The 108,221-nt window shown below is 65.3% G+C and carries 120 protein-coding genes and 1 pseudogene (2 of these 121 cut by a window edge); 79 read left to right on the top strand and 42 right to left on the bottom strand.

What is annotated here, in order from left to right; translation table 11 throughout:
• Positions 1-284, top strand: partial view of a heat shock protein HspQ gene (hspQ, locus tag ACXAD2_RS10045; protein WP_066102928.1) — the 3' portion only. It extends 43 nt beyond the left edge of the window; the window shows 284 of its 327 coding nt (coding positions 44-327); its start codon lies beyond the left edge, outside the window; it ends in the stop codon at positions 282-284.
• Positions 285-372: 88 nt separating this feature from the next.
• Here hspQ and ACXAD2_RS10040 read toward each other — a convergent pair whose 3' ends face one another.
• The 7 genes from ACXAD2_RS10040 to ACXAD2_RS10010 form a co-directional block, all read right to left on the bottom strand.
• A complete protein-coding gene (locus tag ACXAD2_RS10040; RefSeq protein WP_475169485.1) occupies positions 373-1,416 on the bottom strand; it encodes a threonine aldolase family protein in 1,044 nt (347 codons plus the stop codon).
• Entirely contained in the window at positions 1,417-1,887 is a 471-nt protein-coding gene (locus ACXAD2_RS10035) for a YcgN family cysteine cluster protein (RefSeq protein WP_475169483.1), read from the bottom strand. It lies immediately after the preceding gene.
• On the bottom strand, positions 1,884-2,816 hold the full coding sequence (locus ACXAD2_RS10030; RefSeq protein WP_475169480.1) for a bifunctional riboflavin kinase/FAD synthetase: 933 nt from the start codon (positions 2,814-2,816) through the stop codon (positions 1,884-1,886). The genes ACXAD2_RS10035 and ACXAD2_RS10030 overlap by 4 nt, the downstream gene beginning before the upstream one ends.
• 11 nt (positions 2,817-2,827) lie before the next feature.
• Positions 2,828-4,297, bottom strand: a complete 1,470-nt coding sequence (gene pdxR, locus ACXAD2_RS10025) for a MocR-like pyridoxine biosynthesis transcription factor PdxR (RefSeq protein WP_475169478.1) — start codon at positions 4,295-4,297, stop codon at positions 2,828-2,830.
• 202 nt (positions 4,298-4,499) lie between these two features.
• On the bottom strand, positions 4,500-5,153 hold the full coding sequence (locus tag ACXAD2_RS10020) for a YggS family pyridoxal phosphate-dependent enzyme (RefSeq protein WP_224901702.1): 654 nt from the start codon (positions 5,151-5,153) through the stop codon (positions 4,500-4,502).
• On the bottom strand, positions 5,144-6,610 hold the full coding sequence (locus ACXAD2_RS10015; protein ID WP_475169471.1) for a tetratricopeptide repeat-containing sulfotransferase family protein: 1,467 nt from the start codon (positions 6,608-6,610) through the stop codon (positions 5,144-5,146). The genes ACXAD2_RS10020 and ACXAD2_RS10015 overlap by 10 nt, the downstream gene beginning before the upstream one ends.
• A 109-nt stretch (positions 6,611-6,719) precedes the next feature.
• Positions 6,720-7,700, bottom strand: a complete 981-nt coding sequence (locus ACXAD2_RS10010; protein ID WP_475169469.1) for a porin — start codon at positions 7,698-7,700, stop codon at positions 6,720-6,722.
• A 280-nt stretch (positions 7,701-7,980) separates the two neighbouring features.
• Between ACXAD2_RS10010 and ACXAD2_RS10005 the strand changes: the two genes are divergently transcribed.
• Positions 7,981-8,478, top strand: coding sequence for a DUF3576 domain-containing protein (locus tag ACXAD2_RS10005; protein WP_066102906.1), 498 nt, complete (start codon positions 7,981-7,983; stop codon positions 8,476-8,478).
• An 83-nt stretch (positions 8,479-8,561) separates the two neighbouring features.
• Here the strand turns inward: ACXAD2_RS10005 and ACXAD2_RS10000 are convergent, their stop codons facing one another.
• On the bottom strand, positions 8,562-9,821 hold the full coding sequence (locus ACXAD2_RS10000; protein ID WP_475169465.1) for a glycosyltransferase: 1,260 nt from the start codon (positions 9,819-9,821) through the stop codon (positions 8,562-8,564).
• A 224-nt stretch (positions 9,822-10,045) separates the two neighbouring features.
• On the opposite strand from ACXAD2_RS10000, the gene leuS reads away from it, so the two are divergent.
• The 3 genes from leuS to holA are packed head-to-tail and all read left to right on the top strand — an operon-like array spanning position 10,046 to position 14,125.
• The gene (gene leuS, locus ACXAD2_RS09995) at positions 10,046-12,616 is read left to right on the top strand and encodes a leucine--tRNA ligase (RefSeq protein ID WP_475169461.1); all 2,571 of its coding nucleotides are present in this window, start codon (positions 10,046-10,048) and stop codon (positions 12,614-12,616) included.
• On the top strand, positions 12,603-13,100 hold the full coding sequence (lptE, locus tag ACXAD2_RS09990) for an LPS assembly lipoprotein LptE (protein ID WP_475169459.1): 498 nt from the start codon (positions 12,603-12,605) through the stop codon (positions 13,098-13,100). Before leuS ends, lptE begins: the two co-directional genes overlap by 14 nt.
• Positions 13,097-14,125, top strand: a complete 1,029-nt coding sequence (gene holA, locus ACXAD2_RS09985; RefSeq protein WP_475169457.1) for a DNA polymerase III subunit delta — start codon at positions 13,097-13,099, stop codon at positions 14,123-14,125. The genes lptE and holA overlap by 4 nt, the downstream gene beginning before the upstream one ends.
• Here the strand turns inward: holA and ACXAD2_RS09980 are convergent.
• From ACXAD2_RS09980 to pyk, 6 genes are all read right to left on the bottom strand, one after another.
• Positions 14,122-14,406 carry a YrhK family protein gene (locus ACXAD2_RS09980; RefSeq protein WP_475169455.1) on the bottom strand — a complete coding sequence of 95 codons (285 nt, stop codon included), beginning with the start codon at positions 14,404-14,406 and terminating at the stop codon, positions 14,122-14,124. The two genes, holA and ACXAD2_RS09980, sit on opposite strands and share 4 nt — an antisense overlap.
• Before the next feature lie 84 nt (positions 14,407-14,490).
• Positions 14,491-15,561, bottom strand: a complete 1,071-nt coding sequence (gene pheS / locus ACXAD2_RS09975) for a phenylalanine--tRNA ligase subunit alpha (protein WP_475169450.1) — start codon at positions 15,559-15,561, stop codon at positions 14,491-14,493.
• A gap of 252 nt (positions 15,562-15,813) precedes the next feature.
• The gene (gene rplT / locus ACXAD2_RS09970) at positions 15,814-16,179 is read right to left on the bottom strand and encodes a 50S ribosomal protein L20 (RefSeq protein ID WP_066102884.1); all 366 of its coding nucleotides are present in this window, start codon (positions 16,177-16,179) and stop codon (positions 15,814-15,816) included.
• A 17-nt stretch (positions 16,180-16,196) separates the two neighbouring features.
• Entirely contained in the window at positions 16,197-16,397 is a 201-nt protein-coding gene (gene rpmI, locus ACXAD2_RS09965) for a 50S ribosomal protein L35 (RefSeq protein WP_009504408.1), read from the bottom strand.
• Positions 16,398-16,531: 134 nt separating this feature from the next.
• On the bottom strand, positions 16,532-16,756 hold the full coding sequence (locus tag ACXAD2_RS09960; protein WP_066106791.1) for a hypothetical protein: 225 nt from the start codon (positions 16,754-16,756) through the stop codon (positions 16,532-16,534).
• Between the two features lie 161 nt (positions 16,757-16,917).
• Positions 16,918-18,363: a pyruvate kinase gene (gene pyk, locus ACXAD2_RS09955; RefSeq protein ID WP_475169448.1), complete on the bottom strand. Its 1,446-nt coding sequence runs from the start codon at positions 18,361-18,363 to the stop codon at positions 16,918-16,920.
• Between the two features lie 214 nt (positions 18,364-18,577).
• On the opposite strand from pyk, the gene ACXAD2_RS09950 reads away from it, so the two are divergent.
• Both ACXAD2_RS09950 and ACXAD2_RS09945 read left to right on the top strand, forming a co-directional pair.
• Positions 18,578-19,315 carry an N-formylglutamate amidohydrolase gene (locus ACXAD2_RS09950; protein ID WP_475169446.1) on the top strand — a complete coding sequence of 246 codons (738 nt, stop codon included), beginning with the start codon at positions 18,578-18,580 and terminating at the stop codon, positions 19,313-19,315.
• A gap of 17 nt (positions 19,316-19,332) precedes the next feature.
• The gene (locus ACXAD2_RS09945) at positions 19,333-19,644 is read left to right on the top strand and encodes a DUF1244 domain-containing protein (RefSeq protein WP_066102879.1); all 312 of its coding nucleotides are present in this window, start codon (positions 19,333-19,335) and stop codon (positions 19,642-19,644) included.
• Positions 19,645-19,719: 75 nt separating this feature from the next.
• Here ACXAD2_RS09945 and ACXAD2_RS09940 read toward each other — a convergent pair whose 3' ends face one another.
• Positions 19,720-20,874, bottom strand: a complete 1,155-nt coding sequence (locus tag ACXAD2_RS09940) for an SRPBCC family protein (protein WP_475169443.1) — start codon at positions 20,872-20,874, stop codon at positions 19,720-19,722.
• Between the two features lie 209 nt (positions 20,875-21,083).
• Here ACXAD2_RS09940 and ACXAD2_RS09935 point away from each other — a divergent pair, with 209 nt between their 5' ends.
• Complete coding sequence (locus ACXAD2_RS09935; protein ID WP_475169441.1) at positions 21,084-21,710, top strand: glutathione S-transferase family protein; 627 nt, start codon at positions 21,084-21,086, stop codon at positions 21,708-21,710.
• Here the strand turns inward: ACXAD2_RS09935 and ACXAD2_RS09930 are convergent.
• Positions 21,707-22,498: a helix-turn-helix transcriptional regulator gene (locus tag ACXAD2_RS09930; RefSeq protein WP_475169438.1), complete on the bottom strand. Its 792-nt coding sequence runs from the start codon at positions 22,496-22,498 to the stop codon at positions 21,707-21,709. The genes ACXAD2_RS09935 and ACXAD2_RS09930 overlap by 4 nt on opposite strands.
• Before the next feature lie 86 nt (positions 22,499-22,584).
• On the opposite strand from ACXAD2_RS09930, the gene ACXAD2_RS09925 reads away from it, so the two are divergent.
• The 7 genes and pseudogenes from ACXAD2_RS09925 (at position 22,585) to ACXAD2_RS09895 (ending at position 29,834) form a co-directional block, all read left to right on the top strand.
• Complete coding sequence (locus ACXAD2_RS09925) at positions 22,585-23,670, top strand: ABC transporter ATP-binding protein (protein ID WP_475169436.1); 1,086 nt, start codon at positions 22,585-22,587, stop codon at positions 23,668-23,670.
• A complete protein-coding gene (locus ACXAD2_RS09920; RefSeq protein WP_475169435.1) occupies positions 23,670-24,587 on the top strand; it encodes an ABC transporter permease in 918 nt (305 codons plus the stop codon). The genes ACXAD2_RS09925 and ACXAD2_RS09920 overlap by 1 nt, the downstream gene beginning before the upstream one ends.
• A 385-nt stretch (positions 24,588-24,972) precedes the next feature.
• Complete coding sequence (locus tag ACXAD2_RS09915; protein ID WP_203595263.1) at positions 24,973-25,782, top strand: ABC transporter permease; 810 nt, start codon at positions 24,973-24,975, stop codon at positions 25,780-25,782.
• A gap of 43 nt (positions 25,783-25,825) precedes the next feature.
• A pseudogene (locus ACXAD2_RS09910) lies at positions 25,826-26,852 on the top strand (extracellular solute-binding protein).
• A 2-nt stretch (positions 26,853-26,854) separates the two neighbouring features.
• Entirely contained in the window at positions 26,855-27,616 is a 762-nt protein-coding gene (locus ACXAD2_RS09905) for a carbon-nitrogen hydrolase family protein (protein ID WP_475169433.1), read from the top strand.
• 3 nt (positions 27,617-27,619) lie between these two features.
• Positions 27,620-28,984, top strand: coding sequence for an aminotransferase class III-fold pyridoxal phosphate-dependent enzyme (locus ACXAD2_RS09900; protein ID WP_475169432.1), 1,365 nt, complete (start codon positions 27,620-27,622; stop codon positions 28,982-28,984).
• Positions 28,985-29,078: 94 nt separating this feature from the next.
• Positions 29,079-29,834, top strand: a complete 756-nt coding sequence (locus tag ACXAD2_RS09895) for a phasin family protein (RefSeq protein WP_475169431.1) — start codon at positions 29,079-29,081, stop codon at positions 29,832-29,834.
• A 79-nt stretch (positions 29,835-29,913) separates the two neighbouring features.
• Here the strand turns inward: ACXAD2_RS09895 and ACXAD2_RS09890 are convergent, their stop codons facing one another.
• Positions 29,914-31,710, bottom strand: a complete 1,797-nt coding sequence (locus ACXAD2_RS09890; protein ID WP_475169429.1) for a PHA/PHB synthase family protein — start codon at positions 31,708-31,710, stop codon at positions 29,914-29,916.
• A gap of 216 nt (positions 31,711-31,926) precedes the next feature.
• Positions 31,927-32,769, bottom strand: coding sequence for a DUF6473 family protein (locus tag ACXAD2_RS09885; protein ID WP_475169428.1), 843 nt, complete (start codon positions 32,767-32,769; stop codon positions 31,927-31,929).
• 163 nt (positions 32,770-32,932) lie between these two features.
• On the opposite strand from ACXAD2_RS09885, the gene ACXAD2_RS09880 reads away from it, so the two are divergent.
• Positions 32,933-33,808 carry a 3-hydroxybutyryl-CoA dehydrogenase gene (locus tag ACXAD2_RS09880; protein ID WP_066102854.1) on the top strand — a complete coding sequence of 292 codons (876 nt, stop codon included), beginning with the start codon at positions 32,933-32,935 and terminating at the stop codon, positions 33,806-33,808.
• Positions 33,809-33,941: 133 nt separating this feature from the next.
• Here the strand turns inward: ACXAD2_RS09880 and ACXAD2_RS09875 are convergent, their stop codons facing one another.
• The 7 genes from ACXAD2_RS09875 to ACXAD2_RS09845 are packed head-to-tail and all read right to left on the bottom strand — an operon-like array spanning position 33,942 to position 39,382.
• Positions 33,942-34,820 carry a lysophospholipid acyltransferase family protein gene (locus ACXAD2_RS09875; RefSeq protein ID WP_066102851.1) on the bottom strand — a complete coding sequence of 293 codons (879 nt, stop codon included), beginning with the start codon at positions 34,818-34,820 and terminating at the stop codon, positions 33,942-33,944.
• 36 nt (positions 34,821-34,856) lie between these two features.
• On the bottom strand, positions 34,857-35,138 hold the full coding sequence (locus ACXAD2_RS09870; RefSeq protein ID WP_066102848.1) for an HPr family phosphocarrier protein: 282 nt from the start codon (positions 35,136-35,138) through the stop codon (positions 34,857-34,859).
• A gap of 35 nt (positions 35,139-35,173) precedes the next feature.
• Complete coding sequence (locus ACXAD2_RS09865; protein ID WP_066102845.1) at positions 35,174-35,572, bottom strand: PTS sugar transporter subunit IIA; 399 nt, start codon at positions 35,570-35,572, stop codon at positions 35,174-35,176.
• Complete coding sequence (rapZ, locus tag ACXAD2_RS09860) at positions 35,569-36,516, bottom strand: RNase adapter RapZ (protein WP_475169425.1); 948 nt, start codon at positions 36,514-36,516, stop codon at positions 35,569-35,571. The genes ACXAD2_RS09865 and rapZ overlap by 4 nt, the downstream gene beginning before the upstream one ends.
• 9 nt (positions 36,517-36,525) lie before the next feature.
• Complete coding sequence (locus ACXAD2_RS09855; RefSeq protein WP_475169423.1) at positions 36,526-36,960, bottom strand: HPr kinase/phosphorylase; 435 nt, start codon at positions 36,958-36,960, stop codon at positions 36,526-36,528.
• Between the two features lie 4 nt (positions 36,961-36,964).
• Positions 36,965-38,677 carry an ATP-binding protein gene (locus ACXAD2_RS09850; RefSeq protein WP_475169421.1) on the bottom strand — a complete coding sequence of 571 codons (1,713 nt, stop codon included), beginning with the start codon at positions 38,675-38,677 and terminating at the stop codon, positions 36,965-36,967.
• Between the two features lie 3 nt (positions 38,678-38,680).
• A complete protein-coding gene (locus ACXAD2_RS09845; protein WP_066102839.1) occupies positions 38,681-39,382 on the bottom strand; it encodes a response regulator transcription factor in 702 nt (233 codons plus the stop codon).
• Positions 39,383-39,765: 383 nt separating this feature from the next.
• Between ACXAD2_RS09845 and ACXAD2_RS09840 the strand changes: the two genes are divergently transcribed.
• The 3 genes from ACXAD2_RS09840 (at position 39,766) to ACXAD2_RS09830 (ending at position 42,898) form a co-directional block, all read left to right on the top strand.
• A complete protein-coding gene (locus ACXAD2_RS09840; RefSeq protein ID WP_066102836.1) occupies positions 39,766-41,364 on the top strand; it encodes a phosphoenolpyruvate carboxykinase in 1,599 nt (532 codons plus the stop codon).
• Positions 41,364-41,930, top strand: coding sequence for a DUF3859 domain-containing protein (locus tag ACXAD2_RS09835; RefSeq protein ID WP_475169416.1), 567 nt, complete (start codon positions 41,364-41,366; stop codon positions 41,928-41,930). Before ACXAD2_RS09840 ends, ACXAD2_RS09835 begins: the two co-directional genes overlap by 1 nt.
• Before the next feature lie 467 nt (positions 41,931-42,397).
• The gene (locus ACXAD2_RS09830; protein ID WP_066102830.1) at positions 42,398-42,898 is read left to right on the top strand and encodes a type III secretion system chaperone family protein; all 501 of its coding nucleotides are present in this window, start codon (positions 42,398-42,400) and stop codon (positions 42,896-42,898) included.
• Between the two features lie 32 nt (positions 42,899-42,930).
• Here ACXAD2_RS09830 and ACXAD2_RS09825 read toward each other — a convergent pair whose 3' ends face one another.
• On the bottom strand, positions 42,931-43,860 hold the full coding sequence (locus ACXAD2_RS09825; protein WP_475169410.1) for an L-lactate dehydrogenase: 930 nt from the start codon (positions 43,858-43,860) through the stop codon (positions 42,931-42,933).
• 220 nt (positions 43,861-44,080) lie between these two features.
• On the opposite strand from ACXAD2_RS09825, the gene purE reads away from it, so the two are divergent.
• The gene (purE, locus tag ACXAD2_RS09820; protein WP_066102825.1) at positions 44,081-44,572 is read left to right on the top strand and encodes a 5-(carboxyamino)imidazole ribonucleotide mutase; all 492 of its coding nucleotides are present in this window, start codon (positions 44,081-44,083) and stop codon (positions 44,570-44,572) included.
• A 305-nt stretch (positions 44,573-44,877) separates the two neighbouring features.
• Complete coding sequence (locus ACXAD2_RS09815) at positions 44,878-45,951, top strand: 5-(carboxyamino)imidazole ribonucleotide synthase (RefSeq protein ID WP_475169407.1); 1,074 nt, start codon at positions 44,878-44,880, stop codon at positions 45,949-45,951.
• A 27-nt stretch (positions 45,952-45,978) separates the two neighbouring features.
• On the opposite strand, the gene ACXAD2_RS09810 is transcribed toward ACXAD2_RS09815, so the two are convergent.
• The gene (locus ACXAD2_RS09810; protein ID WP_475169405.1) at positions 45,979-47,121 is read right to left on the bottom strand and encodes an alpha-D-ribose 1-methylphosphonate 5-triphosphate diphosphatase; all 1,143 of its coding nucleotides are present in this window, start codon (positions 47,119-47,121) and stop codon (positions 45,979-45,981) included.
• Positions 47,122-47,224: 103 nt separating this feature from the next.
• On the opposite strand from ACXAD2_RS09810, the gene ACXAD2_RS09805 reads away from it, so the two are divergent.
• From ACXAD2_RS09805 to ACXAD2_RS09775, 7 genes are all read left to right on the top strand, one after another.
• Positions 47,225-47,668, top strand: a complete 444-nt coding sequence (locus tag ACXAD2_RS09805) for an NUDIX domain-containing protein (protein WP_475169402.1) — start codon at positions 47,225-47,227, stop codon at positions 47,666-47,668.
• Between the two features lie 47 nt (positions 47,669-47,715).
• The gene (locus tag ACXAD2_RS09800; protein WP_475169400.1) at positions 47,716-48,660 is read left to right on the top strand and encodes an ABC transporter permease; all 945 of its coding nucleotides are present in this window, start codon (positions 47,716-47,718) and stop codon (positions 48,658-48,660) included.
• On the top strand, positions 48,657-49,472 hold the full coding sequence (locus tag ACXAD2_RS09795; RefSeq protein ID WP_475169399.1) for an ABC transporter permease: 816 nt from the start codon (positions 48,657-48,659) through the stop codon (positions 49,470-49,472). Before ACXAD2_RS09800 ends, ACXAD2_RS09795 begins: the two co-directional genes overlap by 4 nt.
• Positions 49,472-51,160, top strand: coding sequence for a dipeptide ABC transporter ATP-binding protein (locus tag ACXAD2_RS09790; protein ID WP_475174808.1), 1,689 nt, complete (start codon positions 49,472-49,474; stop codon positions 51,158-51,160). The genes ACXAD2_RS09795 and ACXAD2_RS09790 overlap by 1 nt, the downstream gene beginning before the upstream one ends.
• Complete coding sequence (locus tag ACXAD2_RS09785) at positions 51,138-52,583, top strand: aldehyde dehydrogenase family protein (RefSeq protein ID WP_475169397.1); 1,446 nt, start codon at positions 51,138-51,140, stop codon at positions 52,581-52,583. The genes ACXAD2_RS09790 and ACXAD2_RS09785 overlap by 23 nt, the downstream gene beginning before the upstream one ends.
• 60 nt (positions 52,584-52,643) lie before the next feature.
• The gene (locus tag ACXAD2_RS09780; RefSeq protein WP_224901600.1) at positions 52,644-53,384 is read left to right on the top strand and encodes an SDR family oxidoreductase; all 741 of its coding nucleotides are present in this window, start codon (positions 52,644-52,646) and stop codon (positions 53,382-53,384) included.
• 237 nt (positions 53,385-53,621) lie between these two features.
• Positions 53,622-54,626: a P1 family peptidase gene (locus ACXAD2_RS09775; protein ID WP_475169395.1), complete on the top strand. Its 1,005-nt coding sequence runs from the start codon at positions 53,622-53,624 to the stop codon at positions 54,624-54,626.
• Positions 54,627-54,651: 25 nt separating this feature from the next.
• On the opposite strand, the gene ACXAD2_RS09770 is transcribed toward ACXAD2_RS09775, so the two are convergent.
• Genes ACXAD2_RS09770 through ACXAD2_RS09755 form a run of 4 tightly spaced genes read right to left on the bottom strand, consistent with a single transcriptional unit; the run spans position 54,652 to position 58,702 of the window.
• The gene (locus ACXAD2_RS09770; protein ID WP_066102799.1) at positions 54,652-55,440 is read right to left on the bottom strand and encodes an SseB family protein; all 789 of its coding nucleotides are present in this window, start codon (positions 55,438-55,440) and stop codon (positions 54,652-54,654) included.
• Entirely contained in the window at positions 55,437-56,033 is a 597-nt protein-coding gene (locus tag ACXAD2_RS09765; RefSeq protein ID WP_164178855.1) for a uracil-DNA glycosylase family protein, read from the bottom strand. The genes ACXAD2_RS09770 and ACXAD2_RS09765 overlap by 4 nt, the downstream gene beginning before the upstream one ends.
• A gap of 48 nt (positions 56,034-56,081) precedes the next feature.
• The gene (locus ACXAD2_RS09760; protein WP_475169390.1) at positions 56,082-56,951 is read right to left on the bottom strand and encodes a polysaccharide deacetylase family protein; all 870 of its coding nucleotides are present in this window, start codon (positions 56,949-56,951) and stop codon (positions 56,082-56,084) included.
• Positions 56,948-58,702: a carbamoyltransferase family protein gene (locus ACXAD2_RS09755; RefSeq protein ID WP_475169388.1), complete on the bottom strand. Its 1,755-nt coding sequence runs from the start codon at positions 58,700-58,702 to the stop codon at positions 56,948-56,950. Before ACXAD2_RS09755 ends, ACXAD2_RS09760 begins: the two co-directional genes overlap by 4 nt.
• 241 nt (positions 58,703-58,943) lie before the next feature.
• Here ACXAD2_RS09755 and ACXAD2_RS09750 point away from each other — a divergent pair, with 241 nt between their 5' ends.
• Entirely contained in the window at positions 58,944-59,603 is a 660-nt protein-coding gene (locus ACXAD2_RS09750; protein WP_475169387.1) for an ABC transporter ATP-binding protein, read from the top strand.
• A complete protein-coding gene (locus ACXAD2_RS09745; protein WP_475169386.1) occupies positions 59,581-61,257 on the top strand; it encodes a KpsE/RkpR family capsule polysaccharide export protein in 1,677 nt (558 codons plus the stop codon). Before ACXAD2_RS09750 ends, ACXAD2_RS09745 begins: the two co-directional genes overlap by 23 nt.
• A gap of 104 nt (positions 61,258-61,361) precedes the next feature.
• Here the strand turns inward: ACXAD2_RS09745 and ACXAD2_RS09740 are convergent, their stop codons facing one another.
• The 4 genes from ACXAD2_RS09740 to ACXAD2_RS09725 all read right to left on the bottom strand — a co-directional run bounded on the left by ACXAD2_RS09740 (position 61,362) and on the right by ACXAD2_RS09725 (position 66,561).
• Positions 61,362-61,937 (bottom strand): NADPH-dependent FMN reductase, encoded by a 576-nt coding sequence (locus ACXAD2_RS09740; RefSeq protein WP_066102781.1) that lies wholly within the window; start codon positions 61,935-61,937, stop codon positions 61,362-61,364.
• A 228-nt stretch (positions 61,938-62,165) separates the two neighbouring features.
• The gene (locus tag ACXAD2_RS09735; RefSeq protein ID WP_475169385.1) at positions 62,166-63,092 is read right to left on the bottom strand and encodes an electron transfer flavoprotein subunit alpha/FixB family protein; all 927 of its coding nucleotides are present in this window, start codon (positions 63,090-63,092) and stop codon (positions 62,166-62,168) included.
• Positions 63,092-63,850 (bottom strand): electron transfer flavoprotein subunit beta/FixA family protein, encoded by a 759-nt coding sequence (locus tag ACXAD2_RS09730; RefSeq protein ID WP_224901577.1) that lies wholly within the window; start codon positions 63,848-63,850, stop codon positions 63,092-63,094. Before ACXAD2_RS09730 ends, ACXAD2_RS09735 begins: the two co-directional genes overlap by 1 nt.
• Before the next feature lie 395 nt (positions 63,851-64,245).
• Positions 64,246-66,561: a DNA topoisomerase IV subunit A gene (locus ACXAD2_RS09725; RefSeq protein WP_475169383.1), complete on the bottom strand. Its 2,316-nt coding sequence runs from the start codon at positions 66,559-66,561 to the stop codon at positions 64,246-64,248.
• Between ACXAD2_RS09725 and ACXAD2_RS09720 the strand changes: the two genes are divergently transcribed.
• The 5 genes from ACXAD2_RS09720 to ACXAD2_RS09700 all read left to right on the top strand — a co-directional run bounded on the left by ACXAD2_RS09720 (position 66,560) and on the right by ACXAD2_RS09700 (position 69,165).
• Entirely contained in the window at positions 66,560-66,757 is a 198-nt protein-coding gene (locus ACXAD2_RS09720; protein ID WP_475169382.1) for a hypothetical protein, read from the top strand. The two genes, ACXAD2_RS09725 and ACXAD2_RS09720, sit on opposite strands and share 2 nt — an antisense overlap.
• The gene (locus ACXAD2_RS09715; protein ID WP_475169379.1) at positions 66,754-67,317 is read left to right on the top strand and encodes an SH3 domain-containing protein; all 564 of its coding nucleotides are present in this window, start codon (positions 66,754-66,756) and stop codon (positions 67,315-67,317) included. Before ACXAD2_RS09720 ends, ACXAD2_RS09715 begins: the two co-directional genes overlap by 4 nt.
• 105 nt (positions 67,318-67,422) lie before the next feature.
• The gene (locus ACXAD2_RS09710; protein ID WP_475169376.1) at positions 67,423-68,286 is read left to right on the top strand and encodes an SDR family NAD(P)-dependent oxidoreductase; all 864 of its coding nucleotides are present in this window, start codon (positions 67,423-67,425) and stop codon (positions 68,284-68,286) included.
• Positions 68,287-68,388: 102 nt separating this feature from the next.
• On the top strand, positions 68,389-68,589 hold the full coding sequence (locus ACXAD2_RS09705) for a twin transmembrane helix small protein (protein WP_066102764.1): 201 nt from the start codon (positions 68,389-68,391) through the stop codon (positions 68,587-68,589).
• The gene (locus ACXAD2_RS09700) at positions 68,590-69,165 is read left to right on the top strand and encodes a cob(I)yrinic acid a,c-diamide adenosyltransferase (protein WP_475169372.1); all 576 of its coding nucleotides are present in this window, start codon (positions 68,590-68,592) and stop codon (positions 69,163-69,165) included. It begins immediately after the preceding gene.
• A gap of 138 nt (positions 69,166-69,303) precedes the next feature.
• Here the strand turns inward: ACXAD2_RS09700 and ACXAD2_RS09695 are convergent, their stop codons facing one another.
• Positions 69,304-70,683 (bottom strand): cytochrome P450, encoded by a 1,380-nt coding sequence (locus ACXAD2_RS09695; RefSeq protein WP_475169371.1) that lies wholly within the window; start codon positions 70,681-70,683, stop codon positions 69,304-69,306.
• A 116-nt stretch (positions 70,684-70,799) separates the two neighbouring features.
• Between ACXAD2_RS09695 and ACXAD2_RS09690 the strand changes: the two genes are divergently transcribed.
• The 26 genes from ACXAD2_RS09690 (at position 70,800) to ACXAD2_RS09565 (ending at position 86,277) form a co-directional block, all read left to right on the top strand.
• Positions 70,800-71,495, top strand: coding sequence for a hypothetical protein (locus ACXAD2_RS09690; protein ID WP_475169368.1), 696 nt, complete (start codon positions 70,800-70,802; stop codon positions 71,493-71,495).
• 120 nt (positions 71,496-71,615) lie between these two features.
• Positions 71,616-72,791: an elongation factor Tu gene (gene tuf / locus ACXAD2_RS09685; RefSeq protein WP_066102746.1), complete on the top strand. Its 1,176-nt coding sequence runs from the start codon at positions 71,616-71,618 to the stop codon at positions 72,789-72,791.
• A 304-nt stretch (positions 72,792-73,095) separates the two neighbouring features.
• Complete coding sequence (gene rpsJ / locus ACXAD2_RS09680) at positions 73,096-73,401, top strand: 30S ribosomal protein S10 (RefSeq protein WP_066104052.1); 306 nt, start codon at positions 73,096-73,098, stop codon at positions 73,399-73,401.
• Between the two features lie 11 nt (positions 73,402-73,412).
• Positions 73,413-74,138 carry a 50S ribosomal protein L3 gene (gene rplC, locus ACXAD2_RS09675; RefSeq protein ID WP_475169361.1) on the top strand — a complete coding sequence of 242 codons (726 nt, stop codon included), beginning with the start codon at positions 73,413-73,415 and terminating at the stop codon, positions 74,136-74,138.
• Positions 74,135-74,752: a 50S ribosomal protein L4 gene (gene rplD, locus ACXAD2_RS09670; protein ID WP_066104056.1), complete on the top strand. Its 618-nt coding sequence runs from the start codon at positions 74,135-74,137 to the stop codon at positions 74,750-74,752. The genes rplC and rplD overlap by 4 nt, the downstream gene beginning before the upstream one ends.
• Positions 74,749-75,045, top strand: a complete 297-nt coding sequence (locus tag ACXAD2_RS09665) for a 50S ribosomal protein L23 (RefSeq protein ID WP_066104059.1) — start codon at positions 74,749-74,751, stop codon at positions 75,043-75,045. Before rplD ends, ACXAD2_RS09665 begins: the two co-directional genes overlap by 4 nt.
• Positions 75,046-75,388: 343 nt before the next feature.
• Entirely contained in the window at positions 75,389-76,231 is an 843-nt protein-coding gene (gene rplB, locus ACXAD2_RS09660) for a 50S ribosomal protein L2 (protein ID WP_066104062.1), read from the top strand.
• Between the two features lie 3 nt (positions 76,232-76,234).
• Entirely contained in the window at positions 76,235-76,513 is a 279-nt protein-coding gene (rpsS, locus tag ACXAD2_RS09655; RefSeq protein ID WP_475169357.1) for a 30S ribosomal protein S19, read from the top strand.
• A 3-nt stretch (positions 76,514-76,516) separates the two neighbouring features.
• A complete protein-coding gene (rplV, locus tag ACXAD2_RS09650) occupies positions 76,517-76,897 on the top strand; it encodes a 50S ribosomal protein L22 (RefSeq protein WP_066104068.1) in 381 nt (126 codons plus the stop codon).
• Positions 76,897-77,607, top strand: coding sequence for a 30S ribosomal protein S3 (gene rpsC / locus ACXAD2_RS09645; RefSeq protein WP_066104071.1), 711 nt, complete (start codon positions 76,897-76,899; stop codon positions 77,605-77,607). The genes rplV and rpsC overlap by 1 nt, the downstream gene beginning before the upstream one ends.
• Positions 77,608-77,620: 13 nt before the next feature.
• A complete protein-coding gene (gene rplP / locus ACXAD2_RS09640) occupies positions 77,621-78,034 on the top strand; it encodes a 50S ribosomal protein L16 (RefSeq protein ID WP_066104074.1) in 414 nt (137 codons plus the stop codon).
• A gap of 118 nt (positions 78,035-78,152) precedes the next feature.
• On the top strand, positions 78,153-78,773 hold the full coding sequence (locus ACXAD2_RS09635) for a 2OG-Fe(II) oxygenase family protein (RefSeq protein WP_066104077.1): 621 nt from the start codon (positions 78,153-78,155) through the stop codon (positions 78,771-78,773).
• Positions 78,774-78,980: 207 nt separating this feature from the next.
• Entirely contained in the window at positions 78,981-79,187 is a 207-nt protein-coding gene (gene rpmC, locus ACXAD2_RS09630) for a 50S ribosomal protein L29 (protein WP_066104080.1), read from the top strand.
• Between the two features lie 13 nt (positions 79,188-79,200).
• Positions 79,201-79,431, top strand: a complete 231-nt coding sequence (rpsQ, locus tag ACXAD2_RS09625; RefSeq protein ID WP_066104083.1) for a 30S ribosomal protein S17 — start codon at positions 79,201-79,203, stop codon at positions 79,429-79,431.
• A 115-nt stretch (positions 79,432-79,546) separates the two neighbouring features.
• The gene (gene rplN / locus ACXAD2_RS09620) at positions 79,547-79,915 is read left to right on the top strand and encodes a 50S ribosomal protein L14 (RefSeq protein WP_005854833.1); all 369 of its coding nucleotides are present in this window, start codon (positions 79,547-79,549) and stop codon (positions 79,913-79,915) included.
• Entirely contained in the window at positions 79,915-80,226 is a 312-nt protein-coding gene (gene rplX, locus ACXAD2_RS09615; RefSeq protein ID WP_066104086.1) for a 50S ribosomal protein L24, read from the top strand. Before rplN ends, rplX begins: the two co-directional genes overlap by 1 nt.
• Complete coding sequence (gene rplE, locus ACXAD2_RS09610; protein ID WP_066104089.1) at positions 80,219-80,779, top strand: 50S ribosomal protein L5; 561 nt, start codon at positions 80,219-80,221, stop codon at positions 80,777-80,779. Before rplX ends, rplE begins: the two co-directional genes overlap by 8 nt.
• Positions 80,780-80,791: 12 nt before the next feature.
• Entirely contained in the window at positions 80,792-81,097 is a 306-nt protein-coding gene (rpsN, locus tag ACXAD2_RS09605) for a 30S ribosomal protein S14 (RefSeq protein ID WP_066104093.1), read from the top strand.
• Positions 81,098-81,109: 12 nt separating this feature from the next.
• Positions 81,110-81,502 carry a 30S ribosomal protein S8 gene (gene rpsH, locus ACXAD2_RS09600; RefSeq protein ID WP_066104096.1) on the top strand — a complete coding sequence of 131 codons (393 nt, stop codon included), beginning with the start codon at positions 81,110-81,112 and terminating at the stop codon, positions 81,500-81,502.
• A gap of 10 nt (positions 81,503-81,512) precedes the next feature.
• The gene (gene rplF / locus ACXAD2_RS09595) at positions 81,513-82,046 is read left to right on the top strand and encodes a 50S ribosomal protein L6 (RefSeq protein ID WP_066104099.1); all 534 of its coding nucleotides are present in this window, start codon (positions 81,513-81,515) and stop codon (positions 82,044-82,046) included.
• Positions 82,047-82,057: 11 nt separating this feature from the next.
• Positions 82,058-82,420 carry a 50S ribosomal protein L18 gene (gene rplR / locus ACXAD2_RS09590; protein ID WP_066104102.1) on the top strand — a complete coding sequence of 121 codons (363 nt, stop codon included), beginning with the start codon at positions 82,058-82,060 and terminating at the stop codon, positions 82,418-82,420.
• Between the two features lie 205 nt (positions 82,421-82,625).
• Entirely contained in the window at positions 82,626-83,201 is a 576-nt protein-coding gene (gene rpsE, locus ACXAD2_RS09585) for a 30S ribosomal protein S5 (protein ID WP_066104105.1), read from the top strand.
• A gap of 5 nt (positions 83,202-83,206) precedes the next feature.
• Positions 83,207-83,395, top strand: coding sequence for a 50S ribosomal protein L30 (rpmD, locus tag ACXAD2_RS09580; protein ID WP_066104107.1), 189 nt, complete (start codon positions 83,207-83,209; stop codon positions 83,393-83,395).
• Between the two features lie 305 nt (positions 83,396-83,700).
• On the top strand, positions 83,701-84,165 hold the full coding sequence (rplO, locus tag ACXAD2_RS09575) for a 50S ribosomal protein L15 (RefSeq protein ID WP_066104110.1): 465 nt from the start codon (positions 83,701-83,703) through the stop codon (positions 84,163-84,165).
• A gap of 109 nt (positions 84,166-84,274) precedes the next feature.
• A complete protein-coding gene (gene secY, locus ACXAD2_RS09570; protein WP_475169342.1) occupies positions 84,275-85,639 on the top strand; it encodes a preprotein translocase subunit SecY in 1,365 nt (454 codons plus the stop codon).
• Positions 85,636-86,277 (top strand): adenylate kinase, encoded by a 642-nt coding sequence (locus ACXAD2_RS09565; RefSeq protein WP_066104118.1) that lies wholly within the window; start codon positions 85,636-85,638, stop codon positions 86,275-86,277. Before secY ends, ACXAD2_RS09565 begins: the two co-directional genes overlap by 4 nt.
• 114 nt (positions 86,278-86,391) lie before the next feature.
• Here ACXAD2_RS09565 and ACXAD2_RS09560 read toward each other — a convergent pair whose 3' ends face one another.
• The gene (locus ACXAD2_RS09560; RefSeq protein WP_475169340.1) at positions 86,392-86,784 is read right to left on the bottom strand and encodes a BLUF domain-containing protein; all 393 of its coding nucleotides are present in this window, start codon (positions 86,782-86,784) and stop codon (positions 86,392-86,394) included.
• A gap of 321 nt (positions 86,785-87,105) precedes the next feature.
• Between ACXAD2_RS09560 and rpsM the strand changes: the two genes are divergently transcribed.
• From rpsM to ACXAD2_RS09520, 8 genes are all read left to right on the top strand, one after another.
• Positions 87,106-87,474, top strand: coding sequence for a 30S ribosomal protein S13 (gene rpsM, locus ACXAD2_RS09555; protein WP_066104127.1), 369 nt, complete (start codon positions 87,106-87,108; stop codon positions 87,472-87,474).
• A gap of 13 nt (positions 87,475-87,487) precedes the next feature.
• The gene (gene rpsK, locus ACXAD2_RS09550) at positions 87,488-87,880 is read left to right on the top strand and encodes a 30S ribosomal protein S11 (RefSeq protein WP_066104130.1); all 393 of its coding nucleotides are present in this window, start codon (positions 87,488-87,490) and stop codon (positions 87,878-87,880) included.
• A gap of 115 nt (positions 87,881-87,995) precedes the next feature.
• A complete protein-coding gene (locus ACXAD2_RS09545) occupies positions 87,996-89,012 on the top strand; it encodes a DNA-directed RNA polymerase subunit alpha (RefSeq protein WP_066104134.1) in 1,017 nt (338 codons plus the stop codon).
• A 117-nt stretch (positions 89,013-89,129) separates the two neighbouring features.
• Complete coding sequence (gene rplQ / locus ACXAD2_RS09540) at positions 89,130-89,555, top strand: 50S ribosomal protein L17 (RefSeq protein WP_066104137.1); 426 nt, start codon at positions 89,130-89,132, stop codon at positions 89,553-89,555.
• Positions 89,556-89,818: 263 nt separating this feature from the next.
• A complete protein-coding gene (locus ACXAD2_RS09535; protein WP_475169337.1) occupies positions 89,819-90,946 on the top strand; it encodes an S-(hydroxymethyl)glutathione dehydrogenase/class III alcohol dehydrogenase in 1,128 nt (375 codons plus the stop codon).
• Positions 90,947-91,068: 122 nt separating this feature from the next.
• Entirely contained in the window at positions 91,069-91,836 is a 768-nt protein-coding gene (locus ACXAD2_RS09530; protein WP_475169335.1) for an ion transporter, read from the top strand.
• Positions 91,836-92,339: an N-acetyltransferase family protein gene (locus ACXAD2_RS09525; protein ID WP_475169332.1), complete on the top strand. Its 504-nt coding sequence runs from the start codon at positions 91,836-91,838 to the stop codon at positions 92,337-92,339. Before ACXAD2_RS09530 ends, ACXAD2_RS09525 begins: the two co-directional genes overlap by 1 nt.
• 19 nt (positions 92,340-92,358) lie before the next feature.
• On the top strand, positions 92,359-93,066 hold the full coding sequence (locus ACXAD2_RS09520) for an NYN domain-containing protein (RefSeq protein ID WP_066104148.1): 708 nt from the start codon (positions 92,359-92,361) through the stop codon (positions 93,064-93,066).
• A 35-nt stretch (positions 93,067-93,101) separates the two neighbouring features.
• Here the strand turns inward: ACXAD2_RS09520 and ACXAD2_RS09515 are convergent, their stop codons facing one another.
• Entirely contained in the window at positions 93,102-93,719 is a 618-nt protein-coding gene (locus tag ACXAD2_RS09515; RefSeq protein ID WP_164182031.1) for a TetR/AcrR family transcriptional regulator, read from the bottom strand.
• A 150-nt stretch (positions 93,720-93,869) separates the two neighbouring features.
• Here ACXAD2_RS09515 and mbfA point away from each other — a divergent pair, with 150 nt between their 5' ends.
• Together mbfA and polA are read left to right on the top strand one after the other, a co-directional pair.
• The gene (mbfA, locus tag ACXAD2_RS09510) at positions 93,870-94,844 is read left to right on the top strand and encodes an iron exporter MbfA (RefSeq protein ID WP_475169327.1); all 975 of its coding nucleotides are present in this window, start codon (positions 93,870-93,872) and stop codon (positions 94,842-94,844) included.
• 244 nt (positions 94,845-95,088) lie between these two features.
• Positions 95,089-97,902 (top strand): DNA polymerase I, encoded by a 2,814-nt coding sequence (polA, locus tag ACXAD2_RS09505; RefSeq protein WP_475169324.1) that lies wholly within the window; start codon positions 95,089-95,091, stop codon positions 97,900-97,902.
• A gap of 76 nt (positions 97,903-97,978) precedes the next feature.
• On the opposite strand, the gene ACXAD2_RS09500 is transcribed toward polA, so the two are convergent.
• Both ACXAD2_RS09500 and nth read right to left on the bottom strand, forming a co-directional pair.
• The gene (locus tag ACXAD2_RS09500) at positions 97,979-98,968 is read right to left on the bottom strand and encodes an adenosine kinase (protein ID WP_475169322.1); all 990 of its coding nucleotides are present in this window, start codon (positions 98,966-98,968) and stop codon (positions 97,979-97,981) included.
• The gene (nth, locus tag ACXAD2_RS09495; protein WP_164182037.1) at positions 98,965-99,609 is read right to left on the bottom strand and encodes an endonuclease III; all 645 of its coding nucleotides are present in this window, start codon (positions 99,607-99,609) and stop codon (positions 98,965-98,967) included. Before nth ends, ACXAD2_RS09500 begins: the two co-directional genes overlap by 4 nt.
• Before the next feature lie 156 nt (positions 99,610-99,765).
• On the opposite strand from nth, the gene ACXAD2_RS09490 reads away from it, so the two are divergent.
• Positions 99,766-100,659, top strand: a complete 894-nt coding sequence (locus ACXAD2_RS09490) for a methylated-DNA--[protein]-cysteine S-methyltransferase (protein WP_475169320.1) — start codon at positions 99,766-99,768, stop codon at positions 100,657-100,659.
• A 145-nt stretch (positions 100,660-100,804) separates the two neighbouring features.
• Positions 100,805-101,455 (top strand): YiaD family glycine zipper/OmpA-like lipoprotein, encoded by a 651-nt coding sequence (locus tag ACXAD2_RS09485; RefSeq protein WP_475169318.1) that lies wholly within the window; start codon positions 100,805-100,807, stop codon positions 101,453-101,455.
• 143 nt (positions 101,456-101,598) lie between these two features.
• Here ACXAD2_RS09485 and ACXAD2_RS09480 read toward each other — a convergent pair whose 3' ends face one another.
• Positions 101,599-102,285 carry a sugar transferase gene (locus ACXAD2_RS09480; RefSeq protein ID WP_475174805.1) on the bottom strand — a complete coding sequence of 229 codons (687 nt, stop codon included), beginning with the start codon at positions 102,283-102,285 and terminating at the stop codon, positions 101,599-101,601.
• A gap of 939 nt (positions 102,286-103,224) precedes the next feature.
• Here ACXAD2_RS09480 and ACXAD2_RS09475 point away from each other — a divergent pair.
• From ACXAD2_RS09475 to ACXAD2_RS09450, 6 genes are all read left to right on the top strand, one after another.
• The gene (locus tag ACXAD2_RS09475; RefSeq protein ID WP_164182044.1) at positions 103,225-103,839 is read left to right on the top strand and encodes a ribonuclease D; all 615 of its coding nucleotides are present in this window, start codon (positions 103,225-103,227) and stop codon (positions 103,837-103,839) included.
• 3 nt (positions 103,840-103,842) lie between these two features.
• A complete protein-coding gene (gene lptC / locus ACXAD2_RS09470; RefSeq protein ID WP_475169317.1) occupies positions 103,843-104,442 on the top strand; it encodes an LPS export ABC transporter periplasmic protein LptC in 600 nt (199 codons plus the stop codon).
• A 7-nt stretch (positions 104,443-104,449) separates the two neighbouring features.
• Positions 104,450-104,959, top strand: coding sequence for a lipopolysaccharide transport periplasmic protein LptA (lptA, locus tag ACXAD2_RS09465; RefSeq protein WP_224903647.1), 510 nt, complete (start codon positions 104,450-104,452; stop codon positions 104,957-104,959).
• Complete coding sequence (lptB, locus tag ACXAD2_RS09460) at positions 104,959-105,717, top strand: LPS export ABC transporter ATP-binding protein (RefSeq protein WP_066104174.1); 759 nt, start codon at positions 104,959-104,961, stop codon at positions 105,715-105,717. Before lptA ends, lptB begins: the two co-directional genes overlap by 1 nt.
• A gap of 251 nt (positions 105,718-105,968) precedes the next feature.
• Complete coding sequence (gene hpf, locus ACXAD2_RS09455; protein WP_066104177.1) at positions 105,969-106,535, top strand: ribosome hibernation-promoting factor, HPF/YfiA family; 567 nt, start codon at positions 105,969-105,971, stop codon at positions 106,533-106,535.
• Positions 106,536-106,590: 55 nt separating this feature from the next.
• A complete protein-coding gene (locus ACXAD2_RS09450) occupies positions 106,591-107,055 on the top strand; it encodes a PTS sugar transporter subunit IIA (RefSeq protein ID WP_475169312.1) in 465 nt (154 codons plus the stop codon).
• Positions 107,056-107,134: 79 nt separating this feature from the next.
• Here ACXAD2_RS09450 and ACXAD2_RS09445 read toward each other — a convergent pair whose 3' ends face one another.
• A protein-coding gene (locus ACXAD2_RS09445; RefSeq protein WP_475169310.1) for a sulfotransferase family 2 domain-containing protein crosses the window boundary here: on the bottom strand, positions 107,135-108,221 show its 3' portion. 350 nt of this gene lie beyond the right edge of the window; the window shows 1,087 of its 1,437 coding nt (coding positions 351-1,437); the start codon falls outside the window, past its right edge; its stop codon occupies positions 107,135-107,137.

Genomic DNA, 108,221 nt, shown 5'->3' with positions numbered 1-108,221 from the left:
GCCATCGCAAGCACCCATTCCGGGGTGTGGTCTTTGATGTGGACCCCGAGTTCAGCAACACCGAGGAATGGTATGAGGCCATTCCCGAAGAGGCGCGCCCGAGCCGCGAACAGCCGTTCTACCACCTGCTGGCCGAGAACGATCAGAGTTTCTACGTTGCCTATGTGTCCGAGCAGAACCTCATCGCCGATTATTCGGGCGAGCCGGTAGAGCACCCGGATATTCCCGATCTCTTCGGGGCGTTCATCGACGGCAGCTACGAGCTGCACTTCCAGCTGAACTGAGGCAAGAGCCTTCGAAGGCTCTTGCAAATTTCTTCCCAGAAATTTGGCCTTTAGGGCTGTGGTTGGGGCTGTGGCCGTGGCCGGCGGATCAGACCGCCTCGCGCACAGCGTTCAGGAAGGCGCTGACGTCCTCGGGCTCCAGCGACCAGTCGCAGACCAGACGCCCGGTCAGCAGCTCGCCGCCGTCGCCTTCCAGATCCCCCGAGACGTAATAGGTCGCCCCCGCCGCCTGCACCTTGCGATGCGCGTCGCGCGGCATCTCAACGAAGGCCATGTTGGCGTAGCTTTTGGTCAGCACAGTCACGCCAAGTTGCTCGAGCCCCTGCACCAGCTGCTCGCAGCGGGCATTGGCGCGCTCGGCCAGATCCTTCCACAGATCGCCCTCAAGATAGGCGTCCATCTGCGCCGCCAGATAGCGGTGCTTGGAGAAGAGATGCGCGCCGCGCTTGCGGCGGTACTCGAATTCCTGCGCCTTCTCGGAATCGAAGATCACCACCGCCTCGACGCCCATCAGCCCGTTCTTGGTGCCGCCGAAGACGCAGATGTCGACGCCGGACTTCCAGCTCATCTCGGCGGGCGTGGCGCCCAGTTTCACCGCCGCATTGGCGAAGCGCGCCCCGTCGAGATGCACCGGCAGCCCATATTCGCGGGCCACGGCGGTCAGCGCGCGCAGCTCTTCGAGCGTGTAGAAGTTGCCCTTCTCGGTAAGCTGGGTGATCGACACCGGCCCGCGCTTGGGGCCATGCACGCCGCGGTTCTGTTCGCCCTCGATCGCCGCGCGCAGCGCCTCGGGGGTCATGCGGTCCTCGCCCGGCACCAGCGTCAGCTTGGCGCCGCCCATGTAGAACTCGGGCGCGTTGCACTCATCTTCGTGGATATGCGCCACCGGCGAGCAGAACACCGTGGCGTAGGGCGGGCAGAGGCAGGCCAGCGCCAGCGAGTTGGCCGCCGTGCCGGTGGGCACGAGATAGACCGCCGCCGAGGGCGCCTCGAACAGCGTGCGGATGCGTTCGGCGACCTGCATCGACAGCACGTCGGCTCCGTAGCCCAGCGTATGGCCGGTGTTGGCGCGGGTCAGCGCGTCCAGCACCTGCGGAGGAACGGGGCCGGAATTGTCGGAGGCAAAGAACATTCAGGTGGGCTCCTCGATAATGTGGTCTTCCCAATCGTCCTCGCCGACCTCGAACTCGGGGACGGTCCGGCCCCGCATCGACACGCCAGCGGCATGCACCGTCTCGGGATCGCCCGAGATCAGCGGGTGCCAGTCATAGAGCGGACGCCCTTCCCAAAGCAGCCGGTAGGCGCAGGTCTGGGGCATCCAATAGGCGTGTTCGTCGATGTTGTCGGGACGCAGGACGATGCATTCGGGCACGAACTGGTGCCGGATTTCATATTGTGAACAACGGCAGCTGGAATCGTCGAGCAGACGGCAGGCGACACAGGTCAGCGCGACCTCGCCAGTCTCTTCGTCCTCGAGCTTGTTGAGGCAGCATTTGCCGCAGCCGTCGCAGAGTGCTTCCCATTCGGCCTCGCTGAGTTTGTTCAGCGGTTTGCTTTCCCAGAAGCGCGGCGCGAGGCCCTTGCGGTCGATCGGGTCGCTCATAGCGCCTCCAGAATGCGCCGCGCCTCGGCGCAGTCGAGATCCATCTGCGCCACCAGCGCGTCGAGCCCGTCGAACTTCAGCTCGGGGCGCAGGAACTCCACCAGACCGACCGAGAGGGTCGCGCCGTAAAGATCGCCGGAAAAATCGAAGAGGAAGGTTTCGAGGTTGGCGCTGTTGACGCCGAACATGGGCCGCACGCCCAGCGAGGCGGCGCCGTGGTAGCTGCCCTTATGCGGCCCGTCGAGCACATCGACCAGCACCGCATAGACACCGAAGCGCGGCGGGTGCAGCCCGTCGATCGACATATTGGCCGTGGGATAACCCAGCTTGCGGCCCAGCTGCTGGCCGCCGCCGACCTCGCCCTCGATCCGGTGCCAGTGACCAAGCTGCGCCGCGGCCGACCGCGGGTCGCCCTCGGTCAGCGCCTTGCGGATCGCGGTGGAACTGATCTGCGCGCCGTCCTGATCCAGAATCTCGGCCACGGTCACGCCAAAGCCCATCTCGGCACCGAAACGCTGCAGGTCGCTGACCTTGCCCTGGCGGTGTTTGCCAAAGCAGAAATCGGCCCCCACCACCACATGGCTCAGACCCAGACCCTCGGTCAGCACGTCGCGGGCGAACTCTTCGGGGGTGAGCGCCGCCAGCGCAGCGTTGAAATTCAGCTCAAACAGCCGCTCGACACCCAGTTTCTCCAGCCGCGAGGCCCGGGCCTTGGCCGACATCAGCCGGAACGGCGGGGCATCGGGGGCGAAGAACTCGCGCGGGTGCGGCTCAAAGGTGAGCACACCGAAGGGCGCGCCATTGCCCTTTTCGCGGGCCAGTTCGATCACCGCGCGGTGGCCAAGATGCACGCCATCGAAATTGCCGATGGCGACGCTGGCGCCCCGGTCCCGGGGCTCGGTGAACTGGTAATCACGAATGGTCCGCATGGGGCAAAGCCCTAGCCCTCCCTGCGGGGACGTGCAAGCGCCTGTGCAATGCGCTGCAGCCCCGGCGCGATGCGCTCCGACGGGATCGAGCTATAGCCTAATCTATAGAAGTTTCGCGGCGCATCCGGGCTCTGGAAGAACGGCGCGCCGGGCTCGATGAGAACGCTTTCGCGCTGCAGCTCGGCGGCGAGCGCTTTGGTATCGACGCCGCGCGGCGCGCGCATCCAGAACGACGAGCCGCCATGCGCTGCGACGCCCGCGATCTCCAGCCCGTTGCGGGCGATCTCGGCCTCCATCACCTGCCGCCTTTCGCCAAGCGCGCGTCCGATTCGCCGCACGAGGCTGTCATAGTGACCAAGGCTCAGGAAATGCGCGGCGGTGCGCTGGATGTGGCCGGGCGGGTGGCGCAGCACCGAGGCGCGCAGGGCGCGTGCCTCGCGGATGAAGGGCTCGGCGCCGACGAGATACCCCAGCCGCAGACCGGGAAAGAGCGATTTCGAAAAGCTGCCCACATAGACCACCCGGCCATCGCCATCGAGGCTCTTGAGCGCCGGTGTGGGCGGCTGCAGATAGGCCATCTCGAACTCATAATCGTCCTCGACGATCACCGCGCCCAGATCGCGCGCCCGCTCCAGCAGGGCGTGCCGCCGCGCCAGTGGCAGCGTGGCGCCGCTGGGGCATTGATGGCTGGGCGTGGTGAAGATCACATCGGTGCCCTCCGGCACAGCCTCGGGCGGCAGGCCTTCGCTGTCCACGGCAATCGCGCTGCGGGCGCAGCCGGTCTGGTCGAGCAGCACGCGCAGCGCCGGATAACAGGGGTCTTCCACCGCGGCGCGGCGCTCGGGGCTGAGCAGGATCTGGCTGGCCAGCCACAGCGCGTTCTGCGCGCCCAGGGTGATCAGGATCTCTTCGGGGCGGGCCTGAATGCCGCGCCGGGGCAGGGTCTGACGGGCGAGAAACTCCACCAGTTGCGGATCGTCGCGGTCATAGTAATCCTGCGTCAGCGCGCCGAAATCCCGCGCCCCCAGCGCCTGCACTGCGCAGAGCCGCCAGTTGGCATGATCGAAGAGCTTTGGATCGGCCTGACCGTAGATGAAGGGATAGCGGTAGCTCGCCCAGTCGGCGGGCCGCTCGGGCACCGCACCGGCGGCGAAACGCCGCCCCATGGCGCGCTGCCAGTCGACGCGCTCGGCGCGCGGTGTCTCGGGGAAATCCGGCGGCTCCGGCGCGCCCTCCGAGATGTAATAGCCCGAGCGGTCGCGCGAGGTGAGATAGTCCGAGGCCAGAAGTTCGGTATAGGCCAGCGCCACGGTGATCCGGCTGACCCCGAGATGCGCCGCCAGCTTGCGGGTCGAGGGCAGCTTTTCGCCGCGCCGGAAGCGGCCCGAAAGCACGCCCTCGGCCACCATCTGCTGAATGCGCGCCTGCAGTGTGCCCTGCCCGTCGGGGCGCAGGAAGAAGGTCTCGACCGGGATTGCCATGGGACATCTCCTGCGGCAGCGCTGGGGCGGAAAGGCGGCAGGGGGGCAGGGGGGGGCGCTGCCCCCCTCGGCGCGGGGCGCCTCACCCCCCGGGATACTTCAGTCTAGACGAAGCGTGGAAGGCGGCGGGCTTCGTCTAGACCCAAATATCCCCGCCGGAGGCAGGCCGTCCACCGCAGCGATAGCGGCGCCGGGCAAGGGCTCAGCCGTAATCGCGCTCGCCGAAGATCGCCGAGCCGACCCGCACATGGGTGGCGCCAAGCGCGATCGCCTGCTCGAAATCCGAGCTCATGCCCATCGACAGGCCGTCGAGCCCGTTGCGTTCGGCGATCTTGGCCAGAAGGGCGAAATGCAGGCTCGGGGTTTCATCGACCGGGGGGATGCACATCAGCCCCTTCAGCGGCAGGTCGAGATCGCGCACCTCTTTGATGAAGGCGTCAGCCTCGGCGGGCAGGATGCCGGCCTTTTGCTCTTCCTCGCCGGTGTTCACCTGCACGAAGAGATCGGGACAGCTGCCCAGTTCCTGCGCGAGCCGCGCCAGCGTGGTGGCGAGCTTGGGCCGGTCCAGCGAGTGGATCGCCGAGAAAAGCTGCATCGCCTGCCGCGCCTTGTTGCTCTGCAGTGGGCCGATGAGATGCACCTTGGCGTCCGGGAAACGCTCTTGGAAGGCGGGCCATTTGCCTGCGGCCTCCTGCACCTTGTTCTCGCCAAAGAGCCGGTGGCCCTCTTCCAGCACCGCCTCGACGCGCGCGTTCGGTTGCACCTTGCTGACCGCGATCAGCTGCGCCGAGCCGGGGGCTCTGCCTGCGTCGCGCTCGGCTTTGGCGATGCGGGTCTTGATGTCGTTCAGTCCCATGGTTCCTCTCCCCAGGCCTCAATGAAAGGCGCCAGTTCGGTTTCGTATTTCTTCCACGCCTGCGCCGAGCCGCGATAGATCGGCTGCCGCGCCTGGCTGACGCTGAGCGTTTTCACCTGTCCGGCCGCCTCATGCGACGACAGGCAGGCCTCATCCCAAGGCAGACCCGCAGCCGTCACCAGCGCGCGGGTGTGCGGCTCGGGATCGGCGACCAGATTTTCATAGCGAATCTCGTGGATGCGCCCGGGCAGCGCGTCTTTCCAATGCGCAACATTCGCGCGGAAGCGTTTGATCGCGGTGGCGATCAGCGGCAGGTCATTGGCGTAGCGGTGGCTGCCCGTGGCGAAATGGTTCTTGTAGATCGACAGGGCGATGTCGCGCGGATCGCGCTGCACCACCACGATGCGCGCGCCGGGCAGCGCGTGGTCGAGCAGCCCGAAGATCAGGTGGCACAGGATCGACTTGTCGGTGATCACGGCGCTCCGGCGGCCGCTGTCGCGCGCGGCGAGGCGCAGGTATTGCTCGGCAAAGGCGGCAACGCGGGCGGGGGGCTCGTCGGCGAGGCGGCGCATCTGCTCGCCGGCGCCGAAATGCCCATAGGCCAGCTTCAGCGCGTGGCCAAGCTCGCCGCCCGCCGTCACTTCGGGATGGGCACCGAGGATGCGCTCGACCAGCGTCGTGCCCGAGCGCGGCATGCCGGTGACGAAGACCGGGCGCAGGTCCGGCTCGGCGGGCGCTCCGGGCGCGAGCCCCGCTTGCGCGGCGCGCACGGCGGCGAACTCGCGGGCCTGCGCGGCGCTGTCGAAAGGCGCGGCCTTGGCCTGCAGCGCGTTGGCGCGGTGCAGGTAGCCAAAGACCTTGGCGGTCTGGCCGGTCTCTTCCATCGCCTTGGCCAGCGCAAAGCCCAGATGCATCCGCTGCGCGTCCGGCAGATCGCTGCGGGCCCAGAGCTTTTCCATGGCGCGCAGCAGCGGATCGCCCGGCTTCAGTTTCTTGCTCGCAAGGAAGATCCGGTAAAGCTCGGCGGCATTGGGGTGGCGCTTGATCAGCGCACGAAAGATCGTCTCGGCCTCGTCGAACCGCCCCAGAAGCTGCAGGTAATGGGCCTTGTCCGCGCGCGGCTTGATCGCCTTGGGGTCAGCCGCGATTTGTCGGTCATAGGCTGCGAGCGCCTGTTCGGGGCGGCCGAGGGCGCGGTAGCGCGCGACCGCAAGGGCGGTGACCTGAGGCTGATCGGGCGCAAGCTCGACGGCCCGGTCGAGATGGGTGAGGCAGGCGTCGCGGTCGCCCTGCTGATAGCAGATCTGCGCCAGTTGGAAGGCGAGATCGCCGCGGCGTGGCTCCATGGCCAGCACCTGTTCCAGCGCTGCGCGGGCCTCGCCGAGTTTGCCTTTGGCAAGGGCGGGGCGGACCGAGTTCAGCAGGCTGGCCGTACGCGCGGCCGAGAGTGGCAGCATTGGGATGTCTCGTCTTCAGATGCGCTGCGCCCGTTCTGCCCGGTGCAGGCGCAAAAGAAAAGAGCGGGCCGAAGCCCGCTCTTCCCTATCAGACTAATCTCAGGAGAGATTAGAAGGACATTGCCAGGCCGAGCGACCAGGTGTCGTCGTCCGAGCCGTCGGTGAATTCGCTGTAGCCGTAGCCGAACTGTGCAACGAGACCGCCGCCCAGGTCGTAGTTGGCTGCCAGGCCGTAGCCTTCTGCTTCGCCAGCGTCGTCCCAGTCGTACTTGCCGTAGTTCAGGCCGACCGAGAACGCGTTCATCGAGTAGCCGAAGCCGAGGCCCCAGTGCTCGCCATCGTCAACGAAGCCGTCTTCGCCGTCGATGTCGCTGTAGGTTGCGCCAACTTCAAAGCCGCCTGCGAAGCCTGCGGTGACGCCGAGGCCCCACACTTCGGCCCACTCGTCGAGCTTCAGGTAGCCGAGGCCTGCGGACATGTCGACGCCCGAGAACTCTGCCGAGTAGCCAACGCCTGCCGACCACAGGGTCTCGCCGGAGTCTGCGAAGCCTGCATCTTCCGGTGCGGAGCCGTCTGCGATCTGCTCAGCCGACACCGAGAAGGTGAACGCGTCGTAAGCGTAGTCGAAACGAGCGATCTGACCGTCGGAGCCGTTCACGCCGCCGTCGAACTCTGCGCCGTCGTTGAAGCCAGCGTGGATGGTTTCGTCGTCAGCCAGCGAGCCTGCGCCGCCGAGGTTCATCTCGGGAACGGTTTTGTCGTATGCCGAGTTGGTGTCGCCCATGGTCAGGGTTGCGCCGCCGTAGGACACGAACAGAGCTTCACCGCCCTGATCCCACGGGTCCGAGAAGGGGTTGTCGGCTTCGTCGAGGTCGATGTTCGCACCGAAGACCAGGCCGTTGTCGGCTTCGCCGGACATGGTGAAGGTCAGGTCGATGTCGGTGAAGAACTGAGCTTCGTCGTTCGCCTGGTCGGTGGTCTCACCCGGGTTGTAGATACCCATCTCGGCGTAGCCCGAGATCGTAACTTCTGCCGCGGCGACGCCTGCGGTTGCAACCAGCGCGGTGGAAGCAAACAGAATCTTTTTCATTGTTTCCCTCATGTGTTCTAAGGCACGTACCAATCCGGGTAGCCCGGCCTTGATGGGAGCTTCTATGCGCTTTGGCTGGCCGATCTGGCAACCCGCAGGTGCGGGCAGGGCCCCATCAAGCAAATCAGTGATGCGCAATTGCCACAAAAATATCACGGACCTTTCAAGGCGCTGCCGGTGCCAAGGCGGGCTTTGGCGGGCCCGGGATTGACCGCTTGTGATACGCGGTGCCGACGAGTATGCAGGGGCAACCAACCGGACGGTCAGGAGCTTTGGTTTCATGGAATATAAGCGGTTTGCGAAGGGGCTTTCGCTGGCAGCGGTGGTGCTTGGGCTGACGGCCTGCAGCCAGCAGACATCCACGCAGACGGTACAGACCCGCTCGGCAGACGAGATCATGGAGGCGGATGTCTACAACGGACGCGGCGCGCCCGAGTCGACCGTTTGGGACATTTTTAAGTCCAAGCCCGATGCTGGCCGAGTCGGCGCGGTGAACAAATACATCTGGAATGCCTCGCTCGAAGTTCTGGACTTCCTGCCGGTCGAATCCGTCGATCCCTTCACCGGGGTGATCACCACCGGCTACGGCACCCCGCCGGGCGGCGGCACCGCCTATCGCGCGACGATCCTCGTCTCGGACCCGGCGCTGGACGCGCGGTCGCTCAATGTCGCGCTGATGACCCGCTCGGGCCCGGCCAGCGCCTCTACGGTGCATGCGGTCGAAGATGCGATCCTGACCCGCGCACGGCAAATCCGCGCGGTCGACAGCCGCATCTGAGGCAGCGCTTCAGCAGATTACGAAGGCCCGGAGAACGCTCCGGGCCTTTTCTTTTGCATAGAGCTGATCGTGGGCGGCACGTCTCAGTCCCGCGGCGGGCGCGGCTGCATCTCTCCCAGCCGGGTCACCCAGTCGACGTGGCGCGGCAGGCAATGGCTGCGCAGATCGTAATGGGCGCGGACATGGGCGCGGGCCGCGGCGCCAAGGCGGGCGCGGGTTTCGGGATCGTCGAGCAGCGTGCAGACCCGCTCGACCAGCGCGTCGCGATCGAAGAAATCCACCATCCAGCCGGTTTCCCCCTCGGTCAGCGCCTCGCGCACCGGCGCGGTGTCGCTGGCGAGGATGGCGCAGCCGGCGCTCATCGCCTCAAGCAGCGACCAGCTCAGCACGAAGGGGTAGGTCAGATAGACGTGCACCCGGCTCACCTGCATCATCGCAAGGAAGCGGTCATAGGGCACCCGGCCAAGGAAATGCACCCGCGCCCAATCGGCATCGGGGATCTGGCCGCGCACCTCGTCGATGTAAATCTGCTTCCAGCTCTTCCCCCCCGGGGCCTTGGCACCATAGCTCACCTCGTCGCCGCCGATCAGCGTGACATGCGCATTCGGGCGGCGGCGCAGGATCTCGGGCAGGGCACGCATGAAGACGTGATAGCCGCGATAGGGCTCTAGGTTGCGGTTGATGAAGGTGATCACCTCATCGTCGCGGGTCAGCACGGTGCCGCCGTCAAGCTCCAGCCGCGCATCCGGATTGGGCACGACCAGATCGGTGTCGATGCCATCGTGCGCGACGGTCAGCCGGTCCTGCCAGCGTTCGGGGAAGGTGCCCGCCTGAAAGCCCGTGGGGCTGATGCCCGCGTCCATGACTTCCTCGTGCATCCGGTTGTTGAGGTTCTTCATGCGGATGCGCTGCGCTTCGCTCAGCGAGGCGGGTTTGCTGAACTCGGGGTCGAAGTCGATGAACTCCGGCGTGGTCAGATGGTAAAGCTCGCAATAGAGCCCCAGCCGCGCCTTGGGCCAGACGTCTTTCAGAAACAGGCTCTCGCCCCAGCCGTGGTGGGCCAGAATCACATCCGGCTCATAGCCGCTCTGCCGCAGCTGCTGCGCCGCGTTGCAGCAGCTGACGCCGCGCAGCACCTTGGTTTCGAAATCGGTGAGATAGGGGTGGATGCCGCGGGTGCTGCTGCCGCGGATCTCATAGGGGATCACTTTGACGCCATTCCAGAGCGTCGGCTTTTTGACCTTCGGGGTCAGCGCGGTGACCTCATGGCCGAGGCGGACCAATTCCGGCGCGAGGTGCTTGTATTGGCCGGGGAAATTCTGGTGAATGCAAAGTATTTTCATGGTCGTCGGTCATCGGTCCCTAAACGCGGGGCACTTTTCCACGCGGCGAAACGCGAACCAACGTGAAACGCCGCATATGGGTCTTTTGACGCCAAGAGGTTGCTGAAATGTCGCCGTCAGCCGCTGCCAGCCGGGAGAGGGCACTGGACGCCCGCCGGGGCCTGCCCTATCACCCGGCAAGACCCATCCGCACCGACCCCATCCGCTCTGAGGGACAACAGATTATGTCGCGCTACGACCCCGCCACGATCGAGCCGAAATGGCAGGCCGCCTGGGAAGAGGCCCTGACCTTCAAGGCCACCCGCTCGGCCGACAAGCCGAAATACTACGTGCTGGAAATGTTCCCCTACCCCTCGGGGCGCATCCACATCGGCCACGTCCGCAACTACACGATGGGTGACGTGATCGCCCGCTATAAAAAGCAGAACGGCTTCAACGTGCTGCACCCGATGGGCTTTGACGCCTTTGGCATGCCCGCCGAGAACGCCGCGATGGCTTCGGGCGGTCACCCCAAGGACTGGACCTATTCCAACATCGACACGATGGTCGCGCAGATGAAGCCGCTGGGCTTTGGCCTCGACTGGTCGCGCATGTTCGCCACCTGCGATCCGGAATATTACGGCCAGCAGCAGGCGCTGTTCCTCGACATGCTCGACAAGGGCCTCGTCTACCGCAAGAACGCCGTGGTGAACTGGGATCCGGTCGACATGACCGTGCTCGCCAACGAGCAGGTCGAGAACGGTCGCGGCTGGCGTTCGGGCGCGCTGGTCGAGCGCAAGGAACTCACCCAGTGGTTCTTTAAGATCTCCGACTTCTCGGGCGAGCTGCTCGACGCGCTCGACACGCTCGATGACTGGCCCGCCAAGGTGAAGCTGATGCAGGCGAACTGGATCGGGCGTTCGCGCGGTCTGCAGTTCTCCTTCGACACGCTGGATGCCCCCGAGGGCTTCGACAAGATCGAGTGCTACACCACCCGGCCCGACACGCTGCACGGTGCGTCCTTCGTCGGCATCTCGCCGGACCATCCGCTTGCGAAAGATCTGGAGGCCTCGAACCCCGAGCTTGCCGCTTTCGTCGCCGAGTGCCGCCGCATGGGCACCTCGGAAGAAGAGCTGGAGAAGGCCGAGAAGCGTGGCTTCGACACCGGTATCAAGGTGCGTCACCCGTTCGACGAGAGCTGGGAGCTGCCGGTCTATATCGCCAACTTCATCCTCATGGATTACGGCACCGGCGCGATCTTCGGCTGCCCGGGCCACGACCAGCGCGACCACGACTTCTGCAGCAAATACGGCCTGCCGATCGTGGAAACCTTCGTGCCGCTCGAGGGTGAGATCGACATCCAGGCAGAGCCCTTCGTTCCCGCCAAGACCGAGAAGGTGCGTTACACCCGTCTCGTCGCCGGGGAAGAGGTGCAGACCGGCGAAGAGGCCGTCAACGCCGCCGTCGATTTCTGCGCGTCGAAGGGCATTGGCGAAGGCGTGACCAAATACCGCCTGCGTGACTGGGGCCTGTCGCGCCAGCGCTACTGGGGCGCGCCGATTCCCGTGGTTCATTGCGAGGCCTGCGGCGTGGTGCCCGAGAAGAAGGAAAACCTTCCGATCGCGCTGCCCTACGACGAAGACGGCACGCCGATCGATTTCTCGGTGCCGGGCAACCCGCTCGACCGTCACCCCTCGTGGCGCGACTGTGCCTGCCCGTCCTGCGGCGCCCCGGCGCGGCGCGAAACCGACACGATGGACACCTTCGTCGATTCGAGCTGGTACTTCGCCCGCTTCACCTCGCCGCGCGCCGACACGCCCATCGACATGGCCGAGGCCGAGTATTGGATGAACGTCGATCAGTATATCGGCGGCATCGAGCACGCGATCCTGCACCTGCTCTACTCGCGCTTCTTCGCCCGCGCGATGCACATCACCGGCCACCTCCCCGAAAAGAGCAAGGAGCCGTTCAACGCGCTCTTTACCCAAGGCATGGTGACCCACGCGATCTATCAGACGCGCAACGCCGAAGGCCGTCCGGTCTACCACTACCCCGAGGCGGTGGAACTGAGGGACGGCAAGGGCTTCCTTGCAGACGGCACCGAGGTCGAGATCATCCCCTCGGCCAAGATGTCCAAGTCCAAGAACAACGTGGTCGACCCGGTCGCGATCATCGGCCAGTACGGCGCCGATACCGCGCGCTGGTTCGTGCTGTCGGACAGCCCGCCCGAGCGTGACGTGGAATGGACCGCTTCGGGGGCCGAGGCGGCGTCCAAGCACCTCGCGCGGGTCTACCGCATCGCCGCCGAGATCGCCGAGTCGGACGCGCCCGAGAGTGCCGAGGACAAGGCCCTGCTGCGCGAGATGCACAAGGCGATCCACGATGTGACCATGGGCGTCGAAAGCTTCGGCTTCAACGCGGCCATCGCCAAGCTCTATGCCTTCACCGGCGTGCTGGGCAAATCCAAGGCCGGCAGCGCGGCCAAGCGCGAGGCGGCGAAGGTTCTGGCGCAGCTGATGTCGCCGATGACCCCGCACCTGTCCGAGGAAGTCTGGCAGCTGCTCGGCGGCGAAGGGCTGATCGCCACCGCGCCCTGGCCCAAGGCCGACGAGGCGATGCTGGTCGAAGACAGCGTGACCCTGCCGATTCAGGTCAACGGCAAGCGCCGCGGAGAACTGACCGTTCCCAAGGACATGCCCAAGGAAGAGATTGAAAAACTCGTCCTCGCACATGATGCTGTGGTGCGGACCCTCGAAGGGGCCGCGCCGAAGAAACTCATCGTGGTGCCGGGCCGGATCGTCAATGTGGTCGCCTAATCGTCGAACCTTCCTCGCAGCCTGCGGCGCGCTTGCGCTCGCGGGCTGCGGATTTACCCCGGTTTACGGGCCGCAGGGGCGCGGGCAGGCGCTGCTCGGCCAGATCGCGCTGAGCGATCCGGATAGCCCCAACGCCTATCTCTTCAACCGCCGGATCGAGGAACGGCTGGGCCGCGCTCCAAGCGGCGCGCCCTATCAGCTCGAGACGACGATCCGCACCGAAAGCACCGGGCAGGGCTCGCTCGCTGACGGCAACACCACCCGCATCCGTCTGGTCGGCGACGCCAGCTTCAAACTGCGCGACACGGCCAGTGCCGAGACGCTGACCGAGGGCTCCACCTCGTCGTTCACCGGCTATTCCACCACCGGCTCGACCGCGGCCACGCAGGCCTCGGAGCGCGACGCCGAAGAGCGGCTGATGATCATGCTCGCCGACCGGGTGATCGACCGGCTGATGCTGGTCGCCGCAGACCTGCCGCAATGAAGCTGTCCGGGCGCGACGCACAGGCCTTCTTCCGCAAGCCGGATCCCACGCGGTCCGGCGTGCTGCTGTTCGGCGAGGACGCCATGCGCGTCGCCCATCGCCGGCAAGAGGTGATCGCCGCTCTGGTCGGCCCCGAGGCCGAGACGGAAATGCGGCTCACGCGGATGTCGGGCGGTGATCTGCGCAAGGATCCCGCGATGCTGCTCGACGCGGTAAAGGCGCAGGGGTTCTTCCCCGGCCCGCGCGTGGTGTTTGTGGAAGAGGCGACCGACGGGCTCGCCAAGATCATGGGCGCGGCGCTGACCGACTGGCGCCCCGGCGATGCGCAGATCATCGTCACCGCGGGTCAGCTCACCGCCAAATCCGCCCTGCGCAAGCTCTTCGAGGCCGCGCCCGAGGCGCTGGCCATCGGCATCTACTCCGATCCTCCGGGCCGCGACGAGATCGAGGCCGCGCTGACCAAGGCCGGGCTCACCCAGGTCGATCGCGCCGCCTTCGATGCGCTTGATCATCTGGCCCGTGCGCTGGAGCCTGGCGACTTCCGGCAGGTTCTGGAAAAGCTCGCGCTCTACAAGCTGGACGATCCCGCGCCGCTGATGCCCGAGGAGGTCGCCGCCTGCGCGCCCGCCTCCATCGAGGCAGAGCTGGACGACATCCTGCATGTGGTGGCCGAGGGCCGCTCGCCCGAGATCGGCCCGCTGATGCAGCGGCTGGAAGGGCAGGGCGTGGCGCCGGTGACGCTGTTGATCATGGCCATGCGCCACTTCCGCGTGCTCTACACGCTGGCCTCGGCACAGGGTGGCCCGCAAGCGGGTGTGCAACGCCTGCGCCCGCCGCTCTTCGGCCCGCGCCGCGACCGCATGCTGCGTCAGGCCTCGGGCTGGAATGCGGACCGGCTCGAAGACGCGCTGTCGATGCTGATGGAGACCGATCTGTCGATCCGCTCCGCCGGGGCCCGCGCCCCCGCCATGGCGCTGGTCGAGCGCAATTTCGTGCGCCTCGCCTGGCTCGCCTCGCGGCGCTAGCCGCCCTTTTCCCGCTCCGCCAGCGTCTCCAGCTTGCCCATCTGCCAGAGCTTGATCTCGCGCGTCAGCCGCAGCGTCGGCTTCACCATGAACAGCACAGAGCCCACGGTGAAGAACCAGATCGCGATGGTCTCATACTGCTTCCAGAAGAACAGCACAGAGCCGATGGTGAAACAGACCGCCGCGCCGAAATCGACGAGCGTGTGGGCAATCTCGAAAAGCGCGTAGACGCGCCGCGTGTCGGCGTTGCGCTGCCGATTGGCGTGGTTGAACAGCTTCATGGACCAGAAGATGGCGCGCCGCCGGCAAAGGAAAAGGCCCGGCGCTGGTGCACCGGGCCCTCTGATCCTGCCAAGCAACGCGCTTTAGCGCGACAGCCCGCCGTGCAGCGTCGGCACGTCCAGCGAGGCGAAACCGTAGTTCCGAAGCCAGCGCAGATCGGAATCGAAGAAAGCGCGCAGGTCGGGGATGCCGTATTTCAGCATGGCGATCCGGTCGATGCCCATGCCGAAGGCAAAGCCCTGCCATTCGTTGGGATCGATGCCGCCCGCCTGCAGCACCTTGGGGTGCACCATGCCCGAGCCCAGAACCTCCAGCCAATCGTCGCCCTCACCCACGGTGACAGAGCCGTCTTTCCACTGGCACTGGATGTCCACCTCGGCCGAGGGCTCGGTGAAGGGGAAGTGCGAGGCGCGGAAGCGTGTCTTCACCGAGCGGCCGAAATAGGCCGAGAAGAACTCTTCCAGCACCCACTTGAGGTTCGCCATCGAGATATCCTTGTCGATGGCAAGCCCCTCGACCTGATGGAACATCGGCGTGTGGGTCTGGTCGTAATCGGCGCGGTAGACGCGGCCCGGGCAGATGATCCGCGTCGGCGCGCCGCCCGCTTCCATCGAGCGGATCTGCACCGGCGAGGTATGGGTGCGCAGCACATGCGGCGGGCGCTCGTCGCCGTCGGCGCGATGCATGTAGAACGTGTCCATCTCGGCGCGGGCCGGGTGATGGCCGGGAATGTTCAGCGCGTCGAAATTGTACCAGTCGGTCTCGACCTGCGGGCCTTCGGCCACGGCAAAGCCCATGTCGGCAAAGATCGCGGTGCATTCTTCCCAGACCTGGCTGACCGGGTGGATACTGCCGACGCGGCGGTTGCGGCCGGGCAGGGTGACGTCCAGCCATTCGGCCTGCAGGCGCTCGTTCAGCGCCGCATCCGCCAGCGCCGCCTTCTTGGCACCGAGCGCCGCGTTGATCTCATCCTTCAGCGCGTTGAGCTTCGGTCCCATGACCTGCCGCTCTTCGGGGCTCATCTTGCCCAGCTCGCGCATCTTCAGGCTGATCTCGCCCTTCTTGCCAACGGCCTGCACCCGCAGATCCTCAAGCGCGGGTTCATCCGCCGCCTTGCCAATCAGGTCGATATACTTGTCGCGCAGGTCGTCCATTCGGGGCCTCTTCCGAGCATCTCTTCGGGGTCGTGCAGTACCGGCTGCGGGGGCGGCGCGCAAGGGCAGGGACCCGCTGCTCTTCGTCTCGATGCAAATATCCCGGGGGAGCCGCGCATCGCGCGGCGGGGGCAGAGCCCCCAGACACGTCACAGGCCGAGGTAAAGGGCCGAGGTCACAGCCCAGCGAGGGCGCAAAAGAAAACGCCGCCCCCGAAGGAGCGGCGTTTCGAAACTCAGCCGTTGGCGCCTATCAGGCGGCCAGCGCGCCTTTCGCCTGGTCGACGATGGCGTTGAAGGCTTCCGGCTCGTGCACGGCGAGATCCGCCAGCACTTTACGGTCAACTTCGATGCCAGCCAGGTTCAGGCCGTTGATGAACTTCGAGTAGGTCAGAGCCTCGTCATGCGCGCGAACGGCAGCGTTGATACGCTGGATCCACAGAGCGCGGAAGTTGCGCTTGCGGTTCTTGCGGTCGCGGGTCGCGTACTGGTTCGCCTTATCGACGGCCTGTGCTGCAACCTTGAAGGTGTTCTTACGACGGCCATAGTAACCTTTGGCTGCCTTGATGACCTTCTTGTGACGGGCGTGGGTGACTACACCACCTTTGACTCGTGCCATGGATCAGAACTCCTTGTTCAGCGGTCGTAGGGCATGTAGCCCTTGACGATTTTTGCGTCGGGAGCCGACAGCGTGGTGGTGCCGCGAGCGTCGCGGATGAACTTCGTGGTGCGCTTGATCATGCCGTGGCGCTTGCCGGCCTGACCAGCCACGACCTTGCCGGTCGCGGTGACCTTGAAGCGCTTCTTGGCGCTCGACTTTGTCTTCATCTTGGGCATTTTCGTCTCCTTAACGAAGTGCGTTCAGCGCAACTCGGCATGCCACAGGAGCCGGCCGCGCGGTTAGAGGCGCCCCTATAGGCGGGAGCGGGCTGCGGTGCAAGCCCTTATCGGTGGGAAGAGGCGGCGCGCGGTCAGCGGATCAGCGCGCCGATCACGCCATAAAGCGCGTCTTCGATCTCGGCAAGCCCATAGCCGCCGGGGCGCGAGACCTGCGCATGCAGCACAAAGCCGATGCCAAGCGCGAGCAGCAGAGCCCCGGCCCATGGTCGCCGCCGCTCGGCCCAAGCGGCCACCAGAAACGGCAGGCCGAACCCGGCAAGCAGCAGGCCAAGCACGAGGAACTGATCTGGGGTCACGCCGCTGCGGCCTTTCGCGGAACTGATCAAACGGACACATGCCTTTGCCGGCACCGATGAGAGTTTAGCGCGGCGGCGGCGCAGATCAAAACGCAGCGGCGCGCGCCGGGGAAGGGCGCGCGCCGCGAAAGCTTAACAGTGATTTGCGGTCGTGACTGCGCTTACTCGGGATCGGTCGAATAGATCAGCCGCTCGTCGCAGGGGGCGACGCGCAGGATGTTCGTGGTGCCCGACATGTTGAAGGGCACGCCGGCGGTCACGATGATATTGTCCTCGGTCCCCGCGTAGCCCTGCGCCCGCGCCGCGCGCGCGGCATTGACCACCGCCTGCTTGAATTGCTCGAGCTCGCCGGTCATCACGCAGTTGGTGCCCCATGTCAGCGACAGCCGCCGCGCCGTGCCGCGCAGCGAGGTCATCGCGATGATCGGCACCCGCGGACGCTCGCGCGCCACCAGCGCGGCGGTGGTGCCCGAGGAGGTGAAGCAGCAGATCGCCTTCACGTTGGCGGTCTCGGCGATCTCGCGCGCTGCCGCAACGATGCCGTCCGCGACGGTGTTGCGGGCGATGTTGCGCGAGTTCTCCATGACCTCGGTGAAGGTCGGGTCCTTCTCGACGCTGATCGCCACGTTGTTCATCGTGGTCACCGCCTCGACCGGGTACTGCCCGGCGGCGGATTTGGCCGAGAGCATCACCGCGTCCGAGCCTTCATAGATGGCCGTGGCCACGTCCGAGACCTCGGCGCGGGTGGGCATCGGGCTCTCGATCATCGATTCGAGCATCTGCGTCGCGACGATCACCGGCTTGCCCGCGGCGCGGCACTTGCGGATCAGCCGCTTCTGGATCGGCGGCACCGCCTGCACCGGCAGTTCCACGCCCAGGTCGCCGCGCGCCACCATGATGCCGTCGGACACCGCGAGGATCTCGTCAAAGGCCTTCACCGCCGAGGGTTTCTCGATCTTCGACAGGATCGCGGCCCGCCCGTCGCAGAGCTTGCGCGCTTCTTCCACATCCTCGGGGCGCTGCACAAAGCTCAGCGCCAGCCAGTCGACGCCAAGCGCCGCGGCGAACTCGAGATCGGCCCGGTCCTTCTCCGACAGCGCCGCCAGCGGCAGCACCACGTCGGGCACGTTGACGCCCTTGCGGTTCGAGATGGTGCCGCCCGCCTCGACCACGCAATTGGCGAAATCCTCGCCGCATTCCTCGACCCGCATGCGGATCTTGCCGTCGTTCACCAGCAGGTGCGCGCCAACGCCAAGCGCCTGAAAGATCTCGGGGTGGGGCAGACAGACGCGCTTTTCGGTGCCCGGCGTCTCGTCGAGGTCGAAGCGGAAGGTCGCGCCCCATTCCAGGTCTTCCGAGCCATTGGCGAACTCGCCCACGCGCAGTTTCGGCCCCTGAAGGTCGGCCAGAATGGCGATCGGGCTGTCCAGATCCTTCTCCACCTGCCGGATGGCGCGGTGCAGCTTGGTGATGTCCTCATGGCTGCCGTGGCTCATGTTCAGGCGGAACACATCGGCCCCGGCCTCATGCAGCGTGCGGATCATCTCGTAGGTGTTGCTCGCCGGGCCAAGCGTGGCCACGATCTTCACTTTGCGCAAACGTCTCATCTGGAACTCCTCGACCTCCTGCCGCGACCCGGCGGGCCGCTTTGCTGTGGAGTTGCGTATTCTCACTCAGCGTAGTGGTTCAAAGCTAAACTATCCACCACCCGCAACGGTTCGGTTATCGCTAACAGCTGCGCCTTTTATTGTCGAATTCCCTTCACGGCGCAACTGATCTAGACATGGCACGCCAGAGATGACGGCAAAGTGCAAAGCGATTATGACCCATACTCCCTACCATATCGAAGGCGCCGAGCGGAAAGGCAGGTTCGTGGTCACCTGCGATCACGCGACACATACCGTGCCGGACGAGCTTGGGGGAACCCTCGGCCTGCCCGAGGCCGACATGGCGCGCCACATTGCCTATGATATAGGCGCGCTGGGAGTTGCCCGCGCGCTTGCCGAGGCGCTGGAAAGCCCCTTGGTCTGGAGCGATTTTTCCCGCCTCGTGATCGACCCCAACCGCGGCGAGGATGATCCCACGCTGCTGATGCGGCTCTATGACGGCTCGGTGATCCCCGGCAATCGCCACGCCGGGCCCGAGGAACGCGCGCGCCGGATCGAAGCTTACTGGCGGCCCTATCACGACGCGGTCGAAAGCCTGCTTGCGCACCGTCCCGAGGCGGCGCTGGTCTCGGTGCATTCCTTCACGCCGCAGTTGCGCGGGCGGCTGCCGCGCCCGTGGCATGTGGGCATTCTGCACGCATGGGACGCGCGGCTGTCGGACGCGCTGCTTGAATTGCTCGCCGCGCAGCCCGATCTGGTGGTGGGACGCAACCAGCCCTATCCGGGCCATCTGCCGGGAGATTCGGTGCATCAGCACGCGCTGAACCATGGCCGCCACAACACGCTGATCGAACTGCGCAACGATCTGATCGAGCGCGAAGAAGATCAGGCCGATTGGGCCGCCCGGCTGGCACCGCTGCTGAAGACCGCGCTGTCCCGCGCGCCCGACTGACTTGAGAGGAGACCAAAATGGACGACCAGACCCGTATCGAGCTTGAAGCCGCCGCCTTCCGCCGCCTGCGCCAGCATCTGATGGAAGACCGCCCCGACGTGGCCAACATCGACCTGATGAACCTCGCCGGGTTCTGCCGCAACTGCCTGTCGCGCTGGTACGAAGAGGCGGCCAATGAACGCGGCATCGAGATGAGCAAATCCGAAGCCCGCGAGATTTTCTACGGCATGCCTTACGACGCGTGGCGCGCCCAGCAAGACGCGGCCACCCCCGAGCAGAAGGCCGCCTTCGAAAAATCCTTCGCCGAAAACGTCACCAACAAGGGCTAAGCTGCGCCCTTCGTCTAGACGAAAATATCCCACGGGGGTCCGGGGGTGTGAAACCCCTGGTCCGCCCTCTCGGTCTCAGCCCGCCGCCGGGAACTTTTCTGGACTCTGCTCGGGGATCTTCCCCGCGATCCACCGCGCGAACTCGAAGTTCGGCCGTTCGAGATGCGACAGCGCGCCGGGCTTGGCAAAGCGCGATTGCATGCCTTTCCACACCCGCTCGGTACAGCCCCGGTCCTCGTCGTTCACCGCGTCGAGCAGACCCTTCAGCGCCTCGAAATGCGCGGCGGCCTCGGGATCGGCGACGAAGTCGGGGTGCAGCCCGCCGCCAAACAGGATCTTCACGTGCCCCGGCCCGTCGGGCGTGAGGCTGAGATACCAGAAATAGCCCGGCGTCAGGGTGATCAGCAGCGCGGGGTAGACCGACAGCAGCCACGTCCGGTGGCGCGCGTCGCCCTGCAGTTCGGTGTTGCTTGGGTGGGCGATCGACAGGGCGATCGAATCGTCCTTCAGGATGTGGTGGTAGTTGAACCCCGCAAATCCTTCCGGGCAGGTCATCTTCCGCAGGTCCACCGCGCCGCCGATGGTGCCGCCGTGGCACATGGGCAGGTGGTAGCTCTCCATGAAATTCTCGGCGAGGATCTTCCAGTTGGTGTCCCAGCGGTGCTCTTCGCGGAAGGTCTCGACGTAGTCCTCCATGCGAAGATAGCCCACCAGATCGTCCATCTCGGGCAGGCTCTCGGCGGGCTCGGGCAGGTCGGGGTCGAGCGTGACCATGATCCAGCCCTTCCAGTCGACGCAGCGCACGGCGGGAAGCCGGGTCTGGTCCTTGCAAAAGCTGCTGTTGAGCTCCATCGCCGGGGCGCCGCGCAGCGTGCCGTCGAGGTTGTAGCTCCACGCATGATAGGGGCAGGTGATCACCCGCGTGGTGCCGCGTCCCTCCAGCAGCACCGACATGCGGTGGCGGCAAACGTTCGACATGGCGCGCAGGCGGCCGTCGCGGTCGCGCAGCACGAGGATCGGCTCACCGGCGATCTCCATCGTCAGATAATCGCCCGGGGTCTTCAGCGCGTCGGTCCGGCCAGCGCAGAGCCAGCTTTTGGCAAAGACATGCGCCTCTTCGAGCGCGAGGAAGCTCTCGGAGGTATAGACCGAGACCGGCATCGCCTGCGCCTCTTCGAAGGGTACGGCGGTGTTAGCGCGCAGCTCGGCGGCGGGATCGTGGATGGTCATGCAGCGCCTCCAGAGGCACGCCGCAAGGGGCGTTAAGAAACTGTTGCGGGACGGCGCGCACCACGCCCTCAAATCGCAGTCCAGTCAAGCGAAACCAGCACCGGCGAGGGGATCATCACGCTTTGTGATCGGGGGAGGCACCAAACAGCGTTTGACCGTCCCCGCGGGGACAGCAGACACTGGGTGCGGAGAAACTCAGGAAGACCGACATGACGCAGATCACCCTCTACGGCCACCCCGACAGCGGCCACGCCTGCAAGGTGGCGCTGGCGCTCTCACTGGCGGGGATCGCGCATGAGACGGTCTTTGTCGACATCTGGGCCGCGCCCGAAACCCGCCCGCCTGCGTTCCTCGCCGCCAGCCCGCTGGCGCAGGTGCCCGCGCTGGTGCTCGAGGATGCGGCGCTCACCCAATCGGGCGCGATCCTGCTGGAGATCGCGTCGCGCTGGCGCGTGCTGGGGGGCGACAGCCCCGAGGGGCTGCGCCGCGGCGCGGGGCTTCTGATGTGGGAGGCCAACCGCATCGGCATGTGCCTGCCGCAGCTGATCGAGGCGCGGCGTCCCCACGGGGACAGCTTTCCGGATGGGGCGGTGGACTGGCTCACCGGGCGCTACGAGACCGACCGCGAGAATTTTGACCGGCTGCTCGGCGAGGGGCCATTCTTCCACGGCGACGCGCCGGGCCTCGGCGATTGCGCGATCTGGGGGTATGTCCAATGGCTCGAGAAGGCCGGTGTCACCCCCTCGGCAGCCATGGCGACATGGACCCAGCGGATGCAGGCGCTGCCCGGCATGAAGAGCGCCGAAGATTTCTTTCCGCAGCCCCAGCCCGCCTAGTCCGACAGCAGCGGCAGGATCAGCGAGAACAGCTCGCCCTGAGAGGAGATGCCGCATTTGCGGTAGAGCTGCTTGCGAAAGACCTTCACCGTCTGCGGGCTGATCTCCAGCCGCAGGGCAATCGACACGGTGCTGTGTCCCCGCAGGATCAGGAGCGCCACCTCGGCCTGCCGCGGGCTGAGACTGATGCTGTGTCGGCTCTGCAGAGAGGCGATCAGCCGCCCGGTCACGGCAGCATCTGTGTAGTCGCCAGAGGACGACAGGCTCGACCATTGCTTTTCGCACAATCCGCAGGCAATCGGCGCTATTTTTTGGGCATAGTCCAGGTCACGTGCGGAAAAGCTCTGCCGAGAAGAGGCGTCGCGCCCAAGGCAGACATGCACGGATACCCCCTCGGCCGGGTAAGCCACATAGGCGATCTCGTCGATCAGTGTGGTGCGCTGGTAATAGGCCGCGAAATACTCGTTTCTCAGGAAGGCATCGGGGGCGATGTCGCGCAGCCGATAGAGCCCGGCGGGGACTTTTCGCACGTGCAGATCGTGGAACGGATCGAGCAGGTAAGCCCCTGAAAGATAATCTTCTTCCAGACGTTCATGCACCCGCTTCTCGCGCGACTGCGTGAACAGAACCTGTGGCTTTCGGGACTGGAAATAGGCGAGCATCGTGGTGTTGTCGATCTCGAAGCTGCGCGACAACCACAAGTAGAGAGCGGCCGGGAAATCCTCGTCCCCAAGGGCGGCGATGGTGCGCCCCAGATGGGCCTCGGCGGAGTTCGGCAGCTGCAGCATCATACCTCCTTGGGGGTATATACCCCCTGATCGGCCAGTTCTTAGCGTGATCCTCCAGAAACCGGGGGTATAGGCAAGGAGATTCGATGCCTGTGGACGCAACTTCACCGACGGCAAACGCGGTCGAGATCGACAACGTGGTGAAGCACTACGGCACGTTCACCGCGCTGCATGGCGTGTCGATGCAGATCGGGGAGGGCGAGTTCTTCACGCTGCTCGGCCCGTCGGGCTGCGGCAAGACCACCTTGCTGCGCTGTATCGCCGGGTTCGAGGACGTCTCGGAAGGGGCCATCCGCCTGCACGGCGAGGATATCGCGCCGCTGCCGCCGCATAAGCGCGAAGTGAACACCGTCTTCCAGCAATACGCGCTGTTTCCGCATATGACCGTGTTGCAGAACGTCATGTTCGGCCTACAGCGCCGGGGCTGGAGCGGCTCGGACGCCAGCGCCCGCGCCAAGCAGGTGATCGAACTGGTGCAACTGGGCCAATTCGCCGAGCGCCGCCCCGGCCAGCTTTCGGGCGGCCAGCAGCAGCGCGTGGCGCTGGCCCGCGCGCTGGCACCGCGGCCCAAGGTCTTGCTGCTCGACGAGCCGCTTTCAGCGCTCGATCTGAAGCTGCGGCAGGCGGTGCGGAGCGAGCTCAAGGCGATCCAGCGCGAGACCGGCATCGCTTTCGTCTTCGTCACCCACGATCAGGAAGAGGCGCTGACCATGTCCGACCGCATCGCGGTGATGTCGGCGGGCCATGTGCAGCAGATCGGCTCCCCGCGCGAAATTTACGAGGCGCCGTCGAACCGCTTCGTGGCGGATTTCATCGGCGAGACCAATCTGCTCGACGTGACCGTGCAGCATGTCTTTGAGGACCGGGCCGAGATCCTGCTTCCGGGCGGCGCCGCGCTGGCCTGCCCGGCGGCGCTGGGCGCGCGGCCGGGGCAGGGGCATCTGTCGCTGCGGCCTGAACGGCTGGGGCTCTGCGCAGCGGGGCAGGGGCAGTTGCAGGGCACGGTCGAGGATCACGTCTACCTCGGCACGGACACGCAGTTGCACACCCGGCTGTCGGATGGCGAGGCGCTGGTGCTGCGGGTGCAGAACGGCGCGGGCGCCATTCCCGAGCGCGGCGCGCAAGTGGGTATCGAGATCGAGGCAGGCGCAGCGCGTCTGCTGTCGGACTGATGGCGGGCGGCGCGCCGGCGGGCGCTTCCAATTCCGAGATCTACAAGGGCAATGGGCCGAAGCTGCTGCTTCCGGCGTGGGTGTTCATCGGCATCTTTCTGGTGATGCCGGTGGGGATCATGGCGGTGTACTCTTTCCTCACCAAAGAGTTCCGCGGCGGCGTCATCTGGGAATTCACATGGGCCGCCTACGATCAGTTCTTCCTCAATCGCGGGCTGTTCGGGGACGAGCCGCCGAGCATCGAGTGGACCTATATCGGCATCTTCTGGCGCTCGATCTGGCAGGCGGGGCTGGCCACGGTGCTGTGCCTGCTGATCGGCTTTCCCACAGCGTGGTTCATCGCCACCCGCGCGGCCAAGGAACGCTCGGTCTGGTTGTTCCTGATCACCGTGCCCTATTGGGTGAACCTGCTCATCCGCACCGTGTCGATGAAGTTCCTGATCCGCGACACCGGCCCGCTGAACGAGTTTCTGCTGGCACTGGGGGTCATCGACACGCCGCTGGCGCTGGTGAACACCAATTTCGCCGTGCAACTGGGGCTTTTCTACAGCTACCTGCCGTTCATGGTGCTGCCGATCTACGCCGCGGTGGAGCGCTATGACTTCTCGCTGTCGGAGGCGGCGGCGGATCTTTACGCCAGCAGTTGGCAGACGCTGCGGCTGGTGATTCTGCCGGTGGTGAAGCCGGGGATCGTGGCGGGCTGCATCCTCGTCTTTGTGCCGTCGCTGGGGGCGTTCCTTGCGCCGGACCTGCTGGGCGGGGCCAAGACATTCATGATCGGCTCGCTGATCGAAGAGCAGTTCAAGGGCGCGGCTGGGAACTGGCCGTTCGGGGCGGCGGCCTCGATGATCCTGCTGACCATCGTCATGGGCGTGCTGCTGATCCACGCACGGGCGCAGACGAAGGGGGAGCGGTGATGGCGGCTCTGGTGCAACGCAAGCCGGGCGAGCGTCGGCCCGTGGGATGGCGCTGCGGCCTTGGGCAAGGGCGCTTTATGGAGGCCAAATTCTGCGTCGTCGGAGCATCGCGCGCGGATGACAAAGCGCCAGCCCGTGGGGACGGGCCGTCGCTCGCCCGGCGCCTTCGGCTTGATTCCGGGCGGCTTGATTCCGGGCGTATTGGCGCGGGGCGACCAGCCCCGGGCCGCGCCCGACCCTCCCCACGGGAGGGCGCATCTTACGATGCCGTTTGCCGCTCGCAGAGCGTTCGGGGTTACGGGATAAATCGCCTGCCACAGTCGTTGCAAAGCGCCCACCCAGGGTCGGGCGCGGCCCTCCGTCCGCAACTCGGGGGGGCATCCTGATGGCCAAACCCGTCGACCTGCGCCGCTTCACCGGCTTTCGCGCGATCACATGGCTCTGCCTTTTCGTGCTCTATGCGCCGCTGGTGATCGTGGCGATCTACAGTTTCAACGACAGCACTTCGATCACCCGCTGGGGCGGCTTCTCGCTGAAGTGGTACGTGGATGTCTTCACCGGCCCCGAGGCGCCGAAGTTCCGCGACGCGGCGATCAACAGCTTTACCATCGCCATCGGGGCGGCGATCTGCGCGACGCTGATTGCCACCGCCGCCGCCGTCGCGATGAACCGGGCCGGGCGCTTCAAGGGTAAGACCGCCAGCCTCGCGCTGATCAACCTGCCGCTCATGGTGCCCGAGATCGTCACTGCCGTGGCCTCGCTGGTGTTCTTCATCACCATCGGCTTTCAGACCGGTCTGCTGACCATCTTCATCGCCCATGTCGTGTTTTGCATCCCCTTCGCCTATCTGCCGATCTCGGCGCGGATGCAGAGCGTGCCGGACATGTACGAGCAGGCGGCGATGGACCTTTACGCCACCCCTTGGGAAGCGTTCCGGCTGGTGCTGCTGCCGCTGATGGTGCCGGGGATCCTCTCGGGGTTCCTCTTGGCGTTCATCATCTCGCTCGATGACTTCCTGATCACGAATTTCGTCAAAGGCGCAGGGGTCGAGACCCTGCCCACGGCGATCTTTGGATCGGTCAAACAGGGCATCAAGCCCAACATCATGGCCATATCGACCCTGCTTCTGGGGGTCTCGGTGGTCTTCGTCACGCTTTCCTGGATCATCGGGCGGGCGGGGCACTCGAAACGATAAAAACCAAGAAACCATCCAACAGACCAACAGCGGAGATCCTGACATGAAGACCTTCCTCACCACATCCGTGCTGGCGCTGTCGCTGGCAACCGGCGCAAGCGCCGAGGGCAAGCTCTCGCTCTACCACTGGTTCGAGTACATCCCGCAGGAATTGCTCGACAAATTCGCCGAGGAGTATGACGTCGAGGTGACCATGGACACTTTCGACAGCAACGAGGCGCTGCTGGCCGCGCTGAAGGCGGGCAAGATGGGCAGCTACGATCTGGCCGTGCCGGGCGACTATATGGTCAAGATCATGGGCGACGAGGGCATGCTCGACACGTTCGAGCCGGGCGAGCTTAGCAACTTCGGCAACATCGAAGACAAGTGGCTGGACGTGGATTTCGATCCGGGCCGCCAGTCCTCGATCCCCTATCAGTGGGGCTCGACCTCCTTCTCGGTGAACAAAGAGGTCTATGATGGCCCGCTCGACAGCCTGTCGCTGATCTTCGAGCCGCCGGCGGACCTGAAGGGCAAGATCAACGTGCTCGACACCTCGGGCGAGACGCTGACGCTGGCCTCGCTCTATCTGGGCATCCCGCAGTGCAGCTCGGACCGCGAGCAGCTGAAGGCGCTCAACGCGCTGGTGCAGGCCGCCAAGCCCGATTGGGCGAGCTTCGGCTCTGACGTGGCCAAGGACGTGCTGGTCTCGGGCGATGCGGCGGCGGGCATGATCTGGTCGGGCTTTTCGGCCAAGGCCCGCGCCGAGGGCGCACCGATCGAGTATGTCTTCCCGAAAGAGGGCATGATCGTCTGGATGGACAACGTCGTGCTGCTGAAGGACGCGCCGAACCGCGACAACGCGCTGAAGTTCATGGACTTCCTGCTCGAGCCCGAAAATGCCGCGGCGGTCACCAACTACGCGCAATACACCGCGGGCGTGAAGGGCGTCGAAGAGTTCCTCGACCCCGAGGTCGCCAATTCGCCCGAGTTCGAACCCTCCTGCGGACGTGAAGGGTGTCTTCGTGGAGGCCTGCGCGCAGGACGTGCAGGAGATGTACGACGCGATCTGGACCAACCTGAAGAAGTGACGATGAAGCTCGCCCTTTATCAGGGGCCGCCCATCGGCGGCGACATCGAGGCGGGGATCTCCCGCCTCGGTGCCCAGCTGGAGGCAGCTGCGGCGGCGGGTGCGCGGATGCTCGTCGCGCCCGAGCTGTTCCTGCCCGGCTACAACCAGCCCGAGTTGCATGGCGCGTTGTCCCAGCCCCGCGGCGGTGACTGGGGCGACCGCCTGTCGGGCCTTGCGCGCGCGGCGGGCTGCGGGCTCTGCGTCGGCTGGGCCGAGCGTGACGACGAGCTGGTCTATAACGCCGCCACCTGCTGGGACGCCGATGGCACCGAGCTGGGCCACTACCGCAAGATCCAGCTGTTCGGGCCGATGGAGAAGGCCAGCTTCGCGCCCGGCTCCGACTACTGCCTGTTCGAGCTGGAAGGCCTGCGCGCCGCCATGCTGATCTGCTACGACGTCGAGTTTGCCGCGCATGTGAAGGCGCTGGCGGAGCGCGGCGCCGAGCTGATCCTTGTGCCGACCGCGAACCCGGTTGGGTTCGAACATGTGTCCCGCGTCTTCGTGCCTGCGCGCGCGGCCGAGGTGGGTGTGACGATTGCCTACGCCAATTTCTGCGGCACCGATGCCGGGCTCTCCTTTGGCGGAGAGTCCCTGATCGCCGGACCGGACGCGCGGCCCCTCGCCAGCGCCGGAACCGCCGAAACGCTGCTCATCGCCGAGGTCGGGACGCCCATCGCGCCCGGTCTTCGCTCTACCCAACTTCAGGACTTCAGGGAGGTCTAACCCATGTCGCTCGATCTCGACATTTCCACCGATGGCGTGCTCACCGCCGACACCAACCTTGTGCAGAGCTGGGCCGACCTGAACGCGCTCAAGCAGTCGGGCGCGCGCACGGTCATCGTCAGCGCCGAGGGCGCCATGGTGCGCGACAGCGAGGGCAACGAGCTGATCGACGGCATCGGCGGGCTGTGGTGCGTCAACGCCGGACACCGGCGAACCGAGATCATCGACGCGATCACCGAGCAGCTGAACACGCTCGACTTCTACTCGACCTTCTACAATTTCACCCATCCCACCGCTGCGGCGCTGGCGGTGAAGCTTGCGGAACTGGCGCCGGGCAACCTCAACAAGGTCCACTTCGGCAATTCCGGCTCGGTCGCGAATGAGACCGCGATCCGCATCCTGCACCATTACTACAACCGCCTTGGCCAGCCGCAGAAGAAGCGCATTCTGTGCCGCCACGGGGCCTACCATGGCTCGACCAACCTCACCGTTGCGATGACCACGCCCGGCTACTCCGAGGGCTGGGGCAAATCCGGGGAATGGGTGCACCACCTGCGCTGCCCGCACCAGTGGCGCGAGGCGCCCGAGATGACCGAGGCGGAATTCCTCGAAGCCCTCAAGCAGGACCTGCTGGACACGATCGCGCATTACGGCGCCGAGACCATCGCCTGCATGGTGGCAGAGCCGATCATGGGCGCGGGCGGCGTCATCGTCCCGCCCGAGGGCTATCACGCCGAGATGGCCGCGATCTGCCGTGCGCATGACATCAAATATGTGACCGACGAGGTGGTCACCGCCTTTGGCCGACTCGGGCATTTCTTCGCCTCGAAGGATGTCTTCGGCGTGCAGCCCGACATCATCAACACGGCCAAGGGGCTTACCTCGGGCTATCAGCCGCTCTCGGCGACGATCATGTCGGATGAGATCCACGAGGTGATCTCGGGTCCCGGCGGCATGTTCTTCCATGGCATGACCTATTCGGGCCATCCCGCCGCCGCCGCTGCGGGGCTCGCCAATATCGCGCTGATGGAGCGGGACCAGATCCCGCAGCGTGTGCAGGTGACCGGCAAGCGGTTCGAGGGGCTGCTGCGCCAGCTCGAAGAGTTCGACATCGTCGGCGAAGTGCGCGGCAGCCACTTCATGATGGGCATCGAGTTCGTGAAGAACAAAGAGACCAAAGAGCCCTTCGCGCCCGAAGAGATGATCGGCCTGCGGATCGCGCGCGAGGCGCAGAAGCGCGGGCTCATCGCGCGGCCTCTGGGCAATATCCTGATCCTCTCGCCGACGCTGATCATGGATGAGGCGATGATCGACCGGGTTGCGGACATCCTGAAGGAGAGCATTGCTGCATTGCAGAGCAGCCTGTGACAAATTGGCCCTGAGCGGGACGTGCAGCGTCCCGCTCGGGCCTCACCTGTGGTAAGGGTGGGCCTGTACTATCCTGCTTGGAAGGAGCCCAGACATGGATAATTCGACCCCCCGCAAGACCACCACGCGTGCCAAGTCGACCACGTCGCGGGGCAGCACGACCCGCCGCCGCAGCCCGGTGAAGGCCGCCGCCGCGTCTGACGCCAAGACGACAACTTCCGTTATAAAAGAAACACCTGAGGCGCCGAAGCCCGAGACCGCAGCAGCGCCCGAGGCCGCCAAAGAGACCCCCAAGGCCGAGACCGCGGCAGCGCCCGCTCCGGAGCCGATCCCGGCTGCGAGCCCTGCCAAACCGGCGGCCAAACCCGCGCCGAAGCCGCGCGCCGCGCCGCGCCGCACGGCCAAATCCGCCGAATCGCCCAAGCCCGCAACGCCGAAACCGGCGCCGCGCGCTGCAGCTGCGAAACCCGCGGCCAGCAGACCCTCTGTGGTGAAGGCTTCTGCCCCGAAGCCCGCCCCGAAACCTGTTGCGAAACCTGCCGCGGCAAGACCCGCCGCCGCGACGGTCGCGCCCACCGAGCGCGAGTTCCGTCTGAGCTGGAATTTCGAGCCCTATGCCGCCACTGCGATCGTCGACACGATGCTCGACATCGGCGCCGAAATGCAGAGCTTCACCGCCGAGCGTGTGCGCGAGGATGTCTCGACACAGCACGCGATGCTGCACTGCAAGACCCCGGCCGAACTGATGCACATCCAGAGCGCCTTCTACCAGAAGGCTAGCGAGGATTACCGCGCGCATTGGGGACGTCTTGCGGAACTTGGCGGCAAGCTGCCCTTCTTCCCCGGCTGATTTTCGGGGACAGAGCATCTGAGGCGGGGCGCCCCCGCCTCTCTTGGGGCGCCCGGGTGGCGCCCCTTTTCGTTCCGCGTCAGCCGAAGACGTAGCTGCCCGGCGCCGCGCCGAGCGAGGGCAGCGGACAAGGTCCCGCCGTCCGTTTCCGCGCGCTGCCGCGCTTGGCGAGCCACTGCGTCCATTTCGGCCACCACGAGCCCTGCTTCACCGGCTGCGCTGCGACCCAATCTTCGCGGTCGGCGGCATGCAGCATGACCTCTCCGATCCGGTAGTGGCGGTGCTTGTGGCCGGGTTCGGACACGATGCCCGAATTATGCCCGCCGCTGGTGAGCGCGAAGGTGATCGGCCCGTCGAAGAATCGCGTCACCTTCCAGACCGAGGGCCATGGCGCGATGTGATCCTTCTCGGTGCCGATGGCGAAGACCGGCAGATGCACGTCCTCCAGCGCCACCGGATCGCCGCCGATCTCAAACTGGCCGAGCGCGAGGCGGTTCTCGAGAAAGAGATGGCGCAGGTATTCCGAATGCATCTTCGCGGGCATCCGCGTGGTGTCGGCGTTCCACGCGATGAGGTCGATCATCGCGGCGCGCTCACCCAACAGGTAGTCGTGGATGGTCCGCGACCAGATCAGGTCCACCGAGCGCAGCATCTGGAAGGCTCCGGCCATCTGGTCGGACCGCAGATAGCCCTGCTGCGCCATCGTATCCTCAAGGAAGGCGACCTGACTGTCGTCGATGAAGAGGGTGATCTCGCCAGCCTCGGTGAAATCCACCTGCGCCGCCAGTAGCGTCAGGGAGGCGAGCCGCTCCTGCCGGCCTTCACGGGCCAAGGCCGCCGCCGCGATCGACAGCAGGGTCCCGCCAAGGCAATAGCCCGCCGCATGCACCCGCTCACCCGGCACCGCGCGGCCAATGGCGTCGAGCGCGTCGAAGATGCCAAGCCGCACATAGTCTTCCATCCCCATCTCCGCTTCCGATGCGCCGGGGTTGAGCCAAGAGATCATGTAAACCTCAAAGCCCTGCCCGGTCAGGTAGCGCACCATGGAGTTCCGCTCGGAGAGATCGAGAATATAGTATTTCATGATCCACGCGGGCACGATCAGCAGCGGCTCGGCGTGGAGCTTCTCGGTGACCGGCGTATAGCGGATAAGCTCCATCAGCGGCGAGCGATGCACCACCTCGCCGGGTGTCGCCGCCAGCGTCTCGCCGACCTTGAAACCGCCGGTGTCGGGCTTTTCGCCCTGCGCCCAGATCGATAAATCCTCTAAGTAATTATGCAGCCCGCGCATCAGGTTGGCGCCGCGCTCTTCCTGCGTGCGCCGCAGCACCACGGGGTTGGTCAGCGCGAAATTCGACGGCGCCACCGCGTCGAGCAATTGCCGGGCGGCGAAATTGGTCAGCTGCGCATGGCGCGGGTTCACGCCCTGCACGCCGGTGGTGGCGCAGTCCCACCACGCCTCGGTCAGCTGAAAGCAGCGGGCGGCGAGATCGAAGGGCCAGTGCTGCCATTCGGGATCGGCGAACCGCCGGTCGCGGCTGAGCGCGGCATGGGCAAAAGGCGCCGTCCCCAGCGCGCAGCCCACCGCGTTCTGCATCATCCGCGCCGCGCCCGAGATCGCGTCTTCCTGCAGCGCCGCCTGTTTTGCGGGGGATCCGGCCAGATGCGCCGCCCAGTCGAACCACGCCGTGGCAAGCCCCATGGGAGAGAGCCCGCCGGTGGCATTGGCCAGCGCCGCGTGAAACGCCCGGTCGATGCCGCCGTGGCGGTCGGCGGCGGATGCATCGGCTTGGCACTGGGCCGGGCTCTGGGCGGGGCGTTGTTCGGGGCGTTGTTCGGGGCGTTGCGCGGGGGAGGGAGGAGCGATGTGCTGCATGGCGTCTCCAATGGCACGCGAGATCGGCACGCGCCTTGATCCGGCGCAAATTCAGAGAGATGTCAGACCGAGCTTGCACGCCGCGCATGACGCGGAGATGTAAAAGCGGATGTCGCGGTGGTGCCGCGCCGGGGCAAATTCCTCGCCAAGGAATTTGCAACTCTCTTCGAAGAGAGTTGGCTCGCCCAGCCCAGCCCAGCCCAGCCCAGCCCAGCCTCAGCGGAGCAGCCGGTCCAGCACCGGCGTCAGTTTCTTGGCGACCTGCGCATGCCCCACGGGCCGCAGCGCCTCGGCGGCGGCGGCGGCCTCGAAATCGGCGAAGATCATCCCCTCGGTCTCGCCCGCCAGCGCCTCCTCCGGCAGCGTCAGTTCCAGCACCGCCGATGCCCTTGGTCGCAGCGCCTCGATCATGCCGCGTTCGATGAACAGCGGCGCGGGGGCAAGCCGATCCACATGCGTGTCGGGCGGCGGATGGCCCGCAGCCCAGAGCAGCACCACGCGGCCGCCGAGCAGCGTCAGCAGATGTTTCATCCGCGCCACCCAAGCGAGCCGCAACTCGGCGGTAACCTCGGCAAAACGCTCCTGCGAGATCTCGCGCAGCCGGCCGAGCATGTGCAGGGTGAAATGAAACTCGGTGAAATCCACCTCCGGATAAAGCTGCTGCAGCCGGTCGGAGGCATGCAGGAAGCGATCGTTGCGCCGCGGGTGCACCCCGTAAAAGCGGTTCGACATGTTCTGCGCCCCCATCACCTGCAGCACGCTGATCTCGGCCTGATCGGCCAGCGCCATCACCGCCGGATCACCGAGATAGAGATCGATGCCCGCGTTGACCGCACCAAGGTTGACGCAGGGGTGCGGTGCGCCACCCTCGGCCAGCGCCGCTTCCACCTGCGCCGCGAAGGGCTCGCTGACAAAGCGCCCGAAGGTTTCCGCACCGCCCAGAAACGCCACATACGGCGGATGCACCTCGCGCTTCGGCCCGCGAAACAGGGTCCGCGACCGGCCATAGCGGCAGGGGAAATACTCAAGCGCACCCTCAACGGATTCGGCATAGGACATGACGCCCCCCATTTCTGATTCCCATTCACCCGGGGCTCAGCATCCGCCCCGCGCCCCAACAATTCGCTAATGAGAAAAACCGCGCAAAAATTGCCCGGCCCCCGCTTGCAGCCGGCAGGCGCGGGCGCATAAGGTTGCCGCGCATCAAAGCGGGGTAGGTCCCATGGAAATCAAGAGCATCGGTGTCATCGGCGCAGGGCAGATGGGCAATGGCATCGCCCATGTCATGGCGCTGTCGGGCTATGAGGTGCGCCTGTCGGACGTCAGTCAGGAGGCGCTGGACAAGGCGCTGGCCCTGATCACCCGCAATCTCGACCGGCAGGTCAGCCGCGAGAAGATCAGCGCAGAGGCGCGCGACGCCGCTCTGGCCAAGATCAGCACCACGCTCGACACCGTCGAAGTGGCGCAGACCGATCTGGTGATCGAGGCCGCGACCGAGCAGGAAGCGGTGAAGAGCAAGATTTTCGAGGGGCTGCTGCCGCATCTTCTGCCGCATACGATCCTGACGTCGAACACCTCGTCGATCTCGATCACCCGGCTCGCCTCGCGCACCGACCGTCCCGAGAAATTCCTTGGCTTCCACTTCATGAACCCGGTGCCGGTGATGCAGCTTGTCGAGCTGATCCGCGGCATCGCCACCGACGAGCCGACCTATCAGGCCTGTCTGAAAGTGGTGGAAACGCTGGGCAAGACCGCGGCCTCCGCCGAGGATTTCCCGGCCTTCATCGTCAACCGCATCCTGGTGCCGATGATCAACGAGGCGGTCTACACGCTCTATGAGGGCGTCGGCAATGTGCGCTCGATCGACATGGCGATGAAGCTCGGGGCGAACCACCCGATGGGCCCTCTGGAGCTGGCCGACTTCATCGGGCTCGACACCTGCCTTGCCATCATGAACGTGCTGCATGACGGTCTGGCCGACACCAAATACCGCCCCTGTCCGCTGCTGACCAAATATGTCGAGGCCGGATGGCTGGGCCGCAAGACCAAACGCGGCTTCTACGACTACCGCGGTGACGAGCCGGTACCGACGCGCTGAACCAATACGCTGAACCAATGCGCTGAGGCCCGCCGCTTCTTCTCTTTGAAAATACGCCGGGGGTGAGCCCGGAACGGGCGAGGGGGCAGCGCCCCCTCTCTTGCGGCCTGGATCGCCGCGCCGCGCGGGGGACCTACCGCCCCTTCAGCGCCAGTGTCTTTTCGCGCAGCCAGGCGACGAATTCGCGCTGATTGCCGGTCCAGCCGCGCACCTCATCGGGGCTGATCGGCGCGCCGACGACGGGGGCCTGCGGCCTGCCGCACGCGTGCATCACCTCGTGGATCAGCAGACCCTGCCGCAGCGTGGGCGAGAGCTTGTTGGCCATCTGATAGGCGCGGCTGTTCTGTCCGGGGAAATAGATCGGCACCACGGTGGCACCCGAGCGCTGGATCATCTTGGCGGTGAACGGGTTCCAGACGGCCTCGATGGCGGGACCAAAAAGGGTCTCCGACGCCGCCACCACGCCCGAGGGGAAGAGCGCGATCACCCCGCCGCGCTTCAGGTGGTCCATGGCGGTGGCGCGCATCTCAAGGCTCTGTTCGCGCGCGGTTTCCTCATGCGGGAAGGGCACCGGGATCATGAACTGGCCGATCTCCTCGACGCCGGTCAGCAGCGAGCGGGTGAGGATCTTATAGTCGGTCCGCACACGACCGATCAGTTCGGCAAGGATCATCCCGTCGACCAGCCCATGCGGGTGGTTCGCCACCACGATCACCGGGCCGGAGGCGGGGATGCGCGCGATCTGCTCTGCCGGGGTCCGCAGTTCGATCCCCATCATCTTCAGCGCCTGCGGCCAGAAGGCCTGCCCGTCGGGCACACCGACGCGTTCAAACTTGCGCACGAGGCGGATGAGGGGGATTTTGCCGGTGAGCCACTCCAGCGCGCGGATGGTGTTGGCCTTCCACGGGTTGGTGAACGTGTTGGCGTAGCTCAGCTTGCGCTTGTCATAAGGCGCATGGGCCGGGGTGACGGATGTCCCCCGATTGGCCGTCGCCTCATGGCTGTCGAGCATGTGCCGCCCCTGTTCCTTCATGCACCCACCTGGGGGTCAGTTGTCCTCGCCGAACCGGTTCGCCACGAGCGCCTCGAGCGCGTCGGCGAGGGCTGCAGCGTCCGGACCGGAGGTCTCGACCTCAATAGAGCTTCCCTTGGAAGCTGCCAACATCAAAAGCCCCATGATGCTGTCGCCGCCGGTGCTCATGCCGTCCTTGGATACTTCGGCATGGGCGTCGAACCCCTCGACCACCTCGACCAGCTTGGCGGAGGCGCGGGCGTGCAGGCCCTTTTCGTTGACGATGTTCAGCACGCGGCGAACCGATGTATCACTCATGGTGGATCTCTTGATTGCTTGGCCGTTGCGCGGCCTCAGACGGCATCAGGTTTGACGTTCTGACTGTCAATGTATTTCCGCCCCGCTTCGAGCGCGCCGCGCACGGCGTCGGGCACCGGCAATTGGCGGGTCTTTGCGAGCTTGATCAGCATTGGCAGGTTCATCCCGTAAAGGATGCGGCGGTTCTCGGGCTGGCAGGCCAGCAGGCTCAGGTTGGACGGCGAGCCGCCGAAAAGGTCGGTCACCAGAACCACGCCGCCCCCGGTGTCGACACTGTCCGCAGCGGCGCAGATCTCGGCCTGTTTCTTGCCGCGATCGTGATCGGCCTCGATCGAGATCGCCATGATTCCGGGCTGTACCCCGACCACATGTTCCACGGCGGAGAGATATTCCTTCGCCAGTCCACCATGCGCCACGATCACGATGCCGATCACGCTTGCGACCTTTCGTCCGTTCCAGTTGCCACGCCCTTGGCGGTCTGGCCGCGGCGCTCGAGTTCCCGGTGCCTAGTTGACACCTGCCAGCCCCGGTCCGCAAGGGCGCGCGCGACGGTTTCCGTCACCATGACCGACCTATGTTGCCCGCCGGTACAGCCAAATCCGAACGACAGATGCGCCTTGCCCTCTTCAGTGCAGGCCGGAAGCATGAAGAGCGCCAGATCGACGATCTTTTCGAGGAACGGCGCAAAGCGCGGATCGGCCTGCACATGGGCGCGCACTTCGGCGTCGAGCCCGGTCTTGGCGCGCAGCTCGGGCACCCAATGCGGATTGTCGAGGAAGCGGCAGTCGAACACCGTGTCGAGCCCCTGCGGCAGGCCGCGCTTGTAGGAAAAGCTCTGCACCGAGACGGCAAGCTGCTGCGCCTCGTCCTGCGCGAACCATCCGGCAAGCTGCGCGCGCAGGTCGTGCGGGCTGAGCTCGGAGGTGTCGATCAGGATCTCGGCAGCGCTCCGCGCGGGTTCGAGCAGGGAAAGTTCGCGTGCAATGCCATCGGTGTAGGCGCTGTCGGGCGACAGCGGATGGCGGCGGCGGGTCTCGGAATAGCGCCGCGCCAGCACCTCGGGCGCGGCGTCGAGATAGAGCAGCTGCGCCTGCACCAGCGGCTGCCCGTCGAGCGCGCGTCGCAGGCCGAGCAGCCCCTCGACGGTGAAATCGCGGTTGCGGATGTCGACGCCAAGCGCCAGCGGGCGGCTCAGCGCGGGCCCTTCCAGAAGCCGTGGGATCAGCCCGAGCGGGATGTTGTCGATCGCTTCAAAGCCAAAATCCTCCAGCGCGTTGATCGCGGTGGAGCGCCCGGCGCCAGACGGGCCGGTGACCAGCACTACATGCTGGGGCGCTTTGGGCGAGTCATCCATGGCTGTGGACATGACTGCGGACATGATCGGACATCACGAGGGATCCCTTGCTGCACCCTTCAGATATTGAACGAGCGCTGCGGGAAAATAGGGATGCGCGGCATTGTGAAGCAAGGGGAGATTTCGCCCCTGCAGCATGATTTCGCGGCGTTGCGGCAGGCGCTCGGTCTCTTGCGTGTCGAGATCAAGCAGCGCTGCCACCTCGGCGCGGGGCAGATGGTCGGCGGGCAGGATGCCAAGGCCGCGCGCCTCGATCAGCCCGGCCAGCGGGGCAGGGGGGGCAGCCCAGAGGGTCCCGTCCTCAAGCGTCAGCACCACGCGGTCATCGGCGACCAGCCGTGCGCCGCGGGCCATCATCTCGAGCGCGAGCCCGGATTTGCCTGCGCCTGAGCGGCCTTGGATCAGCAGCGCCCGTCCTGCGACCGCCACCGCGGTGGCGTGCAGGATGATCGGCTCTGGGGGCGTCATGGGATCAGATCGGCAGGCCGACGACGAAACGCGCGCCAAGCGGCTCCGAGGTGATGTCGGCCTCGGTCGGGCGAATGTTCTCGGCCCAGATCACGCCGCCATGCGCCTCGACGATCTGCTTGGAGATGGCGAGCCCGAGGCCCGAATTGTTTCCAAAATCGTTCTCTGGGCGCTGCGAGTAGAAGCGTTTGAAGATCTTCTGCAGCGCCTCTTCGGGGATGCCGGGGCCGGTGTCCTCGACCACCACCAGCACGCGGTTGTCGCGGCGGCGGGCCCAGACGCGGATCGCATCGCCATCCTCGCAAAAGGAGATCGCATTGGTGATCAGGTTGACGAAGACCTGCGCCAGACGCGGCTCCAACCCGTTGATGGGGATCGGCTTCTCGGGCAGGTCGGCGATGAACTCGATGCCCTTCTTGCGCGCGTCCTCGCCAAGGAACTGGCTGAGATTGCCCAGCATCTCCAGAAGGTTGAACTCCTGCTCCTCTTCCTTGACCAGCTCGGAATCGAGCCGCGAGGCATTGGAGATGTCCGACACCAGCCGGTCGAGGCGGCGCACGTCGTGTTCGATCACGTTGAGCAGCTTGTCGCGATGCTCTTCTTTCTTGACGATGCGCAGGCTGCCGATGGCCGAGCGCAGGCTGGCGAGCGGGTTCTTGATCTCATGCGCGACGTCGGCGGCGAATTGTTCGTTGGCGTCGATCCGGTCGTAGAGCGCGGCGACCATGCCGCGCAGCGCGCCCGACAGGCGACCGATCTCATCGGGGCGGGCGGTCAGGTCGGGAATGCGGATGCGGCGCGAATTGCCCTGCGACTTGTTGCGGTCGCGGCCGATTTCGGCGGCATCGGCGAGGTCCGAGATCGGGTTGGCGATGGTCGAGGCCAGCACGAGGCTGAGGCCGATCGACACCAAGGTGGCGATGACGAACATCTGCAGCACGCGCTCGCGCTCGGCGCCAACCGCTGTGTCGATCTCGGGGGCGGGCGCTACAAGGGCGACGCTGCCGATCACATTGCCCGACTGCACGATGGGCGAGAAGGCGGTGAACAGCGTCTCGGCCATGGTGCCGGTGCTTGCCTCCACCCGCGCCACGGCGGGATCGCCCGCCTCCAGCTGCTGGCGCAGCTGATCTTCGAGACCCAGAGCGGTTTCTTCGCGGAAATAGTCGAAAAACCCCGAAACCCCGCGCCAGAGCCGGTCGAGGAAGTCGGAAATGATGGTATCACGCCCCAAGGGAGCGGCGGCAGCGGGCGGGCCGCTGACCTCACCGACAAGGAAATTGCCGCTGTCAAACACCATGACCTGCGCGCCGCGCCGCAGGTTCAGCCCGTCGAGCGTGGCCGCCACGTCGATGCCATCGGACGTGCCGAGGCTGACCGGAGCGCCCTCGGGCAGCTGCAGCTCGAACATATGCGAGATCATCTCGGCCTGCGCCAGCGTGGCGTCGGCGCGTTGCAGCGCCAGCGTGTCACGCGACGAGTTGAGCCAGAGAATCCCCGCCGCCAGCACGTTCAGGGCGATGAGGTTGAAGGTGATGATCTTGCGCGTGAGCGGCGAACGGTTGAGCGAGAACAGCGAACGGCGGGCGCGGCTGTCGCGCAATTCCTTCTCGACCGTGCTGTCCGGGGCGACCCAATCGTCGCCCAGCACAACATCGGCATCTGGTCGTTCGCCCGACTTCTCGTCGCGCATCAACATCCTCTCGGCCAAGGCCATCGGTTACTCTTCGTTGTAACGATACCCGATACCGTACAGGGTTTCGATGGCGGAGAAATCCGCATCAACGGTCCGCATCTTCTTGCGCAGCCGCTTGATGTGGCTGTCGATCGTGCGGTCGTCCACATAGACCTGATCGTCATAGGCCACGTCCATCAGTTGGTCGCGCGATTTCACAAAGCCCGGACGCTGCGCCAGCGCCTGCAGCAGCAGGAATTCGGTCACGGTCAGCGACACGTCCTGACCTTTCCAGCTCACCGAGTGGCGCAGCGGGTCCATGGTCAGCGAGCCGCGGGTCATCAGCTTGGTTTCTTCGGTGTCCCCTACCACCTCACCAGCCTGAGCCTCCTGACGGCGCAGCAACGCGCGGATCCGCTCGACCAGAAGGCGCTGGCTGAACGGCTTTTTGACGTAGTCGTCGGCGCCCATACGCAGCCCGAGCACCTCGTCGATCTCATCGTCCTTGGAGGTCAGGAAAATCACCGGCATGCGCGACTTTTGACGCACGCGCTGCAGCAGATCCATCCCGTCCATACGTGGCATCTTGATGTCGAAAACGGCCATGTCGGGCATCTTCTTGCTGAACGCATCCAGCGCAGATTGCCCGTCATTATATGTCTCGACTTCAAACCCTTCCGCCTCGAGTGTCATGGACACGGATGTCAGGATGTTCCTGTCATCGTCCACCAGGGCGATTTTAGACATAGCACTTCATCCTTGTACTGCTCTGTAAAAGCCTTCTTTTTCCGCGCACTATGCGGAGTTTCGGATTGCGCAACAATCCCCCACGGCGAATCAGTCCAGAGCTGCGACTTAATTGCAGCGGAAATTGCGTAACGAATGGCTAAAATGTCTCACCCATCGCGCGCAACTGCCATGTCGCTGACCGATGGTAACGCTAGCCGGACCGGGTGCTAACGCTAAAGCTATTTTGGTTGCGCTAACTCGATGGATGCGTCCTGTTCTTGTCCGTTCCCAGCATGTTAAAGCCACTGTTACCGGTGGCGGGCGCTGCCGGTGGACGGCCTCCCATGCGCCGCCCCGATTGACTACCGCCGCCGATTATCGCGGCTACAGGAGCTTGGCAGATGACATTTGGACGGGTGAACCCGCAATTCCGGCTTGAAGATCAAGGGATCGAAGGGCTGGGCAATGTCTATTACAATCTTATGGAGCCCGCGCTGATCGAGGCTGCCCTGAAGCGCGGCGAAGGCACGCTGGGCAAGGGCGGGGCCTTCTACGTCACCACCGGCAAGTTCACCGGCCGCTCGCCGCAGGACAAGCATGTGGTCAAGACACCCTCGGTGGAAGACAACATCTGGTGGGAAAACAACCGCGCCATGTCGCCCGAGGGCTTCGACGTGCTGCACGCCGATATGCTCGAGCATATGAAGGGCAAGGACTACTACGTTCAGGACCTCACCGGCGGCGCCGACCCGGCGCATTCGATCAAGGTCCGCATGGTGACCGAGCTGGCCTGGCACGGCCTGTTCATCCGCCACATGCTGCGCCGCCCCGAGCGCGAGCAGCTGGATGAGTTCATCGCCGACTTCACCGTCATCAACTGCCCCAGCTTCAAGGCCGACCCCAAGAAGCATGACTGCCGGTCCGACACCGTCATCGCGCTGAACTTCGACAAGAAGACCATCCTCATCGGCGGCACCGAATACGCCGGCGAGAACAAGAAGTCGGTCTTCACGCTGCTGAACTACATGCTGCCGCTCAAGGGCATCATGGCGATGCACTGCTCGGCCAACCACGCGCCGAACAACCCGGTCGACACCGCCGTCTTCTTCGGCCTGTCGGGCACCGGCAAGACCACCCTCTCGGCAGACCCCGAGCGCGTGCTGATCGGCGACGACGAGCATGGCTGGTCCGACCGCGGCACCTTCAACTTCGAAGGCGGCTGCTACGCCAAGACGATCAACCTGTCGGCTGAGGCCGAGCCCGAGATCTACGCGACCACCTCGAAGTTCGGCACGGTGATCGAGAATATGGTGTTCGACGAAGAGACCTTCGAGCTCGACTTCGAGGACGACAGCCTGACCGCCAACATGCGCTGCGCCTACCCGCTCGAGTATATCTCGAACGCCTCGTCCACCGCGCTTGGTGGCCACCCGAAGAACATCATCATGCTGACCTGCGACGCCTTTGGTGTTCTGCCGCCGATCGCGCGGCTGACCCCGGCGCAGGCGATGTATCACTTCCTGTCGGGCTTCACCTCGAAGGTGGCGGGCACCGAGCGTGGCGTGACCGAGCCGCAGCCGACCTTCTCGACCTGCTTCGGCGCGCCCTTCATGCCGCTGCGCCCGGAAGCCTACGGCAACCTGCTGCGTGACAAGATCGCCAAGCACGGCGCGACCTGCTGGCTGGTCAACACCGGCTGGACCGGCGGCGCCTATGGCACCGGCCACCGTATGCCGATCAAGGCGACCCGCTCGCTGCTGCACTCGGCGCTGAATGGCTCGCTGGCGAAGGCCGAGTTCCGCAAGGACCCGAACTTCGGCTTCGAAGTGCCGGTCTCGGTCGAGGGCGTGCCCGAATTGCTGCTCGATCCGCGCCGCACCTGGTCGGACAAAGAGGCCTTCGATGCGCAGGCCGAGAAGCTGGTCAGCATGTTCGCCGAGAACTTCGCGCAATATGTGCCCTATATCGACGATGACGTGAAAGCCGCCGCGATCGGCTGATGCGCCATCTCGCGCTCCTTCTGCTGCTGGCCGGTCCCGCGTTTGCCGGGGCCGGCCCTTCTTTTGCCGGATCCTCCGAGACGGCCGGGCAGAGCTTTTCCGCCGCGCCGATGCACCTGCTCGAGCGCGGCGTGATCTGCCAGATCACCGCCGAGGGCGCGCGCCCGGCGCCGGAGACCGAGCAGGGGGTGATCAATCTGGTCGAGCCGGGCCGCCGCATCGACGTGGCCACCGAGGTCGTGCCCGCCGCCCTTGGCATCAGCTTCGGCATCCGCTTCATGCTCGCCGAAGACGCGCCGCCCATGGCGCTGCGCGTGGTGGTCACCCATCCGCCCATGGGATCGCGCAACATCGAGCGGGAAAGCTGGGTCACCAATGCCGTGCCCGGCGCGCCGGGGCTGAGCCTTTTCACCTTCGAATATCCCTACGAGATGGTTGAGGGCACCTGGACCATGGCGCTGGAGGCGGGCGGCGAGCGGCTGCGCGAGCAGCATTTCACCGTGGTCCCCGCCGAGGCCGCCGCCCCGGTTCTCGCCGCCTGCGCCGGCCCTGCGCCCATGTCCTGAGCCGATGTCCTGATCCGCGCCCGCCCGGACCTTCATCTTTCCCCAAAATACTCAAAACCCGCCGGGCCTCCGCCCCGCGCAGGCTTCATTGTTCCCAAAATACGCAAAACCCGGCGCCGCCAGCCCGCGGAACCGCTGGGTTTCTTCCCCGAACCGCACACGGCGGACGGCGATTTCATCCACAGGGCCCGCGCCGGAGTCATCTGTCTGAAAAAACTCGCAACCTTGCGTCCGGCGGCCTCGCGACTCCCCAAGCTTGCCCACATATGGGGACGCTTCATCTTGATTAAATAACAGATCACTCCACAACTTATTGCGGGTGTCGCGAACATTTCGCTTTACATGAACGCCGCGCCACAGGCACCATATGTAGTAAGAGACAAGGGGTTGCCCCCAAATCTCTAGAGCAGGCACCTAGCTTTAGGGACGCTGCCGAGCCCCAAAGCTACAACCATAAGAGGTGGCGCATGGCACTGTCCGAAGAATTTCTGGGCGAAGAACTTCACCCGATCGATATCGTCGAGACCCTCGCCGAACATAACGAATGGGATTTCGACCGTGTGGCCGAAGATCAGATCGCCATGGCGGTCGAGGGCCAGTGGCGAACCTATTCGATCACGCTGGCTTGGTCGCCTTACGACGAGACTCTGCGGATGATCTGCAGCTTCGAGATGGAGCCGCCAGAGGACTCGCTGCCCGAGCTTTACACCGGTCTCAACAGCGTCAACGATCAGTGCTGGGCGGGCGCCTTCAGCTACTGGCCCGACGCCAAGCTGATGGTCTACCGCTACGGTCTGGTTCTGGCCGGGGGTCAGGTGGCCAGCGCCGAGCAGATCGACACGATGATCGGCGGCGCCGTGGCGGCCTCCGAGCGCTACTACCCCTGCTTCCAGCTCATCGCATGGGCTGGCAAGACGGCGGGCGAGGCGCTGCAGATCGCCATCGCCGAGGCTTACGGCCGGGCCTGACCGGCACCGGAAAAGCGCCGGGGGTCAACCGATCAACTGATCCCCAGCGCGGTTTCCTTGAGCATCTCCGCCGAGGCACGCAGCGCCTTGGCCTCGCCCGGGTCGAGCGCGGGCATGAGCGTCTCGACCACACCATCGCGGCCCACCACGCGCGGCAGGCTGAGCGCGACATTCTCCACCCCCTCCACCTGCGGCGTCACCACCGAGACCGAGAGCACCGAGCGCTGGTCGTCGCGCACCGCATGGACGATGCGTGCCAGCCCCGCGCCGATGCCGTACCATGTGGCGCCTTTGCCCTCGATGATCCGATAGGCCGCGCGGCGCACCGCCTCGTCGATCTCGGCGCGCACCGCATCGGTGATCGGCGCGCGCACCTGATCGGCGAACTCGTCCAGCGACAGCGCCCCGGCGCGCGCCGAAGCCCAGCTCAGCACCTCTAAATCGCCATGCTCGCCCAGCACATAGGCATGCACCGACTGCGCCGCGATCCCCAGATGCCCGCCCAGCAGCGAGCGGAAGCGCGCGGTGTCGAGGATCGTGCCAGAGCCGATCACCTGCCCGGTCGGCAGCCCCGAGGCGCGCAGCGCCACTTCGGTCATCACGTCCACCGGGTTCGAGGCCACCAGCAGCATCGCCTTGGGCGCCGCCTTCTGCACGCCTTCGATGACCTGCGCAAAGACATCGGCGTTGCGCGACAGCAGGCTCAGGCGGCTCTCTCCGGGCTTCTGCGCGACGCCTGCGGCAAGGATGACGATCTCTGCGCCGTCCAGCTTCTCGTAGCCGCCTGAGCGCACCTGACAGGGGCTGGCGAAGGGCACCGCATGGGCGATGTCCTCGGCCTGCGCGCGGGCCAGCGCCTCGCTTTTGTCCACCAGAACGATCTCGCTCGCGCCGCCTCGCAGAGCCAGTGCATAGCCCGCTGCCGAGCCGACCATGCCCGCGCCGACAATTCCGACTTTCATGGCTCTCTCCTTTTCCCCAAATTTTCCCCGACTACTGGCGGCAGCTTGGCACGCCCGCGTGACGCGGCCAAATCGCGCGCAGAGGTTTTGACGAGAAGGCCGATGCTTTTCACCGCGTTGCCCAGAGCGCGCGCAGCGAGAGGCGGGGGCGGGCCTGACGCATGGACACCGGGGGCAGGGCGGCTATAGTGCCGCTTTCCGCAGGCAATGAGGGCAGAAGATGTCGGAAGAGGTGAAGGTCGGGATCATCATGGGCAGCCAGTCGGATTGGCCCACGATGCAGGAAGCGGCGCAGATGCTCGACGAGCTGGGCGTGGCCTATGAGGTCAAGATCGTCTCGGCCCACCGCACGCCGGACCGGCTGTGGACCTACGGCAAAGAGGCTGCCGGGCGCGGCCTGCAGGTGATCATTGCGGGCGCCGGCGGCGCGGCGCATCTGCCGGGGATGATGGCCTCGAAAACCCGCGTGCCGGTGATCGGCGTGCCGGTGCAGACGCGGGCGCTTTCGGGTGTCGACAGCCTTTATTCGATCCTGCAGATGCCGCGCGGCTTTCCCGTGGCGACCATGGCGATCGGTGCAGCGGGCGCAGCCAATGCCGGGCTGATGGCGGCGGGCATCCTCGCGCTGCAGGACCCGGCGCTGGCCGAACGGCTCGACGCATGGCGGCAGGCGCTGTCGGACTCGATCCCCGAAGAGCCTGTGCGGGACTGAGCTCGCCGCCTCTTGGCCCGGAACAAGGCCGAAGGCCGCCGGGCAAGCGCTGGCCCGTCCCCACGGGCTGGCGCTTTTGCGTCGGTGCTCTGGAGAAATACGTCTTCCGGGTTTTGTCGGCATAAAGCGCAGACCTCAATCCAAGTCGCGCCACCCCACGGGCCAGCGCCCGCCCGGCTGGCACCGGCGCATGTGGTGAGGTCTCATGGGCGCACTCCGGCACCGCGCCATACAAACGGGTGTTGCAAGCGGCGCCAATCCGCAGGAAAAGCGGCAAAACCCCGAACCGCGCAACGGAGGCCCCCATGTCTGACGCTCTTCCCCAAGGTGCAACCATCGGCATTCTCGGCGGAGGACAGCTGGGACGGATGCTCTCCGTCGCGGCCAGCCGCCTCGGCTATCGCACGCATATCTTCGAGCCGGGCGCTCAGCCTCCTGCCGGTCACGTGGCCGATGCGGTGACCACCGCCGCCTATGACGACAAACCGGCGCTGACCCGCTTTGCCGAAGCGGTGGACGTGATCACCTATGAGTTCGAGAACATCCCCACCGAGGCGCTCGACACGCTGCAGGCGCTGCGCCCGATCCGCCCCGGCCGCGAGGCGCTGCGGGTCAGTCAGGACCGGATGACCGAAAAGGAGTTCCTGCGTGATCTCGGGCTGCGCACCGCGCCTTTCGCCGCTGTGGACACCGCCGAGGATCTCAATAACGCGCTCGAGCTCATTGGCACGCCGGGCATCCTCAAGACCCGCCGCTTCGGCTACGACGGCAAGGGGCAGGCGCGGATCAAGTCCAAGGACGATGCCGCCGACGCATTCGAGGCGATGCAGGGCGCGCCGTCGGTCCTCGAAGGCTTCGTCGAGTTCAGCCATGAGGTCTCGGTGATCGCCGCGCGCGGCGTGGACGGCGAGGTTGCCTGCTTCGATCCCGGCGAGAATGTGCACCGCGACGGCATCCTGCGCACCACCACCGTGCCCGCGCGTCTCACCCCGGCGCACCGTCAGGACGCCATCCTGCTGGCGGGCCGCATCCTCAATGCGCTCGAGTACGTCGGCGTCATGGGCGTCGAGCTGTTCGTCTGCCCCGACGGGCTGGTGGTCAATGAGATCGCGCCGCGGGTGCATAACTCGGGCCATTGGACGCAGAACGGCTGCACCGTCGACCAGTTCGAGCAGCACATCCGCGCGGTCGCGGGCCTGCCGCTGGGTGACGGCGCGCGCCACAGCGACGTGCAGATGGAAAACCTCATCGGTGCCGATATGGACCGCGTGCCGGAACTGCTGCGCGAGACAGACACCGCGCTGCACCTTTATGGCAAGGCCGAAGCCAAGCCGGGCCGCAAGATGGGTCACGTCAACCGCATCGTGCGCGGCGGCTGAGCCCTTTGACGGAGCGGGGCGGGCGCTTCAGCTGAAGAAGCGCCCGGCCACATCCCCCGACATATAGGCCACGCGCCCCCCGGCGAGGGTCGCCACGATGCGCCGCGTCGCCTGCTCGCGGATGATCAGATCGGCGCGCAGCCCATCCTCGATCCGGCCCCGGTCGGTAAGTCCCAGAAGCCGCGCCGGCCCTTCCGAGACCAGCCGCCACGCCGCCGCCTCGTCCAGCAGCCCAAGTTCGACACAGCGCCACGCGGCGCGCGCCGGGGCGGGGTAGTGGTAATCCGAGGCCAGCGCGTCGCACAGGCCCATGCCCACCAGATCGAGTGCCGAGACATTGCCCGCATGGCTCGCGCCGCGCACCACATTGGGCGCGCCCAGCACGATGAAGTCGCCAGCCTCGCGCGCCGCCTGCGCCGCCTCCACCGTCTCGGGGAATTCCGACACGCGCGCGCCGCGGTTGCGCCAGTCGGCGCGGCCCGCGGCGGTGCGGTCGTCATGGCTGCCCATGGTCACGCCGCGCGCCGCCAGACGGGCAGCGAGCGCATCCAGCGCGCCCGGCACCTCGTCGCCGCGTTCGTGCAGACCCATCATCAGCGCCAGATGCGCCTCGGGGCTGCGGCCACTCTTGAGCGCCTGCCCGGTGAGCCGCGGCGGCTTGCGGCCCTCTGCCAGCCGCTGGTGCGGCAGATGATCGTTGAACACCACATAAGAGATGCCCCAGCGCGCCACCGCTTCCTCGGCCCCGGTAAAACCATCAAGGAAATGCGTCTCGAGCCGCAGCTGCAGGCGCAGGTCCACGGGCACCGTCGGTGCCACCTCCGAGACCGCGGCAAAAACCTCCTCGGCGAACTCCGGCCCGCGCATCCCGCCTTCCCACGACCAGAACTGCGCCAGCGCGGCGGTGGTGATGCCGCAGGCGGCCAGTTCCGAGGCGCAGGCCAGCACACCGCTCTCGCGCTCGCGCAGCGCGCCCCGGCGCGGTGCCATGTGCCGCTCGAACCCATCGCCATGGGCATCGACGATGCCCGGCAGCACCTCAAAGCCCGACAGGTCCACCGGCTTGCCCGCCGCGCCCGCGTGCAGCAGCCCGCCGCAGATGGAGAGCGGCGCATCGCTCCAGCCCTCGGGGCGCAGGGTGCGGGCGTTTTGGAAGCACAGATCGAGCACGGGGCAGGGACCTTTCGATGGAGATGTGAGGGCGGGGCGGGCTCGGCGCTTGAGATACGCGCCCGCCCGGCCCTATGAAAGGGGCAAAAGGACAGGCAGCCCCATGCAGAAATCTCCCCGCCTCGCCGCCCGCGCCGTGCTGCTGCACGAGGACCGCCTGCTGCTGGTTAACGCATGGCCCGGCGGCACCAGCGATCTGTGGTGTGCCCCGGGCGGCGGCGTCGAACCCGGTGCCTCGCTGCCCGAGAACCTCGCCCGCGAGCTGCGCGAGGAAACCGGGCTGGAGGTGAAGGTCGGCCCGCCCTGTCTGGTGAACGAGTTCCATGACCCCAAGAGCGGCTTTCATCAGGTCGAGATCTTCTTTCGCTGCCGCATCGACGCCGGGGTGATCGACCACGGCTGGCAAGACCCCGAGGGCGTGGTGACCGAGCGCCGTTTCGTCACCCGCGACGAGATGCAGGCGCTGCGCTTCAAACCCGACAGCCTGCCGCATGTGGCATGGGGCAGAGGCTTCGGCTACGACCCGCTGGAATTGATCCAGCAATGAGCGCGCGACCGCTGGACCGCGCCTTGCCTGCCGCATAACGTGCCCCCATGCTTGCCTATGCGCTCAAACGTCTGACCGCGCTGGCGCTTTCGCTTCTGGCGGCGTCGCTGGTCATCTTCCTTGTGGTCGAGGTCGCCCCGGGTGATCCGGCCAGTTACATGCTGGGCATGAACGCGCAGCCCGACACGGTGGCGGCGCTGCGCAGCGAGCTTGGGCTCGATCTGCCGAAATGGCAGCGCTACCTGTCGTGGCTCGGCGGCATGCTCTCGGGCGATTTCGGCACCTCCTATACCTATCGCACCCCCGTCGCGCAGATGGTGGCGGACCGGATCATCGTGTCGCTGCCGCTGGCGCTCTACGCGCTGGCGCTTTCGGTGCTCATCGCCTTCCCCGCCGGGATTTACGCTGCCGCCCGCCGCGGCAAGCCGGGCGATGCCGGTGTCATTGGCGCCACGCAGCTTGGCATCGCCATCCCCAACTTCTGGTTCGCCATGCTGCTGGTGCTGCTCTTTGCGCTGAAGCTGCGCTGGTTCAGCGCGGGCGGGTTTCCCGGCTGGGACGACCCGCTGCTGGCGCTGAAATCGCTGACCCTTCCGGCGGTGGCGCTGGCGCTGCCGCAGGCGGCGATCCTCGCGCGGATCACGCGCAGTTCTCTCATAGACATCCTGTCCGAGGATTTCATCCGCACCGCCCGCGCCAAGGGGCTCTCGCGGCGGCAGGCGCTGTGGCGGCACGGGCTGCGCAATGCGCTCATCCCGGTGCTGACGATCCTCGGGCTGCAGTTCTCCTTTTTGCTGGCGGGGGCGATCATCATCGAGCAGGTGTTCTTTCTGCCGGGTCTCGGGCGGCTGATCTTCCAGTCGATCACCCAGCGCGACCTCATCGTGGTCGAATCGGTGGTCATGCTGCTGGTCTTCGCGGTGATCGCGGTGAATTTCCTGACCGATATGGCCTATGCGCTGGTCGATCCAAGACTGAGGCGCGCAAGATGAGACCCTCGCTGATCCTCGGCGCCGCGCTGACCCTCACTTTTGCGGGCGCGGCGCTGCTGTCCTTCCTCTGGACCCCCGGCGACGTCGAGACGGTGAATATCGCCGCCCGGCTGCAGCCGCCCTCGGCCAGCCATCTGCTGGGCACCGATCATCTGGGCCGCGACATGCTGAGCATGATCATGACCGGCGCGCGCACCTCGCTGGCGGTGGCGTTGGTGGCGGTTGGGCTGGGCATGGGGCTCGGCGTGCCGCTGGGCCTTGCCGCCGCCGCGCGGCAGGGCGGCTGGCTCGACGAGCTGGTGATGCGGACCAATGATCTGATCTTCGCCTTCCCCTCGCTGGTCATCGCGATCCTGATCACCGCGATCTTCGGACCTGGGGCGCTCAACGCGATCCTCGCCATCGGCATCTTCAACATCCCGGTCTTCGCCCGGCTGACCCGCGGCGCGGCGTTGAGCTTCTGGCGCCGCGAGTTCATCCTCGCCGCCCGCGTCGCCGGAAAGGGCGCGCCGCGCATCAGCTTCGAGCACATCCTGCCCAACCTCGCCAACCTGCTGATCGTGCAGGGCACCATCCAGTTTTCGCTGGGCATCCTTGCAGAGGCCGGTCTCTCCTACGTCGGTCTCGGCGCGCAGCCGCCGGTGCCCAGCTGGGGTCGCATGCTGGCCGATGCGCAGACCATGGTGGCGCTGGCGCCGCATGTGGCCATCGTGCCGGGGCTCGCCATCGTGCTGACCGTGCTCGGCCTCAACCTGCTCGGCGACGGGCTGCGCGACGCGCTCGACCCCCGCCTGAGACCTTCGCGCGCATGATGACTTCGTCTAGACCAAAATATCCCGGGGGTCCGGGGGCAGCGCCCCCGGTCCGGCAGGCAGCACAGGCGCTGCTGGAAACCCGAGACCTGACCCTCTCCATCACCGGAATCCCCATCCTGCAGGGCGTCTCGCTGCGCCTGCAGCCCGGCGAGATCCTCGCCCTGACCGGCGAGTCCGGTTCCGGCAAATCGATGACCGCGCTTGCGGCCATCGGCCTTTTGCCCGAGCGAGCCGAGACCTCTGGTCAGTTGCTGCTGCAGGGCCAAGACCTTCTGACCCTGCCCGAGCGCGAACTCTGCGCCCTGCGCGGGCGCGAGGTGGGGATGGTGTTTCAGGAGCCGATGACCGCGCTCAACCCGGTCCAGCGCATTGGCGATCAGGTGATGGAGACGATCCTGATCCACAAGGCCATGCCGCGCGACGCCGCCCGTGCCCGTGCCGCCGAGGTGATGGCCCGCGTCGGGCTCGACCCTGCGCGCATCCCGCCCACGCGCTACCCGCATGAGCTGTCTGGCGGCCAGCGCCAGCGCGTCGGCATCGCCATGGCCATCGCGCTGCGCCCGAAGCTGCTGATCGCCGACGAGCCCACCACCGCCCTCGATGTGACCACGCAGGCGCAGATCCTCGACCTGCTCACCGGTCTGGTGCGCGAGGAGGGCATGGGCCTGCTGATGATCACCCATGATCTTGCGGTGGTGGCGGGCATGGCCGACCGGATCGCGGTGATGAACGAGGGCCGCATCGTCGAGCAGGGCCCCACGCGAGAGGTCCTGACCGAGCAGCGGCATCCCTACACCCGCCAGCTCTTCGAAGCGTCGCGGCATCAGCCCGAGCTTGCGCCGGTCCCGGCGGGCGAGACGATGCTGAGCGTTGCGGATGCGGTGCGCGCCTATCCGCTGCCGCGCCAGCGCCTCTTTGCGCCGCGCGGGCAGTTTCGCGCGGTGAAAGGCGTCAGTTTCGACATCCGCCGCGGCGAAAGGGTCGGCCTCGTGGGCGAGTCGGGCTGCGGCAAGTCCACGCTCAGCCGCGCAATCCTCGGGCTGGAGCCGTTGCAGGAAGGGCAGATCACCCTCGACGGCAAGCCGATCCTCTCGCATGGAAAATCCGACCCAGAGATACGCCGCCGCGTGCAGGTGGTGTTTCAGGACCCCTATGGCTCGTTCAACCCGCGCCACAGCGTCGGCCGGATCATCGCCGAGCCCTTCCACCTGCTGCCGGACCCGCCCAAAGGCGCGGCGCGGCAGGCGGCCATCGCCGGGGCGCTCACTGCCGTGGGGCTGAAGCCCGAGCACGCCGAGGCGCCGATCCACGCTTTCTCGGGCGGGCAGCGCCAGCGCATCGCCATCGCCCGCGCGCTGATCATCGAGCCCGAGCTGGTGATCTTCGACGAGGCGGTCTCGGCGCTCGACGTGCGGGTGCGGGCGCAGATCCTCGATCTGGTGGCGGATCTGTCGCGCGCGCGGGGCCTCAGCTATCTCTTCGTCAGCCATGATCTTTCGGTGGTGCGCGGTATCACCGACCGGGTGCTGGTGATGCGCGAAGGCGAGATCGTCGAGCGCGGCGACACAAGCGACGTGTTTGACAATCCCCAGCACTGGTATACCAAATCTCTCATGGAGGCGGCGCCGCGATTGCCGGCGCCGGAGATGGGAGGAGATGACGATGCCGGAGGGGAGCCCCTTTGACAGCGCCCGCGTGCTTATTGGCGGCACATGGCGCGAGACCGCGGACACGCTGCCGCTGAGCGATCCGTCCACGGGCGAGGAAATCGGACGCATCGCCCGCGGCGGCAAGACAGAGATCGACGAGGCCGTGGCCGCAGCGCAGGCGGCGCTTGACGGCGAATGGGGCGCGATGACCGCGCTGGAGCGCGGGCGCATCCTCACCCGTATCGGTTTGCTGGTGCTCGAAAATGTCGACATGCTCGCCCGGATCGAGGCGCAGGACGTGGGCAAGCCGCTCAGCCAGGCGCGGGCCGATGCGGTGGCGCTGGCGCGTTATTGCGAATTCTACGGTGGCGCGGCGGACAAGATCCACGGCGAGACCATTCCCTATCTCGACGGCTACACGGTCTACACGCTGCGCGAGCCGCATGGGGTCACGGGCCATATCGTGCCGTGGAATTACCCGATGCAGATCATCGGCCGCTCGGTCGGTGCGGCGCTCGCCATGGGCAATGCCTGCGTGCTGAAACCGGCCGAAGACGCCTGTCTGACCGCGCTGCATTTCGCCGATCTGGCGCAGCAGGCGGGGCTTCCGGCGGGGGCGCTCAACGTGGTGCCGGGGCTGGGGTCCGAGGCGGGGGCGGCGCTGTCGTCGCATCCCGGCGTGCAGCACATGAGCTTCACCGGCTCGGTCGCCACCGGCGCCGCCGTGCAGCGCGCGGCGTCGGACAATGTGATCCCGGTGACGCTGGAACTGGGCGGCAAATCCCCGCAGCTGGTCTTTGCCGATGCCGATCTCGATGCGGCGCTGCCGTTCTTGGTGAATGCCGGGCTGCAGAACGCCGGGCAGACCTGCTCGGCCTCCTCGCGCATCCTCGTGCAGCGTGAGGTGCTGGACGAGGTGATGACCCGCATGGCCGCCGCCTATGAGGCGAAACTCGTCGGCCCCGCCATGGAGGACCGCGACATTGGCCCGCTGATCAACGCAACCCAGAAGCGCCGGGTCGAGGGGTTCCTGGAGCAGGGCGCCGACCTGCCGGTGCTGGCGCGCGCGCGACTGGCCGAGGGGCTGCCCGAAGGCGGGCATTACGTGGCGCCTTGCCTCTATGGCCCTGTTCCGGCGGATCACGCGCTGGCGCAGGACGAGGTTTTTGGCCCGGTGCAGGTGATCATCCCCTTCGACGACGAGGCCGAGGCGCTGCGCATCGCCAATGGCACCGAGTACGGGCTCGTCGCCAGCGTCTGGACCCGCGACGGCGCGCGGCAGATGCGGCTGGCGAAGAAACTGAAGGCCGGGCAGGTCTTCCTGAACAACTACGGGGCCGGGGGCGGGGTAGAGCTGCCCTTCGGCGGGGTCGGCAAGTCCGGTCACGGGCGCGAGAAGGGCTTCGAGGCGCTGTATGGTTTCTCGGTGCTGAAGACAGTGGCGGCGCATCACGGCTAAGCCTGCGGTTGCAGGACAGGGCTGCGCGCGGCACCAGAGGATTTGAGGGAGGAGACAGGAATGAGACTGGACGGGAAAACCGCCATCGTGACCGGCGCGGGCTCGGGCTTTGGCGCGGGCATCGCGCGGCGCTTCGCGGCAGAGGGGGCGCGGGTGATGGTCGCCGACATCAACATGGAGGGCGCCATGGAGGTGGCGTCCGAGTTCGGCGGCGTGGCGCATGAGGTGAATGTGGCCGACGGTGCCTCGGTCGAGGAGATGGCGCTGCGCGCCGGGGCCGAACTGGGCCGGGTCGACATTCTGGTGAACAACGCCGGGGTGACGCATCTGCCGGGCTTCATGGAAGAGATCAGCGAGGCGGATTTCGACAAGGTTTGGGCGGTGAACTGCAAGTCGGTCTATCTCACCTCCCGCGCGCTCGTGGCGGGGATGAAAGAGCGCGGCGCGGGCGCGATCCTCAACATCGCGTCGACGGCGGGCGTTTCGCCGCGACCCAAGCTCAACTGGTACAACGCCTCGAAGGGCTGGATGATCACCGCGACGCGCGCCATGGCGATCGAGCTGGCCCCCTTCGGCGTGCGGGTCAACGCGCTGAACCCGGTGGCGGGCGACACGCCGCTGCTCAAGAGCTTCATGGGCGAGGACACGCCGGAAATGCGCGAGAAGTTCCTCTCGACCATCCCCATGGGGCGCTTCTCGACCCCCGAGGATCTGGCCAACGCGGCGCTGTATCTCTGCTCGGACGAGGCCTCGCTGGTGACCGGCGTGTGCATGGAAGTGGACGGCGGGCGCTGCATCTGAAGGCGGCGTCGGTGGGGGCGCTGCCCCCGCCGCGGCTGCGCCGCGACTCCCCCGGCGTATTTTGAAAGAGAAGAAGACGGACCGGTGCCTTTCACGGGCCCTTTTCAGCAGGCCATCGGCGGCATAAGGCCTTTCATTGTTCGCTAAATACGCAAAGGCGCGCCTGCGACAGCGGGCGCCCTTGTTTTTTGCTGCAGCGCAGCAAATTATCAACCAGTGGCTGCAAGGAGTGGTTTCATGCGACCCGGTCCCCTCAATCTGATCACCGATGTCCCCGGCCTCAGGGTCGGCAATGCCGAGGATTCGCTGCTCAAGTCCGGCGTGTCGGTGGTGACCGCAGAGGCGCCGATGGTGGCCTCCGTCTCGGTCATGGGCGGCGCGCCCGGCACGCGCGAGACCGACCTTCTGGCGCCGGACAAGACCGCGCCGGGGGTGGATGCGCTGGTGCTTGCGGGCGGCAGCGCCTTCGGGCTGGCGGCGGCGCAGGGGGTGATGGATGCGCTGCACGAAGAGGGGCGCGGCTTTGAGGTGTTCTCGGCCCGCGTGCCGATTGTGCCCGCGGCGATCCTTTTTGACCTGCTCAACGGCGGCGACAAGCACTGGGGGGTGAACCCCTATCCCGCGCTGGGGCGGCAGGCGCTGGCCAATGCCGGAACCGAGTTCCGGCTGGGCTCGCGCGGGGCAGGCTGCGGCGCGCAGACCGCGCAGCACAAGGGCGGGCTGGGCTCGGCCTCGATGGTGCTGGAGGGCGGTCTCACCGTCGGCGCGCTGGTGGCGGTGAACCCGATGGGCAGCGTGATGACCCCCTCGGGGCGCCATTTCTGGGCCGCGCCTTTCGAGATGGGCGACGAGTTCGGCGGCCTCGGCACCGAGCCGGCGAAGGGTTTTCACGACATGCCGCAGAGCCGTAAGGTCGGGGCAATGGCGGCGCTCGGGAACACCACGATCGCGGTGGTTGCCACGGATGCGCAACTCGACAAGGCGCAGGCGCATCGCATGGCGGTGGCAGCGCAGAATGGGATCGGGCGGGCGATCCACCCGGCGCATTCGCCGATGGATGGCGATCTGGTTTTCGCCTGCGCCACCGGGCGGCAGGCGCTGATCGAGCCTTCGCTGCAGCTGGCGCAGATCGGCCACGCGGCCAGCCTGTGCCTTGCGCGGGCCATCGGGCGCGCGGTCTGGGAGGCGTGCCCCGCGCCCGGCGACACACTGCCGACGCTGCGCGAGGAGCTTGGTCTGTAGCGGGCGCCTTTGACGCGCCGGAGGCTCAGCGCAGGATCGGCGGGCTGTCGGGGTCGGATCCGGGGGCGATGCGCTCCACACGCGCGGGCTCTTCGATCTGTGGCAGGTCAAAGCGCAGGCCGACGCGGGTGAGGCTGGCGGCAAGCTCATCGCTGTCGCGCAGGAAGATCACGTCGAGCGCCCCGGCCTCGATGCCGGAAAACACCAGCGCTTCGTTCACTGCGCGCGCCAGTGCGTCCTCGGCACCGGGGAGCGTGCCTGCAAAGGCGAGGATATGCCCGCGCCCGCCGCCCTCATAGCTGGCACCCGCCAGCCATGCGCAGCGCGCGAAGCCCGCGGCGGTGGCCAGCTTGGTGTCGAGCGCCTGCAGCAGCGCCTCGGGCAGGCCGCCGGGCTGCGACACCTCCTCGATGCGCGCCTCGCTTTCCGAAGGGCCGTGGCCAAGCGTTGCCGCCAGCCAGTCCACCGCCTCGGGGGGCAGCAGGGTTGAGGCCTCGGAGACCTCGATGTTCACCGCCAGCCCGATGCCCTGACCGGCGAGCATATTGGCCACGGCGCGGCCCGAGAGCGCGGCATAGGGCGCGGCGCGCCCGACGAATTGCGACAGCCGCTCCTCGCGGTCGAAAACCAGCACGAAGCGCGCATCGCCGAGGTCGAAAAGCTCGGGTTCGATCTGGGCGCCGTCGATTTCCTTGGTGAGCAGCAGATAAAGCTCGCCATCGGCGAGGCGCTCGTAAAAGCGCAGGCGGGCGTTGTCGTCCTCGGGCGCGGCTTCCATCGCGGTAAGGGCGGCGTCGAGCGGTGTGGTGGTCATGTCAGTACCTCGCGGACACGGGCGCGCAGGACCGGCAGAAGCTCGTCCTCGAACCACGGATTGCGTTTGAGCCAAGCCGTATTGCGCCAAGACGGATGGGGCAAGGGGCAGGCGTCCGGCATATGCGCGCGCCAGCCCGCCACGGTCTCGGTAACGCCGCGTTTCGTGCCGAGGTGATAGCGGTGCGCGTGGCCCCCAACGTAGAGCCGCAGCGGCAGCGGGCCGAGCGCGTCGAACAGCGGGTCATGCCATGTGGCGCGGCAGATGGGCGGCGGCGGCAGGTCCGCGCCCTTGGCGTCATAGCCGGGAAAGCAGAAGGCCATGGGCACGATGGCGACGCGGCTCTGATCCCAGAACTCCTCTTCCGAAAGCCCGAGCCACGCGCGCAGCCGGTCGCCCGAAGGGTCGTTGAAGGGCCGTCCGGAGGTGTGCACCCGCATGCCTGGTGCCTGCCCGGCAATCAGCAGCCGCGCACCGGGGCGAAACCACGGCACCGGGCGCGGCGCGTGGCGGGTGGCGGTGGCGGCGAAGCGGTCGGCGCAGAGGCGGCAGGCGGCGATGCGGGCGTGAAGGGCGCTGAGGCTTTGAGACATGGCACAGAGGTAGGCGTTGGCGGGCGGTGCCGCCAGTAGCAGGGCCGCTTAGGTGACCTCGGCGGCCTCAAGGTGGTCGCTCAGCCGCCCATAGAGCCCGAGGCGGCGGCAGATGCGGTCGAGCTTGGACTTCAGCCCGGCGTTGCCGATGGTGCTCCACTGATGCTGGCGCAGGCCCCAATAGGCGGCGCTTCGGCGGCCCAATGGCGCGCGTTCGGCGCGGCTGAGCAGGAACTCCCCGCCGGCGGTGAACTCATAGGGGTGCAGATAGATGTGCGGCGGCATGCCTGCATCCTCGCAGCCCGAAAGCAGCCGGTCGGCGAAGGCGGCAGGGAAGAGTTTGAGATAAGAGCCGCCGAGCTTCATCTCCGGCAGCCCTTCGAAGGGCGCCGCCGAGTAGATCGGCAGCAGCTTCAGCGTGGTCAGCCCCATCCGCTTGCGAAAGGCGCGGACCTCGCCGCGGCTTCCGGCAAAGAACGAGGAATCATAGGTGAAGTGCCGCTCTACCGCGCGGTATTGCGCCGGGTCCGATTTCTCGATGCGAAACTTGGGGGCGCGGAAGCCCTGCACCGGGGCGTTGGCGGCCTCTTCCAGCGCGGCCTTGGCGCGCTGCAGGTTGTGTTCGACCTCTTCTGCGGACTGGCTGCGCAACTCGTCGTGGAAATAATAGTGGCAGGCGACCTCATGCCCGTCTTCGGCGATGCGCCCGATCAGGTCGGGCAGTTGGTCGGCGATGATCCCGGTGCAGAAGAAGGTGGCGCGCACGCCCTGATCGCGCAGAAAGCCATCAATGCTTTCATACCCGGCCCAAAGCGCGTCACCGCGCAGCGGCCCGGTCTCCCACAGCCCCAGATCGCGTTTCAGATCATGGGCGAAATCTTCGAAGTCGATGCTGAGGAAGAGGTCGGGATCGGTCATGCCAGCGCCTCGCGGGTGACGATATAGGGGCCGATCACCAGCGCATCGACGCCGGAGGCGCGGAAGGTGGCCAGCGCGTCGGCGGGGCTGTGCACGATGGGCTCTTGGATGTTGAACGAGGTGTTGAGCAGCACCGGCACGCCGGTCAGTGCGCCAAAGCGGGTGAGCAGGGCGTGATAAAGCGGGTTGGCCGCCGCCGAGACGCTGTGCACGCGGGCGGTTTGATCCACGTGAGTCACTGCCGGAATCGCCTCGGCCTTGTCGTCGCGCACGCGGGCAACGATGTTCATATAGGGGCTGGGCTGGTCGATCTCAAAGAAGGTGCTGGCGGCTTCCTCGGCGACGCTCGGGGCGAAGGGGCGGAAGATCTCGCGTTTCTTGATCTTGCGGTTGAGCTCTTCGCGCATCTCGTCGCGGCGCGGATCGGCAAGGAAGCTGCGCGATCCCAGCGCGCGGGGGCCGAACTCGCTGCGGCCCTGAAACCACGCGATCACCAGCCCGTCCGCCAGCATCTGCGCGGTGTTGCTCACCAGCGCATCCTCCGGCAACGCTTCCGGCACTGGCAGGCCCGCGGCGGCGATGGCGCTTTCGATCTCTGGCACGCTGTAGCCGCGGCCCAGATAGGGCGCGCGCACCGGCTCTGGTGCGCCGCTGATCCCGCGCGCGGCAAGGTCGGCCATCGCCGCGCCGATGGCGCAGCCAGCGTCATGCGGGGCGGGCGGGATGATGATCTCGTCAAAGACGCCCTTGGCCAGCAGCTTGCCGTTGGCGGTGACGTTGAGCGCGCAGCCGCCCGAAATGACCAGCCGCCGCAGATCGGGGTGGCTGTCGCGCAGCGGGGCGAGCAGATGCTCCACCGCATCCTCATGGACCTGCTGCACCGAGGTCGCCAGATCCACATGGCATTGCTCGGGCTCGGCATCCGGCGCGCGGCGCGGACCGAAATGGCGCTCCATCTCGTCGGGGAAGATGCCCTTCAGCGCGGCGTGATAGTCGCACAGCCGCGTGTTGAGCGCATAGCGGCCACCGGGGAGCAGGCGCAGCGCGCGTTCCCGCAGAGCATCGCGATAGACCGGTTTGCCGTAGGGCGCGAGCCCCATCATCTTGTATTCGCCCTCGAGCATCTTGAAGCCGAGGTAGCCGGTGAACACGCTGTAGTAATGGCCCAGCGAATTGGGCCAGCGGTGGCGCGAGATCAGCTCGCGCTTTCCGTCCCGCACCACATGCAGCACGGTCGAGTTCTCTTCGCCGCCGCCGTCGTAGGAGAGCGAGACGAAATCATCCCAGTCGCGCATCGCCTCGGCGTAAAGCTGGTGGCACAGGTGGTGGTCGTGAAAGCTGATCTTCGCGGCGATGGGGCCAAAGCGGTCGCGCAGCAGGCGGCGCAGGCGGAAAAGGTCGCTCCACGAACCGGAAACCTCGCCATCGGGCGTGTCGGGCGCGCTGACAAACATCTGCCGGGCCCGCGCCGCGATGGCGCTGCGCGCATGCGGCGAGCCCGCCATTTTGCGCAGGGTGCCGAAGCCGCGCGTGGCAAGGCGCCACGGCTGCCAATAGACGGCGATATGGTCGATCTGGTTGGCGGTGATCCCCGCCATGGCGAGGCATTCGTCGATCGCCAGCCACGGGAAGCCACCATCGTTCTTGATCCGGCTCAGCCGCTCATTCTCTACGGCGGCGACGAGTTGCCCCTCGTGAAAGAGCGCGGCCGCGCTGTTGTCCATGGTCGCGAGGCCAAGTGTGTAGCTCATGCGCTATGGGCTCCTGCCGTCCTTCGTTCTAGGCGAACCATACATGCTTCGTCAGGGGCTTAAAGCGCAATTCGACCAAGGTTCGCGCACGCAGATGGCGAGGATTTATGTGGTTTCGGGATCAGTGACATAGATGGAATGGCGTTGTTGCAAATTTTGGTCATAATCTGACCTAATTCGCCAAATAACCGTCACGTAACCCGAGGGCCGTAGTATGCAGGCCGCTCGAAAGGGGTGGGTGATGATCGAGTTCGACATGGTCAGCAAGTCCTTCTGGACCGGAGAACGCCGCAAGGTGATCCTCGACCGTGTGTCCTTTCAAGTGTCGCTCGGCGAGAGCGTCGGCATCCTCGCGCCCAATGGCACTGGCAAGACCACGCTGATCCGCATGATGGCGGGGCTGGAAAAGCCCGATGAGGGCGAGATTCGCCGCACATCGCGCGTGTCCTTTCCGCTCGGCTTCATGGGCGGCGTGATCTCGAAGATCTCGGCGCGTGAAAACGCCCGGTTCATCGCCCGGATGTATGGGCTCGATCCCGAGTATGTCGAGGCGTTCTGCCGCTGGCTTTGCGGGCTCGGCGAATATTTCGACCAGCCGATCGGCACGTACTCGTCGGGGATGAAGGCGCGGTTCACCTTCTCGCTGATGCTGGCGCTGGATTTCGACATCTATCTCATCGACGAGGGGATGCCGAGTTCGACCGACGTCGAGTTCAACCGTAAGGCCGGCGAGATTCTCGCCGAACGATTGCGGACCACGACCATCGTGATCGTCTCGCACCAGCCGGCGATCCTCGAGAAATTTGCCCGTAAGGCGGCGGTCCTGATGGACGGCAAGCTGCACCAGTTTGAAACCTTGGAAGAAGCGAAACAGCTCTATGACTATGAAACCCAAGGCTAAGAAATTCCGCATCCGCCGCCCCGACACCGCCGCAGCCGCGCGTCCCGAGGAGATGCCCGAGGCCGCCCCGGCCAAGCCCGAGGGGCTGCCGCGGTTCGCCAACACCGCGTCCGGCGAGGCCAAGGCGCAGACGCCGTCCGACGCCGCGCCGAAGTCCGGCACCACCGATATCGAGGCGATCCGCAGCGAAGGGCTGACCGGCCGCCAGCTGCGGCTCGCGCGCCGGGTGGCGCAGAAACACGGGCTCGAGCCTGCTTCCGACTATGATGCGGTGCGCCTGCTGCGGGCCCGCGGGATCGACCCGTTCCGCCGCAGCACCATGCTCGAACTGGTGGTGCCCGAGGCGGCTGCCGGTGGCGCAGGGCAGGGCGGCGGTGGCGGCACCGCTGCGCAGGCCGCTGTGCCCGCCGTGCAGCCCGATGGGCGCAAGCCCGGCACCCAGCTGCCGCAGACCGTTCCGGCGGGCAAGACCAACCTGCCGTCGACCCAGACCGCCAGCCCGGCAGAGCGCCGCGCCGCCGAGATCATGAAGATCCAGCAGGAACTGGCCAAGCGTCGCCGCAAGAAGATGGCGCTGCTGCTGACCCGGCTGGCCTTCTTCGTGCTGCTGCCGACGCTGATCGCGGGCTACTATTTCTATGTGGTCGCCACGCCGATGTATGCCACCAAGTCCGAGTTCCTGATCCTCAAGGCCGAAAACTCGGCCTCCTCCATGGGCAGCCTGTTCTCGGGCACGCAATTCGCCACCAATCAGGACGCGATCGCGGTACAAAGCTACCTGATGTCCAAGGACGCCATGCTGCGGCTCGACCGCGACGAGGGCTTCCGGTCGCATTACCAGCAAGCGTGGATCGACCCGATCCAGCGTCTTGACGAGGATGCCTCGACCGAGGACGCCTTCGCCGTCTACGAGCGCAATATCGACATCGGCTATGACCCGACCGAGGGTGTGGTGAAGATGGAGATCCAAGCCGCCGATCCCGAGACCGCGGCGCGCTTCAGCCGGGCGCTGATCGGATACGCCGAGGACCGCGTGGACAACCTGTCGCTGCGCAAGCGCTCGAACGCGGTGACCGACGCCGAGGTCGGCCTCGAAGAGGCGCAGGCCGAACGTCAGGATGCGCAGGAAAAGCTGGTGCGGCTGCAGCAGCAGGGGTCGGTGATCGACCCCGAGGGCCGGATCGCGGCGCTGCGCACGCAGATCAGCAACATCGAAGTGCAGCTTCAGGAGAAGCGGCTGACCCTGCAGGCGCTGCTCGACAACGCCCGCCCCAACAGCAGCCGTGTCGAGGGTGCGCGCGGTGATGTGCGCCGTCTCGAAGCGCTGCTCGAGGACCTCAACGCGCAGATGAACACCGCCACCACGGGCGAGGATTCGCTGGCCGAGAAGGCGGTGCAGATCCAATTGGCGCAGGCCGATCTGGCGACCCGCGATCTAATGCTGCAAACCGCGCTGGAGCGGCTGGAGCAGGCGCGGCGCGATGCCGACAGCCAGGCGCGATACCTGACCACCTCGGTCGAGCCGGTGGCCTCTGAGGACCCGAGCTACCCGCGCAGCTTCGAGAACACCATTCTGGCGTTCCTGATCTTCTCGGGCATCTATCTGATGATCTCGCTCACCGCGTCGATCCTGCGCGAGCAGGTGTCGAGCTGAACCCCCGGCGCGGGCCGGGCCCGCGCCAGACCTTCACGGCAACAAAAAACGCCCGGCCAATGGCCGGGCGTTTGTGGGTCTGAGCCGGGAATGGGGAAAAGGGCTCAGGCCGCCTTGGCGCGGGCGGGCTTGAGGGCTTCGCCCCAAGCGGCCAGCTCGCTGAACATGCCGGCCATGCCGTCAACCACGGGCTGGTCGGGGCGCAGCACGCCGTCTTCGCCGATGTAGTTGAACACGAAGGGCACCGGCACCGACTGCGGCAGCGCCATGACGTTCATGTTGACCAGCAGCTGGCGCAGTTCCTGCGCGGCGCGCATGCCGCCCGAAACGCCGCCGTAGCTGACGACAGCTGCGACCTTGCGCTCCCATTCCACCGCGAGCGCCTGAATGGCGTTGACCAGCGCAGCCGAGGGGAAGCTGTTGTATTCCGGGGTCAGGAAGATGAAGGCATCGGCGTCCGCGACCTTCGCGGCCCATTTCTTGGTGTGCTCGTGCTCATAGGCCTGCGCACGCGGGTGGCCGGCTTCGTCGAGCAGCGGCAGGTCGATTTCCTTGAGGTCGACAACTTCGACGTCGAAACCGTTCTGCTGCTTGGCGAGGTCTTCGACCCATTTGCCGACGATGGGCACAATGCGGCCGGGGCGGGTGGAGCCGAGGATGATCTTCAGCTTGAGAGCCATGAGGGTGTCCTTCCGGATGAATTTGGATTGGGTCAGCCCATGAGGGGAGGTGGGCCGTGCCTTGCCCCCATACCTACGCTCTCGCCGTGACGACACAATCCGCCCGCGCGCACAGCGCGGGTGCATCTGTGCACGGGCTCTGCTCATGGCGTCTAAGGTGGATGCAAAAAGGCCCGCCGTTGGGGCGGGCCTTTCGCAAAGCTTTTGGTCTCAAAACCAGCGTTCGGCTCAGACCTTGTCGGTCAGTTCCGGCACGGCCTCGAAGAGGTCGGCGACGAGGCCGAAGTCGGCAACCTGGAAGATCGGCGCTTCTTCGTCCTTGTTGATCGCGACGATCACCTTGGAGTCTTTCATGCCTGCAAGGTGCTGGATCGCGCCCGAGATGCCGACCGCGACGTAGAGGTCGGGTGCCACGACCTTGCCGGTCTGGCCGACCTGCCAGTCGTTCGGGGCAAAGCCAAAGTCCACGGCGGCGCGCGACGCGCCCACGGCGGCACCGAGCTTGTCGGCGAGCTTCTCGATCAGCGCGAAATCCTCTTCCGAGCCGACGCCGCGGCCACCCGAGACGACGATCTTCGCCGAGGTGAGTTCCGGACGATCGCTCTCGGCCATCTTGTCTTCGACCCACTCCGACAGCGCCGGGTTGTCGCCCGCGCCGATGGTCTCGACCGAAGCCGAGCCGGTGGAGGCAGCGGCGTCGAAGGTGGAGGTGCGGAAGGTGATGACCTTCTTGGCGTCCTTCGACTTCACGGTCTGGATCGCGTTACCGGCGTAGATCGGACGCTCGAAGGTGTCGGCGTCGACCACGGCGGTCACATCGGTCAGGATCATCGCGTCGAGCAGCGCGGCAACGCGCGGCAGGATGTTCTTCGCGTCGGTCGTGGCCGGGGCGACGATGTGCGAATACTCACCGGCGAGCGAGACGATCAGCGCCGCGACCGGCTCGGCGAGGCGGTGGCCGTACAGCGCATCCTCGGCGACCAGCACCTTGGCGACGCCGTCGATCTTGGCGGCTTCCTCGGCGGCGGCTGCAGCCGAAGCGCCGGCGGCCAGAACCGTCACGTCGCCCAGTTTCGCCGCGGCGTTCACCGCCTTGGCGGTTGCGTCCAGCGCCAGCGCGCCGTCGTTGATCTCTGCAAGAAGAAGAACAGCCATCAGAGTGCCCCCGCGTCTTTCAGTTTCGCCACGAGCTCGTCGACCGAGCCCACCTTGATGCCGGCAGCGCGCTCTTCGGGCTCCGAGGTCTTGACGATCTCGAGGCGCGGCGCGACGTCGACGCCGAAGTCGGCGGCGGTCTTCTCGTCGAGCGGCTTTTTCTTCGCCTTCATGATGTTCGGCAGCGACGCGTAGCGCGGCTCGTTGAGGCGCAGGTCGGCGGTGATGATCGCCGGCAGCGCGACCTTGATGGTCTGCAGGCCGCCGTCGACTTCGCGTGCCACGGTGGCGGCATCGCCCTCGACGTCGAGCTTGTTGGCGTAGGTCGCCTGCGCCCAGCCCAGAAGGCCCGCGAGCATCTGGCCGGTGGCGTTCATGTCGTTGTCGATCGCCTGCTTGCCCATGATGACGAGGCCGGGGGCCTCTTCCTCGACCACTTTGGCGAGGATCTTGGCGACGGCGAGCGGCTCGATGTCGGTGTGCACGTCATCGGCGGCGGTCACGAGGATGGCGCGGTCAGCGCCCATGGCCAGCGCGGTGCGCAGGGTTTCCTGGCTCTGCTTGACGCCGATCGAGACGACGATCACTTCCTCGGCCTTGCCAGCTTCCTTGAGGCGGATGGCCTCTTCGACGGCGATCTCGTCGAACGGGTTCATCGACATCTTGACGTTGGCAAGATCGACTCCCGTGCCGTCCGCTTTCACGCGGACTTTCACGTTGTAGTCGATCACGCGCTTCACGGGCACAAGCACCTTCATGAGCGGATCACTCCCTTTGTTTCGCCGCGGCAAGCACGGCACTTCTGGTTCTCCCGTGGGGTGATAGCGAAGTGAACGCGAGGGAAACAGTGCCAATTTGGCCAAGCGTGCCAAAACGCCGCTGCGTTAGCGCGCTTGTGTGGGCGCGAAGCAGCGCGATGTCGCGGCGGAAATTCGAACGGTCGGAAACGCGTTTCGCGCGCGTTGGTGGTTTGCATAAAAAATAGGCGATGGGCTGAGGTGGCGCCTGATCAGGGCTTAGGGCGGGCCGAAACTTGATTCGCAGACCTCGGTTCAGAGGGGGCGGTAGGTCGCTTTCAGCGGAGTCGAACAGCAAAAGGGCCACCCGAAGGCGGCCCCTTGTTCGAGAGTTCAGCTCTGCCTGCCGAGGCAGATCAGGTGAACGTGTTGTCCCGCGGGAAGCCGCGCGGCGCCATACGTCCCGCGGTGGCGCGCTTGGCGATCCACTCGGAAAGGTCGGATTGGGTGCGGGTGCGCCCGGCCGGGTCCTTCCATGTGAGGCCGTCGGCCAGCGTGAAGGTGGTCAGGTCCGACAGGCCGCCATCCTTGTACTTCTGCAGACGCACGCCCTTGCCCCGGCCCATCTCGGGCAGTTCGTCGAGCATGAAGACCAGCACCTTGCGGTTCTCGCCGACCACCGCCACCGCGTCGCCCGTCACTGGCTTGCAGATCTTGGCGAAGGCGGGCTCGCGGACGTTGAGGGCCTGCTTGCCCGCGCGGGTCTGCGCCAGAACATCCGCCTCGGGCACCACAAAGCCATCCCCGGCAGAGGAGGCCAGCAGCAGCTTGCGGCCCGGCACATGCGCGAAGATGTCGATGATCTGCGCCTCGTTGGGCAGGTCGACCATCAGCCGCAGCGGCTCGCCCATGCCGCGCCCGCCGGGCAGGTTGGCGGCAGAGATCGTGTAGAAGCGCCCGTTCGAGCCGAAGACCAGCAGGCGGTCCGTCGTCTCGGCGTGGAAGATGAAGCGCGGGCCGTCGCCGTCCTTGAACTTCAGTTCCGAGTTCAGGTCGATGTGGCCCTTCATCGCGCGGATCCAGCCCATCTGCGAGCAGACCACGGTGATCGGCTCGCGCTCGATCATCGCTTCCAGCGGCACTTCCTCGACCTCGCCCGCTTCGGCGAAGGCGGTGAGGCGCGCGCCCCGCTCGAGATCCTTGGTGAAGGCCTTCTTCACCTCGCGCAATTCGCCCGAGATACGCTTCCACTGCAGGTCTTCGCTGGCCAGAAGGTCTTCGAGACCGGCGCGCTCTTCCATCAGCTTGTCACGCTCGGCGACCAGTTCCATCTCTTCGAGCTTGCGCAAGCTGCGCAGGCGCATGTTGAGGATGGCTTCGGTCTGCACCTCGGTCAGGCCGAACTCGTCTTCGCCCGACACCGGGGCAGGGGAGACGTAATCGGCCTCGGAGGTGGCGCGGGCGATCTTGCGGCCCCAGTCCTCGCGCATCAGCGCGGCCTTGGGGTCCTCGTCATAGCGGATGATGTCGATGACGCGGTCGAGGTTGAGAAAGGCGATTATCAGCCCTTCCAGCACCTCAAGACGGTGGTCGATCTTTTCCATCCGGTGCCGCGAGCGGCGGCACAGCACGTCGCGCCGGAAATCGAGGAAGGCGCGCAGCACCTCTTTCAGCGAGCAGACCTTTGGCGTCACGCCGTCGATCAGCACGTTCATGTTGAGCGAGAAGCGGATCTCCAGATCGCTGTTCTTGAACAGCAGGTTCATCAGCAAATCGGGGTCGATGTTCTTGCTCTTGGGCTCCAGCACCATGCGGATGTCTTCGGCGCTCTCGTCCCGGATATCGGCGAGGATCGGCACCTTCTTGGTCTGGATCAGTTCTGCCAGCCGCTCGACCAGCTTCGACTTCTGCACCTGATAGGGGATCTCGGTGACCACGACCTGCCACTGTCCGCGGCCAAGGTCCTCGACCTCCCATTTGGCGCGCAGACGGATCGAGCCGCGCCCGGTGGCATAGGCCTGCGCGATGTTCTCGCGCGACTCGACGATCACCCCGCCGGTGGGGAAATCGGGGCCGGGCACATATTGCAGCAGCGTCTCGTCCAGCGCGTTCGGCGACTTGATGAGGTGCAGGCTGGCGTCGATCAGCTCGCCGATGTTGTGCGGCGGAATGTTGGTCGCCATGCCCACCGCGATGCCCGACGAGCCGTTGGCCAGCAGGTTGGGATAGGAGGCGGGCAGCACCACGGGCTCTTCGAGGCGGCCATCGTAGTTCGGGCGGTAGTCCACCGCGTCCTCGTCGAGACCCTGCAGCAGCGCCTCGGCCATGATGGTCATCCGCGCCTCGGTATAGCGCGAGGCCGCCGGGTTATCGCCGTCGATGTTGCCAAAGTTGCCCTGACCGTCGACCAGCGGGTAGCGGATGGTGAAGTCCTGCGCGAGGCGCGCCATGGCGTCATAGATCGCCGCGTCGCCATGCGGGTGGAAATCCCCCATCGTGTCGCCGGAGATTTTTGCCGACTTCAGGAAGCCGCCGCTGGAACTAAGTCGCAGCCGGCGCATTGCATAAAGGATACGACGATGCACGGGCTTGAGCCCGTCACGGGCGTCTGGCAGCGCCCGGTTCATGATCGTCGACAGAGCATAGGTCAGGTACCGCTCGCCGATTGCCCGGCGCAGGGTCTCTGCCACGTTACGAGGGTTCATGTTGGGGTCATCGACGATATCGTTCATGCATATTGTGATACCCGCGCAGAAAAGCGCGGGCAAGCGATCCGCACCGCGAATTCCATTCAGAGCGGATTTTTCCAGATTCCCGCTTAAGGCGAGCGCGCAAATCGGCTATGATGGGCGCGACGCCGAGTATTGGAACGGTGCGCCCGCGGCCTTTTTCAGCCAGCCCTTTTCTGTTCAGGAGATTTCAGCATGAAACGCCTTATGGTGCTTACTTTTGGCCTTTTGGGCTGGGCTTGGTACGCGATGTCCGGAGGCGCGGATTTCTCCGCCGGAACCAATGGCGTCGATCTGCCGGTGATGGTCCGCGCAGCCGAGGCCGAAAGTCTGCCCGCAGCTTCAGCAGACGCCGCCGCCGTGCCTGAGGTTACGCGCGCCAGCACCGCCTCACTCACCGATGTGGGGCCCGCCGAATCGCAGGCGACGGTGACCGAGGCGAAGGTCACCGAGGCGGCGGCGACAGCCAAGAGCATGGACCTTGCGCTGGCGGCAGTGCCCGACAAACCCATCGCGGCCAGCTTCGAGCCCGAAAGCGCCGAGCCTGAGACGCCCGCAGATCTGCGCAAGGTCACCGGCAGCCGGGTGAACCTGCGCTATGGTCCGGGCACCAGCTACAGCGTCGTCGGTCAGCTCGGCGAAGGCGACCGCGTCGAGGTGCTCAGCGATCCCGGCGACGGCTGGGTGAAGCTGCAGGCGCAAGATGGCGGCACCGCTGGCTGGATGTATGACGCCTATCTTGCCGCCGCGGTGAACTGAGGCTGTAAATTGAGGCGGCGGACTGAGGCGGCGGACTGAGCCACCAGCGATTGCAGGCCCCGCCAGCCTCGCCTATCCCGGTCTCTGCGAACAGGAGACCGGCGTATGGCATTGAGCACCGAACAGGCTGCGACAGAATCCCGAAAATCTATTCTTATCACCGGCTGCTCATCGGGCATCGGCGCTGCGGCGGCCCGCGGCCTGCGCGCCCGTGGCTGGCGGGTGTTTGCCAGTTGCCGCAGCGAAGAGGATTGCGCCCGGCTGCGGATCGAAGGCTTCGAGAGCCCGCGGCTCGACTATGCCGATGAGGCCTCGATGGAGGCGGCGTTGGCAGAGGTACTGGCGACCACCGGCGGGACGCTCGACGCGCTCTACAACAATGGCGCCTACGCGGTGCCGGGGGCGCTCGAAGATCTGCCCACCGGCGCGCTGCGCGAGATCTTTGAGGTCAACCTCTTCGGATGGCACACGCTGACCCGCATGGTGATCCCGGTGATGCGCGCGCAGGGGCACGGGCGGATCATCAACTGCTCGTCGGTTCTGGGGCTGGTGCCGATGCCATGGCGCGGGGCCTATGTGTCGACCAAACACGCGCTCGAAGGGCTGACCGACGTGTTGCGCATCGAGATGTCGGACACGCCGATCAAGGTGATCCTCGTCGAGCCCGGCCCGATCACCTCGAAGATCCGCGCCAATTCCGTCCCCCATTTCGAGCAATGGGTGAACTGGCAGGACAGCCCGCGCCGCGCGCAATACGAAGGCTCGCTGCGCAAGCGGCTCTATGCGGCCCCGCAAGAGGACACATTCGAGCTGCCCGCCTCGGCGGTCACCGAAAAGCTGATCCGCGCCTTGGAGAGCGATCATCCCGCGCCGCGCTACTATGTCACCACGCCGACCCACATCATGGGCACGCTGCGCCGCCTGCTGCCGTCGCGCCTGCTCGACTGGATCATCGAACGCGCCCGCTAACCGCAGGAGGCCGGGTGGAGCGCGCTAAGGTCGCAGCCGGGCGCCTTCGCTTTTGGCCGCGAACCGGCTATGTGGGGAGCAAGAGGATAGGGAGGCAAATCCATGCGCGATGACCCGCTGTTTCTGGTCGTTGCCGTCGTGATGATGGCGGTCGTGGGCATTCTGCTCTTCGGCATCGGCTCTTTCGCGAAGGGAGGCGCCTTCAACAAGAAATACGCCAACAAGGCGATGCGCTGGCGCATCATCGCGCAATTTGCGGCGGTGGTGCTCATCCTTGTCTTTGTGCTGATCCGGAGAAGCTGAATGGTCGTGCTCAACAAGATTTACACCCGCACCGGCGATAAGGGCGACACGGCGCTGGTCGATGGCTCGCGGGTGCCGAAATTTGCGCCGCGGGTCGAGGCCTATGGCACGGTGGACGAGCTGAACTCGGTGGTCGGGCTGGCGCGGCTGCACGCGGATCCGGCGCTGGATGCGAAACTGGCGCTCATCCAGAACGATCTTTTCGATCTCGGCTCCGACCTTGCCCGCCCCGATATGGCCAAGGACGCCGAGGCCGGCTACCCGGTGCTGCGCCTGACGCAGGCGCAGGTCGACCGGCTCGAGACCGAGATGGACGCGATGACCGCCCAGCTCGAACCGTTGCGCAGCTTCGTGCTGCCCGGTGGCACGGCGGCCTCCGCCTTCCTGCACCAGTGCCGCACCGTCGCCCGCCGCGCCGAGCGCCGCGCGGTGGAACTGGCCACGCTCGAGGACGTGAACCGCCCGGCGGTAACCTATCTCAACCGGCTCAGCGACTGGTTCTTCTGCGCCGCGCGTATGGCCAATGATGGCGGCGCGGCGGATGTGCTCTGGGTGCCCGGCGCCAACCGCGACTGAGGAAGAGAGGGGGCGCTGCCCCCTCGTCGCTGCGCGCCTCACCCCCGGCGTATTTTTCCGAAGAGAAGAAGGACCGGAGATCCTAGGGCTTCTTCTCTTTCCAAATACGCATATCCGAAGCGTGCCAGAGGTGCGGCGTCAGAGCGGTTCGGCCTCCAGCCACACGCCGCCCTCGGGGCGCAGGGTAAGGATCATCACCGGCTCCGGCGCGCGGCCTTCGATGGCGCTGAAGCGAAAGCGCTTCAGCAGCGTCGCGAGCACGATCAGCGCCTCCTGCAGCGCAAAAGCCGCGCCGATGCAGATCCGCGGCCCGTCGCCGAAGGGCAGATAGGCGTAGCGCGGCGGCTTTTCGAGAAAGCGGTCGGGGCGGAAAGCGTCCGGGTCTTCCCACAGGCGATGACTGCGGTGCAGCGCGTAGATCGGGATCATCACCGTATCGCCGGGCTTGATCTCGCGCCCGCAGAGCTCGTCCGGCACCTGCGCCGTGCGCGAGACGATCCCGGCTGGCGGATAGAGCCGCAGCGTCTCGTCGATCACCCGGCGCAGATAGGGCAGCTCGGCGACCTCGGCGGCGCTGGCGGTATCGCCGCTGACCCCCGCCATGACCTCGTCCCGCGCGCGCTGCTGCGCCTCGGGATCGAACGCCAGCAGGTAGAGCGCCCAAGACAGGGTGATCGCCGTGGTTTCATGCCCGGCGACGATGAAGGTCAGCAGGTTGTCGCGCAGCTCGGCGGTGTTCATGCGGCGTGTGGTTTCCGGGTCCTCGCCGGCCAGCAGCAGGTCAAGAAGGTCCGGCACCTCGCGCGGGCCGCGGGCGGCGCGGTCGTCAATGGCGGCATCCGCCACGCGCTTCATCTCGGTCAGCCCGCCCGCCGAGCGCATGCGCCCCGGGCGGGGCACCCAATCGGGCAGGCCCAGCACGTCGAACAGCGAGATCCGCCCGGCATCGGCGATATAGCCGTCGATCGCCCGATGCACCGCGTCGCGGGCAAAGGCCTCGCCGCCGGAAAAGGTGACTTCCGAGATCACGTCGAAGGTCGTGGTGACCATCTCTTCGTAGAGGTCGACGGCGCGCCCCTGCTGTGCGGCGATCCGCTGCGCCGCCCGGTCCGCGGCACCGGCCATGATCGGGCCGAGGTTGCTCATATTGCGGGCCGAAAAGGCGGGGGCGGCGGCGCGCCGCTGCCAGCGCCATTGCGCGCCTTCGGCGACGAACATCGACTCGCCGATCGCCGGGCGAAGAAGGTTCTTGGTGACAATCGACTTGGGGTAGTCGTCGAGCCGTTCGAGCAGCACTTCGCGGATCGCGCCCGGCTCCATCAGCATATGCCAGCGCGCGCCGGTGCGGCCCGACACCATTGGCGTGCGGGTCGCGAGATCGGGGATGATCGCCAGCAGATTGCGCCGCGCCGCCCGCAGGCTGGCCAGAATGCCCAAGGGTTCGGTCACCAGCGGCGCGCGCACCGGCAGCGGCGCGGGGGCGGCGGGGCTTTGGGGTTCGGACGACGTTTCGATCATGTCACACCTCTTAGCAGAAGATAGGTGCGCTGCGGGCCACGGCAAAGCCGGGAGATTGCCAGCGCCGCCGCCGCCGGGCTATCCCTCGGGCCCCAGTGTTTGCCGAAAGTTCGACCATGTTCCGCCTTGCCGCCGCCCTTGCCATGTTTCTCGGGCTCACCGCCTGCGCCAACGGTCAGCGCAATCTCGAGAAACCGGCGGAACCGCTGGGCAATTTCAAGCTCGGCTTTTCCGAGGTGGTGGCGCCCAACATCGTCAAGGGACCGCTGTCGCGCGAGGCCAGCGCCGAGGAATGGACAGCCGCGGTGGATCACGCCATCGAGGAGCGCTTCGACCGGCAGGGCGGCGAGAAATACTATCACATCGGCACCAGCGTCGAAGGCTATGTGCTGGCCCAGCCCGGCGTGCCGCTGGTGTTCAGCCCCAAGTCGGCGCTGATCCTGAAGGTGACAATCTGGGATGATGCGGCGCAGAAAAAGCTCAACGACACGCCCGAGCAGATCACCGTCATGGAAGCGATCACCCCCGAAACGCTGGCGGGCTCGGGGCTGACCCAGTCGAAGGCCGAGCAGATGCGCAACCTCTCGGCCAATGCGGCGCTGCAGATCGAGATGTGGATGCGCCGCGAGTTGCGCGCGCAGGGCTGGTTCGGCGGCGAGGCGGCGCAGGATGCGGCGGAAGCGCGTCTTGCGGCGGCCAACATGGAGGCTGAAACCGCTGCGCAGGAGGGGCCGGACGCGGGGCAGGAGACCGAAATTGCCGCCGCGACATCGGCCAAGGCTGGCCGAGAGCGCGAAACCGTGACCGAATAACCGCGCTTCGAAGCCGCCATTTGTCAACAGACGCTTGATTTTCTGCTCTCGACTCAATAAACGGCCCGCGATGCGAAACCGGGTCGCAGTCGACCCCCTAGAGGTGAGACGTCTGTAAAGATGGCAAAGGAAAAGTTTGAGCGCGGCAAACCGCACTGCAACATCGGCACGATCGGTCACGTTGACCACGGCAAAACCACGCTGACCGCAGCGATCACCAAATACTTCGGTGACTTCCGTGCGTACGACCAGATCGACGGCGCGCCGGAAGAAAAAGCACGCGGCATCACGATCTCGACCGCGCACGTGGAATACGAGACCGAAGCACGCCACTACGCACACGTGGACTGCCCTGGTCACGCCGACTACGTGAAGAACATGATCACCGGCGCGGCGCAGATGGACGGCGCGATCCTGGTTGTGAACGCAGCTGACGGCCCGATGCCGCAGACCCGCGAGCACATCCTTCTGGGCCGCCAGGTGGGTATCCCCGCCATGGTCGTGTTCCTGAACAAGGTCGACCAGGTGGACGATCCGGAACTGCTCGAGCTGGTGGAAATGGAAGTCCGCGAGCTGCTGTCCGAGTACGACTTCCCGGGCGACGACATTCCGATCATCGCAGGCTCGGCTCTGGCCGCAATGGAAGGCCGCGATCCGGAAATCGGCGAAGAGAAGATCAAGGAACTGATGGCTGCTGTGGACGAGTACATCCCGCAGCCGGAGCGTGCCGTTGACCAGCCGTTCCTGATGCCGATCGAAGACGTGTTCTCGATCTCGGGCCGCGGCACCGTTGTGACCGGCCGTGTGGAGCGTGGCGTTGTGAACGTCGGCGACGAACTGGAAATCGTCGGCATCCGCGACACCAAGAAAACCACCTGTACCGGTGTGGAAATGTTCCGCAAGCTGCTCGACCGCGGTGAAGCAGGCGACAACATCGGCGCCCTGCTGCGCGGCATCGACCGTGAAGGCGTTGAGCGTGGTCAGGTTCTGTGTAAGCCGGGTTCGGTGAAGCCGCACACCAAGTTCGAGTGTGAGGTCTACATCCTGACCAAGGAAGAAGGTGGCCGTCACACGCCGTTCTTCGCGAACTACCGTCCGCAGTTCTACTTCCGCACCACCGACGTGACCGGCACCGTGACCCTCCCCGAGGGCACCGAGATGGTCATGCCGGGCGACAACCTGAAGTTCACCGTCGAGCTGATCGCACCGATCGCGATGGAAGACGGCCTGCGTTTCGCCATCCGTGAAGGTGGCCGGACCGTGGGTTCGGGCGTCGTCTCGAAAATCCTCGAGTGATGCATGCGCGCCCGGCACCTACGCCGGGCAGCAGATCGGGAAAGGGCCGCCTCCGGGCGGCCCTTTTTCCATAACCGCGGTTCGTCGATGTGGGTGCCTGAGGCCCCGGCACGGCTGACTTGCGGAAATACCCATGCGGCGCCTGCGCGCTGGGGCTTGCCAAGCAAGGCTCTCAGCCGTATATGCGCGCAACGGCCCAAGGGTCGTGAAGGGCGGGGTGATTCCCCGCCTTTTAGGTTCGATGAGGGTGCGGCGATGCGCGTCCATCCTCCTCTCAACCTTAACGCCAAAATAGGACTGTTCGATGAACCAGAACATCCGTATCCGGCTCAAGGCGTTTGATTACCGCGTCCTCGATGCATCGACGCAGGAAATCGTGAACACCGCCAAGCGCACCGGCGCTACCGTTCGCGGCCCGATCCCGCTGCCGAACAAGATTGAGAAATTCACTGTTCTGCGTGGCCCGCACGTGAACAAGAAATCCCGCGATCAGTTCGAGATTCGTACGCACAAGCGTCTTCTCGACATCGTAGATCCGACCCCGCAGACCGTGGACGCGCTGATGAAGCTCGACCTCGCGGCCGGCGTGGATGTCGAGATCAAGGTGTAAGGGGGCAGATCATGTTGCGCTCTGGAGTTATCGCAAAGAAAGTCGGCATGACCCGGCTGTTCATGGAAGACGGCAAGCAGATCCCTGTGACCGTCCTCCAACTCGAAGGTTGCCAGGTCGTCGCACAGCGGACCGCTGACAAGGACGGCTACAGCGCCGTTCAGCTCGGCGCCGGTGCTGCAAAGGCCAAGAACGTGTCGAAGGCCATGCGTGGTCACTTCGCCGCGGCCAAGGTGGAACCGAAGCGGAAGATCGCGGAATTCCGCGTCGATGCAGAGAACCTCATCGCCGTTGGCGAAGAGATCTCGGCAGAGCACTACTTCGAAGGTCAGTATGTCGACGTTGCCGGCACGACCATCGGTAAAGGCTTTGCCGGTGCAATGAAGCGCCACAACTTCGGTGGTCTTCGCGCATCGCACGGCGTGTCGATCTCGCACCGTTCGCACGGTTCGACCGGTCAGTGTCAGGACCCGGGCAAAGTCTTCAAAGGCAAGAAGATGGCCGGCCACATGGGTGCCGTCCGCGTCACCACGCAGAACCTGCAGGTCGTGAAGACCGATGCCGACCGCGGCATCATCATGATCAAGGGCGCGGTGCCGGGCTCGAAAGGTGGCTGGGTCACTGTCAAGGACGCCGTGAAGAAGCCGTTCCCCGAGAACGCTGCTCTGCCGGCTGCCCTGAAACCCGCTGCTGCTCCGGCTGAAGCCGAAGCTGAGAAGAAGGAAGGCGACGAATGAAACTCGACGTGATCAAACTCGACGGCGGTGCCGCGGGCGAAGTCGAGCTGACGGACGCGATCTTTGATCTCGAGCCGCGCGCCGACATTCTGCACCGTGTGGTTCGCTGGCAGCGTAACAAGGCGCAAGCCGGTACGCACAAGGTCAAGACCCGCTCGGAAGTCAGCTACTCGACCAAGAAGATCTATCGCCAGAAGGGCACCGGCGGCGCACGCCACGGCTCCCGCAAGGCGCCGATCTTCCGCAAGGGTGGTATCTACAAGGGTCCGACCCCGCGCAGCCACGCGCATGACCTTCCCAAGAAGGTGCGCGCACTCGGCCTGAAGCTGGCTCTGTCGGCAAAAGCCAAGACCGGCTCGCTCGTGGTGATCGACACCGCGGAGACCGATGGCAAAACCAAGACGCTGGCGGCACAGGTCAAGAGCCTGGGCTGGAAGCGCGCTCTGGTGATCGACGGTGCTTCGGTGAACGAGGGCTTCGCCCGCGCCGCCGCAAACATCGACGGTCTGGACGTGCTGCCCTCCGTCGGCGCCAACGTTTATGACATCCTCAAGCGTGACACTCTCGTGCTCACCAAAGCGGGTGTCGAAGCTCTGGAGGCTCGACTGAAATGACCGCTAAGGCACAACACTACGACGTGATCCGCAAGCCGATCATCACCGAGAAATCCACCATGGTCGGCGAGAACGGCACCGTGGTTTTCGAAGTGGCGATCGACTCGACCAAACCGCAAGTCAAAGAGGCCGTCGAGGCGCTCTTCGGCGTGAAGGTGAAATCGGTGAACACCACGATCACCAAGGGTAAGGTCAAGCGTTTCCGCGGCCAGATCGGCAAGCGGAACGACGTCAAGAAGGCCTATGTGACCCTCGAAGAGGGCAACACGATCGACGTGACCACCGGTCTCTGATCGTTGCCTTCGGCAAGTTCGGGAAAGCCCTCGCTTCGGCGGGGGCTTTTCCAATTCCCGGCTGCATTCCTCGGCCGGGCGGGGGAGGGCGGAAATCGCCCCAAACCCCGGCAAATAAGGGCCTCGAGGCCCTTTGCGGCGGCGGTTGCGCTTGACCTTGATCAACTCTTTGACTAGAGCAGGCCATCCGCTGAGCCCCGGATTCGTCCGGGGCTTCGCTTTTGTTCGAAAGAACAGATCGCCTGGGACCTTCGGGGCCCTCTAAATCGGCCACCTTCGGGGGGCTAAACTCCGGCACACCCGATACGCGGGTGCTGTCGCATTACAACGGAAGACAGAAAGCATGGCACTTAAGTCGTACAAGCCGACGACGCCGGGCCAGCGCGGGCTGGTGCTGATCGACCGTTCGGAGCTGTATAAAGGACGTCCCGTCAAAGCCCTCACCGAGGGTCTGACGAAGTCGGGCGGCCGGAACAACACCGGACGGATCACTGCACGCCGCCGCGGCGGTGGCGCAAAGCGTCTCTATCGCATCGTCGATTTCAAGCGGAACAAGTTCGACGTGTCGGCCACCGTGGCCCGCATCGAATATGACCCCAACCGGACCGCGTTCATCGCACTGGTTCAGTATGACGACGGCGAGCAGGCCTACATCCTGGCCCCGCAGCGCCTCGCCATCGGCGACCGCGTCGTGGCGTCGGCCAAGGCCGACATCAAGCCCGGCAACGCAATGCCCTTCTCGGGCATGCCGATCGGTACCATTGTCCACAACATCGAACTGAAGCCCGGCAAGGGCGGTCAGATCGCACGCGCCGCGGGCACCTACGCCCAGTTCGTCGGCCGTGACGGTGGCTACGCACAGATCCGCCTCTCGTCGGGTGAACTGCGCATGGTTCGTCAGGAATGCATGGCCACCATCGGTGCCGTGTCGAACCCCGACAACTCGAACCAGAACCTTGGTAAAGCCGGTCGTAACCGCCACTATGGCAAGCGTCCGAGCGTCCGCGGCGTCGTGATGAACCCGATCGACCACCCGCACGGTGGTGGTGAGGGTCGTACCTCGGGTGGTCGTCACCCGGTGACCCCGTGGGGCAAGCCGACCAAGGGCAAGCGTACCCGCAACACCAACAAGGCGTCGCAAAAGCTGATCATCCGCTCGCGCCACGCCAAGAAGAAGGGGCGGTAATCCATGACGCGCTCTGTTTGGAAAGGCCCGTTCGTCGACGCCTACGTCCTGAAAAAGGCCGAGAAAGTCCGCGAATTTGGCAAGAACGAAGTCATCAAAATCTGGTCGCGCCGCTCGACGATCCTGCCCCAGTTCGTGGGTCTGACGTTTGGCGTCTACAACGGCCAGAAGCATGTTCCCGTGAACGTCTCCGAAGACATGATCGGTCAGAAGTTCGGTGAGTACTCGCCAACTCGGACCTATTACGGTCACGCGGCTGACAAAAAAGCCAAGAGGAAGTAAGCCATGGGCAAGGATAAGAATCCCCGCCGCGTGGCGGACAACGAGGCGATGGCAAAGCTGCGCATGCTGCGCACTTCGCCCCAGAAGCTGAACCTGGTGGCCGCGCTGATCCGCGGCAAGAAGGTCGACCGTGCTCTCACGGACCTGACTTTCTCGAAAAAGCGGATCGCCGTGGACGTGAAGAAATGCCTTCAGTCCGCTATCGCGAACGCCGAGAACAACCACGGTCTGGACGTTGACGAGCTCGTCGTCGCCGAGGCCTATGTGGGCAAGAACCTTGTGATGAAGCGCGGTCGTCCGCGTGCACGTGGCCGCTTTGGTCGCATCAACAAGCCGTTCTCGGAACTCACCATCAAGGTGCGTCAGGTCGAGGAGCAAGCCTAATGGGTAACAAGACCAATCCGATCGGCATGCGCCTCCAGGTCAACCGCACCTGGGACAGCCGCTGGTACGCCGACACCAAGGACTATGGTGATCTGCTTCTGGAAGACATCGCGATCCGCGAATTCCTCCACGAAGAGTGCAAGCAGGCCGGTGTTGCCCGCATCATCATCGAGCGTCCGCACAAGAAGTGCCGCGTCACGATCCACACCGCACGCCCCGGCGTCATCATCGGCAAGAAAGGCGCAGACATCGAAGTCCTGCGCAAGAAGCTGGCGAAGATGACCGACAGCGAGCTGCACCTCAACATCGTTGAAGTGCGCAAGCCCGAGCTCGACGCCCGCCTCGTGGGTGAGAGCATCGCGCAGCAGCTCGAGCGTCGTGTGTCGTTCCGTCGCGCGATGAAGCGTGCCGTGCAGAACGCAATGCGTATGGGCGCCCTGGGTATCCGGGTGAACGTCGCTGGTCGTCTGGGCGGTGCCGAGATCGCACGTACTGAGTGGTATCGCGAAGGCCGTGTGCCCCTGCACACCCTGCGCGCCGACATCGATTACTCGCACGTAGAAGCCACGACCCCCTATGGTATCATCGGGATCAAGGTCTGGATCTTCAAAGGCGAGATCATGGAGCATGACCCCGCAGCCCGCGACCGCAAGTCGCAGGAACTGCAAGACGGTCCGGCTCCGCGCGGCGCCATGGGCGGCCGTCGCTGAGGAGGTTTGAGAAATGCTTCAACCGAAACGCACTAAATTCCGGAAGATGTTCAAAGGCCGCATCAAGGGTGAGGCCAAGGGCGGTTCCGACCTGAACTTCGGCCACTACGGCCTGAAGGCTCTTCAGCCCGAGCGTGTGACTGCTCGCCAAATCGAAGCGGCTCGCCGCGCGATGACGCGTCACATGAAACGTCAGGGCCGGGTCTGGATCCGTATCTTCCCGGACACTCCCGTGACCTCCAAACCCACCGAAGTCCGGATGGGTAAGGGTAAAGGTTCCGTGGATTTCTGGGCCTGCAAAGTGAAGCCCGGCCGCGTGATGTTCGAGATCGACGGTGTGCCCGAGGACGTCGCCCGTGAGGCGCTGCGTCTGGCGGCCATGAAACTGCCGATCAAGTCGCGCGTCGTGGTTCGCGAGGACTGGTAATCCCTTCGGGATAACCGCATGAAAAAGGCCCCCGCCGAGCAATCGGCGGGGGCTTTCCATTTCAATCCCGCGCGGGGCAGGGGGGCCTGTGCTGCGCATCAGGACAGAGGACCGCGCCATGGCCCAGATCCGTTCCCTCTTTGCGACCCGTCTCTACCGCGCCCGGCTGTCGGAGTTCGATCCGGCGATCGACGCCGATGAGCTCGAGGGCTCGTGCTATTCCATCGCCGAGGATGACGAGGCCGGGCAGGAGTGGTGCGAGAACAACGCTTATCCGGGATACACCTCCTATGCGTCGCTGACCGACCTGCCGTGGCGATTTCCGATCTTTGGCGATCTGGTGAAAGCGCTGGATCAGCATGTGGCGGCCTTTGCCGAGGACCTCGAGTTCGACCTTGGCGACAAGGCGCTGGTGCTCGAAGACCTGTGGATCAACATCCTGCCCGAGGGCGGCACCCACAGCTCGCACATCCACCCCCATTCGGTGATCTCCGGCACCACCTATGTGTCGATGCCCGATGGCGCCAGCGCGCTGAAGCTGGAAGACCCGCGGCTGCCGATGATGATGGCCGCTCCGACGCGCCGCAAGGGCTGCCGAGAAGAGCTCAAGAGCTTCATCTATGAGGCCCCTGCGGTGGGCGACGTACTGCTCTGGGAAAGCTGGCTACGCCACGAGGTGCCGATGAACATGTCCGAGGACGAGCGCATCTCGGTCAGCTTCAACTACAAGTGGGAGTGATCCGGGGGCCTGGCCCCACCACTGCTGGGGTCGCTTTCTGAGACCCCGGCTAGGGCAACCCAGCCATGCGCGCGGGCCCTTGTTTTACAGGGTTGTCACGGTCCGGATTCTGGCCTATATCGCGCGCTCATCCACCTCCACCGGGAATCAGGGTGACCCGCATAACGACGGGGCTCTCCGGTGATGTTGAAACGAAGGAGCGACCTTATGGACGCCAAAGAACTTGCGAACAAGACCCCGGACCAGCTCCGGGACGAGCTCGTCGCGCTGAAAAAGGAAGCGTTCAACCTGCGCTTCCAGAAAGCGACCGGCGCACTCGAGAACACCGCCCGCATCCGTCAGGTGCGCCGCGACGTTGCCCGCGTCAACACCGTGCTGAACCAAAAAGCCGCTGGCGCGGCCGCAACCGAGTAAGGGAGGCTAAGTAATGCCCAAGCGTATCCTGCAAGGCACCGTGACCTCCACGGCAAACGCACAGACCGTCACCGTTTCGGTCGAGCGTCGCTTCAAGCACCCGGTCATGCAAAAGACCATTCGTAAGTCGAAGAAATACCGTGCCCATGACGAGGCCGGCAAGTTCGCCGTTGGCGATACGGTCCGCATCATCGAATGCGCGCCCAAGTCGAAGACGAAGCGCTGGGAAGTCATCGCAGAATAAGCGTCTAGCCTCGGTCTAACGACCGGGGCATGCGCTTTTCCTGCGATGGTGCTCAGCATCATCGAAACCCTGGGGGGTAGACCAAGAACAACCCCCAAAGGTCGGGAGAAACCAAATGATCCAGATGCAGACCAATCTGGATGTTGCTGACAATTCCGGTGCCCGGAAAGTTCAGTGCATCAAGGTCCTCGGCGGCTCGCATCGCCGCTACGCATCGGTCGGCGACATCATCGTCGTCTCGGTGAAAGAGGCCATTCCGCGCGGCCGCGTGAAAAAAGGTGACGTCCGTAAGGCCGTCGTCGTGCGCACCGCCAAGGAAGTTCGTCGTGAAGATGGCACGTCGATCCGCTTCGACCGCAACGCGGCCGTCATCCTGAACAACTCGGGCGAGCCTGTCGGCACCCGTATTTTCGGGCCGGTGGTTCGCGAACTGCGCGCGAAGAACTTCATGAAGATCATCTCGCTCGCTCCGGAGGTGCTGTAATGGCTGCTAAACTCCGTAAAGGTGACAAGGTCGTCGTCCTGTCCGGCAAGGACAAAGGCAAGACCGGCACCATCGAGTCCGTCGATCCCAAAGGTGGCAAGGCAGTTGTCGGTGGCGTGAACATGGCCATCCGTCACCAGCGCCAGTCGCAGACCGAGCAGGGCGGCCGCACGCCGAAGGCGATGCCGATCGACCTGTCGAACCTGGCGATCGTCGATGCCAACGGCAAAGCAACCCGCGTCGGCTTCCGCATGGAAGGTGACAAGAAGGTCCGCTTCGCCAAGACCACGGGAGACGTGATCGATGCTTGATACCGCGACCTACACGCCGCGTCTCAAGACGCAGTTCCGCGACACGATCAAAGCCGCTCTGAAAGAAGAGTTTGGCTACAAGAACGACATGCAGATCCCCTCGGTGGACAAGATCGTTCTGAACATCGGTTGCGGTGCAGAAGCCGTGCGCGACTCCAAAAAGGCGAAATCGGCTCAGGAAGACCTGACCAAGATCGCTGGTCAGCTGGCCGTCACCACCAAGGCAAAGAAGTCGATCGCCGGCTTCCGCGTCCGTGAAGACATGCCGCTCGGTGCCAAGGTCACGCTTCGTGGTGACCGGATGTACGACTTCCTCGATCGTCTGATCAACATCGCGATGCCGCGTATCCGCGACTTCCGTGGTGTGAAGCCGTCCTTCGACGGCCGTGGCAACTTCGCCATGGGCATCAAGGAGCACATCGTGTTCCCGGAAATCGAATTCGACAAGGTCGATGAGGTTTGGGGTATCGACGTGATCATCACGACCACCGCCGCAACCGACGCGGAAGCCAAGGCGCTGTTGAAGCATTTCAACATGCCCTTCAACGCCTGAGGAGCGAGACACATGGCTAAGAAATCCATGATCGAACGCGAAAAGAAGCGTCAGAAGCTGGTGGAACAGTATGCCGCCAAGCGTGCCGCTCTGAAAGAGATCGCGAACGACGAAACCAAGCCGATGGAAGAGCGTTTCAAGGCTCGCCTTGACCTGGCGAAACTGCCGCGCAACTCCTCGCCGACCCGTCTGCACAACCGTTGCCAGCTGACCGGTCGTCCGCACGCGTATTACCGGAAGCTCAAGGTCAGCCGTATCGCCCTGCGCGAACTCGGCTCGAACGGCCTGGCACCCGGTCTCGTGAAATCGAGCTGGTAAGGAGGGTATGAGATGAACGATCCTATCGGCGATATGCTCACCCGTATCCGTAACTCCCAGATGCGCGGCAAGTCGGTCGTTTCGACCCCGGCTTCCAAACTGCGCGCTTGGGTTCTCGACGTGCTGGCGGACGAAGGTTTCATCCGCGGCTACGAGAAGGGCACCGACGTCAACGGTCACCCGACGCTCGAGATCAGCCTGAAGTACTTCGACGGCACCCCCGTCATCCGCGAACTGAAGCGGGTGTCGAAGCCGGGCCGCCGTGTGTACATGGGCGTGAGCGACATCCCGCAGGTCCGTCAGGGCCTGGGTGTCTCGATTGTCAGCACGCCCAAAGGCGTGATGTCGGACGCAAACGCCCGCGCTGCCAATGTCGGCGGCGAGGTGCTCTGCACGGTATTCTAAGGAGGGACTCATGTCTCGTATTGGGAAAAAACCGGTCGAGCTGCCGTCGGGTGTCTCTGCATCCGTCACCGGTCAGACCGTCGAAGTGAAGGGCCCGAAAGGGACCCAGACCTTCAACGCTACCGACGATGTGACCATCGCGGTCGAAGACAATGTCATCACCGTGACGCCGCGCGGCAACTCCAAGCGCGCCCGTCAGCAGTGGGGCATGTCCCGTACCGTTGTTGCGAACATGGTCCACGGTGTTCAGAACACCTTCAAGAAAGAGCTTGAGATCCAGGGTGTGGGTTACCGCGCCGCGGTCCAGGGCTCGATCCTGAAGCTGAACCTCGGCTACAGCCACGATGTGAACTTCGACATCCCGCAAGGCATCACGGTGACCACGCCGAAGCCGACCGAGATCATCATCGAAGGTCATGATGCACAGCAGGTTGGTCAGGTTGCGGCGAACATCCGCGACTGGCGCCGCCCCGAGCCCTACAAAGGCAAGGGTATTCGCTACAAAGGCGAATACATCTTCGCCAAGGAAGGCAAGAAGAAGTAAGGACGCAGAAAATGGCACTCAGCAAACGGGAACTGTTCCTCAAGCGCCGCCTGCGCGTCCGGAACAAGCTTCGCAAGTCCAACGCCGGCCGCGTGCGCCTCTCGGTGCACCGCTCGAACAAGAACATCAGCGTTCAGCTGATCGACGACGTTCGCGGCGTGACCCTGGCCTCCGCCTCCTCGATGGAGAAGGACCTGGGCGTGACCGGCAACGGCGCGAACATCGACGCGGCTCAGAAGGTGGGTGCGGCAATCGCCGAACGCGCCAAGAAAGCCGGCATCGAAGAAGCTTACTTCGACCGCGGTGGTTTCCTGTATCACGGTCGCGTCAAGGCTCTGGCCGACGCAGCCCGCGAAGCAGGCCTGAAAATCTGATCTTGGCGGCGGGTCAGCCCGCCGCAGGATCGAAACACGCAAGGCGGGCTCGTCCCGCCTTGCGCTTTTGCAGGCGGCAACGCCTCGATGATCCGGGATCACGGCCCGCTTGGCGCGTCGATCACCTGGATTGGACCAAACGGTGCCGATGCGGCACGGGCTCCGGCCTTAACCGCCACGCGCCAACCTGAGAAAAGGATGCCAGATGGCAGAACGTGAGAACCGCCGGAACCGTCGCGAGCGCGACGAAGCTCCGGAATTCGCCGATCGCCTTGTCGCGATCAACCGTGTGTCGAAGACCGTCAAAGGCGGTAAGCGTTTCGGCTTTGCCGCGCTCGTCGTCGTCGGCGACCAGAAGGGCCGCGTGGGCTTCGGCAAAGGTAAGGCCAAGGAGGTCCCCGAGGCCATCCGTAAGGCGACCGAGCAAGCGAAGCGCAAAATGATTCGCGTGCCGCTGCGCGAAGGCCGCACGCTGCACCACGACATCGAAGGCCGTCACGGCGCTGGCCGTGTGGTGATGCGCACCGCACCGACCGGTACCGGGATCATCGCCGGTGGTCCGATGCGTGCCGTGTTCGAGATGCTCGGCGTGCACGACGTGGTCGCCAAGTCGATCGGTTCGCAGAACCCCTACAACATGATCCGCGCCACCCTGAACGCGCTGGAGAAGGTGAACTCGCCCCGCAGCGTCGCACAGCGTCGTGGCAAAAAGGTCGCCGACATCCTCCCCAAGCGTGACGAGGCCCCCGCGGAATCGTCGCAAGTGGCTGAGGAGGCCTGAGACCCATGGCTAAGACCATCGTTGTGAAGCAGATCGGCTCGCCGATCCGTCGCCCCGCCGTGCAGCGCCAGACGCTGATCGGCCTGGGCCTGAACAAGATGAACAAGACCCGCGAGCTTGAGGACACCCCCGCCGTGCGCGGCATGGTTCGCAAGATCCCGCACCTGGTCGAGATCATCGAAGAGCGCGGCTAAGCCGTCTCTCTTTGCCAATCTCGGAAACGCCCCGGACCTCATGCCGGGGCGTTTTCTTTTGTGCGCCGGGCGCGGGGCAGCAGCCTTCGAAGGCTGCTCGCGGTAACCAATTCGCAACAGTTCCGGTGCCACACTTCAACGCTGCGGTCCGGGCGGCAGGTCACTGCCCTTGCACCGCGCCGTATCGGGCGCTATACGCCCCCGGTGGCCGGGTTCTACGAATCCGCGTCACCGATTCCGAAAACATGCATGCCGCGTTTGCTCCATCCGTCGCTGGGGGGCACATCCGGCAAGGAGAAGCGACAATGAAACTTCATGAACTTCGCGACAACGAAGGCGCAACCCGTACGAAGAAGCGCATCGGCCGTGGCCCGGGTTCGGGCAAAGGCAAGATGGGTGGCCGTGGTATCAAAGGCCAGAAATCGCGTTCGGGTGTGGCCATCAACGGCTACGAAGGCGGCCAGATGCCGCTCTACCAGCGTCTTCCCAAGCGTGGCTTCAACAAGCCGAACCGGAAGTCCTACGCCGTGGTCAACCTCGGCCTGATCCAGAAATTCGTTGAAGCCGGCAAACTCGACGCCGCTTCGATCAACGAAGACACGCTGGTGACCTCCGGCCTCGTGCGCCGCAAGCTCGACGGCATCCGCGTTCTGGCGAAGGGCGAAGTGACCTCCGCTCTGACCATCGACGTGACCGGTGCTTCGAAAGCCGCTGTCGAGGCGGTCGAGAAGGCAGGTGGCGCGCTCAAGACCGCAGCCGCGGCCGAATAAGCGGGTTGTGAGCGGCCGCCGTGCCGCTTACATAAGGCCCCACGTTTTCCACGAACGCCGCCGGAGCCGGAAAGCGCCCCGGCGGCGTTTCGTCTGAGAGAGGACCCTCATGGCATCCGCTGTGGAACAAATGGCCGCCAACACCAGCTGGGCGGCGCTTGGCAAGGCGACGGACCTTCGCAACCGCATCTTCTTTACGTTGGGGCTGCTGATCGTCTACCGACTCGGCACATATATCCCCGTTCCGGGCATCGATGGCGCCGCGCTGCGCCAGTTCATGGAGCAGGCCGGTCAAGGCATCGGCGGCATGGTCTCCATGTTCACCGGTGGCGCGCTGGGACGTATGGGCATCTTCGCCCTCGGCATCATGCCCTATATCTCTGCCTCGATCATCGTTCAGCTGCTGACGGCCATGGTGCCGGCGCTTGAGCAGCTGAAGAAAGAAGGCGAGCAGGGCCGCAAGAAGATCAACCAGTACACCCGCTACGGCACGGTCGCTCTGGCGCTGTTCCAAGCCTACGGGCTTGCGGTGAGCCTCGAGGCGGGCGATCTCGCCCATGATCCGGGCTGGTACTTCCGTGCCGCCGTGGTGATCACCCTTGTGGGCGGCACCATGTTCCTGATGTGGCTGGGCGAACAGATCACCGCCCGCGGCATCGGCAACGGCATCTCTCTCATCATCTTCGTGGGCATCATCGCCGAGATTCCGGCGGCGCTGGCACAGTTCTTCGCCTCGGGCCGCTCGGGGGCCATCTCGCCGGCGCTGATTATCGGCGTGATCGTCATGGTCGTCGCGGTGATCATGTTCGTGGTGTTCATGGAACGCGCCCTGCGCAAGATCACCATCCAATACCCGCGCCGTCAGGTCGGCATGCGGATGACCGAAGCGCAGCAGTCGCACCTGCCGATCAAGGTGAACCCGGCGGGCGTGATCCCGGCGATCTTCGCCAGCTCGCTGCTGCTGCTGCCGACGACGATCGCGACCTTCAGCCAGGCTGGCTCCACCGGTCCGGTCATGTCGACGATCCTTGCCTACTTTGGCCCGGGTCAGCCGCTCTACCTGCTGTTCTTCGCAGCGATGATCATCTTCTTCGCGTATTTCTACACGTTCAACGTGTCGTTCAAACCCGATGAAGTGGCCGACAACCTGAAGAACCAGAACGGTTTCATTCCCGGTATCCGTCCGGGCAAGAAAACCGCCGAGCACCTCGAATATGTGGTCAACCGGGTGCTGGTGCTGGGCGCTGCTTATCTGACGGCGGTCTGTCTGCTGCCCGAGGTCCTGCGCTCGCAGTTCGCCATCCCGTTCTACTTCGGCGGCACCTCGGTGCTGATCGTGGTCTCGGTGACGATGGACACGATCCAGCAGGTCCAAAGCCACCTGCTCGCACATCAATACGAAGGTCTTATCCAGAAATCGCAGCTGCGCGGTAAAGGTAAGGCACGCAAACGGAAAGGACCCGCTCGGCGATGAATATCATTCTTCTTGGACCGCCCGGCGCAGGCAAGGGCACCCAGGCCCGGATCCTCGTGGAAGAGCGCGGCATGATCCAGCTCTCGACCGGCGACATGCTGCGCGAGGCAAAGGACAGCGGCACCGAGATGGGTAACAAGGTCGCCGACGTTATGGCGCGTGGCGAGCTTGTCACCGACGAGATCGTCATCGGCCTGATCCGCGAAAAGCTCGAGGCGAACCCCACCGCCGGCTATATCTTCGACGGCTTCCCGCGCACGCTGAAACAGGCGGATGCGCTGGCGGAGCTGCTCGAAGAGCAGGGCCAGACGCTGGATCACGTGGTCGAGCTTCGGGTGAACGACGATGCGCTGGTGGAGCGGATCACCGCGCGTTCGACCTGCGGATCCTGCGGTGAGGTCTACAACGACCTGACCAAGCCGATCCCGGCCGATGGCAAATGCTCCAACTGTGGCGGCACCGAGTTCAAGCGCCGGGCCGACGATAACGCGCAGGCGCTGCAGAAGCGCCTGATGGAGTACTACAAGCAGACCTCGCCGCTGATCGGCTATTACTACGCAAAGGGGCAGCACTCCCGCGTGGATGGCCTGGGCGAGATCGGCGACGTCAAAGCCGCCATCGCAGCCAAGCTCGACTGAGCTTTTCCTCCTCCGGGGTCCTGCCTTCCTCTTGGCAGAAATATCCCGGGGGAGTCCGCGCCCGCGGACGGGGGCAGAGCCCCCACCTCCTTCCCCGCCTTAGATAGAACCGCCTCAGGCCGCCCCGGCGATCCGCTGGACCCGGGCAAAGGCGACCGAGAGATTCCGCCCCTCTCCGGCGTAGAGGCGCGCCAGATACGCCCGATCCTCCAGCGACAAGGTGCCATAGGCCATCGACCAGCGTGGGAACATGCGCTCGGTGACCTGCCGGTTCACCCGCTCGACTACCGAAAAATGGCGACTGTCCTGACGGATCTCCTCGAACAGGCCGCGCACGGTGCTGCGCGCCCCTTCAAGCACCTGACAGAAGCCACCTTCCTCGCGCAGCAGACAGCCGGTTACCCCGAGGATCAGGTTGCGATCCATCGCCTTCGTCATGATGTCCACGTCCGAAGGATGCCGCCGCGGGAACAGCGAGCGGCTGGTGTAGAGCAACTGGTAAATCATTGAGGCGCCTCGCTCACGCGGGGTTGCGCGATGCGGAAAGAGAGGGCAGGGTGGCTGCCGGGGACTTGGGGAAGGGTTGTCGTGACCTGCATGAGACTGTAAACGATGGGGATCGAGAATGGTTCCCGAATGGGTCTTGACGGCCCTTACGAATCCTCATACCCACTCCCATCTCTTATCGAGACTCAATTTGTTGGGCTGGCTTTGCCTGCCTTGCAGATCACCTCATCAGCGGACAGCCCGGCGGCGCCTTCGTGCCTCGGGCTCATGTTGTGAAAAAAGGTTCTGGAGCTACGGAACCGCAACGAAAGGAATAGACACTTGGCACGTATTGCCGGCGTTAACATCCCGACCCATAAGCGGGTGCCGATCGCCCTGACTTACATCACCGGTATCGGCGACACCTCCGCCAAAGCCATCTGCGAAGCCGTGAACATCGACGCAACCCGTCGTGTGAACGAGCTGTCGGACGCTGAAGTTCTGGCGATCCGCGAGCACATCGACGCGAACTACACCGTCGAAGGTGACCTGCGTCGCGAAACGCAGATGAACATCAAGCGCCTGATGGACCTTGGCTGCTACCGTGGCCTGCGTCACCGTCGCAACCTCCCGGTCCGCGGTCAGCGGACTCACACCAACGCTCGCACGCGCAAGGGCCCCGCAAAGCCCATCGCAGGCAAGAAGAAATAAGGGAGGCTGACCAATGGCACGTGATACCCGTCGCGGAGGCAAGAAGAAGGTCTCCAAGAACATCGCCGCAGGCGTGGCGCATGTTAACTCGTCGTTCAACAACACCAAGATCCTGATCTCGGACGTGCAAGGCAATGCGATCTCCTGGTCGTCCGCCGGCACCATGGGCTTCAAGGGCTCGCGTAAGTCGACCCCCTATGCTGCTCAGCTCGCCGCCGAAGATGCAGGCCGCAAGGCTCAGGAACATGGTGTGAAGACGCTGGAAGTCGAAGTTCAGGGCCCCGGTTCGGGTCGTGAATCGGCTCTGCGCGCTCTGGCAGCTGCTGGCTTCAACATCACGTCGATCCGTGACGTGACGCCGATTGCACACAACGGCTGCCGCCCGCCGAAGCGTCGTCGCGTCTGATCGCATCAACTTATCGGGTGGGGCCCTGCCGTGAGTGCGGGGCCCTGCCTTCGTCATTTTAACCTCGGGCGTCTGCGCCTTTGGACATGGGGCGCGGACTGGAATGGAGGGACGCATGATCCACAAGAACTGGGCTGAACTTATCAAGCCGACCCAGCTGGAGGTTCGCCCCGGCGCCGATCCTACCCGCGTTGCGACCCTCGTCGCCGAGCCGCTCGAGCGTGGTTTCGGCCTGACCCTCGGCAACGCGCTGCGTCGGGTCCTGCTGTCGAGCCTTCAGGGCGCGGCAATCACCTCGGTGCAGATCGACAACGTGCTGCACGAGTTCTCGTCGGTCGCCGGTGTGCGGGAAGATGTCACCGACATCATCCTGAACCTAAAGGGTGTGGCTCTCCGCATGGAAGTCGAAGGCCCCAAGCGCCTGTCCCTGACCGCCAAAGGTCCGGGCGTGGTGACGGCTGCCGATATCGCGGAAACCGCTGGCATCGACGTGCTGAACAAGGATCACGTGATCTGCCACCTCGACGAGGGCGCGGATTTCTACGTGGAACTGACGGTCAACACCGGCAAGGGCTACGTTTCGGCTGACAAGAACAAGCCGGAAGACGCACCGATCGGCCTTATTCCGATCGACGCGATCTACTCGCCGGTCAAGAAAGTCGCCTACGACGTGCAGCCGACCCGCGAAGGTCAGGTTCTGGACTATGACAAGCTGACCATGAAGGTCGAGACCGATGGTTCGGTCACGCCCGAGGACGCGATCGCATTCGCCGCCCGCATCCTGCAGGACCAGCTGTCGATCTTCGTCAACTTCGAAGAGCCCGAATCCGCTGGCCGTCAGGACGACGACGATGGTCTCGAGTTCAACCCGCTCCTTCTCAAGAAGGTTGACGAGCTGGAACTGTCGGTGCGTTCGGCGAACTGCCTGAAGAACGACAACATCGTCTACATCGGCGATCTCATCCAGAAGACCGAAGCCGAGATGCTCCGCACCCCGAACTTCGGCCGCAAATCGCTGAACGAGATCAAAGAAGTGCTGTCGGGCATGGGTCTGCACCTTGGCATGGACGTCGAGGACTGGCCGCCGGACAACATCGAAGATCTGGCAAAGAAACTGGAAGACCAGTTCTGAGCCAACTGAGGGGCGGGGGAAACCCCGCCTTTCACACAAGGGCAATTCTGCCCCAAGGAGAGGGCCCCGCACGCATGGGGTCCCGGACAAAGCAAAACACGTATCTGGAGATAGAATATGCGTCACGCTAAAGGTTACCGCCGCCTGAACCGTACCCACGAGCACCGCAAGGCGCTGTGGGCAAACATGGCCGGCTCGCTCATCGAGCATGAGCAGATCAAAACCACTCTGCCCAAGGCGAAAGAACTGCGCCGCGTGGTGGAAAAGCTCATCACCCTCGGCAAGCGCGGCGACGTCCACGCCCGCCGTCAGGCTGCGTCGCAGCTCAAGCAGGACATGCACGTTGCGAAGCTCTTCGAAGTGCTTGGCCCGCGCTACGCCGAGCGTCAGGGCGGCTACGTTCGCATCCTGAAAGCTGGCTTCCGCTATGGTGACATGGCGCCGATGGCGATCATCGAGTTCGTCGACCGCGACGTCGCAGCCAAAGGCGCAGCCGACAAAGCGCGCCTCGAAGCCGAAGAGGCTCTGGCAGACGCCGAATAAGATATCCTCTCCATCGGAGAGACTGGGCCCTGCCGGAGACGGTGGGGCCCTTTTCTTTTGCGCCGCGCCTTTGGCGGAGGGTGGCGGTGAGTATTTTGGGGAAAGATGAAAGCGCAGACAGGGTGGCGGGCTGCGTATTTGTTGAACAATGAAAACCGGGCCGTGTCGTGAAAATTCTGCGAAAGGGCGCATAACTGCTTGCGGCAGAAGGAAAGCCGAAGCTAGGTGCGGACAACCGCATTCCCTTCAGGAAGGACAGAGACATGAGAACCCGTGCAGCCGTGGCGCTGGAAGCCGGCAAACCGCTCGAGATCATGGAGGTGGAGCTTGACGGCCCGAAGGCCGGAGAGGTGCTCGTGGAGATCAAGGCCACCGGTCTTTGCCACACCGATGAGTTCACCCGCTCGGGCGCCGACCCCGAGGGCATTTTTCCGGCCATCCTCGGCCATGAGGGCGCCGGTGTGGTGCTGGAAGTGGGCGAGGGCGTCACCACGCTGAAGCCCGGAGATCACGTCATTCCGCTTTATACCCCCGAGTGCCGCGAGTGCCCGTCGTGCCTGTCGGGCAAGACCAACCTCTGCACCGCGATCCGCAACACCCAAGGGCAGGGGCTGATGCCCGACGGCACCACGCGCTTCAAGATGCTCGATGGCACGCCGATCCATCACTACATGGGCTGCTCGACCTTCGCTAATCACACGGTGATGCCGGAGATCGCGCTGGCGAAAGTGCGCGACGACGCGCCCTTCGACAAGATCTGCTACATCGGCTGCGGCGTCACCACCGGCATCGGCGCGGTGATCAACACGGCGGGGGTCGAGATCGGCGCGACCGCGGCGGTCTTCGGGCTGGGCGGCATCGGGCTCAATGTGATCCAGGGCCTGCGCATGGCCGGGGCCGATATGATCATCGGCGTGGACCTCAACGACTCCAAGGCCGAGATGGCCCGCAAGTTCGGCATGACCCATTTCGTGAACCCGTCGAAGGTCGACAGCACGGTGCAGGCCATCGTGGATCTGACCAAGCGCGGCGCGGATCAGATCGGCGGCGTGGATTACAGCTTCGACGCGACGGGCAACGTCAAGGTCATGCGCGACGCGCTGGAGTGCTCGCACCGCGGCTGGGGCGTGTCGGTGATCATCGGCGTGGCACCGGCGGGGGCCGAGATCAGCACCCGCCCGTTCCAACTGGTCACCGGCCGGGTCTGGAAGGGCACGGCGTTTGGCGGCGCCAAGGGCCGCACCGATGTGCCGAAATTCGTCGACTGGTACATGGACGGGAAGATCGAGATCGACCCGATGATCACCCACAAGCTGACTCTCGACGAGATCAACCACGGCTTCGATCTCATGCATGAGGGCAAGTCGATCCGCGCGGTGGTCGAGTTCTGAGATCGGCGTGACCCCGCCGGGGCACAGCGCCCTTTGTGAAAATTTTCCCGGCAGGCGCTTGGCTTGCCGGGAGTCCCGCGCCACCCTATAGCTGCAATATTGCCGAACAGGGGATGGCCGAGATGAGCCTGCGCGACAAATTGAGGGACCTCTACGAGGGCGATAGCGATTTGGCGCACCGCTTTCGCTATGCGCTGTTGGCTTTCGACATCTTCACCGTCGTGTTTGTCATCGGCACCTCCTTCACCGATCACGGGCGGCTGGTGGAGACCATCGACGTGCTCTTCGGTGTGGTGATCCTCGCCGATTTCCTCGCGCGGCTGTGGATCGCGCCGCGTAAAACGCCTTTTCTGTTCAGCCCGGCGACGCTGGCCGATCTGGTTTCGCTGATCTCTTTCCTCGCGCCGCTGGCTGGGGAAGGGCTGGGCTTCCTGCGGGTGCTGCGCACACTGCGGCTCTTGCACACCTACCAGCTCAGCAAGCGGCTGCGCGAGGACTTCAGGTTCTTTCGCCAGAACGAGGACGTGCTGATCGCGGTGGTGAACCTGATGGTCTTCCTCTTTGTGATGACCGGGCTGGTTTACGCCCTGCAGTACCGCACCAATGACGACATCAACAATTACGCCGATGCGCTCTATTTCACCGTGACCACGCTCACCACCACCGGCTATGGCGACATCACGCTCGACGGCTCGTGGGGCCGGGTGATCTCCGTGGTGGTGATGATCTGTGGCGTCACCCTGTTTCTGCGGCTGGCGCAGGTGCTGTTCCGCCCGATCAAGGTGAAGAAGACCTGCGCCACCTGTGGGCTGCGCCTGCATGACGCCGATGCGATCCATTGCAAGCATTGCGGCGAGATCATCCATATCGAGACCGAGGGGCAGAGCTGATGAGCGAGACGATAGAGCTGCGCGCCTATGCGCCCGAAGATGCCGAGGGCCTGTGGCAGATGCTGGAGCCGGTGTTCCGCGCCGGCGACACCTATGCAATCGACCCCGACATCTCGCGCGAGGCGGCGATCGCCTATTGGACCGGGCCCGAGCGGCGGGTCTTCGTGGTGAGCGACGGGGCGCGGTTGCTGGGAACCTACTATATCGTGCGCAACCAGAAGGGCGGCGGCTCTCACGTGTGCAACTGCGGCTATGTCACCGCGGGTGAAGCGCGCGGCAAGGGGATCGCCCGCAGCATGTTGGCGCATTCGCTAAAGATCGCGCCGCAGCTTGGCTTCCGAGCCATGCAGTTCAATTTCGTGGTCTCGACCAACCGCCGCGCGGTCGAGACCTGGCAGAGGGCGGGCTTTGACATTGTCGGCCGCCTTCCCGGTGCCTTCCACCACCCCGCAGAGGGCGACGTGGATGCGCTGGTCATGTACAAGACGCTTGCGGGAAACTGAGCCCGCGAAGGAGATAAAGATGCGAGACGACACCCGCCTGCTGGCGGTTCTGATCGACGCCGACAATACGTCGCCGAAATACGCCAAGGCGATTTTTGACGAATTGGCCAGCCTCGGCGAGGCCAGCGTGCGCCGCTGCTACGGCGATTTTTCCAGCCAGCAGATGTCGGGCTGGTCCAAGGTGACCGCCGAGTTCGGCCTGGTGCCGCACCACCAGCCCGCCAATACCGTGGGCAAGAACGCCAGCGACATCGCGCTGGTCATCGACGCCATGGACCTCATGCATTCGGGCCGGTTCGACGGCTTCGTGCTGGTCAGTTCCGACAGCGATTTCACCCGGCTTGCCAGCCGCATCCGCGAGCAGGGGCTGGATGTCTATGGCATGGGGATGCAGAAAACGCCCGATGCCTTCCGCAAGGCCTGCAAGCGGTTCATCTTCCTCGAAAACCTCGACAGCGCGCCGGAAAAGGCGGCGGGGATCAAGCCGCAGAAGAGCGGCAGCCTCGAAGATGCGCGCAACCTTATCTTCACCGCCATGGATGCGATCGAGCAGGAAGACGATTGGTATACGCTCGGCCAACTGGGGCAGTTCATCACCGCCGCCAACCCCGATTTCGACACCCGCAGCTACGGCAAGCGCAAGCTGTCGGATCTGGTGGATGAGCTGAAAGTCTTTGAGACCAAGCGCGGGCCGGGCAACCAGATGCTGGTGCGGCGGCTCGACTGACCCCGCTGGTCAGGCGCCCCAGTCAGAAATCCGGGTCAGGCACCATAGCGGGCAAGGAAGGTGGCCACCGCGCCATCGGCCACCCGGGTGATCTCTGCCGGGCCGGGGCGCGCGGCCACGCCGAACACCGCGCGGATCCAGATACCGGCCTTGCACAGTTCGGTGAATTGATCGGCGGCCAGTTCGATATCCTCGACCTTCAGCTCGCCGCGGGCCCGCGCCGCCTCGAGATAGCCGGTGAGCTTGCGGTGCATGAACATCGGCCCGGTCTGATAGAACTGGCGGCCGAGATCAGGAAAGCGGTCGGCCTCGGCGATGCAGATGCGAAAGATCCGCTGCCCGGTGTCCGAAAGCACGAAATCAAGGAAGCTGCGCGCCACCAGCGGCAGCACCACCGCCGGCGGCTGGCCGGGATCGATGGTGGTCATGGCGCTTTCGGACTGCAGCGCGCATTGGCGGCTGGCCATCTCCATGAAGAGCAGGCGCTTGTCGGGGAAGTAACTGTAGAGCGTCGCTTTGGAGACCCCGGCGGCCTTGGCGATCTCATCGACATTGGCGCCTTCGAACCCATCGCGGAGAAAGATCGCCCGTGCCCCATCCAGCACTTGTTCGAACTTCCGCCCGCGGCGCACGCCAGCTGTCTCGGTCCTCATCGGGCTGCTCCTTTGTCCGGACAAGCATAAACCGCCCAGTTCAGTTCAAGCAAGCAAGATGCCGGAAGAAGGGACATTCTGCCGCCTTGCCACTGCGGTGAAATTCCCTAGATTAGAATTATTCTAAACTGGTACTCCCGGAGTCCTCCCATGCGTTTTTTCACCCAGCGGCGTCACTTCCGCGACCTGAGCGAGCAGGAAGTGCTCGCGCTGGCGATTTCCTCGGAGGAGGATGACGCCCGCATCTACCGCTCCTACGCCGAGATGCTGCGCGCCGACTATCCCGACACGGCGGCGATCTTCGACGGTATGGCCGAAGAGGAAGACGGCCACCGCCGGGCGCTGATCAACCTGCACCGCATGCGCTTTGGCGAAGTGATTCCGCTGATCCGGCGCGAGCATGTGGCGGGTTTCTACGCACGCCGCCCGGTCTGGCTGGTGCAGAATTTGCCGCTCGAGCGCATCCGCGACGAGGCCGAGGCGATGGAACGCGACGCCGAGCGGTTCTATGTGGAGGCCGCCAAGCGCAGCAGCGACGCCGCCACGCGCAAGCTGTTGGGGGATCTCGCGGCAGCGGAGGCAGGCCACGAGGAACGCGCGGGGGAACTGGCTGAGACACATCTCGATGGGGCGGCGCGCGAAAGCGAAGACCGCATGGCGCACCGCCAGTTCGTGCTGACATGGGTGCAGCCGGGGCTGGCGGGGCTGATGGACGGCTCTGTCTCGACGCTGGCGCCGATCTTTGCCACCGCCTTCGCCACGCAAGACACATGGACGACCTTCCTCGTGGGCCTCGCCGCTTCGGTCGGCGCGGGCATCTCCATGGGGTTCACCGAGGCCGCGTCGGACGATGGTGAGCTGTCGGGCCGTGGCTCGCCGCTGAAGCGCGGCATCGCCTCGGGGGTGATGACGACGCTGGGCGGTCTCGGCCATGCGCTGCCCTATCTGATCCCGCATTTCTGGACGGCGACGATCATCGCTTGGATCATCGTTTTCTGCGAGCTCTGGGCCATCGCTTGGATCCAGAAGCGCTATATGGAAACCCCGTTCCTACGCGCGGCGATGCAGGTGGTGCTCGGCGGCGGGCTGGTGCTGGCGGCAGGGGTGCTCATCGGCAGCGGCTGAGCGCTTGCCCAGGGGCGCGCCCTGCGGTGCCGCCGGGCCTGCCTCCGGCGGGGATATTTGGGTCTAGACGAAGCTGCGGGAACCTGGACCTGCTTCGTCTAGATCGAAATATCCCGGGGGAGGCCGCGGCAGCGGGCGGGGGCAGCGCCCCCCTGCAACCTGCGCATAGCCGTGATCGCCTCTGGCACCCTGCGCCTGCCCGTGGCAAACCGATGCAAACGCGCGAGGCCAAGGAGACGCCACCATGACCCAGTTCGGCAAGGGCTGCCATCTGCATCTGATCGACGGTTCGGCCTTCATTTTCCGGGCCTATCACGCGCTGCCGCCGCTCACCCGCAAGTCTGACGGGCTGCCCATCGGCGCGGTCAGCGGCTTTTGCAACATGCTGCAGAAATACGTCGAGGACAGCTCCGGCCCCGATGCGCCGACCCATGTGGCGGTGATCTTCGACAAGGGCAGCCACACCTTCCGCAACGATCTTTATGATCAGTACAAGGCCAACCGCGAGGCGATGCCAGAGGATCTGCGCCCGCAGATCCCGCTCACCCGCGACGCCACCATCGCCTTCAATATCGCCTGCAAGGAGCTTGAGGGCTATGAGGCCGACGACATCATCGCCACGCTTTCGTGTCAGGCGCGCGATGCGGGCGGGCGCGTGACCATCATCTCCTCGGACAAGGATCTGATGCAGCTGGTCGGCGATGGCGTCGAGATGCTGGACGCGATGAAGAACCGCCGCATCGACCGCGATGGGGTGATCGAGAAATTCGGCGTCGGCCCCGAGCGCGTAGTGGACGTACAGGCGCTGGCCGGGGATTCGGTCGACAACGTGCCGGGTGCACCGGGCATCGGCATCAAGACCGCGGCGCTGCTGATCAACGAATATGGCTCGCTCGAAGAGCTTCTGGACCGCGCCGAGGAGATCAAGCAGCCCAAGCGCCGCCAGACGCTGGTCGAGAACCGCGCGCAGATCGAACTGTCCAAAAAGCTGGTGCAACTCGATTGCGAGACGCCGCTGGATTTCACCCTCGACGATCTCGAGGTGCAGGATCCTGATCCCGAGAAGTTGCTGACCTTCCTCGCCGAGATGGAATTCAGCACGCTGACCAAGCGCATCGCAAACACCCTCGGGGCCGAGGCGCCGGTGATCACCGAGGCCAAGGCGCCCGCCGCCGACACGCCCGCCGCCGGTGACGCGCCCGAGATGCCGCCCATCGATCCTGCCGCCTACACATGGGTGAAAAGCGCCGCGGATCTTGCGCCGTGGATCGCGCAGGCCCGGCAGTGCGGCTGGGTCGCGGTGGACACCGAGACCACCGGCCTCAACGAGATGACCTGCGATCTGGTCGGCGTCTCGCTGGCCGTCGAGCCGGGGCAGGCCTGCTACATCCCGCTGGCGCATCGCGCGGCAGGCGGCGAGAGCGACCTTTTCGGCTCGGACGATCTGGCCGAGGGGCAGATGCCGATGAACGAGGCGCTGGACCTGCTGAAGCCGCTGCTCGAAGACCCGGCGGTGATGAAGATCGGCCAGAACATGAAATACGATGCCAAGGTGCTGTCGCGCTACGGTATCGGCGTCGCGCCGATCGACGACACCATGCTGATCTCTTACGCGCTGCACGCAGGTCTGCACGGCCACGGTATGGACACGCTGTCGGAGCGTTACCTCGGCCACACGCCGATCCCGATCAAGGAGCTCTTGGGCTCGGGCAAAAAGATGATCACCTTCGACCGGGTGCCGATCGAGGATGCGGTGAAATACGCCGCCGAAGACGCCGATATCACCCTGCGCCTGTGGAAGCTGCTGAAGCCGCGACTGCACCTCTCCCGCGTCACCCGCGTCTATGAAGGCACTGAGCGCCCGCTGGTGCCGGTGCTGGCGCAGATGGAGCTTGCCGGTGTGCAGGTGGACCGCGGCACGCTCTCGCGCATGTCCACCGCCTTCGCGCAGAAGATGGCCGGGCTTGAGGCCGAACTGCACGAACTGGCGGGGCACCCGTTCAACGTCAACTCCCCGGCGCAGGTGGGCGAGATCCTCTTTGCCGAGATGGGGCTCGAGGGCGGCAAGAAGACCAAGACCGGCGCATGGTCGACGCCCGCCGAGGTGCTGGAGGATCTCGCCACCGAGCATGACTTCGCCGCCCGCGTGCTGGACTACCGCCAGATGCAGAAGCTGAAGTCGACCTACACCGACGCGCTGCAGGAGCATATCAACGCCGAGACCGGCCGGGTGCACACCTCCTATTCCATCGCCGGGGCCAACACCGGGCGTCTCGCCTCGACCGAGCCGAACCTGCAGAACATCCCGGTGCGCTCGGAAGAGGGGCGGCGCATCCGCGAGGCCTTTGTCGCGCCCGAGGGCAAGGTGATCGTGGCGCTGGACTACAGCCAGATCGAGCTGCGCATCCTTGCGCATATGGCCGATATCGCCGCGCTCAAGCAGGCCTTCCGCGAGGGGCAGGACATTCACGCGATGACCGCGTCCGAGATGTTCGGCGTGCCGATGGACGAGATGACGCCGGAGATCCGCCGCCGCGCCAAGGCGATCAACTTCGGGGTGATCTACGGCATCTCGGGCTTCGGCCTTGCGCGCAACCTGCGCATCCCGCGCGGCGAGGCGCAGGCCTTCATCGACCGCTATTTCGAGCGCTTCCCGGGCATCAAGACCTACATGGATGACACCATTGCCTTCGCCAAGGAACACGACCGGGTCGAGACGCTGTTCGGACGGGTGATCCACACGCCCGAGATCAACGCCAAGGGCCCGCGCTCGGGCTTTGCGCGCCGCGCCGCGATCAACGCGCCAATCCAGGGCACGGCGGCGGACATCATCCGCCGCGCGATGATCCGCATGCCCGCCGCGATTGAGGGCCAGCCCGCCAAGATGCTGCTGCAGGTGCACGACGAGTTGATCTTCGAGGTCGAGGAGGGCGGCGTCGACACGCTCATCGCCACCGCGCGCGAGGTCATGGAGGGCGCCGCCGAGCCGGTGGTGAAGCTCGACGTGCCGCTGGTGGTCGACGCCGGGCAGGGGGCGAACTGGGCGGAGGCGCATTAAGCGCGCCAAGCTGTGCCGCAACGAAAAACGGCGTCCCCGCGGGGACGCCGTTCTCGTTTTCGGGGGATGGGCCGCCTCAGAGCAGACCGGCCTCGCGGAAAAGCTCGGGAAGGCTGGCCTCGGGGCGCGGGCCCATGTGGCTGATCACCTCGGTCGCCGCGACGGTGCCCATGCGGCCCGCGGTCGCCATGTCGGTGCCGGTGGCGAGCCCATAAAGGAACCCCGCGGCGAACTGGTCGCCCGCGCCGGTGGCATCGACGGGGACGATCTTGGTCACCGGCACATCGGTGCGCTCGCCATCGCGCATGATCGTCACCCCATCGCCCGAGCGGGTGCAGATCACCAGCGGGCAGATCGCCGCGACACGGGCCAGATCGGCCTCCAGCGAGCCGTCCTGATAGAGCGAGCGGATCTCGGCCTCATTGCCGATCACATAGTCCATCTCGTGCTCGATCAGCTGCAGGAAGTCCTCGCGGTGACGCTCGACGCAGAACGGATCGGAAATGGCGATCCCGGCCTTGCCGCCCGCCGCGCGGCAGGCGCGGGCGAGGCGGATGAAGGCCTCCTTGCCCTTGTCCTTGTCGAAGAGATAGCCCTCGAGAAAGACGATCTCGGCCTCGGCGGCCACCGCTTCGTCCACATCATCCGGGCCCAGCTCGGCCGAGATGCCAAGGTAGGTGTTCATCGAGCGCTCGCCGTCCGGGGACACGAAGATCATCGAGCGCGAGGTCGGCAGCTCACCGCCGGGCACCGGCGGGTTGACGAAGGCGGTGCCGTCCTTCTCCATCGCCTCGGCATAGAAACGCCCCAGCGCGTCGTCATGCACCCGGCCGATGAAGGCGGTGCGCAGCCCGAGGTTGCCGAGGCCCGCAAGCGTGTTGGCCACCGAGCCACCCGGCGCCTGCACCCGGCCCTCCATGGCGCTATAAAGCAGCTCGGCGCGCTCGCGCTCGACCAGCTGCATGATGCCCTTGGTGATGCCCATATGCTCGAGGAACGAGTCATCGGCCCGGGTCAGCACGTCGACGATGGCGTTGCCGATGCCGACAACCTGATACTTCTTCATAGGGTTTTTTCCTCGAACTGGCAGAGGTCGCGGATCAGGCAGGCCCCGCATTTGGGCTTGCGCGCGACGCAGGTGTAGCGCCCGTGCAGGATCATCCAGTGATGCGCATGCTGCTGGAAATCCACCGGGATATTGTCTTCGATGGCGCGCTCGACGGCGACGACATCCTTGCCGGGGCAGACCCCCGAACGGTTGCCGAAGCGGAAGATATGCGTGTCCACCGCCTGCGCCGGATAGTGCCACCACATGTTCAGCACCACATTGGCAGTCTTGCGCCCGACGCCGGGCAGGCTTTCCAGCGCGGCGCGCGAACAGGGCACCTCGCCGCCGTAGTCCTCGACGAGGATTTTCGACAGCTTGATGACGTTCTTGGCCTTGTTGCGGTAAAGGCCGATGGTCTTGATGTGCTGAATGACGCCCTCTTCGCCGAGCGCGAGCATCTTCTCGGGCGTGTCGGCGATCTTGAACAGCTCATGCGTCGCGCGGTTCACCCCCGCGTCGGTCGCCTGCGCCGAAAGCGCCACCGCCACCACCAGCGTGTAAGCGTTAACGTGGTCGAGCTCCCCTTTCGGCTCCGGTTCGGAGGCGTGGAAGCGGGTGAAGATCTCGCGGATCGTGTGATAATCGAGCTGCTTGGCCATGATCTCTGCTATGCAACGCCGGGCCCATTCCCGCAAGTCCACCTTCTTCTCTTTGATAAATACGCAAATCCCGCCCGCGCCGCTTGCGCAACATTCGGGTCGCGCGCGAGGCCGGTTTCCCGCTATTCCAAGGGTCAGGAGCATCAGGAGGCCGCGATGGGCGAGCTTGCACAGCAGGGATACCACTTCAATGTCATGCGCCGCGCGATCGAGCTGATTGACGCGGGCGGCCCGCAGATGACGCTCGAGACGCTGGCGGCGCAGATGGACATGAGCCCGGCGCATTTCCAGCGGCTGTTCTCCCGCTGGGCCGGGGTCTCGCCGAAGCGCTTCCAGCAGTATCTCGCGCTCGGCCACGCCAAGGCGCTGCTCTCGGACCGGTTCTCGACGCTGGAGACGGCGCATGCGGCGGGGCTCTCGGGCGGCGGGCGGCTGCATGACCTCTTCCTGCGCTGGGAGGCGATGAGCCCCGGCGAGTTTGCCAAGGGAGGGCAGGGGTTGGTGATCTTCTGGGGCTGGTTCGAAAGCCCCTTCGGCCCGGCGCTGGTCATGGGCACCGAGAAGGGCATCTGCGGCATGGGCTTTGCCGCCGAAGCGGGCGAGGAGGAGACCTTTCAGGACCTGCTGTCGCGCTGGCCCAATGCCGAGTTCATCGAAGATCCGATGTTCCTGCGCCCTTGGGTGCTGGCGGCCTTCGGGGTGCAGCAGCAGGGCGAGCTGCCGATCTACCTCATTGGCGCGCCGTTCCAGATCAAGGTCTGGGAGGCGTTGATGCGCATCCCCTCGGGGCATGTCACCAGCTATTCCGAGATCGCCGAGGCCATCGGCAGCCCGCGTGCGGTGCGCGCGGTGGGCACCGCCGTGGGGCGCAATCCGGTCTCGCTGCTGATCCCCTGCCACCGGGCGCTGCGCAAGTCGGGCGGGCTCGGCGGCTACCACTGGGGTCTGCCGGTGAAGCGCGCAATCCTCGCCTGGGAAGCGGCGCGGCTGGAGGCGCAGGAGGCCGGAGCGCCAAAAGCCGGGTCGCAGGAGCTTGGCGCGCGGGCCTGAAAGCCCGCAAGCACTATGCCGGAAATACTATGACAAACGTGGGCGGGGATCTGCCGACAATGTGTGCAGCGCGCCATTGGCGGAGCGGATATGGGCACTATAACAGGGGCACACCCAAGTTTGGGCCAACGAAACGAGGCATTACATGTTCCGGGCAAAGACAACCGTTCTTCTCACTCTCGCCGGCGCCATGGCGCTGAGCGCCTGTACCGACGTGAACGATCCGAACCGCCAAGCCAAGAACGGCGTGCTGATCGGCGCCCTTGGCGGCGCTGTCGCGGGCCGCGCCATTGGCGGCAACAACTCCGACGCCACCAAAAACGCGCTTGCGGGCGCTGCTGCAGGTGCCATCGCGGGCGGCCTGATCGGCAACAACCTCGACAAGCAGGAAGCGGCGCTGCGCCAGCAGCTTGGCAACAACGTCGGCATCACCAACACCGGTGACCGCCTGATCGTGACCATGCCGCAGGACATCCTGTTTGCCACAGACAGCGCGTCGCTGCGTCCCGACCTGCAGGGCGATATCGCCACCGTCGGCCGCAGCCTGATGGAATATCCTGACACCACCGTTCAGGTGATCGGCCACACCGACAGCGACGGCGCGGCTGCCTACAACCAGTCGCTCTCGCAGCGTCGCGCGTCGGCTGTGGCCTCGCTGCTGATGCAGCAGGGCGTGCCCTCCTACCGCGTGCAGTCGATCGGTCGCGGCGAAGATCAGCCGATCGCGTCGAACCTGACGCCGGAAGGCAAGCAGCAGAACCGCCGCGTCGAGATCGTCATCCTGCCGAGCGCCTGATCGCCAGCCGCCGCAGAGACGACCGAAAGAGGGCGTCCGGTGAAACCCGGGCGCCCTTTGCTTTGGGGCGGGTCGCGCAGGAAGGTAAAAAGAAAGCCCCCGCGTTTGCGGGGGCTTTGTGCCGTCTCGGGGGGAGGGGCGTGTCAGCAGCCGGTGCCGGTCCAGACCACTTTGACGGTGCGCGCCAGCACCTTGATGTCGGTCACGAAGGACAGTTCCGCCAGATAGGCGGTGTCGAACTTCGCCCGCTCTGAGAAGCTGGCCTCGTTGCGCACCGAGGTCTGCCAGAAACCGGTGATACCGGGGCGCAGCGCGTAATAGGCGGTGCCGGGGTAGATCGGGGTCTGCTCGACCATCATCGGGCGCGGGCCGACGAGCGACATCTCGCCGCGCAGCACGTTCCACAGCTGCGGCAGCTCGTCGATCGAGGTCTTGCGCAGCAGACGCCCGAGCGGGGTGATGCGGGGATCGTTGCGCAGCTTCTGATTGCGGTCCCACTCGATGCGCGCCAGCGGGTTCGCCCGCAGATGCGCCGCCAGCAGGCAATCGGCGTTCGGCACCATGGTGCGCAGCTTCCACATACGGAATACGCGCCCATTCCGCCCGACACGGCGTTGCAGGTAAAACGGCGCATGGCCATCACGCGCCACCAGCGCGGCAAAGACCAGCACGAAGGGCAGCACCGGCAGCGCCATGATCAGTACCAGCGCAATGTCGAGCACGCGCTTGAACACGCCGCGATAGGCGGCACGATGCGGGGCGCTGTTCAGCGCCTCGTCGATCAGGTTTTCGAAATCGACAACCGCGTTTCGCGATTGGTTGGCATGCATCGTCAATTCGACCTCCCCGAGGTTCATCGACGGAAGCTATGCAAGGCGGCACTCGGGCGCGCGGGACGGCCTTGGGATGCAAGGTTCAAACACGGTGCCAGGGGCATCGCGGGTCGGACCTGACCGGCAGGCATATCAATTTTTCAGATGTTCAGTCCCAAGCGACTTTCAGCAGACTCACACACACTCCCAAAGTGGAAGCACCAACCCCCAAGTGCCGTTATGCGGCGGAAATAAGGCGTCCGCCCGACAAGACCCCTTATGGAACCAGCCGCGATCATCGTCAACTCAAGCTTAGGAACGCAATCTTGAGGTGACTTTGGGAACCGAAATCTGCGCGGGAAACCCCTGCCGCTGAGGGGCTTACGGGGCCTATGGACGGGCTTTTTGCGGGGTATTCCGGCCAGTCTGGCCTGCTCTTCAGTGTGAAATTCTGGAAACGGTGCGCGCTTGCCGCCGCTTTCGTCGTCTTCGTGATGTGTCCAAAATTGGGCCCGCGGCTTGATCGTTTCCGTACTCCGGTGATTTTGCTGGCTGGGCCAGAAGCGCGACGAAATCATCTGCCGAAATTGGGAAACAAAGGCGCCGCTGGATGGCGGGTTTCCGATCCCCGGGCCGAGTGATTTTCTCGAGCGGAATGCCGGTCGGGCGGCACACGCCAAAGGCGATCATCGCGACTCACGAAATGTTACAAGTTGATGTAATCTGCGATCGGCGCGCCCGAATCAGTGCCGTGTGTCGCCCGTTTGGCGCCTCATTGGCGGCAAATATCGTCACATTTGGGGGCGACCAAAGGGGCGAATGTGGCGATCTTGCCGTCACCGCCGCAGTTGCATGGCGCGCGGCGGAGGCCTATGTGCGGGCATACGCGCGTGATCACGCGCGCCCACGCGAATTGAACCTGCGTGAACCGACGTTGCGTGAACCGAAGGGGCCAGCATGGCGAACCATCTCTATCAGGGCGATCTGCCGGACGGGCTGGACCTTGGCTCTGTCGTGGCCATCGATTGCGAGACCATGGGGCTCAACCCGCATCGCGACCGGCTGTGTGTCGTGCAGCTTTCGGCGGGCGATGGCGACGCGCATCTGATTCAGGTCGCGCGCGGCCAGACCGAGGCCCCCAACCTCTGCCGCCTGCTCGAAGATCCGCAGGTGCTCAAGCTGTTCCACTTCGGGCGCTTCGACATTGCTGCCATGTATAATGCCTTTGGTGCGCTGGCGGCGCCGGTCTATTGCACGAAGATCGCGAGCCGTCTTGTGCGCACCTATACCGACCGTCACGGCCTGCGGAACATCGCGCAGGAACTGCTGGGCGTCGACATTTCGAAGCAGCAGCAATCCAGTGACTGGGGCGCGCCTGAGCTGAAGCAGGCACAGATCGACTACGCGGCTTCCGACGTGCTGCATCTGCACCGGCTGCGCGAGGCGTTCGACGTCATGCTGGCGCGCGAGGGCCGCAGTGAGCTTGCGCAATCGTGCTTTGATTTCCTGCCCGCACGCGCCAAGCTCGATCTGCTCGGCTGGGCGGACACCGACATTTTTGCGCATAGCTGACCGATGGCACAGCGCCGAGATTTATATTCCAGCTTTATCGCTTGGCTGAAGATCCTGCTGCCGCTGGTGGCGCTGGCCTCTCTCTCGACGCTGTTTTTGCTGTCGCGTGGCTCGCAGACCTCGCAGAGCATCCCCTACGCCGAAGGTAGCCTTCCCGAGCGGGAGCAGGTGGCGGCGCCGCAATATTCCGGCACCACGCCGCGCGGCGACTCGGTGACGATGACCGCCGAAAGCGCGCGGCCCACCGCGGGCAATAACGGCGAGGTCGAAGCGGACGGGTTCTTCGCCACGATGGATATGGCCGACGGCAGCAGACTGACGCTGGATGCGAACCTCGCCACGATGAGCGACGGGATGCAGGCGGCGCTGTTGCAACAGGGCGTGCGGATCACCAGTTCGACCGGCTATGTGATCACCACAGACGAGATGCGCGCGGCCCTTGATCGTATCGAGGCCGAGACCCTGGCGCCGGTGAGCGGAGAAGGGCCTGCGGGGCGTTTCACCGCCGGTCGCCTGAAAATAACCTCTTCGGGCGAAGAGGATGACGTGCAACTGCTTTTCACGGATGGCGTGAAGCTGATATATGATCCGGAAAAAGAGTGAGTTGATGATGGTTCGCATTGCCGCCTTGATGATTGCGCTGCTCGCGCTGGTCAGCCCCGTGTCTGCCCAGGGCACCAGCGTGGCTTTCGGCGGGATGCAGCAGGACACCAGCGCGCCGGTCGAGGTGACCGCCGACCAGCTGGAGGTGAACCAGAAGGACGGCACGGCGCTTTATACCGGCAATGTGGTGATCGGGCAGGGCGAGATGCGCCTCGCCGCGCCGCGGGTTCTGGTGGTCTACGCCGAGGGCGAAAGCGGCGCGGGCCGTATCCAGCGCATGGAGGCCACCGGCGGCGTGACGCTGGTCAGCGGCGAGGAAGCCGCCGAGGCAGAGCGCGCGGATTACGACATCGACGCAGGCACCGTGGTGATGACCGGCAATGTGCTGCTGACCCAAGGCGGCAACGCGCTCACCTCCGAGCGGATGGTGGTCAACCTCGAGGCTGGCACGGCGCAGATGGCCGGGCGGGTGCAGACGGTGATCAATCAAGACAGCAGCGGGCAAGGTCAGAACTGATGGCCCGCCCCGAACTTACTGTGACCGAAGGCGGTCAGGGCCTGCGGGTCGAGCACCTGCGCAAGAGCTATCGCAAGCGCACGGTGATCCGCGACGTCACGCTGAAGCTTGATCGCGGCGAGGTCGTCGCGCTGCTCGGGCCGAACGGCTGCGGCAAGACCACCACCTTCTATTCCATCGCCGGTCTGGTGAACCCCGAAGGCGGGCAGGTGACCATCGACGGGCGCGAGGTGACCTATCTGCCCATGTACCGCCGCGCGCGCATGGGCATCGGCTATCTGCCGCAAGAGAAATCCATCTTTCGCGGCCTCTCGGTCGAAGACAATATCGCCGCCGTGCTCGATATCTCCGAGACCGACCGCCACCGCCGCCGCGAGCGGCTGGAGGAACTTCTGGGCGGCTTCTCCATCGAGCACCTGCGCCGCGCGCCGGCGCTGGCGCTCTCGGGCGGTGAGCGGCGCCGGGTCGAGATCGCCCGCTGCCTTGCGGCCAACCCCAAGTATCTGCTGCTCGACGAGCCTTTCGCCGGCGTCGACCCGATCAGCGTTGGCGACATCCGGCATCTTGTCGCCGATCTGAAGAAGCGCGGCATCGGCGTTCTGATCACCGATCATAACGTTCGCGAGACGCTCGAGATCGTCGACCGGGCCTATATCCTGCACGACGGGCAGGTGCTGATGTCGGGTACACCGGCGGAAGTGGTGCAGAACGAAAACGTGCGCCGCGTTTACCTCGGTGAAAATTTCCGCATCAGCTAAAGCGATTCCTTGAGGAATTTCGCCTATCCTACCCTCTCGAGTTTGCGACAGATCATTGACAAAACGGGGGGTGCTGACCTCAAATAAGGACATGACGCACCGTTATTCTGCAGCTCCGGCATATGCGTCCCCAGAGGAGAGGGGACGTCGGATCCATTCTGCAGCGGCCTTGCGTCACCCCTGATCCGTACCACATCTGAGGCAGCCTCCGGGCTGGATGCGATACGGATCCAAAGAGAGAAGGAACAAAGATGCGCTATCAGATCACGGGTAAGCAGATCGATATCGGCGACGCACTTCAAACTCATACAAAACAAGAGCTTGATGGGGTATTTGGGAAGTACTCTGGCCGTCCTACCGATGCGAATATCACCTTTTCCAAGAGTGCGCATGAATACGTCTGCGAGGTCACTGTCCACCTGTCGACGGGGCTGACAACCTCGGCGAAGGACAAGGCGACCGAGATCTACTCGGCCTTCGACGGCTGCTGCGAGAAGATCGACAAGCAGCTGCGTCGATACAAGCGACGCCTGAAAGACCATCACAAGGATCGCGCGGAGCCCGTTGAACTCCAGAACGCTGCCTCGTATATCCTCGCGCGCGAAGAGGACTCGCATGAAGATGCCGAGCCCGACACGCTGCAGCCCATTATCGTGGCAGAGATGGAGACTTCGATCCCGTCGCTGACCGTAGGCGAAGCCGTGATGCAGATGGAACTGGCCGGGGCTCCCGTGCTGGTCTTCCGCAACGAAAAAAAGGATGGCGTGAACGTCGTGTATCGGCGTGAAGACGGCAATATCGGCTGGATCGATCCGTAAGGGTCGCAACCTGCCGGGTGATCGGCGCCTTCGAGCAGACAGTAAAGGGCGGTCAATGACCTTTCTTGAACTCCTGAAACCGCAGGCCGTGAAGGTCGTCGCGGCGGCAAGCAGCAAGAAGCGGCTGATGCATGACATCGCCGAGCTGGCCGAATCCGCCTACGGCATCCACGCGGCCTCGGCCGTCGAGGCGCTGATGGAGCGTGAAAGCCTTGGACCCACCGGCGTGGGCCATGGCGTCGCGCTGCCGCATGCGCGGATTCCGGGCATCGATCAGGTGCACGGCGTGTTCATCCTGCTGGAGAAGCCGGTTGAATTCGAAGCGGTCGACCGTCAGCCGGTGGATGTGGTCTTTGCGCTCTTCGCGCCCGAAGACGCCGGGGTCGAGCACCTGAAGGCGCTGGCGCTGGTCTCGCGCTCGCTGCGCGATGCGGCGCTCTGCACCAAGCTGCGGGCCAACCCGGACCCGGCGACGCTCTATGCGGTGCTGACCGAGGACCGCTCGTCGCAGGCGGCGTGAGTTCGCGCGACATGACGTTCTGAAGGAGCGGGCCACAAGGTCCGCTCCTTTTTCGTTGCGCGCTGCTGAATGGGAGGCCCTAGGCCCAGTCGCCGAAACCGAACATCAGGTAGTCGCGCTGGTAGACGTCCCGCACCAGCGCTTCGAGGTCGGCGTCATAGATATCGGCAAGCGTATAGGGCGCGGCGCTTGAGCGGCCTTCGGCCTCGGGTTCCGGCGGCGCGGGATGACCCACCTGCATGGCCAAGGCCGGCAGATAAACCGCCATCTCGTCTTCGCGCACGATCATATCGGGCAGGGTGAACTCGGCCATGCCCTGCAGGCACTGGCTTTGCGAAGCCCAATACCCGTCAATGCGCAGGGCGGTCTGCCCGGCGAGATTGGCCTTCACGAAACGCAGGAAGGCGTCGAAGGCGGCGCGGTGCTGCTCGGCGGTGTAGTCGGGGCCGGGGGCGCCTTCGGGCAGCGGCAGCCCGTGGGCGCGGCGCAACGTCTTGCGGATGCGCGCGTAGCCGCCGGGGCCGGTGTCGAGAATCTTGGTGCAGAAGGCGTCATAGGCGCGGGCCAGAGGGTGACGCACGACGGTAAAGCCGCGGTGTCCGGGCCGCGCGCGTTTCCACTGGCGCAGGGTCTTCTGGCTGAAGCCGGTGGTCAGCGCCTCTTCGGTCGCGCCGTCGAGGGCGCAGAGCCATTGGCGCACGCTGTCCGTGGGGCCAGAGTGGATCGGCATGTAGATCAGCGGCGTTTCCGCGCCTGCCACGTAAGAGGGCACCACCGGCCCGCGGCGCGGCTCGAAACTCGGCGTGCGGGTAAGGTTGAAGCGGTCGAGGCGGGCTAGTGCGCGCTCCATCTCGTCGGGATTGGCGACCTTCTCGGCCACGGGCTGCGGGTTCTGGCGCTTGAGCGAGGCGTCGAGCGCGTCAAGCCGGGCCGGGATGCCCAGCCATTTCGCCAGCCCGTTCATCACCGCGACGTTCTGCAGATCCTCATAGGCCACATAGAAGGCGGTCTGCCCAGAGGTCTGCAGCGCGGTCATCAGATGCACCTGAAAATCCTGCAGCCGCGCCAGATGCGCCTCGAACTCGGGGCCGTCGAACTCTGCCTGCGCGTCCTTGCGCTTTTTGACGTTGGTCAGCTTCCACTGGCCGGTGGCCTGCGCAATCTTC

It is taken from the genome of Salipiger sp. ABN3_019, from assembly GCF_056158605.1.
The sequence above is the reverse complement of the archived record's forward strand: the minus strand, read 5'-3'. Positions and strand labels throughout refer to the sequence as shown.

Excerpts from the sequence above, each read along its gene's own strand:
- ACXAD2_RS10040 (WP_475169485.1), bottom strand. The coding sequence starts at position 1,416 with ATGTTCTTTGCCTCCGACAATTCCGGCCCCGTTCCTCCGCAGGTGCTG.
- ACXAD2_RS10035 (WP_475169483.1), bottom strand. The coding sequence starts at position 1,887 with ATGAGCGACCCGATCGACCGCAAGGGCCTCGCGCCGCGCTTCTGGGAA.
- ACXAD2_RS10030 (WP_475169480.1), bottom strand. The coding sequence starts at position 2,816 with ATGCGGACCATTCGTGATTACCAGTTCACCGAGCCCCGGGACCGGGGC.
- pdxR (WP_475169478.1), bottom strand. The coding sequence starts at position 4,297 with ATGGCAATCCCGGTCGAGACCTTCTTCCTGCGCCCCGACGGGCAGGGC.
- ACXAD2_RS10020 (WP_224901702.1), bottom strand. The coding sequence starts at position 5,153 with ATGGGACTGAACGACATCAAGACCCGCATCGCCAAAGCCGAGCGCGAC.
- ACXAD2_RS10015 (WP_475169471.1), bottom strand. The coding sequence starts at position 6,610 with ATGCTGCCACTCTCGGCCGCGCGTACGGCCAGCCTGCTGAACTCGGTC.
- ACXAD2_RS10010 (WP_475169469.1), bottom strand. The coding sequence starts at position 7,700 with ATGAAAAAGATTCTGTTTGCTTCCACCGCGCTGGTTGCAACCGCAGGC.
- ACXAD2_RS10005 (WP_066102906.1), top strand. The coding sequence starts at position 7,981 with ATGGAATATAAGCGGTTTGCGAAGGGGCTTTCGCTGGCAGCGGTGGTG.
- ACXAD2_RS10000 (WP_475169465.1), bottom strand. The coding sequence starts at position 9,821 with ATGAAAATACTTTGCATTCACCAGAATTTCCCCGGCCAATACAAGCAC.
- leuS (WP_475169461.1), top strand. The coding sequence starts at position 10,046 with ATGTCGCGCTACGACCCCGCCACGATCGAGCCGAAATGGCAGGCCGCC.
- lptE (WP_475169459.1), top strand. The coding sequence starts at position 12,603 with ATGTGGTCGCCTAATCGTCGAACCTTCCTCGCAGCCTGCGGCGCGCTT.
- holA (WP_475169457.1), top strand. The coding sequence starts at position 13,097 with ATGAAGCTGTCCGGGCGCGACGCACAGGCCTTCTTCCGCAAGCCGGAT.
- ACXAD2_RS09980 (WP_475169455.1), bottom strand. The coding sequence starts at position 14,406 with ATGAAGCTGTTCAACCACGCCAATCGGCAGCGCAACGCCGACACGCGG.
- pheS (WP_475169450.1), bottom strand. The coding sequence starts at position 15,561 with ATGGACGACCTGCGCGACAAGTATATCGACCTGATTGGCAAGGCGGCG.
- rplT (WP_066102884.1), bottom strand. The coding sequence starts at position 16,179 with ATGGCACGAGTCAAAGGTGGTGTAGTCACCCACGCCCGTCACAAGAAG.
- rpmI (WP_009504408.1), bottom strand. The coding sequence starts at position 16,397 with ATGCCCAAGATGAAGACAAAGTCGAGCGCCAAGAAGCGCTTCAAGGTC.
- pyk (WP_475169448.1), bottom strand. The coding sequence starts at position 18,363 with ATGAGACGTTTGCGCAAAGTGAAGATCGTGGCCACGCTTGGCCCGGCG.
- ACXAD2_RS09950 (WP_475169446.1), top strand. The coding sequence starts at position 18,578 with ATGACCCATACTCCCTACCATATCGAAGGCGCCGAGCGGAAAGGCAGG.
- ACXAD2_RS09945 (WP_066102879.1), top strand. The coding sequence starts at position 19,333 with ATGGACGACCAGACCCGTATCGAGCTTGAAGCCGCCGCCTTCCGCCGC.
- ACXAD2_RS09940 (WP_475169443.1), bottom strand. The coding sequence starts at position 20,874 with ATGACCATCCACGATCCCGCCGCCGAGCTGCGCGCTAACACCGCCGTA.
- ACXAD2_RS09935 (WP_475169441.1), top strand. The coding sequence starts at position 21,084 with ATGACGCAGATCACCCTCTACGGCCACCCCGACAGCGGCCACGCCTGC.
- ACXAD2_RS09930 (WP_475169438.1), bottom strand. The coding sequence starts at position 22,498 with ATGCTGCAGCTGCCGAACTCCGCCGAGGCCCATCTGGGGCGCACCATC.
- ACXAD2_RS09925 (WP_475169436.1), top strand. The coding sequence starts at position 22,585 with ATGCCTGTGGACGCAACTTCACCGACGGCAAACGCGGTCGAGATCGAC.
- ACXAD2_RS09920 (WP_475169435.1), top strand. The coding sequence starts at position 23,670 with ATGGCGGGCGGCGCGCCGGCGGGCGCTTCCAATTCCGAGATCTACAAG.
- ACXAD2_RS09915 (WP_203595263.1), top strand. The coding sequence starts at position 24,973 with ATGGCCAAACCCGTCGACCTGCGCCGCTTCACCGGCTTTCGCGCGATC.
- ACXAD2_RS09905 (WP_475169433.1), top strand. The coding sequence starts at position 26,855 with ATGAAGCTCGCCCTTTATCAGGGGCCGCCCATCGGCGGCGACATCGAG.
- ACXAD2_RS09900 (WP_475169432.1), top strand. The coding sequence starts at position 27,620 with ATGTCGCTCGATCTCGACATTTCCACCGATGGCGTGCTCACCGCCGAC.
- ACXAD2_RS09895 (WP_475169431.1), top strand. The coding sequence starts at position 29,079 with ATGGATAATTCGACCCCCCGCAAGACCACCACGCGTGCCAAGTCGACC.
- ACXAD2_RS09890 (WP_475169429.1), bottom strand. The coding sequence starts at position 31,710 with ATGCAGCACATCGCTCCTCCCTCCCCCGCGCAACGCCCCGAACAACGC.
- ACXAD2_RS09885 (WP_475169428.1), bottom strand. The coding sequence starts at position 32,769 with ATGTCCTATGCCGAATCCGTTGAGGGTGCGCTTGAGTATTTCCCCTGC.
- ACXAD2_RS09880 (WP_066102854.1), top strand. The coding sequence starts at position 32,933 with ATGGAAATCAAGAGCATCGGTGTCATCGGCGCAGGGCAGATGGGCAAT.
- ACXAD2_RS09875 (WP_066102851.1), bottom strand. The coding sequence starts at position 34,820 with ATGCTCGACAGCCATGAGGCGACGGCCAATCGGGGGACATCCGTCACC.
- ACXAD2_RS09870 (WP_066102848.1), bottom strand. The coding sequence starts at position 35,138 with ATGAGTGATACATCGGTTCGCCGCGTGCTGAACATCGTCAACGAAAAG.
- rapZ (WP_475169425.1), bottom strand. The coding sequence starts at position 36,516 with ATGTCCGCAGTCATGTCCACAGCCATGGATGACTCGCCCAAAGCGCCC.
- ACXAD2_RS09855 (WP_475169423.1), bottom strand. The coding sequence starts at position 36,960 with ATGACGCCCCCAGAGCCGATCATCCTGCACGCCACCGCGGTGGCGGTC.
- ACXAD2_RS09850 (WP_475169421.1), bottom strand. The coding sequence starts at position 38,677 with ATGGCCTTGGCCGAGAGGATGTTGATGCGCGACGAGAAGTCGGGCGAA.
- ACXAD2_RS09845 (WP_066102839.1), bottom strand. The coding sequence starts at position 39,382 with ATGTCTAAAATCGCCCTGGTGGACGATGACAGGAACATCCTGACATCC.
- ACXAD2_RS09840 (WP_066102836.1), top strand. The coding sequence starts at position 39,766 with ATGACATTTGGACGGGTGAACCCGCAATTCCGGCTTGAAGATCAAGGG.
- ACXAD2_RS09835 (WP_475169416.1), top strand. The coding sequence starts at position 41,364 with ATGCGCCATCTCGCGCTCCTTCTGCTGCTGGCCGGTCCCGCGTTTGCC.
- ACXAD2_RS09830 (WP_066102830.1), top strand. The coding sequence starts at position 42,398 with ATGGCACTGTCCGAAGAATTTCTGGGCGAAGAACTTCACCCGATCGAT.
- ACXAD2_RS09825 (WP_475169410.1), bottom strand. The coding sequence starts at position 43,860 with ATGAAAGTCGGAATTGTCGGCGCGGGCATGGTCGGCTCGGCAGCGGGC.
- purE (WP_066102825.1), top strand. The coding sequence starts at position 44,081 with ATGTCGGAAGAGGTGAAGGTCGGGATCATCATGGGCAGCCAGTCGGAT.
- ACXAD2_RS09815 (WP_475169407.1), top strand. The coding sequence starts at position 44,878 with ATGTCTGACGCTCTTCCCCAAGGTGCAACCATCGGCATTCTCGGCGGA.
- ACXAD2_RS09805 (WP_475169402.1), top strand. The coding sequence starts at position 47,225 with ATGCAGAAATCTCCCCGCCTCGCCGCCCGCGCCGTGCTGCTGCACGAG.
- ACXAD2_RS09800 (WP_475169400.1), top strand. The coding sequence starts at position 47,716 with ATGCTTGCCTATGCGCTCAAACGTCTGACCGCGCTGGCGCTTTCGCTT.
- ACXAD2_RS09795 (WP_475169399.1), top strand. The coding sequence starts at position 48,657 with ATGAGACCCTCGCTGATCCTCGGCGCCGCGCTGACCCTCACTTTTGCG.
- ACXAD2_RS09790 (WP_475174808.1), top strand. The coding sequence starts at position 49,472 with ATGACTTCGTCTAGACCAAAATATCCCGGGGGTCCGGGGGCAGCGCCC.
- ACXAD2_RS09785 (WP_475169397.1), top strand. The coding sequence starts at position 51,138 with ATGCCGGAGGGGAGCCCCTTTGACAGCGCCCGCGTGCTTATTGGCGGC.
- ACXAD2_RS09780 (WP_224901600.1), top strand. The coding sequence starts at position 52,644 with ATGAGACTGGACGGGAAAACCGCCATCGTGACCGGCGCGGGCTCGGGC.
- ACXAD2_RS09775 (WP_475169395.1), top strand. The coding sequence starts at position 53,622 with ATGCGACCCGGTCCCCTCAATCTGATCACCGATGTCCCCGGCCTCAGG.
- ACXAD2_RS09770 (WP_066102799.1), bottom strand. The coding sequence starts at position 55,440 with ATGACCACCACACCGCTCGACGCCGCCCTTACCGCGATGGAAGCCGCG.
- ACXAD2_RS09765 (WP_164178855.1), bottom strand. The coding sequence starts at position 56,033 with ATGTCTCAAAGCCTCAGCGCCCTTCACGCCCGCATCGCCGCCTGCCGC.
- ACXAD2_RS09760 (WP_475169390.1), bottom strand. The coding sequence starts at position 56,951 with ATGACCGATCCCGACCTCTTCCTCAGCATCGACTTCGAAGATTTCGCC.
- ACXAD2_RS09755 (WP_475169388.1), bottom strand. The coding sequence starts at position 58,702 with ATGAGCTACACACTTGGCCTCGCGACCATGGACAACAGCGCGGCCGCG.
- ACXAD2_RS09750 (WP_475169387.1), top strand. The coding sequence starts at position 58,944 with ATGATCGAGTTCGACATGGTCAGCAAGTCCTTCTGGACCGGAGAACGC.
- ACXAD2_RS09745 (WP_475169386.1), top strand. The coding sequence starts at position 59,581 with ATGACTATGAAACCCAAGGCTAAGAAATTCCGCATCCGCCGCCCCGAC.
- ACXAD2_RS09740 (WP_066102781.1), bottom strand. The coding sequence starts at position 61,937 with ATGGCTCTCAAGCTGAAGATCATCCTCGGCTCCACCCGCCCCGGCCGC.
- ACXAD2_RS09735 (WP_475169385.1), bottom strand. The coding sequence starts at position 63,092 with ATGGCTGTTCTTCTTCTTGCAGAGATCAACGACGGCGCGCTGGCGCTG.
- ACXAD2_RS09730 (WP_224901577.1), bottom strand. The coding sequence starts at position 63,850 with ATGAAGGTGCTTGTGCCCGTGAAGCGCGTGATCGACTACAACGTGAAA.
- ACXAD2_RS09720 (WP_475169382.1), top strand. The coding sequence starts at position 66,560 with ATGCATATTGTGATACCCGCGCAGAAAAGCGCGGGCAAGCGATCCGCA.
- ACXAD2_RS09725 (WP_475169383.1), bottom strand. The coding sequence starts at position 66,561 with ATGAACGATATCGTCGATGACCCCAACATGAACCCTCGTAACGTGGCA.
- ACXAD2_RS09715 (WP_475169379.1), top strand. The coding sequence starts at position 66,754 with ATGAAACGCCTTATGGTGCTTACTTTTGGCCTTTTGGGCTGGGCTTGG.
- ACXAD2_RS09710 (WP_475169376.1), top strand. The coding sequence starts at position 67,423 with ATGGCATTGAGCACCGAACAGGCTGCGACAGAATCCCGAAAATCTATT.
- ACXAD2_RS09705 (WP_066102764.1), top strand. The coding sequence starts at position 68,389 with ATGCGCGATGACCCGCTGTTTCTGGTCGTTGCCGTCGTGATGATGGCG.
- ACXAD2_RS09700 (WP_475169372.1), top strand. The coding sequence starts at position 68,590 with ATGGTCGTGCTCAACAAGATTTACACCCGCACCGGCGATAAGGGCGAC.
- ACXAD2_RS09695 (WP_475169371.1), bottom strand. The coding sequence starts at position 70,683 with ATGATCGAAACGTCGTCCGAACCCCAAAGCCCCGCCGCCCCCGCGCCG.
- ACXAD2_RS09690 (WP_475169368.1), top strand. The coding sequence starts at position 70,800 with ATGTTCCGCCTTGCCGCCGCCCTTGCCATGTTTCTCGGGCTCACCGCC.
- tuf (WP_066102746.1), top strand. The coding sequence starts at position 71,616 with ATGGCAAAGGAAAAGTTTGAGCGCGGCAAACCGCACTGCAACATCGGC.
- rpsJ (WP_066104052.1), top strand. The coding sequence starts at position 73,096 with ATGAACCAGAACATCCGTATCCGGCTCAAGGCGTTTGATTACCGCGTC.
- rplC (WP_475169361.1), top strand. The coding sequence starts at position 73,413 with ATGTTGCGCTCTGGAGTTATCGCAAAGAAAGTCGGCATGACCCGGCTG.
- rplD (WP_066104056.1), top strand. The coding sequence starts at position 74,135 with ATGAAACTCGACGTGATCAAACTCGACGGCGGTGCCGCGGGCGAAGTC.
- ACXAD2_RS09665 (WP_066104059.1), top strand. The coding sequence starts at position 74,749 with ATGACCGCTAAGGCACAACACTACGACGTGATCCGCAAGCCGATCATC.
- rplB (WP_066104062.1), top strand. The coding sequence starts at position 75,389 with ATGGCACTTAAGTCGTACAAGCCGACGACGCCGGGCCAGCGCGGGCTG.
- rpsS (WP_475169357.1), top strand. The coding sequence starts at position 76,235 with ATGACGCGCTCTGTTTGGAAAGGCCCGTTCGTCGACGCCTACGTCCTG.
- rplV (WP_066104068.1), top strand. The coding sequence starts at position 76,517 with ATGGGCAAGGATAAGAATCCCCGCCGCGTGGCGGACAACGAGGCGATG.
- rpsC (WP_066104071.1), top strand. The coding sequence starts at position 76,897 with ATGGGTAACAAGACCAATCCGATCGGCATGCGCCTCCAGGTCAACCGC.
- rplP (WP_066104074.1), top strand. The coding sequence starts at position 77,621 with ATGCTTCAACCGAAACGCACTAAATTCCGGAAGATGTTCAAAGGCCGC.
- ACXAD2_RS09635 (WP_066104077.1), top strand. The coding sequence starts at position 78,153 with ATGGCCCAGATCCGTTCCCTCTTTGCGACCCGTCTCTACCGCGCCCGG.
- rpmC (WP_066104080.1), top strand. The coding sequence starts at position 78,981 with ATGGACGCCAAAGAACTTGCGAACAAGACCCCGGACCAGCTCCGGGAC.
- rpsQ (WP_066104083.1), top strand. The coding sequence starts at position 79,201 with ATGCCCAAGCGTATCCTGCAAGGCACCGTGACCTCCACGGCAAACGCA.
- rplN (WP_005854833.1), top strand. The coding sequence starts at position 79,547 with ATGATCCAGATGCAGACCAATCTGGATGTTGCTGACAATTCCGGTGCC.
- rplX (WP_066104086.1), top strand. The coding sequence starts at position 79,915 with ATGGCTGCTAAACTCCGTAAAGGTGACAAGGTCGTCGTCCTGTCCGGC.
- rplE (WP_066104089.1), top strand. The coding sequence starts at position 80,219 with ATGCTTGATACCGCGACCTACACGCCGCGTCTCAAGACGCAGTTCCGC.
- rpsN (WP_066104093.1), top strand. The coding sequence starts at position 80,792 with ATGGCTAAGAAATCCATGATCGAACGCGAAAAGAAGCGTCAGAAGCTG.
- rpsH (WP_066104096.1), top strand. The coding sequence starts at position 81,110 with ATGAACGATCCTATCGGCGATATGCTCACCCGTATCCGTAACTCCCAG.
- rplF (WP_066104099.1), top strand. The coding sequence starts at position 81,513 with ATGTCTCGTATTGGGAAAAAACCGGTCGAGCTGCCGTCGGGTGTCTCT.
- rplR (WP_066104102.1), top strand. The coding sequence starts at position 82,058 with ATGGCACTCAGCAAACGGGAACTGTTCCTCAAGCGCCGCCTGCGCGTC.
- rpsE (WP_066104105.1), top strand. The coding sequence starts at position 82,626 with ATGGCAGAACGTGAGAACCGCCGGAACCGTCGCGAGCGCGACGAAGCT.
- rpmD (WP_066104107.1), top strand. The coding sequence starts at position 83,207 with ATGGCTAAGACCATCGTTGTGAAGCAGATCGGCTCGCCGATCCGTCGC.
- rplO (WP_066104110.1), top strand. The coding sequence starts at position 83,701 with ATGAAACTTCATGAACTTCGCGACAACGAAGGCGCAACCCGTACGAAG.
- secY (WP_475169342.1), top strand. The coding sequence starts at position 84,275 with ATGGCATCCGCTGTGGAACAAATGGCCGCCAACACCAGCTGGGCGGCG.
- ACXAD2_RS09565 (WP_066104118.1), top strand. The coding sequence starts at position 85,636 with ATGAATATCATTCTTCTTGGACCGCCCGGCGCAGGCAAGGGCACCCAG.
- ACXAD2_RS09560 (WP_475169340.1), bottom strand. The coding sequence starts at position 86,784 with ATGATTTACCAGTTGCTCTACACCAGCCGCTCGCTGTTCCCGCGGCGG.
- rpsK (WP_066104130.1), top strand. The coding sequence starts at position 87,488 with ATGGCACGTGATACCCGTCGCGGAGGCAAGAAGAAGGTCTCCAAGAAC.
- ACXAD2_RS09545 (WP_066104134.1), top strand. The coding sequence starts at position 87,996 with ATGATCCACAAGAACTGGGCTGAACTTATCAAGCCGACCCAGCTGGAG.
- rplQ (WP_066104137.1), top strand. The coding sequence starts at position 89,130 with ATGCGTCACGCTAAAGGTTACCGCCGCCTGAACCGTACCCACGAGCAC.
- ACXAD2_RS09535 (WP_475169337.1), top strand. The coding sequence starts at position 89,819 with ATGAGAACCCGTGCAGCCGTGGCGCTGGAAGCCGGCAAACCGCTCGAG.
- ACXAD2_RS09530 (WP_475169335.1), top strand. The coding sequence starts at position 91,069 with ATGAGCCTGCGCGACAAATTGAGGGACCTCTACGAGGGCGATAGCGAT.
- ACXAD2_RS09525 (WP_475169332.1), top strand. The coding sequence starts at position 91,836 with ATGAGCGAGACGATAGAGCTGCGCGCCTATGCGCCCGAAGATGCCGAG.
- ACXAD2_RS09520 (WP_066104148.1), top strand. The coding sequence starts at position 92,359 with ATGCGAGACGACACCCGCCTGCTGGCGGTTCTGATCGACGCCGACAAT.
- ACXAD2_RS09515 (WP_164182031.1), bottom strand. The coding sequence starts at position 93,719 with ATGAGGACCGAGACAGCTGGCGTGCGCCGCGGGCGGAAGTTCGAACAA.
- mbfA (WP_475169327.1), top strand. The coding sequence starts at position 93,870 with ATGCGTTTTTTCACCCAGCGGCGTCACTTCCGCGACCTGAGCGAGCAG.
- polA (WP_475169324.1), top strand. The coding sequence starts at position 95,089 with ATGACCCAGTTCGGCAAGGGCTGCCATCTGCATCTGATCGACGGTTCG.
- ACXAD2_RS09500 (WP_475169322.1), bottom strand. The coding sequence starts at position 98,968 with ATGAAGAAGTATCAGGTTGTCGGCATCGGCAACGCCATCGTCGACGTG.
- nth (WP_164182037.1), bottom strand. The coding sequence starts at position 99,609 with ATGGCCAAGCAGCTCGATTATCACACGATCCGCGAGATCTTCACCCGC.
- ACXAD2_RS09490 (WP_475169320.1), top strand. The coding sequence starts at position 99,766 with ATGGGCGAGCTTGCACAGCAGGGATACCACTTCAATGTCATGCGCCGC.
- ACXAD2_RS09485 (WP_475169318.1), top strand. The coding sequence starts at position 100,805 with ATGTTCCGGGCAAAGACAACCGTTCTTCTCACTCTCGCCGGCGCCATG.
- ACXAD2_RS09480 (WP_475174805.1), bottom strand. The coding sequence starts at position 102,285 with ATGCATGCCAACCAATCGCGAAACGCGGTTGTCGATTTCGAAAACCTG.
- ACXAD2_RS09475 (WP_164182044.1), top strand. The coding sequence starts at position 103,225 with ATGGCGAACCATCTCTATCAGGGCGATCTGCCGGACGGGCTGGACCTT.
- lptC (WP_475169317.1), top strand. The coding sequence starts at position 103,843 with ATGGCACAGCGCCGAGATTTATATTCCAGCTTTATCGCTTGGCTGAAG.
- lptA (WP_224903647.1), top strand. The coding sequence starts at position 104,450 with ATGGTTCGCATTGCCGCCTTGATGATTGCGCTGCTCGCGCTGGTCAGC.
- lptB (WP_066104174.1), top strand. The coding sequence starts at position 104,959 with ATGGCCCGCCCCGAACTTACTGTGACCGAAGGCGGTCAGGGCCTGCGG.
- hpf (WP_066104177.1), top strand. The coding sequence starts at position 105,969 with ATGCGCTATCAGATCACGGGTAAGCAGATCGATATCGGCGACGCACTT.
- ACXAD2_RS09450 (WP_475169312.1), top strand. The coding sequence starts at position 106,591 with ATGACCTTTCTTGAACTCCTGAAACCGCAGGCCGTGAAGGTCGTCGCG.